This window comes from Aeromonas enteropelogenes (genome assembly GCF_020097295.1).
Lineage (GTDB): Bacteria > Pseudomonadota > Gammaproteobacteria > Enterobacterales > Aeromonadaceae > Aeromonas > Aeromonas enteropelogenes.
The window spans coordinates 286,228-400,994 of sequence record NZ_CP083625.1; the positions used below are offsets into that span (position 1 = coordinate 286,228).

The following is a 114,767-nucleotide window of genomic DNA, read 5'->3' on the forward strand; positions in this document are numbered from 1 at the left end:
GGACGAGGCCCTGGCGGATCAGGCTTACGACCCTGCCGATGTGCAGCGCACCCTGCAGGCACTGACCTGCCACAGCATCGCCAGTCAGCTGCCAGTCCTTGAGGGAGTGGCCGAGCACGGCGAACTGTTTGTCTGTGGCGGCGGCGCCCATCACGGCCCGCTGCTGGCGGAACTTGCGGCGCTCTTGCCAGGGTGGCGCATCACCACCACCGACGAGCTGGGCATCGCCCCGGACTGGGTAGAGGGGGCCGCCTTCGCCTGGCTGGCGCAGCGCTTTATCCATCGCCTGCCCGGCAACCTGCCCGCCGTCACCGGCGCCAGCCGCCCCGCCGTGCTGGGCGCCCTCTATCCTGCATAAGCACAGGGCTCGATATCAGGATTCCCTAAGCGGCGTCCTTGAACAGGCGAGCAACCTGTTGCCACAGCCAGACAAACGGGGACGGCCTGGGGGCCACCAGATTGACCTGACTGAGGCCGGCGCGCGCCTCACAGCGCATCAGGTTCTGGATATAGTAGGGGTGAGAGCGATTGATCAGCTGTGAGGCCTGGTAGGCCCACAACTTGGGCACTCCCCAGAGAGTGCTGGCAATGGCGCCGACGATGCAGAAAAAGGCGGGCTCCCGTATCCCCATCCTGGCCCCGTTCTCCAGCGCCTCCTTGAAGGAGCCCGAGTGGGCGATGCAGGTGAGAATATTGACCATGAAAGCCTCGTAATCGTCCCCCTCCCCCTTGCCAATCGGCGCCGTCAGATCGGGCGCCGGGTGATAGCCAAACTGGTGGCCTATGTCTTCCAGCACCGCATTGCGCTGGCGGATCACCTTGCCATAGAACATCAGCATCACCACACAGTCGATCACCTTGCACAGCACCTCGTAGTGAGGGTGAGCCTTCTTGGGACGCGGCGCCGTCAGCAGCGCCAGCTCCTCGGAGATGGCGATCAGACCGACAGGCACTGCGGTGGCGATAAAAGAGAGGTCGATGGAGAGCGCCAGTCCCTCGTCTCCTTCCAGCCGGGCCACGATGACGTGCTCGGCAAACAGGAGACGCTGGCGCTCGAGATAGGCCCCATAGATCAGCTCCCGATACCGCTTTTGTGGATAGGGGGTATTGAGCAGAGTCTCTATGGTCATGATGGCGGCCGACACGCGGCCATGTAGTTGATAACCAAGGGGAATGGGGAAGTGTTTCCCCAGCTTGGGGGGCAAGGAGTGCGAGCCCCCTTGACAGTACATATCACCCAGAACAAAACCCAACATAAGTCCTCCACCATCAGGTAAGGGCGATCGCATTACGATCGCGCTGGCCAACTTCCTGGCAGTTGAGTGCCGGACCCTGTGCGCTATCCGGCAGACCCTTTGATGACCATACCAACACCACCATCAACAGGCGATCAAAAAAGCAACATATTGCATATCAGCTCCCGTTATTCATTGTGTTGCCGGGCGGCTACGACAAAATGACAAGCGGCTGCTCTCTTCGATCATTTCTATTTTTTAAACAATCAGTTAGGCGATAGTTTTTCAAGATGATGCGCCATATCCCCCAGCCCCCGTGTCCATATAACGCCCGGGGAGTGCAGCCATGGCGGCATTTTGTGGCGCGGGAAGGGCTCGTCAGGTCACCGCCGCTTCTGTCGCAGCTCACACTCAACCCGCTGAGCATCTTTCCTCCTCAAGGCACTCTTATCGCCTTATCGCCGAGCAGGACGTCGGAGAATGTGAACCAATCCGAAACAACCCGCTCCCCGCGTACCACCCGGCGGATCAGATTGGCCAGCAACCGAACGATGGCCGCTTATTTCGGTGCTGCAAATTCATGGCATATTTCGTTATTACCAAGGCAATCAGAAAGGAGCCCTTTTCACCTGTTGGTGCGTCATGGACGCACCATACCGATATCCCTCTTATAGGTCGCCCATGCAGCGCCACTGAATTATATTCCAGATGCATCTTTATTGACGCCGACAGGCATATTTTCCAACGTTTTGGTAGCCCCTCAAAAATCCTGAAAATACATATCTATGCATAGCTGAATGCATGAACTGCCGGGTTTCGGCATATTATTAACGCTTTATTCACAGAGTCGCCCCCTGTTCGACCCAGGAGAGGGCCTTGCCATAGCTGATGAGCCCTGATGTTAAGAGTCATTTAGCCCGCTTTGTCCTCCTCCTGCCCGTGAATTGAATCGCAACCTGGCTATATTTCAGCGCGTTGAGCCATCTCATAGAAATGAGATCCCGGTTTGCATCCCGTGTTCGCGCCTCATAGGATTTCCCCTGTCTGAAATCATTAACCCAACCCGGGCTTCTTTTTATCAAATCCCTCAATTGATGGATTTGGTCATAAATAGAGGCAGCGGCTCCTGTGTTTGCCTTTATAGCCTTATGCCTGCAGTGATTGCGGGCCAGGGTAAATATTAAAGAGATAAAACACGGCAAGGCAGGAGCGACGTCAAAATAGATAAGGCGTTGGCGAGGGTTAACCTGTCCCTACATCGATAACCAGTATTACAACGAGGAATATCACCATGAGTGACACCATCATCAAGGCTGCCAGAAATACCTCCAACGCCCCCCAGGGCCTGGGTCCCTACACCCAGACGGTGGCTTTCTCCCACTACAACAATATTGCGGCCCAGTTACCGGTCGATCCCCGCACCGGCAAGCTGATCGAGGGTGATGTCAAAATGCAGGCCAGACAGTGCCTGACCAATATCAAGGCCATCGTCGAGAGCATCGATCACGTGATGGACGATATGGTGAAACTCACCGTATTCCTCAGCGACATCGCCGATCTGGATGCGGTCAACGAGGTCTATCGCGAATTCTTCCCGGGCTATGTGCCGACCCGCACCTCCCTGGCGGTAGCCGCCCTGCCGCTGGGCGCCAAGGTTCAGATGGACGCCATCATCTCCAACGGCGAAGGCACCTATCCGCAGGCCCCCTGCGCTCTGGTGAAGCTGGCTCGCAACAGCAACCGTGCGCCGCAAAGCGCCCTCTCCACCCAGACCGTCGCCTTCTCCCACTACAACAATATCGGCGCCCAGCTGCCCATCGATGCAGCCTCCGGCCAGCTGGTTGCCGGTGGCATCAAGGAGCAGGCGGCCCAGTGCCTGAATAACATCAAGGCCATTCTGGAGGGGATCGACGTGCCCTTCGACGATATCGTCAAGGTGACCGTCTATCTGAAAAATCTCGCCGATCTGGATGCCGTCAACGAGGTCTACACCACCTTCTTCCCGGATTCCGCCATCGCCCGCGCCGCCGCCTATCTGCCAGCCCGCAGCGTGATTGCCGCCTCTGCCCTGCCGATGGACGCCCTGGTGCAGATGGATGCGGTCATCTCCCACGGTGACGGCACCCCGCCGCAGCTGGTGGAAGACAGACACAATCTGGTGATCCGCGCCCGCAATACCGACAAGGCACCGCGCAGCCCGCTGCACACCCAGACCGTCGCCTTCTCCCACTACAACCATATCGCCGGGCAGCTGCCGGTCGATCTCGCCACCGGCAAGATCCTGACCGGTTGCGTCAAGGAGCAAACCGCCCAGTGCCTGAACCATATCAAGGCGATTGTGGAGAGCATCGACCATGTGATGGACGATATCGTCAAGGTCAATATCCAGCTGGCCCGTATCGAGGATCTGGAGGCGGTCAACGCCATCTATACCCGCTACTTCCCGGATTATCAGCCCGCCCGCACCGTGATTGCGGTACGCGAGCTGCCCGCAGGCGCCCTGGTGCAAATTGATGCGGTGATGTCCAATGCGGAAAGTACCCCGCCGCAGGCGTAAGGTTGCGTTAAATAATAAAAAGAGACCGGCCGATGGCCGGTCTCTTCTTTGGTAACACGAAGGGATATTACTTTTATGGTATCGACGTAAAGAACGCGAACGTCCGATTATGCTTCGCTAATCGAACCTACGGGCTAATCAAATCTACAGACAATAATTTTTAATGCTTATCTTTTATCTATTGCCTTTTTAATTTCATTATAATAGTAGCCTTCTTCAGACTCTTGACCAAATGCAATCTGCATCATCATTTTGATCATCATAATGGTTCCGACTTGAATTCCTTTTTCATCTATTTCTTGTCCTGAATAATCTGGGTGGATTGATATTTCATAATTCATGATCCAATAGACACCAATTTTGTTGGTAACCTCAAGCATTTTATTAAAAATGCCTACATCAACCTCATAGTCTGGCTCTGATATAAATTTAGGTAAATTATGTGCAACTTCATTACGATGTGCTATTGATTTTTCAAAATCCTCGATATCGATGTCACTTATAGCTCCTTGTTCTTTGAACCATAACAATGATGCTTTAAGAGGGCTTCGACCAAAAGACATAACATCCTTGGAATATTCCTCACTCAGAGTCTCACCATTGATTTCCCAGCTATCAGTAAAAAAGTCTCTTGGTTTTGATATAATGAAATCTTTACACATTTCATATGATGAAATATATACAGAAGCGCTCATCAAGTTCTCTCGCAACTTCTTTGGATTTGTTAACTTTTCCCATGCTTCCATGACTATATTTCCGAGCAATTAAAAATTAAATTGAAGAATAACTCACTATATAAGCAGTTATAACAAATTTTTAATTGTATATTTCGAACCATAAAAAACGCCCCCCATCTTGCGATGGAGGGCGTTTTATCGTTCCGGCTATTGGGCCTGCGCGACCCAATGGTCAGGAATTACAGGGACTCAGCGGTGGCAACCACATTTTCCACGGTAAAGCCGAATTCCTTGAACAGCAGCTCGGCCGGCGCGGACTCACCGAAGGAGCGCATGCCGATGATCTTGCCGCCAAAGCCCACGTACTTGTACCAGTAGTCGGCGATACCCGCTTCGATGGCCACACGCTTGGTGACGGCCGCCGGCAGGACGGACTCCTTGTATTCGGCGGATTGAGCGTCGAATACGTCGGTGCAAGGCAGAGAGACAACGCGCACGGCACGGCCCTTGGCAGTCAGCTGCTCATAGGCGGCCACGGCCAGCTCCACTTCGGAACCGGTGGCGATCAGGATCAACTCCGGAGTACCGGCGCAATCTTTCAGCACATAACCACCCTTGGCGGCATCGGCCAGCTGCTGGGCGGTGCGGTCCATCTGGGCCAGGTTCTGACGAGAGAAGATCAGAGAGGTCGGGCCGTCGGTACGCTCGATGGCGTGTTTCCAGGCGATGGCAGACTCTACCTGGTCACACGGACGCCAGGTGCTCATGTTCGGGGTCAGACGCAGGGAAGCGATCTGCTCGACCGGCTGGTGAGTCGGGCCATCTTCACCCAGACCGATGGAGTCGTGGGTGTAAACGAAGATGGAACGCTGCTTCATCAGGGCGGCCATGCGCAGGGCGTTGCGGGCATACTCCATGAACATCAGGAAGGTGGCGCCGTAGGGGATGAAACCACCGTGCAGGGCGATACCGTTCATGATGGCGGACATGCCGAACTCACGCACACCGTAGTGGATGTAGTTGCCGGAGGCATCGTCGTTGGTCAGGGACTTGGAACCGGACCACATGGTCAGGTTGGACGGCGCGAGATCCGCGGAGCCACCCATGAATTCCGGCAGCAACTTGCCGAAGGCTTCCAGAGCGTTCTGGGAGGCCTTGCGGGTAGCGATCTTGGCCGGATTGGCCTGCAGGTTTTCGATGATCTTGGCAGATTCGCTTGCCCAGTTGGCCGGCAGTTCGCCAGCGCTGCGGCGCTTGAACTCGGCAGCCAGCGCCGGGTGAGCGGCTTCATAGGCGGCGAACTTGGCAGCCCAGTCGGCTTCCAGCGCAGCGCCCTTCTCGCGACCGTTCCACTCGGCGGCGATGTCGGCCGGGATCTCGAACGGTGCGTGGTCCCACTTCAGGAAGGCGCGGGCAGCGGCGATCTCGTCGTTGCCGAGCGGTGAACCGTGGCAGTCGTGAGAGCCGGACTTGTTCGGGGAGCCATAACCGATGATGGTGCGGCAGCAGATCAGGGTCGGTTTGCCGGTCTCGGCCTTGGCGGCTTCGATGGCGGCGTTGATCGCTTCCGGGTTGTGACCGTCAACGGCCGGGATGACGTGCCAGCCGTAGGCTTCGAAGCGCTTGACGGTGTCGTCGGTGAACCAGCCTTCCACGTGACCGTCGATGGAGATGCCGTTGTCATCCCAGAACGCGATCAACTTGCCCAGTTGCAGAGTACCGGCCAGGGAGCAAGCCTCGTGGGAGATACCTTCCATCAGGCAGCCGTCGCCCATAAAGGCGTAGGTGTAGTGATCAACGATGTCGTAACCCGGCTGGTTGAACTGCTCGGCCATGGCCTTCTCGGCGATCGCCATGCCCACTGCGTTGGTGATGCCCTGACCCAGCGGGCCAGTGGTGGTCTCGACGCCCGGCGCGTAGCCGTATTCCGGGTGACCCGGGGTGCGAGAGTGCAGCTGGCGGAAGTTTTTCAGATCATCGATGGAGAGGTCATAACCGGAGAGGTGCAGCAGGGAGTACAGCAGCATGGAGCCGTGGCCGTTGGAGAGGATGAAACGGTCGCGGTCGGCCCACTTGGGGTTGTTCGGGTTATGTTTCAGGTGGCTGCGCCACAATACTTCGGCGATATCCGCCATTCCCATGGGGGCGCCCGGGTGACCGGAGTTGGCTTTTTGAACGGCATCCATACTCAATGCACGAATGGCATTGGCAAGCTCTTTACGAGAAGGCATCTGTATCTCCTGCGATTGCTTCATTTGATGGCCAAGATTAAGGCGCGTTATTGTCCCAGCAGGGCGCGCGCCGTGCAAATGTTATCTGGATGAATAAAGTGGCTTTGGGAGGACAATCGCTTTTCTCGCCTTGGGTTGGCGGTCAAAACCGACTGCAAACGTTTGATCTCCATCCCTTTGGAGATAGCAGGGCGTCATAAGAAACCAATCCGGCCGGTAGCGGGAAAATAGTACTGGCATTCAAGGGGGGCGCTAACTAGAATAGACGTCCAGATGTAGATACCTCTACAGTCATCCCAATATCACCCGGTTATTGCACTGGCGATAACCCGGACAAACTGAGAATTTCATCATGGCAAAGCTGTTTACTTCCGAGTCGGTCTCCGAAGGCCATCCCGATAAAATCGCGGACCAGATCTCCGATGCGGTGCTGGACGCCATTCTCCAGCAAGACACCAAGGCGCGCGTCGCCTGCGAGACCCTGGTCAAGACCGGCATGGTCATGGTGGCCGGTGAAGTAACCACCTCTGCCTGGGTCGATATCGAAGAGATCGTGCGCAATACCGTGCGCGAAATCGGCTACACCCACTCCGACATGGGCTTCGATGCCGACTCCTGCGCCGTGCTGAACGCCATCGGCAAGCAGTCCCCAGACATCAACCAGGGCGTTGACCGCAGCGACCCGCTGGAGCAGGGTGCCGGTGACCAGGGCCTGATGTTCGGCTACGCCACCAACGAAACCGACGTGCTGATGCCGGCACCCATCACCTACTCCCACCTGCTGGTCAAGCGCCAGGCCGAAGTACGCAAGAACGGCACCCTGCCGTGGCTGCGTCCGGATGCCAAGAGCCAGCTGACCTTCGCCTACGACGACGCAGGCAAGATCCTGGGCGTGGACGCCGTGGTGCTCTCCACCCAGCACTGTGACTCCATCAGCCACAGCGATCTGGTGGAAGCGGTACGCGAAGAGATCATCAAGCCGGTGCTGCCGCAAGAGTGGATCACCAAGGACACCAAATACTTCATCAACCCGACCGGCCGTTTCGTTATCGGCGGCCCCATGGGTGACTGCGGTCTGACCGGTCGCAAGATCATCGTCGACACCTACGGCGGCATGGCCCGTCACGGTGGTGGCGCCTTCTCCGGCAAGGATCCGTCCAAGGTTGACCGCTCCGCCGCCTACGCTGCCCGCTACGTGGCCAAGAACATCGTTGCAGCCGGCCTGGCTGATCGTTGTGAAGTGCAGGTCTCCTACGCCATCGGCGTGGCCGAGCCGACCTCCATCAGCGTCGAGACCTTCGGCACCGCCAAGGTGGCCGAGGATCTGCTGGTCAAGCTGGTGCGCGAGCACTTCGAGCTGCGCCCGTATGGCCTGATCGAGATGCTGGATCTCAAGCGCCCGATCTACCAGGCTACCGCCGCCTACGGTCACTTCGGTCGCAACGAGTTCCCCTGGGAGCAGACCGACAAGGCCGAGCTGCTGCGCGCTGCCGCCGGCCTGTAAGGCTCACGGTTGTGATATAAAGGGGAGCCTGGCTCCCCTTTTGCTTGTCTGCCGACCACCGGAAGTCCCATGTCTGCCCAGCTAGAATCCCTGCTCCATCAACGCGTTGACGCCTGTTTCAGCCAAGCCGAGGCACGCCTTGGCCGCACCTTCCCCCGCCCGCGCATTCATTGCAACATGCGGGGCCGGGCAGCCGGGTCGGCACGGTTGCAAACCTGGGAGCTGCGCTTCAACCCCGCCCTCTATCAGGCCAACCAGCAGGCCTTTCTGGCCGAGGTGGTGCCCCACGAGGTCGCCCACCTGCTGGTCTATGCCCTCTGGGGTGAAGGGCGCGGCAAGGCGCGGGTACTGCCCCACGGCAGGCAGTGGCAGTCGGTGATGCGAGAAGTGTTCAACCTTGAGCCCAGAACCACCCACAGCTTCGATCTCGCGGTACTGGCACAGCCGACCGTGCCCTATCGCTGTCAGTGCCAGCTGCATCAGCTGTCGATCCGTCGCCACAACAAGGTGATGCGCGGCGAGGCCCGCTATCACTGTCGCCGCTGCCATACGGCACTGGAACGGGCCCAGACGGAATAAGCCAGCCTGTGTCGCACCTCTGTGCTAGGGTGCCCGCTTCGTTACGTTAAACTGCTTTATTTTCAAGGATCTCCATGTTTCGTCCGCTGTTGTCCCTCACTCTGACCCTGCTGGCCGGTTTGCCGCTGCTCAGCGCCCCCCTGCATGCCCAGACCTTTCGCGAAGCCAAGCAGGATCTGGTCAGGCTCTACCAGACCCAACCCGCCGTCACCAGCTTCTACTGTGGCTGCGACATCGACTATCAGGGCAGGAAAATGAGCCCGGATCTCGCCAGCTGCGGCTATGAACCACGCAAGCAACCCAAGCGAGCCGCCCGCATCGAGTGGGAACACGTAGTGCCCGCCTGGGAGTTCGGCCACCAGCTCAAATGCTGGCAGGAAGGGGGTCGCAAAAACTGCGGCAAGAGCGACGAGTTCAACAAGATGGAGGGGGACATGCACAACCTCTACCCTGCCATCGGCGAGGTGAACGGCGATCGCGCCAACTTCCGTTTCTCCGACTGGAACGGCAAGCCGGATCAATACGGCCAGTGCCAGATGCTGGTGGACTTCAAGGATCGCCGGGTACAACCGCCCAAGGGGCCGGTGCGCGGCCAGATCGCCCGCGCCTACCTCTACATGAGCCAGCAGTATGGGCTGCGCCTTGCCGCGCAACAGCGTAGACTGTTCGAAGCCTGGGATCGCCAGTACCCGGCCGAGGGCTGGGAGTGCGAGCGCAACCGTCGCATCGGCAAGCTGCAGGGCAATACCAACCCCTTTATTGAAAAGCAGTGCCAATAACCCTATCTAATGGCGAGGATCAGGCATCCTCGCCTGTTGAACGAGCAAGAGACTGATAAGCCGCCATGCGCATTCCACGTATCTATGAACCGGCCACCCTGCAGGTGGGCCAGACCCTCGCCCTGTCGGAAGACGGTGCCAACCACATCGGCCGGGTGCTGCGCATGCAGCCGGGCCAGCAGCTCGAACTGTTCAATGGCGACGGCAAACAGTATCCCGCCACCATCACCAGCGTCGGCAAGAAGTCGGTGGACGTGACCATCGACAGCTGCGAACCGCGCTCGGTGGAGTCACCGCTCGCCATTCACCTGGGTCAGGTGATCAGCCGAGGCGACAAGATGGATTTCACCATCCAGAAATCCGTGGAGCTGGGCGTCACCTGCATCACCCCACTCTTCTCCGAGCGCTGCGGCGTCAAGCTGCCGGCGGATCGGCTGGAGAAAAAACGCGAGCAGTGGCAGAAGGTGGTGATCAGCGCCTGCGAGCAGTGCGGCCGCAACGTGGTGCCCGAGGTGCGCATGCCGATGGAGCTGGACGCCTGGCTGGCGGAAGAGACCAAAGAGCTCAAGCTCAACCTGCATCCACGCGCCGAGTACAGCATCAACACCCTGCCGGTACCGGAGCATGGCGTGCGCCTGCTGATCGGCCCGGAAGGGGGCTTGTCTGGCGAGGAGATCGCCCGTACCGTGCAGGAAGACTTCAAGGAGATGCTGCTCGGGCCGCGGGTGCTGCGCACCGAAACCGCCGCCCTGACCGCCATTACGGCACTGCAGTGTCGCTTCGGCGATCTGGCCTGACAGCCGACCCCACCCCGGCCCTCCCCTTCGCAGGGGAGGGAACAACAGGCTCCTCCCCCTCACAAAGGGGAGGCAGGGATAGGGGTCACAACACCCAATCGAGCTACCAGAAGGAACAGCGGATGACCATTAAACTCGGCATCGTGATGGACCCCATTTCGTCCATCAACATCAAGAAGGATTCCAGCTTCGCCATGCTCGAAGAGGCGCAAAAGCGCGGCTATGAGCTCTTCTATCTGGAGATGAAGGATCTCTACATGCAGGAAGGCCGGGCATTTGGCACCATGCGTCCGCTCACGGTCAAGCATGACTACGCCAACTGGTTCACCCTGGGCGAGGTGGTCGATCAGCCCCTCTCCAGCCTGGACGTGATCCTGATGCGCAAGGATCCGCCGTTCGACACCGAGTTCATCTACGCCACCTACATGCTGGAGCGTGCCGAGGACGAGGGCTGCCTCATCGTCAACAAGCCCCAGAGCCTGCGCGACGCCAACGAGAAGCTCTACACCGCCTGGTTTGCCGAGCACACCCCGACCACGCTCGTCACGCGTCGTGCCGACAAGCTGCGCGCCTTCCACGCCGAACACAAGGACGTCATCCTGAAACCGCTGGACGGCATGGGCGGCGCCTCCATCTTCCGCATGAAGGAGGATGACGCCAACGTCGGCGTCATCATCGAGACATTGACCTCGCACGGCCAGCGCTACTGCATGGCGCAGACCTATCTGCCGGCCATCAAGGAGGGCGACAAGCGGGTGCTGGTGGTAGACGGCGAGCCGGTCCCCTACTGCCTGGCGCGCATTCCGGCCCAAGGGGAAACCCGCGGCAACCTGGCCGCCGGCGGTCGTGGCGAGGCACGCCCCTTGAGCGTCTCCGACTGGGCCATCGCCCGCGCGGTCGGCCCGACCCTGAAGGAGAAGGGCCTCATCTTCGTCGGACTCGACATCATTGGTGATCGGCTGACCGAGATCAACGTGACCAGCCCGACCTGCATCCGCGAGATCGAAGCGGCCTTCCCGGTGCACATCACCAGCATGCTGATGGACGCCATCGAGCGCCGGTTGGCCAAGGCCTAATCACAGTTTCTGCTGGCGAACAAATAGCAACGAAAGAGGCTGCACCCTGTGCCGCCTCTTTTTTTGCCTCCGGTTTCTGCCGCTGACGCGGGAAGCATCACTATCCATTCAGCCCCGCTCACGGATCGGGCCGTCACACCCGGGCGGTACGCTCTTAGCAGCGGAACTGCCCCACCTTCGCCTTGAGATCGTTCGACAGCTGCTCCAGCTCGTGGCAACTCTGATTGAGCTGGGTGGCGGCTTCGGTCGATTCGGTCGAGATATGGGCGATATTGACCACGTTGCGGGTGATCTCCTCGGCCACCTTGCTCTGCTCCTCCGCCGCCGTGGCAATCTGGGTGTTCATCTCGTTGATCACGTTGACCGAACTGACGATATCCCCCAGCGCCTGACCGCAGGCCAGCACGGTACGGTTGGACTCCTCCACCTGCTCCAGCCCCTGCTCCATGCTACTGGCCGCCTGGTTGGCCCCCTGCTGCAACTTGATGATGGTCTTGCCAATCTCTTCAGTGGAACGCTGGGTGCGCTGGGCCAGGGTGCGCACCTCGTCGGCGACCACCGCAAAGCCGCGTCCCTGATCCCCCGCCCTGGCTGCTTCGATGGCGGCGTTGAGGGCCAACAGGTTGGTCTGCTCGGCAATGCCGCGAATGGCGTCCATCACGCTGCCGATGTCCCGGCTATCATCCGCCAGCTGGGTGATCATGGCCGCCGTGTTCTGGATCTGGGAGGAGAGACCGGACATGCGGTGGATGGCGTCTTCCACTGTCTTGTGGCCGTGCCGCGCGCTGTCATCGGCATGACGGGCCGCATCGGCGGCGTTGTTGGAACTGTTGGCCACTTCGGCCACCGTGCTGCTCATCTGGTTCATGGCGGTGGCGGTCTGATCCGTCTCCGCCTGCTGCTGAGCAAAACGCTGGCGGCTCTCGACTCCGATATGGGCCAGCTGGGCCGACTCTCTGGCAAGCTGCTCCGCCATGTCGTTGATCTGGGCGATGAGGCCACGGAAATGGCGGATCACCTCGTTGAGGGAGTGCGCCAGGCTGCCCATCTCATCCTTGCGCAGTACGGGGGCCTGCTTGCTCAAGTCGAGATCCGTCTGCATACCGCGCAGGATCTGACCCATGGCCGCCAGCGGCTGGCTGACGCTGCGCCCGGCCCAAATCCCGATAAACAGCACACAGCCACCCACCACCACAAACAGTGCGATAAACAGCTGGGTCAGCTGCTGCCTGAGCTGGTTGAGCTCGGCCACTTTCTTCTCCGCTTCCGTCAGCTGATATTCCACCAGCACGCTCACCGCATCGCTGACCGGGTCGATCACCTGATAGAGGGGCATGATGGCGGCGGAGAGGGCCGTGCGATCCTGCCCCTGCGAGCGATCCAGCAACTGCATCACGCTGTCTATCTCGTGATTGGCGGCGGCAAACAACCCTTCCACCTTGTCCGCCAGCCTGCGCTCCTCGTCGCTCATGTTGTGGCTGCGATATTGGCGCCAGATCCGGGTTATCTCCTGCTGGGCGGCGCTCATGTCCGCTTTGGAACGGGCAGGTTCAAAGCCCCCGACGTTGGCCTTGTTGGCAGCATCGATCACCTTGACCGCGTAGAGATCGGCGATCTGCTTGAGCTCCTTGAGCTGGACCACCTCCCCCTGATACATGGCGTTTATCCCCGTCATCAGTTGGGACATCGCCTGGGTTGCCCCTATGACCAGCAGCAACAGCGCCAGCAGGGGGACTACGCAGCCCAGGATAAGCTTCTGCTTGATTGAAATACCTTCCATGGCTTTCTCTCCACCCGAAATAGATTGATAGGCCTGAACCGGCCGCCAAAAAGCGGTTTTGCCAGACGAAGCGAGCTGCCATAATTGACGCAAATACCTTTGCAATATTTGGCCCATATGCAAACACTGCAAAATCACTTCCTGCTCGCCATGCCGAGCCTCACCGACCCCTATTTCGAGCGTTCGCTGGTTTACCTGTGCGAACACAATGAACAAGGCGCCATGGGGCTGGTGGTCAATATTCCGGTGGATATGTCGCTGGAGACCATGCTGGCTCAGCTCAAGCTGGCCCCGCCCGCCAACCCGGAACTCAAGCAGCCCGTGCTGCAGGGGGGACCGGTGCACGCCGATCGCGGCTTCGTGCTGCACAGCTTCCGCCCCGGGTTCAACTCCACCCTGCAGGTGGGAGACGAGGTGATGGTGACCACCTCCAAGGACATTCTCGAGACCCTGGGCACCGACGAGGCGCCGGATCACTGGCTGGTTGCCCTGGGTTATGCCGGCTGGAGTGCAGGTCAGCTGGAGCAGGAGCTGGTCGAGGGAGCCTGGCTGGTGATCCCTCCCAATCCGGATCTGGTGTTCAAGACCCCCATCCACCAGCGCTGGCAGCGGGCAGCCGCCAGCATTGGCGTCAATCCCGTTCACCTGTCCAGCGACATCGGCCACGGCTGATGCAATCTGCTGTGCATTTTGCGACGCATTTTGAGGAAATTACCCAATGTCATCACGCAGTATCATGGGCTTTGACTACGGCACCAAGAGCATAGGGGTCGCCATCGGCCAGGAGCTCACCGGCACGGCCCGCCCGCTGCGCGCCCTCAAGGCCAACGACGGCATCCCCAACTGGGACGAGATAGAGAAGCTGCTCAAGGAGTGGCAACCTGACCTGCTCATTGTCGGCCTGCCGCTCAACATGGATGGCACCGATCAGGAGATCACGGTGCGCGCCCGCAAGTTCGGCAATCGTCTGCACGGCCGCTTCGGCAAGCCGGTGGAGTTCAAGGATGAGCGGCTCACCACCACGGATGCCCGGGCCCGCCTGTTCGCGCAGGGTGGCTATCGCGCCCTGGAGAAAGGCAGCGTGGACGGCGTCTCCGCCCAGCTGATCGTCGAAGCCTGGATGGAAGAGCAATACGGCTAATCCGCTTATCCCCCTCCAAGCCCCATAAACAATGACGCCGGGATCAGCCCGGCGTCATTGTTTACGTCAACCAGCCACTTATCATGGCCAAACATTGAAGGCGGCCATCAGGGCACCAGATGGCGCAGGATGGCATAGGCGGCCTTGACTCTGGCCTCAATGGGATAGTTGCGATTGGCCAGCATGACGATGCCCACGCCTCTGGCCGGGACAAACACCACATAGGCACCAAAACCGTTGGTCGAGCCTGTCTTGTTGTAGAGTCGCTCGTTCCCCATCGCTCTGGGTGCCACAAAGGGCTTGACCGGATTGGCCTTGAAGCTCACCACCGGTGAATTGCCCGCCAACAGCACCTGTTCGGTCACCGGATAGGCGTAGCTCTCCCACCCCAGCCCCTGGGTCATCTCTCTCACCGAGTAGAAACCGGTTCGGGTCATGGCCAGCGCTTGCTGCACCGCCTTGTCGCCACTGCCTGTCATGTTGGCGCCCACAAACTTGATGAGATCCGCCGCGCTGGTCTTGATGCCATAGGCCTCGTCCGCCAGCACTCCGGGATTGACCCTGACGGGTTTGTCTTCCTTCGAATAGCCATAGGCGTAGTCAACCATGGCTGCGTCTGGCACCTCGAGATAGGTGTGCTGCAAATCGAGCTTGGGCAGCAGGGTCTGGCTCATCAGTTGTCTGAATGGTTGGCCCAGGGTGCTCGCCGCCAGATGGCCGAACAGACCTATGCTGGGGTTGGAGTACTCGCGATAAGTGCCTGCCGCATAAAGCGGTGACCACTGCCGGTAGTACTGGCGCATTCTCTCGTTTGAGTCGACCGCATCGGGAAACTGCAACGGCAAGCCCCCTGCGCTGTAGGTCGCCAGCTGGGCCATGGTGACCCGATCAAACGCCGAATTCTGCAACCAGGGCGCGTGCTGGCTTACCTTGTCATCTAACCGAAAGCCCCCTTTGACAACCGCGTAGGTGCCCAGGGTCGCGGTAAAGGTCTTGCTGACCGAACCAATCTCGAACAGGGTTCGCTCGCTGACGCGCCGGCCGCTCTCCCGATTGGCGACGCCATAATTGAAGTAGTGAGGCTTGCCCTCCTTCAGCACGGCGACCGCCATGCCCGGGATCCGGTACTCCTCAAGCAGCGGCTGGACAGCCTTTTCCACTATGCTCGCCATGGGCTCATCTGCCGTGGCATAAACGCGGGGAACGAGCAACAGGGGCCCCAATGCCAGCAGTGATAGCGCGGTTCGTTGTTTCATGGTGTCAATCTCATGGTGGAGTCAGAGATGCCACTATAACCGTGCTGCATGAGCCCAGAGTGAACCTGTGTGAAGTCTCTGTGAAGTCACCAAGAAATAAACGACGGCCAGCTTAGACCAATCTCTTCTGACTGGGGTATAAATGGGAGAGAGCACAATGGAGGTGCGAATGAGGACACAGGAACAGATTGCGCAACTGTTGACGGCCCTGGAGCAGGTGATCCTCGGCAAGCCGCAGCAACTCAAGATAGCCCTGGTCACCCTGCTGGCTCGCGGCCATCTGCTGATCGAGGATCTGCCCGGCATGGGCAAGACCACCCTGGCCCATGCGCTGGCCCAGGTGCTGGGGCTCGATTGCCGGCGAGTGCAGTTCACCGCCGATCTGCTGCCTGCCGATCTGCTGGGGCTGCAGATCTTCGATAAAGCCCAGCAGCAGTTTCGCTTTCACCCCGGCCCCGTCTTCACCCAGGTGTTGCTGGCCGACGAGATCAACCGCGCCAGCCCCAAGGTGCAGAGCGCCCTGCTGGAGGCCATGGCCGAGCACAGTGTGAGCATGGAGGGGCAGAGCTATCCGCTCCCCTCCCCCTTCTTCGTCATCGCCACCCAGAATCCGGCTGATCAGGCAGGCACCTATCCCCTGCCGGAGTCCCAGCTCGATCGCTTCGCCGTGCGCCTGTCGCTGGGATTTCCCCCGCGGGAGGCCGAGCGACAGCTACTGCGCGGTGCCAACCAGCCCGTCACCCTGACCCGCCAGCTGGATGCTGCCGCCCTGGCCGCCCTGCAAGCGCAAACAGATGGCATTCATCTCTCCGATGCCACCCTCGACTACCTGCTGGCGCTGGTCCACCAGAGCCGGTTCGATGAGGATCTGCCCCAGCCCCTCTCTCCCCGAGCCGCTCGCACCCTGCTGGCGGTCAGCCGCGCCTGGGCCCTGGTCGCGGGGCGCCGTTTCGTGACGGCAGAGGATGTGCAGGCCGTTTTCCCCTATGTGGCCGAACACAGGCTCAGGGGGAGCTTTGGCGTGCAGCGCGGCGAGGCCTGCCCCCTGAGCCAGCGCCTGCTGGCCAGGGTGGATCCGGACAACCCCTGATGGGCTGGCGACACCGAAGGGATGCATGGCAGCGGCGCTGGCTGGCTCGCCGCATTCCCCCCGCCCGCCAGGTAACCCTGGGGCCACGCAGCCTGTTTATCCTGCCGACCCGCCTCGGGCTTGGCTACCTGCTGGTGATGATCGCCATCTACCTGCTCGGCACCAACTACCAGAACAATCTGGTGCTGCTGATTGCCTACTGCCTTGCCAGCCTGTTTATGGCCGCCATGTGGCTCACCCATCACAACCTGCTGGGGTTGTCCCTGCTTGGGGGCCCCATGGTGCTGGGTGAAGCGGGCCAGCCCCTGCCCATCCGGGTGACGGTTAGAGCCCTTCGCCCTGCGCGGGCACTGCAGTTGACCCTGAACGAAGGCTCCCTCTGGCTGGCGCAAGCCGACCCGGCCCCCGCCAGCCTGATCCTGTCAGTCAAGGGCGGCCGGCGCGGCCGGGTAGCTTTGAACCGGCTAAGGGTGGAGAGCCGCTACCCCCTGGGGCTGTTTCGCTGCTGGTCACTGCTGGATCTGCAACTGGAGGCCTGGCTCGCCCCCGCGCCCCTATATGGGAGTTTGCTCACGGGCGCGTCTCAAACGGAACAAGAGGGACAGGGGCAAACCGTTCCCGCCACTCTCGGGGACTTTGATACCCTGCGGGAGCATCGCCCGGGGGAGCCGCCGAGCCGGATCGCCTGGAAGCAGCTCGCCCAGGGACGCGGCCTCCTGGTCAAGCAGTTCGAAGAGCCCCTGCAAGATGACACCCACCTCTCCCTCTCCCGGGTCAGTGGCCAGGATCTCGAAGCGCGGCTGTCAGTGCTGGCCTGGTGGTGCAGCGATTTCGCCAAGCGGGGCGTCACCTTCACCCTGACTCTGGCGGGCCAGACCCTCGGTCCCGAGAGCGGGCCTGCCTTCCTCCAGCGTTGCCGGCTGGCACTGGCGCGCGTTGGCGACAAGGGGGATACGACAGCAGAGAGGGGGATGGATGCTGCTCGATAACCGTCGCCTGCTGCCGCTCATCGCCCTTCAACAGCTGCTGCTGGCGGCGGCGCTCTGGCCCCAGCTGCAACTCTGGGTGCTGGCCGTGGGCGCCGCGACCCTGGGCGTGCGCGCCATGATGCTGTGGCGGGACTGGCGTGCGCCCCCTGCCCGGCTGCTGGCGCTGCTGGCCGGTATCGGCATCTTGCTGCTGGTATGGCAATGGCGGGCGCTGGGCACCCTGCCAGTCCTCATCAACCTGCTCTGGCTCGGCTATAGCCTCAAGATGATCGAGGTGCGACGAGAGCGAGACATAGAGCAGGTACTGCTACTCGCCTTCTTCCTCATCGCGCTGGCGCTGGTACATCGTCAGAGTATCGGCTGGGCCATGATGATGGCGCTGACCCTCTGGCTGGCAATCACAGCGCTGGTGGCGGCGGTGGATCCCGCCTTGCGACAGCCCTGGCGAAAGGCTGGCTTTGCGCTGCTGCTGGCCCTTCCATTGCTACTTACCCTGTTTTTGCTGCTGCCAAAACTGCCGCCACTGTGGCAGATGCCCGCCACCAGCCGCGCCATGTCGGGGCTCTCCGAGACGGTATCGCCCGGGGACATCAGCGAGCTGGCCAACTCGTCCGAGCTCGCCTTTCGCGTCACTTTCGCAGGTGGCCCGCCCCCCACCAGCGAGCGTTACTTTCCGGTGATGCGCCAAGAGTATTTCGATGGCCGGAGCTGGCAGCTGAGCGCCGAAGTCAAGACCTGGCAGCGCGCCGTTCCAACCAGAGAGGACGTACCCGGTGTGCTATCCGATGTGCCTCTGCCAACCGGCAGTTACGAGGTGATCGCCGAGCCCCAGCGCCATCGCTGGGCCTTTGCCCTGGCCAGTCCCTTGGTGCTGGATGGTCCCGTACTGGTGACCCCCCTTGCCACCCTCTATCGCCAGGGACGCGGCGAGGTGACCATTCGCTATCGGGTAAGCGGCCTTCAGGCAGAACAAGATGTCACCCCGCAATCACTCCAGCGCAATCTGCAACTACCGGTGGCGGGCAACCCCAGGGCGCGCGCCTTCGCCCTTGACTTGCGCGAGCAATACCCAGAGCGGGATGCCATGGTGGCCGCCTTGCTGGCGACCTTTCGCCGTGAGCCCTATGCCTACACCCTGATGCCCCCTCCCCTTGGCGACGACGGAGTGGATGAGTTTCTGTTCGATACCCGGCGCGGCTTTTGTGGCCACTACGCCATGGCCACCGCCTTCGTGCTGCGCTCAGCCGGGGTGCCAGCCCGGCTGGTGACCGGTTATCTCGGCGGCGAGTGGAATCCCAGCGGCAACTATCTGGCGGTACACCAGTTCGATGCCCACGCCTGGGTGGAGTATCTCGATGGTGCCGGGCGCTGGCGACGCATCGATCCCACTGCGGTAGTCGCGCCAGAGCGTATCGAAGGGGGCATCACCCAGGCGCTGAACGAGGAGTTTACCGCCGCCGATCCCCTCGCCCTGCAGCGCTATCGCAACTGGGCCCTGCTCAACCAGCTGCGCTGGTGGGGCAGCAACATCGACTATCAGTGGAGCCGCTGGGTGCTGGGTCATGATGCCAGCCAACTCTGGCAGCAGCTCGGCCAACGCTGGCCGGCACTCGCCGGCCAGATCCCATGGCTTATCCTCACCAGCCTGATGCTGGTTACCCTGCTGGTGAGCCTGCCCCTGTTCTGGCCAGGCCGCCAACCGCCACAACAACGCATCTGGTCGCCACTGCTAAAACGGGGTCGGAAGACAGGCTGCTCGCCCGCTCCGGGGGAAAGCCTGGCCCTGTGGTGCGAACATCTGGCACAGCTGCGTCCCGAGCTGGTCCATCCCCTGCGACAAAGTGCCTGGCTCTATCGCAGGTGGCGCTACGCCCCCCTCAATGCACGGCAGCGCCAACGCTACTGGCGCCAGCTGCGGCGACGGCTGAACCAGGTCTGTCGCCGCTGGGATCGGCTGACATAACGAAAAAAAGGGGAGCCACTGGCTCCCCTTGTCGGTCTGACTCACCCGCTCTTATTTCTTGGTCGGGTTGTCCCAGATCCCCGCTTCCAGCTGGGAGCGGATCTCGGGGTACTTGTTGGCATCGAAGGTAGGCAGCTTGCCCAACTTGAGCTGGTCGTTGTAATCCTTGGCCAGCTTGATGGCAACGCCGGAGAGCAGCAGGATCGCCACCAGGTTGACGATGGCCATCAGCCCCATGGAGACATCCGCCATGGCCCACACGGTCGGCAGCTCGCCCACGGAACCGAACATCACCATGCCCAGCACGAACAGACGGAACAGCATCAGACCGCCCTTGTGGTTGTGCTCGAGGAACACCAGGTTGGTCTCCGCGTAGGAGTAGTTCGCCACTATGGAGGTGAAGGCGAAGAAGAAGATGGCTGCGGCGATGAAGATGTTGCCACCGTTGCCTATCTGGGATGACAGCGCACGCTGGGTCAGCTCGACGCCGGTCACACCGGAACCCGGTTCAAACTGGCCGGAGACCAGGATGATGGCCGCGGTACAGCTGCAGATGACGATGGTGTCCATGAAGACCCCCAGCATCTGCACATAACCCTGGGAGGCCGGATGGGGCGGATAAGGGGTCGCAGTCGCTGCGGCGTTGGGCGCAGAACCCATGCCCGCCTCGTTGGAGAAGAGGCCGCGCTTGATGCCGTTGATCATCGCCTGGGAGATGGCATAACCCAGGGCACCGGACCCTGCCTGTTCGATACCAAACGCCGACTTGATGATCAGGGCAAACACACCGGGCAGTTCGCTGATATTCATAGCGACGATGATCAGCGCCAGCAGGATGTAGGCCAGTGCCATGAAGGGCACTACCAGTTCGGCGAAACGGGCGATGCCGCGAATCCCGCCGAAGATGATGAGGCCGGAGAGGACCACCAGCGCCAGGCCGCTGACCCAGTCAGGAATGCCGAAAGCCACGTTCATCGCCAGGCTGATGGAGTTGGCCTGCACCGCGTTGAACACCAGACCGAAGGCCAGGATCAGGCACAGTGAAAACAGCACCCCCATCCAGCGCATGCCAAGCCCCTTTTCCATGTAGTAGGCGGGGCCGCCACGATAGTTGCCGTCTTCATCCTTGACCTTGTAGAGCTGGGCCAGGGTGCTCTCGACGAAGGCGGTCGCCATGCCGATGAAGGCGATCAGCCACATCCAGAAGATGGCGCCCGGGCCACCCAGATAGATGGCTACGGCCACACCGGCCAGGTTGCCGGTGCCGACACGTGCGGCGAGACTGGTACAAAGAGCCTGGAAGGAGGAGATGCCTGCGTTGTCCGATTTACGGCTGTTCTTCAGCACGGAAAACATGTGGCCAAAGTGGCGGACCTGGATAAAGCCGAGTCTGAAGGTGAAGAAAATTCCGACCCCGATGAGCAGGTAGATGAGCACGGCTCCCCACATCAGGTCGTTTAGCATCGCAATCAAAGTGTCCATAATTCTCTCGTTGTTATTCACATCCATGGCCGATCCGTGCCGGCCGTTTTTTGTCTGTCGTTTTAATTAGCGTTTCGCTAAAGGGGCGGAATCTAGCATAGCGGGAGAGTTCAGAATAGTGATCCCGATCACTCGGGATACAAAAAACGAACGGAAAAAGCCCAAAAAGCTCCATTCAAATCGCAAACTTTCAACAATTCCAATAAGTTAATCGAGCAAGCAGAAAACAAGCCTCATAAGAGAACCTTTCATCTGCCGCCGCCAAACCTCGTCAAAAAATGCAAACGCTTGCCTGAAACGGCGCTCAAATCGCGCACTGTCGCCAAACGTTTTCCATGTAATTAAATTTCAAGTACCTGAAGTAATAATTTATGTGATCGAGGACACAAATATGGATATTGGTGAAAAAAGATGGCCCGACGACAAGCGGAGCCGACCTTGTTGCAGGAAGTAAAAAACCTTACTAATCATATACTTTTATCATGGTTTTTGAGGTGACATCAAACACTGGATGATTAACGGCCAACCCTCCCTATTGCAGGATGCACCACATCAGTATTAATTAGGCAGGCAATGACGATGGGCTGGCCCCGTCGCGTTTTTCTGAGCATGAGGCAACAGGAACCTGTAATTTTATTTCAGAATCGCCGTCTCACGCCCGCAACCCCGGGATGACTCCCGCATTAAGAGATGATATTCGCTATGGCCGATAAATTAACCCAGCTGAAAGCCCTGACCACTGTTGTTGCCGATACCGGTGATATCGAAGCCATCAAACGCTATCAGCCCATCGATGCCACCACCAACCCTTCTCTGGTTCTGAAGGCCTCCGAGATCCCCGAGTACGCTCCGCTGATCGAAGACGCCATCAACTGGGCAAAATCCCAGAGCCAGGACAAGGCACAGCAAATCATCGACGCGGGCGACAAGCTGGCGGTCAACATCGGTCTGGAAGTGCTGAAGATCGTCCCGGGCCGCATCTCCACCGAAGTGGATGCCCGTCTCTCCTTCGACACCGAGGCCAGCATCGCCAAGGCCCGCAAACTGATCCGTCTCTACAACGACGCCGGCATTAGCAACGATCGCATCCTGATCAAGCTGGCCTCCACCTGGGAAGGGATCCGCGCCGCCGAAGTACTGGAAAAAGAGGGTATCCAGTGCAACCTGACCCTGCTGTTCTCCTTCGCCCAGGCCCGTGCCTGTGCCGAAGCCGGCGCCTTCCTGATCTCCCCGTTCGTGGGCCGCATCCTCGACTGGTACAAGGCCAAGCACAACCGCGACTACACCGCGAGCGAAGATCCGGGCGTGGTCTCCGTCACCGCCATCTACAACTACTACAAGCAACATGACTACCCGACCGTGGTAATGGGCGCGAGCTTCCGCAACACCGGCGAGATCCTGGAACTGGCTGGCTGTGACCGTCTGACCATTGGCCCAGCCCTGCTGGAAGAGCTGAGCAAGGCCGAAGGCGCCGTGGTTCGCAAGCTGGACTACACCGGCGAGCGTATGCCCAAGCCGACCCCGATGACCGAAGCCGAATTCCGCTGGGAGCTGAACCAGGACGCCATGGCTGTCGAGAAGCTGGGCGAAGGTATTCGCCTGTTTGCCATCGACCAGGGCAAGCTGGAAACCATGCTGGCAAGCCACCTGTAATCGACTCTTTTTGCTGAAAAAAACCGGGAGCCATGTTGGGCTCCCGGTTTTTTTATGGGCTTTTTTTAGCGCTGTCATGGAGTCGCAATAAAAACGTTTTACTTTCAATGTCGTTATGTTATACGGATGGTGAAAACGATAACAACCAAGGAGGGAGCCATGGACATGTTCAACTTCGAGTATGAAGAGGTGGTTGAACTCGGTTCGCGTAGCCGCGGGACAACGGGAAAAAAACGCAAGTGGCGTGAGATTGAGGCGTTGAAAGACAAGCATCGCCTGCAGAAGGAGCTGCAATCCATCGATATCGCCTACGAAGGAATGTGTGACGAGATTGAATTGTAACACCGACACATGAGATACCAGCGCCCCGCCCCTGCGGGGCGTTTTATTTTACCCGGCCATCCTGCCCCCGACAGGCTAACTGCCGCCGGCACGCCCCCAAGCCAATTCTGCTTTACTCCCCAACCCCTCTGAGTCTCTGACCCCCTGACCAGAAGCAGACATAAAAAAGCCCCCGTGCAGGACGGGGGCTTCATGATGCAGGTGCCGAGCCGGGTTTAGCAGTAACCGTAGCCCAGCAGACGCTGATAGCGCTGCTCCAGCAGCTGTTCGGTATCGAGCGGACGCAGGGCATTCAGATCCTGCAGGATGCGGTCTTTCAGGTGCTTGGCCATCTTCTCCACGTCGCGGTGAGCGCCGCCAAGCGGCTCCTCGACGATGGAATCGACCAGCTTGAGCTCCTTCAGGCGCTGGGCCGTGATGCCCATGGCATCGGCCGCCACGGAGGCCTTGTCGGCACTCTTCCACAGGATGGAGGCACACCCTTCCGGCGAGATGACGGAGTAGGTGGAGTACTGCAGCATGTTGACGCGATCGCCCACGCCGATGGCCAGTGCGCCACCCGAGCCACCCTCACCGATCACGGTGCAGACTACCGGCACGGTCAGACCGGCCATCACTTTCAGGTTGCGAGCGATGGCTTCGGATTGACCACGCTCTTCGGCACCCACACCCGGATAGGCGCCTGGGGTGTCGATGAAGGTGATGATCGGCATCTTGAAGCGCTCGGCCATCTCCATCAGGCGCAGGGCCTTGCGGTACCCTTCCGGACGCGGCATGCCGAAGTTGCGCTTGATCTTCTCCTTGGTCTCGCGACCCTTCTGGTGACCGATGATCATCACGGGCTCGCCGTCGAGACGGGCGATGCCGCCGACGATGGCCTTGTCATCGGCATAGGCGCGATCGCCGGCCAGCTCGTCGAAGTCGGTGAAGATGTGCTCGATGTAATCGAGGGTATAGGGGCGCTGGGGATGACGCGCCATCTGTGACACCTGCCAGGCACCCAGATCGCCGAAGATCTTCTTGGTCAGCTCTTCGTTTTTCTTCTCCAGCCGGCGGATCTCTTCTTTGAGATCCACGGCGTGATTGCCTTCACTCACATGACGGAGTTCATCAATCTGCGCCTGCAATTCGGCGATCGGCTGTTCAAAATCCAGAAAAAGACTCATAGGGACTATAGATCCTCTAATCAAAAACCAATTCAACCCGCTCTCGTCCAAGCAGGACTCGCAAGTCATCTATCAGTTGATCGGTGGGTGTCACCCGCCACTCGGTGCCGAGCGTCAATCGCACCCGGGATCCGGGGCGACGATAGTTTACCTGAACCGGACAGACTCCGGCACGGGCGGGCTCCAAAATCTCGCACAAACGCGGAAAAAAGCGATCATCGATCCGCGTCTCATCAAGGGAGATGCGAATTGCCCTGGCAAAACGCTCCCTCGCATCGTTGATATCCAGTAATTCCCGGGCCGACATTTTAAGGCCACCGGAGAAGTCATCAAAGCTGACCTGTCCAGAAACCACCAAAATGCGGTCTTTTTGCATCAACTCTTCATATTTTTCCAGCGCTTCACTGAACAGGGTCACATCCAGGCGACCGGAACGGTCGTCCAGGGTGAAGATCCCCATCTTGTTGCCACGCTTGGTCACCATGCTGCGTGCCGCGATCACCAGACCCGCCGCCGTGGTCACCGTATCCCGGGAGGTGGGATGCAGATCGCACAGGCGACCCGAGGTGTAGCGACGCAGCTCGCTGCTGTACTGGTTGATGGGGTGACCAGTCAGGTACAGCCCGAGGGTCTCGCGCTCCCCCTCCAGCCAGACCTTGTCAGGCCAGTGGGGTACGTTGGCGAACGCCTTCTTGACGTCGTCTATCTCCTCGGTGAGCACGCCGAACATGTCGACCTGGCCCACCGCCTGCGCCTTGGCGTGCTGCTCGGCGGCGCGCATCGCCTCTTCCAGGGTCGCCATCAGGGCGGCGCGGTGAGGGCCTAGCCGATCCATGGCGCCGGAGAGGATGAGTTTTTCCATCACCCGCTTGTTGAGCTTCTTGATGTCGACCCGGTTGCAGAAGTCAAACAGATCGCGGAAGGGGCCGTCCTGATCTCGCGCCGAGAGAATGGCTTCGATAGGCCCTTCCCCCACCCCCTTCACCGCACCTATGCCATAGACGATATGACCATCGTCGTTCACGGTGAAGCGGTAGCGGCCGGTATTCACGTCCGGCGGTATCACGGTGAGCCCCATGCGCTGGCACTCGTCCACCAGGGTCACTATCTTGTCGGTGTTGTCCATATCGGCGGTCATCACCGCCGCCATGAACTCGGCCGGGAAGTGGGTCTTGAGCCAGAGGGTCTGGTAGGAGACCAGCGCATAGGCAGCGGAGTGCGACTTGTTGAAGCCGTAGCCCGCGAACTTCTCCACCAGGTCGAAGATCTTCATGGCCAGCTCGCCATCGACCCCGTTCTTGATGGCCCCCTCCTCGAAGCCGGCTCGCTGTTTGGCCATCTCCTCGGGTTTTTTCTTACCCATGGCCCGGCGCAGCATATCCGCGCCCCCCAGGGTATAACCCGCCAGGGTCTGGGCGATCTGCATCACCTGCTCCTGGTAGAGGATGATGCCGTAGGTGGGCTCGAGTATGGGTTTGAGGCTCTCGTGCTGCCACTTCTCATCCGGATAGGAGATGGCTTCATTGCCGTGTTTGCGGTCGATGAAGTTGTCCACCATGCCGGACTGGAGCGGGCCCGGCCGGAACAGGGCTACCAGCGCGATCATGTCTTCAAAGCAGTCGGGGCGCAGCCGTTTGATGAGATCCTTCATGCCGCGGGATTCGAGCTGGAATACCGCCGTGGTCTCGTAGCGCTGCAGCAAGTCGAACGACTTCTTGTCATCGATGGGGATGGCGGCGATATCGACCGGCGGCTTGCCCTCTTTGGCAAGGCGCGGGTTGATCATGCCGAGCGCCCAGTCGATGATGGTGAGCGTTCGCAGCCCCAGGAAGTCGAACTTCACCAGGCCCGCGTACTCCACGTCGTTCTTGTCGAACTGGGTGACCGGGTGGTGCCCCTCGTCATCACAGTAGAGCGGCGCAAAGTCGGTGATCTTGGTGGGCGCGATCACCACGCCACCGGCGTGTTTACCGGCGTTGCGCACCACACCCTCGAGGCGGCGCGCCATGTCGATAAGGTCTTTGACCTCCTCATCCTGCTCGTAGAGCTCGGGCAGCTTGGGTTCGGCCTCGAACGCCTTGGCCAGGGTCATACCCGGATCCGGTGGAATGAGCTTGGAGATGCGATCCACAAAGCCATAGGCATGGCCCAGCACCCGGCCCACGTCCCGCACTACCGCCTTGGCCGCCATGCTGCCGAAGGTGATGATCTGGGAGACCGCATCGCGGCCATACATGTCGGAGACGTGCTCAATCACCTCGTCACGTCTGTCCATGCAGAAGTCGACGTCGAAGTCGGGCATGGAGACCCGCTCGGGGTTGAGGAAGCGTTCGAACAGCAGGTCGAATTCGAGGGGATCCAAGTCAGTGATCTTGAGGGCGTAGGCAACGAGCGAACCCGCCCCCGAACCCCGGCCCGGGCCAACGGGAATGCCGTTGTCCTTGGACCACTGGATAAACTCCATCACGATGAGGAAGTAACCCGGGAAGCCCATCTGGTTGATCACTTTCAGCTCGACGTCGAGACGCTCGTCATACTCCGGACGCCGCTCGGCCCGCACTGCCGGATCCGGGAACAGGAACTCGAGGCGCTCCTCGAGGCCCTCTTTCGATTTCATGACCAGGAAGTCTTCGGTGGTCATGTCACCGGTGGGGAAGTTAGGCAGGAAGTATTCGCCCAGGCGCACCGTCACGTTGCAGCGCTTGGCGATCTCCACCGTGTTCTCGAGCGCCTCCGGGATGTCGGCGAAGAGATCCAGCATCTCCTCCTGGCTGCGCAGGTACTGCTGGGGGCTGTAGCGGCGTGGACGGCGCTTGTCCATCAGGGTATAGCCATCGTGGATGGCGACCCGGATCTCGTGAGCGTCGAAATCATCAGCACTCAGGAACACCACCTCGTTGGTCGCTACCACCGGCAGCTCGAACTCGGTGGCCAGGGCTACCGCCATGTGCAGGTAGGCCTCTTCATCGGGTCGACCGGTGCGCAGCAGCTCGAGATAGTAGGCGTCGGGGAAGTGGGTTTGATAGAAGGCGAGACACTGCTCCGTCATCTGGCGGTTGCCCTTGAGCAGGAACTTGCCCACATCCCCCTCACGGCCACCGGAGAGCACGATCACCCCTTTGGCGTGCTCGGCCAGCCACTCCTTGTCGATGACCGGGCGCCCCTGCACATGGCCGCGCTGGTAGCCGCGGGAGATGAGCAGGGTGATGTTCTGGTAGCCGTCGTTGTCCATGGCCAGCAAGGTGAGGCGGAACTGCTCATCGCCGAGCTCATTGCTCTGTACCCAGAAGTCGGCCCCGACGATGGGCTTGATCCCCTTGCCGTGGGCGGCGCCATAGAAGCGTACCAGGCCGCACATGTTCATCTGGTCAGTCAGGGCCAGGGCCGGCATGCCATCGGCCGCTGCCGCCCCGACGATGGGGTTGATCTTCTGCAGACCGTCCACCATGGAGAAGTCGGTGTGAACGCGCAGATGGATAAAACGGGGGTCAGCCATGGTTATCCCCTCTCGTGGCGCCAGCTGGCGTGGATGTCGTCATGCAGACAGCGTGGCATGGGTTATTCGATCCCCAGTGCACGGCGCACCGGTTTGAAGCTTTTGCGATATTCGGGCAGGGGCCCGCGTTCTGCCAGAATGGCAAGATGCTCGGCAGTCGGGTAGCCCTTGTGACGGGCAAAGCCGTACTCGGGATGGCGGCTGTCCAGTTCGGTCATTTCCGCATCCCGGGTCACCTTGGCCAGGATCGACGCGGCGCTGATGGCAGCCACCAGGCTGTCCCCCTTGACCACGGCTCGGGCTTCCATCGGCAGGGCCGGACAACGGTTGCCATCGATAAAGACCAGCTCCGGCGTGACCTTGAGCCCCGCCACGGCACGCTGCATCGCCAGCATGGTGGCGTGCAGGATATTGAGCTCGTCGATCTCTTCCGGGCTGGCACGGCCGATGGCGAAGGCCAGCGCCTTCTCCCTTATCTCGTCAAACAGGGCCAGACGCTTCTTCTCGGAGAGCTTCTTGGAGTCGGCGAGGCCGGCGATGGGATTGGCCGGGTCGAGGATGACGGCGGCGGTCACCACGTCCCCCACCAGGGGGCCGCGGCCCACCTCGTCCACACCGGCAACCAGCTTGTCGTCAGGAATATCGATCATCATCTTGTCGCCTTGAATCAAAACAGGCCCCGCAGGGCCTGACATAACATGGGCACAGCCGGCCGCAGCCTTATCTGCCGAGCAACTCGACCACCGCCTCGGCGGCCTGGTGATCCGCATTGCAGCGGATGAGCTGGTGCAACTCGGTGAAAGTGTTCACCAGCTCGCTGTTGTCATGCTCGAAGTATTTGCTGACCTCGACCACCAGGTTTTCCGGGGTGCACTCGTGCTGGATGAGTTCGGGCACCAGCATGCGACCCGCCAGCAGGTTGGGCAGGGAGACGAACTCGGTCTTCACCAGGCGCTGGGCCAGCCAGTAACTGAAGGGTTTGAGCTTGTACCCCACCACCATGGGTTTTTTCACCAGCATGGCCTCGAGCGACGCGGTACCGGAGGCGAGCATCACCACATCGGCGGCGATCATCGCCTCGCGCCCCTGCCCTTCCAGCAGCACCATGTCGAGATCCGGCGCAACTTCGCCCTTGATGGCCATGAACTGTTCGCGCCGCTTCTCGTTGACCAGGGGCACGATGAAGCCGAGATCCGGGTAACGTACCGTCAGATGTTTGCACGCCTCTAGGAACAGGGGGGACATAAAGCCCACTTCCGCGGTCCGGCTACCCGGCAGCACCGCCAGCCAGCGGCGGTTAGCGTCGATACCCAGGGTTCTGCGCACCGCAGCCTGATCCGGCACCAGCGGAATGTCATCCGCCATGGTGTGGCCGACGAAGCGGCAGGGAGCCTCGAATCTGTCGTAGAAGGCCTTCTCGAACGGCAGGAAGGCGAGCACCATGTCGGTGGCAGCCTTGATCTTGTGAATGCGGTTCTGGCGCCAGGCCCAGACTGAGGGACTGACATAGTGAACCGTCTTGATACCGGCGCGGCGCAGTTTCAGCTCCACCCCGATATTGAAATCCGGAGCATCCACGCCGATGAAGATATCGGGCGGATTGGCGATGAAATGGCGTAGCAGTTCACGGCGCACCTTGAGAATACGGGGCAGACGGCCCAGCACTTCGCTGATGCCCATCACCGCCAGCTCTTCCATCTCGAACAGGGCGTTCACGCCCAGGGCCTGCATGCGCGGCCCTGCGATCCCTTCGAACTGCGCGTCCGGATAGCGGGCTTGCAGCTCGCGCACCAGACCCGCAGCCAGAATATCGCCGGAAACTTCTCCGGCGACGATGCCGATGCGGATCTTGTTGTCGACAGGATCAGGCACGGATGATCCCGCGCTCATTGTCTTTGAGGAAGTCGACATAGAGCTGCACCGCAGGTTCGGCTGCGGCCATTTCGGTCAGCACCGGCAGCACCTCTTCGATGGTCTTGCCGGAGCGGAAGATCTCTTTGTAGGCGCGCTTGACGGCGGAGATGGCCTCAGGCGTGTAACCGCGACGACGCAAGCCTTCGGAGTTGACCCCGAACGGTTTGGCGTAGTTACCGGCGGCCATCACGTAGGGCGGCACGTCCTTGTTGAGGGCGGCGCAGCCACCGACGAAGGCGTGGGAGCCGACGCGGCCGAACTGGTGGATCGCGGAGAGACCGCCAAAGATCACGAAATCGCCGATCACCACGTGGCCCGCCAGGGTCGCGTTGTTGGCGAAGATGCAGTTGTCACCGATGATGCAATCATGGGCGACGTGCACATTGACCATGAACAGGTTGCCGCTGCCCACCTTGGTCAGGCTCTGATCCTGCACGGTACCACGGTGGAAGGTGCAGTTTTCGCGAATGACGTTGTTGTCGCCAATCTCGAGGAAGGTGCGCTCGCCGGCGTACTTCTTGTCCTGGCAATCCTCACCGATGGAGGTGTGCTGGAAGATCTTGTTGCCACGACCGATCTTGGTCGGGCCCTTGATCACCACATGGGAACCCACCCAGGTGTCGTCACCGATCGTTACTTCGGCGCCGATGACAGAAAAGGGGCCGATTTCAACCCCTTTACCGATCACAGCAGACTCATGGACGATGGCAGTATCGTGAATGATGGCAGTCTGGTCGATCACGTGTGTTAAACCTCGCGTTTGGCGCACATCAGCTCGGCGGTACAAACCACTTCACCGTCGACGGTAGCGACACCGGTGAACTTGGCAATACCGCGGCGCTCTTTCAGAAACTCCACGTCCAGCACCAGCTGATCGCCGGGGCCGACCGGGCGCTTGAAGCGAGCGTTGTCGATTGAGGCAAAATAATAGAGTTCATTGGGGGACGGCTTGCCCACCATGGTAAACGCCAGGATACCGGTCGCCTGCGCCATGGCTTCCAGGATCAGCACACCGGGAAACACCGGCTTGGCCGGGAAGTGGCCCTGGAAGATAGGCTCGTTGAACGAGATGTTCTTGATGGCGCGCAGGGTTTTGCGCTCATCGCTGATCTCGTAGTCGTCCACCCGGTCCACCATCAGGAACGGATAACGGTGGGGCAGCAGGTTCATGATTTCCTGGATATCCAGGCTCTTCTTTTCAGTAGTCAAAACAGTACCCTATACCAATCGTGATTATTCTTGATCCAGCTTCTTCTCAAGCTTGCTCAACCGCTTGTGCATCTCTTCGATACGCATCACCCGGGCGGCGGTCTTGCGCCACTCTTTATTGGTCTGCAGGGGGATGCCGGAAGAGTAGACACCGGGCTCGGTAATGGGTCGCATCACCATGGCCATACCGGTAACGGTGGCCTGATCGCAGATCTCCATATGCCCGTTAAAGACGGAGGCGCCGCCAATGATACAGTATTTGCCGACCTTGAGACTACCCGCCATCACGGTGGAGCCCGCCACGGCAGTGCCGTAGCCGATCTCGACGTTGTGGGCAATCTGGCACTGGTTGTCGATGATGACGTTGTCGGCGATGCGGGTATCTTCCAGCGCGCCACGGTCAATGGTGGTGCAGGCGCCGATCTCGACCCGGTTGCCGATGGTCACGCCGCCAAGCTGGGGAATCTTGATCCATTCGCCACGCTCGTTGGCGTAGCCGAAACCATCGGCCCCGATCACTGTACCGGATTGAACCAGACAGTCGGTGCCCATGGTGACATTGTGATACAGGGTGACGTTGGCCCACAGGCGGGAACGGGCGCCCAGCCGGGTATTTTTGCCAACGAAACAGCCCGGGCCAATGCGCACATCGTCACCCAGCACGACGCCGGATTCGATCACCGCATTGGCACCGATGGCCACTCTCTCGCCCAGTTGCACGTCCGCCGCGATAACGGCGCTCGGATGGATATCCATCGCCGGCTGCGGGGTGGTATCCAGCAGTTGGGCCACCCGGGCAAAGCCCACATAGGGATCTTTGAGCACCAGGGCGTTGGTGGGACAAAACGGCAGATCCGCTTCTGTGATGAGCACGGCCGTGGCCTTGCTCTGCTCCAGATAATGCCGGTACTTTTTGTTGGACAGGAAGGTGATATCCCCCTCCCCGGCCTTTTCCAGTGTCGCTACCTTGCGGATTTCCAGGGTTCCGTCGCCATGAACCTGGGCCCCCAGTTGCTGGGCCAGCTGTGCGAGAGTGAATGACATCAATTAGTTGCTCTTGCTTACCTGAGAAATAACCTGGGCAGAGATGTCCAGCTTGCTGGCGGCATAGGGGGCGGCATTGCGCTCCAGCACCAGATCGTAACCATTGCTCTTGGCGATGGAATCGATGGCAGCCTGCACCTTGGTCAGGATCTTGTTGCGCTCTTCGGACTGACGGCGGCCGTTGTCCTGCTCAAATGCCTGACGCTTCTTGTTGAACTCCATCTGCAGCTTGGCCAGCTTCTCCTGGTTCTGCTTCTTCTGCTCGGCGCTCATGAAGGCCTCGTCCTTGCGGAACTTCTCGACCAGTTTCTGGCCGTCGGCTTCCAGCTTCTGCAGCTCGCGCATGCGCGGCTCGAATTCGCCCTTGAGCTTCTTGGCCACGGCTTCACGCTGGGGCAGCTTCTGGAACACCTCGCCCATGTCGACCACGGCGATCTTGGTGTCAGCGAAGGCTGAGCTCATGCCGGCAGCCATCAGTGCAAAACTCAAACCAGCTACTTTCAACGCTTTATTCACACTTACTCCTTGTTCCCTCATGGTGAGGGCTACCTGATTTACCCGATTATGCAAGCGGCATGACTACCGTCTTGTTACCTGGTGAGGCACGCAAACTGCGCATCCCATCATTGAATACCCCCACCTTGCGGGTGGGGGCGTGATGTCGTTTAGAAGGTACGACCGATGTTGAAGGAGAAGACTTCGGTACGATCCCCTTCATATTTCTTGATTGGCTTGGCCAGAGCGAACACCAGCGGCCCCATGGGCGAGAGCCACTGCAGGGAGACACCGGCGGAGACCCGGATGTTGGCCGGATCCGAGTAGTCCTGGCTCTGGTAGTTACAGTCTGCGCCAGGAGCACAGGGGTAGGCGCCGTTGGCAAAATCGGTGCTCCAGACAGAACCTGCATCGACGAAGACGGTGCTGCGGATCTGCGGACGATAGGTCTCGGAGACGAAGGGGGTCGGGAAGACCAATTCGAACGAGGCCACAGCCAAGGCATTACCGCCGACCGAGGTGTCGGAGCCTTCGTAATAACCCGTCGCCGTCGGAGCCCCGGTACCGTTGTTCGTGTACTGTCGGTAGATCGCCTTGGGACCTATGGTGTTGCTCTTGAAGCCGCGCACCGTATCGAAACCACCGGCATAGTAGTTTTCGAAGAAGGGCAGCATGGTGCTGTCACCATAACCGTTACCGTAGGAGACCCGGCCCTTGCCGATCATGACCCAGCTGTGATCCGCGTCCAGCGGGAAGTAGTGGGCATCTTCGGCCGAGAGTTTGTAGTACTGCAGATCCATGCCAGGAATGGTGACCTTGGCGTTGACCCGCTGACGATCACCTGCGGTCGGGAACATCCCCTTGTTGAGAGTGGAACGAGTCCAGCCTGCAGTCAGGTCAACGGTGACGAAGTCGACGCTGTCCTCACCCTTGGCATAGAGATCCCAGAACTGGTCCATCTGTACCGATTGACGGTTGTCGTTCCACAGGTCGTAGCAGTAGGTGTTGTCTGCTGACGGCTTGTTGTCGGCGATACACTCGTTGAACTTGGACTCATTGAAGGTAGGACGGCTCAGCTTGGAGCTTTCGATACCGGTACTGAAGTCCAGACGGTTGTGCTCGTTGACCGGGAAACCGCTGGAGAGACGGAAGCCTATGGTCTCGTTCTCGTAATCCACGATATCCGCATCATCGGCACGGAACTGGTTGTAGTAGACACGGCCACCCAGGCTGACACCATCCACGGTGAAGTAGGGATCGTTGTAGCTCAGGTCAACGTTCTTGGAGTAGTCGTTGGTGCTGGCGTTGATGGAGACCCGCTTGCCGGTCCCCATGAAGTTGTCCTGGGAGATCCCCGCCTGCAGGCTGAGGCCAGACTCGGTACCATAACCGACGCCCGCGTTGATGGAACCGGCCGGCTGCTCCTTGACCTTGAAGTCGAGATCGACCAGATCGTCGTTGCCCGGCACCCGCTTGGTATCCACTTCGACGCTCTCGAAATAACCGAGGCGGTTGAGACGGGTCTTGGACTGCTCGATATTGTCGGAGGAGAGCCAGGTGCCTTCCATCTGGCGCATCTCGCGGCGCAATACCTGATCTTCGGTGGTCACGTTGCCGTTGAAGTTGATGTTGCGTACATAGACGCGGGGGCCCGGCTCGACGTTGACGATGAGTTCCACCTCCTTGGTCTCGTCGTTGACCTGCGGGAAGGTGACCACCTTGGGATAGGCGTAGCCGTAACGACCGAGGAACTTGGAGAGTACCTCTTCGGTGTGGGTCACCTGGCTCGCCGAGTAGACGCTGCCAGCTTCAATGGGGATGAGCCCCTTCATCTCGCCGGCGCGATCGATGAGGTTGCCCTTGAGCTGGATACCGGAGACCTTGTACTGATCCCCTTCCTTGATGTTCAGGGTGACGTAGACGCCTTTCTTGTCCGGAGTCATGGAGACTTGGGTGGACTCCTGGGCGAAACGGATATAGCCGCGATCCATGTAGTAGGAGCGCAGGGTCTCGATGTCACCGGCCAGCTTCTGCTTCTGGTAGCGCTGATCCGCGGTGAAGTTCCACCAGGGCACCTCATCGCGCAGGGAGAGCTGGGCGATCAGCTTCTCTTCCGGGAAGACATTGTTGCCGACTATGTTGATCTGCTGGATCTTGGCGGCCTGGCCTTCCACGAAGGTGAACTTGAGGTCGACCCGGTTGCGCGGCAACGGGGTGACGATGGCTTTTACCCTGGCGGAGTATTTGCCCACGCCGTAATAGAAATCTTCCAGCCCCTTCTCGAGGGAGGTGAGCACGGTGCGATCCAGGGGATCACCAACCCGGATGCCGGAGGATTCCAGGCTCTGGGTCAGCTGCTCCTCCTTGATGTCCTTGTTGCCGGAAAACTCGATGCTGGAGATGGTCGGACGCTCCTTGACCATCACCTGCAGCACCTGGCCATCGCGGTAGACCTTCACATCCTCGAAGTTACCGGAGGCATAGAGTTTCTTGATGGCATTCGCCAGGGTCACGGAGTCGACGTTGTCGCCAACCCGGATCGGCAGGTTCAACAGTGCGGCACCCAGGGTCACCCGTTGCAGGCCCTCGACCTGGATATCTTGCACCACAAAAGAGGCAGGGGCCGCCTGGGCCAGGAAACTGGCACCCAGCAGGCAACTCAACACCAATGCTTTTTTAACAGCCATTTTGTTCTTATGTGTCCTTGTTGATGCTCTGGCCTCAGAGGCGAGCGAAATCGTTAAACAGCGCAATACCCATCAATAACATCAGAATGGCGGCGCCGATCCTGAAACCCACTTCCTGTACTTTTTCCGATACCGGCTTGCCGGTAATTGCCTCGATCAGGAAGTAGACAAGATGACCACCATCCAGCACCGGCAAGGGGAACAGGTTGATGATCCCCAGGTTGACACTGATCAGTGCCAGAAAACTCAAGAAATAGACCAGACCGTAATCGGCACTGCTACCCGCACCCTTGGCAATGGAGATGGGCCCGCTCAGGTTGTCCAGCGACACTATGCCGCCGATCAGCTTGCCAATCATGTCGAAAGTGAGCGTGATCAGGCTCCAGGTCTTGTCAGCACCCTGCCACAGCGCCTGCAAAGGCCCATACTGTAACAGAATTCGATATTCATCCGGTAATGGAAGCAGTTGCGGAGCGAGTCCGACATAACCGACCACCTTGCCCTGTACCTTCCTGCTATCCGGGGTCAGGGTCAAGCCGAGATCTTGGTTGTTGCGCTCCACCACTATCTGTAGCGGCTCGCCTGGCGACCGTTGCACCTGTTCGACAAACTGGAGCCAGGTGGTTATCTCCTGATCGCCCACCAGTTTGAGGCGATCACCAACCTGCAGACCTGCCTTTTCACTGGCACTCTTGGCCACCACCGAGGCCACCACAGGCAGCATCTTGCCACCCAGGGGAACTATGCCCAGGCTGCCGATGGGAGACTCCTTGTCAGGGTCGAAGGTCCAGCCTTCCAGCGACAGGGTCTTCTCGGTGGCGTAGCTGGTCTGCGGCGCCTGCACCTTCAGGGTGACCGACTTGTCACCCAGATGGCTGATAAGGGCATAGGTCACGCTCTCCCAGTCACCGGTCTGCTCATCCCCTACTCCGACGATCTCGACACCAGGCTCGATACCGGCCTGAGCCACGATGGAGGCGGGACGCACCTCGCCAATCACGGGTTTGACGCTCGGCACCCCGATCATGAACATCAGCCACAAGGCGACCAGGGCAAACACGAAGTTGGCCATGGGACCGGCCGCGACGATGGCCATCCGTGCCCAGACGCTCTTGTGATTGAACGCCTGCTGCTCTTCACCGGGTTTGAGTTCATCGACCCGGCCATCCAGCATCTTGACGTAGCCCCCGAGCGGTATCAGTGCCAGCACATATTCGGTACCGTCCTTACCCATCCGGCGCCAGATCGCCTTGCCAAAACCGATGGAGAAACGCTCCACCTTGACACCGCAGCGACGAGCCACCCAGAAGTGGCCGAATTCATGCACTGCAACCAGCAGGCCCAGAGCAACGACAAAGGCGCCGATGTTCCACAATACACCGCCCATCAGCCAATCTCCTCAATCAGGTGGTGGGCACGGGCACGGGCCGCACCATCCAGGGCAAACAGATCATCGAGAGAACTGACGGCACTGTTCTCCAGCGCCAGCATCACGGCCTCGTTGATCCGGGCGATATCCATGAAACCGATCCGCTCGGCCAGGAAGGCCGCGACCGCCTCTTCGTTGGCGGCATTGAGCGCCGTAGTGGCCGCCTGTCCCTTCTGGCAGGCATTGATGGCCAGTGCCAGACAGGGGTAGCGATCGTAATCGGGTCGAATGAAGCTGAACTCTCCGACACTGAAAAAATCCAAAGGTTCCACGCCGGAAGGGATGCGATTGGGATAAGCCAGCGCATGGGCAATGGGAGTACACATGTCCGGATTGCCGAGCTGGGCCAGCACGGAGCCATCCTTGTACTGCACCATGGAGTGAATGACGGACTGCGGGTGAATGACCACCTGGATCTGCTCGGGGGCGGCATTGAACAGCCAGCGCGCTTCGATATATTCCAGCCCCTTGTTGATCATGGTGGCGGAATCCACCGAAATCTTGGCCCCCATCGACCAGTTGGGATGGGCAATGGCCTGGGCCGGGGTGACCTTGGCCAGCTCGGCCACCTCGGTATAGCGGAACGGACCACCTGAACCGGTCAGCAGGATCTTGCTGATCCCCGCCGCAGCCAGATCACAGAAGCCAGGCTGACGCTGGATGGCGGTCGGCAGGCACTGGAAGATGGCGTTGTGCTCGCTGTCGATGGGCAACAGCTCGGCGCCGTGTTCGCGCACCGCCTCCATGAAGAAGGCGCCGGACATTACCAGCGCTTCCTTGTTGGCCAGCAGGATGCGCTTGCCAGCACGCACCGCCGCCATGGTAGGTGCCAGTCCTGCCGCACCGACGATGGCCGCCATCACGCTGTGAGCATCGGGATGCGCCGCAACTTCGCACAGGGCCGCGGTGCCGGACATCACCCGGGTCTGGCTGCTATGAGTCTTGAGGCGGCTCGCCAGCTCGCGGGCAGCCTCCTCGTCAACCATGACGGCAAAGCGCGGGGAAAATTCGAGACAATCCTGCAGCATGGCATCCACGCTGCGGGCGGCGGTCAGCGCCAACACTTGCCAACGGCCCGGGTTATGGCGCAGCACCTTCAGGGTACTCTGACCGATGGAGCCGGAGGCTCCCAGAATCACCAGGTTACGCATCAGAACTCCTGACTGAGCAACAGATAGCTGAGCAAGAAGACCGGCAGGGCGGCGGTCAGGCTGTCAATCCGGTCGAGCACGCCGCCGTGACCGGGCAGCAGGGTACCGGAATCCTTGATGCCCGCCTCGCGCTTGAACATGCTCTCGGTCAGATCACCCAGTACGGAGGCCAGCACCGCCAAGAGGGAGCAGAACAGCACTATGCCCATCTTGACAGGCACAAAGCCCATCCACCAAGTCACACCGATGGCCAGCAGACTGGCGGTAAAGAGGCCGCCACACATGCCTTCAATGGTTTTACCCGGGCTGACGGCGGGCGCCAGCTTGTGCTTGCCGAACGCCTTGCCAAAAAAATACGCGCCAGAATCTGCCGCCCAGACCAGTCCCATGACGAACAGCAATATCCAGGCCCCCATCATGGGGTCGTGGTAGAAGTTGTAACCGCGAATGGCCACCAGGGACCAGAAGAAGGGCACCAGGGTTACCAGGCCAAACAGGGACTTGAGCCAGACGGATTCACGCCACAACTTGGCGCTTTGGGGGTAGCGCAATACCAGGATCAGCCCCAGCAACCACCAGCTGGCGGCGGTCCAGAGCCCCCCCATCACCAGAGGATGCAGGCCAGGGGCCCAGAGCTGTTCCACCGGCAAACAGAACAGGCTGGCGCCGAGCAACAGACAGAATACGATGGGCAACCACTGCAGCGGCTTGGCCGACACGAAGGTGCTCCATTCACGACTGGCCAGCAAAAATACCAGCGATGCCAACAGGGCAAAAAACTTCAATGGCAAAAAGAAGAGCGCCCCCAGGACCAGGGGGATCAACATCAAAGCAGTAATAATTCGTTGTTTTAGCAAAAGAAACCTCTCTCTTGGGAGCGGGGTTTAGCCGGTCTGCTGCTCGGCGATCAATTCCCGGATCTGTTCACCCGTACAACCGAAGCGGCGCTCACGCGCCACAAAAGAGGCGACCGCCTCGCTGAACTCGGCTTCGTTGAAATCGGGCCACAATACCGGGGTAAAATAGAGCTCGGCATAGGCGAGCTGCCATAACACAAAGTTGCTGATGCGATGATCACCACCGGTCCGGATCAACAGATCCACGGGGGGCAGATCGGCCATGCAAACGGCACTGCTCAGCATGGTTTCATCAATGTCATCGGCCACCATTTCACCGGCAGCCACGGCCCTGGCCAGCTTGCGGGCAGCCTGGGCGATATCCCACTGGCCCCCGTAGTTGGCCGCAATATTCAGCGTCAGTCCCTTGTTGTTGGCGGTCAGCGCTTCCGCCTTGGCGATTTTTGCCTGCAATCGTTCACTGAAACGAGAGGTATCGCCGATCACCTTGAGCCGGATCCCGTTATCGTGCAGTTTTTGCACCTCGCGACCCAGCACGGTGACAAACAGCTCCATAAGAGCACTAACCTCCCCTTCCGGACGACGCCAGTTCTCGCTGGAGAAGGCAAACAGAGTCAATGCCTTCATCTTGGCCCGCGCCGCAAAGGTGACCGCCTCGCGTACCGACTTGACGCCTGCCTTGTGCCCGTAGACCCGCATCTTGCCTCGGTTCTGGGCCCAGCGACCGTTACCATCCATGATGATGGCGACGTGACGTGGCAAAGACGAGTTGGCACAATCACCCAACGCAGCCAAAAGCGACATGTTTTTCTCCCACAAAGACAAAAGCGCCGTGCAGGGGCACTACACGGCGCTCGTAATATACCTTTCGAAGCCTTAGATTTCCATTAGCTCCTTCTCCTTTGCGGCAAGGGCCTCATCGACCAGCTTGACGAAGGAGTCGGTCAGCTTCTGGATCTCTTCCTGGGCACGACGGTCGTCATCTTCGGAGATCTCTTTCTCTTTCAGCAGCGCCTTGAGGTCGGCGTTGGCATCGCGACGGATGTTGCGCACGGCCACACGGGCGTTTTCTGCTTCGGCACGCACCACCTTGGTCAGATCGCGACGACGCTCTTCGGTCAGCGGCGGCAGCGGCACACGCAGGGTCTGGCCGTTGCTGGACGGATTCAGGCCCAGATCGGAGGTCAGGATCGCCTTTTCAACGGCCTGGATCATGGAGCGATCGAAGATGGAGATAGAGAGGGTACGAGCATCTTCTGCCACCACGTTGGCCAACTGTTTCAGCGGAGTGGCAGCACCGTAGTACTCAACCTGGATACCGTCGAGCAGGCTCGGATGAGCACGACCGGTACGGATCTTGGACATCTGGGTCTTGAGCGACTCAACGCTCTTGCCCATACGGTCCTTGGCGTCGTTTTTAATCTCGTTGATCACAGTGGTTTTCCTTTTGGCGAACGAGCCGTCTACAGCTCGTATCTATCTTATTTGCTGACGTGATGGATCAGGGTGCCTTCCGGCTCACCCATGATAACCCGGCGCAGGGCACCCGGTTTGTTCATGTTGAACACGCGGATCGGCAGGTCATGGTCACGGGCCAGAGTAAAGGCAGCAAGATCCATCACCTTGAGCTCTTTTTCAAGAACTTCATCATAACTCAGTTCATGATACAGCACGGCATCCGGATTCTTAACCGGATCCTCGTTGAAGACACCATCGACCTTGGTGGCTTTCAGCACCACGTCGGCTTCGATCTCGATCCCGCGCAGACAGGCGGCAGAATCGGTAGTAAAGAAGGGGTTGCCGGTACCGGCGGAGAAAATTACCACCTTGCCAGCGCGCAGCTGGCTGATGGCTTCTGCCCAGACATAGGAGTCACAGATCCCTTGCAGGGAGATGGCAGACATCAGACGGGCATTCACATAAGCACGATGCAGGGCATCACGCATGGCCAGACCGTTCATCACGGTCGCCAGCATACCCATGTGGTCGCCCACCACACGGTTCATGCCAGCTTTGGCAAGACCGGCGCCACGGAACAGGTTGCCGCCACCGATGACCAGACCGACCTGAACACCCAGCTCAACCAGTTCTTTGATCTCTTGGGCCATCCGATCCAGCACGGCCGGATCAATGCCAAAACCCTCGGATCCTTGCAGGGCTTCACCACTCAACTTCAGAAGAACACGTCTGTATGCAGGCTTGGGATTGGTACTCATGTCACTGATTCCTGGTCATATAAAGACCGCGACATAAGTCGCGGTCTGGGGAAACGGAAAAACCGGTTCGATTAGGCCTTTTGAGCGGCCGCGATTTGAGCTGCAACTTCAGCAGCGAAATCGGTCTCTTGCTTCTCGATGCCTTCGCCCACTTCGAAACGGGTGAAGGAAACAACGTCAGCACCTTCTTTCTTCAGCAGTTCGGCAACGGTCATGGAAGGATCTTTCACGAACGGTTGACCAGTCAGGGAAACCTCACCGGTGAACTTCTTCATGCGGCCTTCAACCATCTTCTCGGCGATCTCTTTCGGCTTGCCAGAGTTGACGGCGATGTCGATCTGGATTTCGCGCTCTTTGGCAACGACGTCGGCAGATACATCTTCCGGCTTGACGAATTGCGGGCTGTTGGCAGCTACGTGCATGGCCAGATCTTTGGCCAGCTCGTCGGTACCGCCGACCAGCTTGGTGATAACACCGATACGGGAACCGTGAACGTAGGTACCCAGGTTGTCACCTTCAACCAGCATCACGCGACGCAGGTTCATGTTCTCACCGATCTTGGCGATCAGGTTGGTGATGGTCAGCTCTACGGACTCACCGTTGCCAAAGTCAGCGGCTTTCAGCGCGTCAACGTCAGCGATCTTCTGGGTAGCGGCGATCTCGACGATCTTCTGACCCATGGCCAGGAAGCCGGCATCCTTGGAAACGAAGTCAGTTTCGCAGTTCAGCTCGATCATGACGGCAACGTTGCCTTCGGTACGGGCGAAGATCACGCCTTCAGCGGCGATACGGCCAGCTTTCTTGGCGGCTTTGGCCTGACCGGATTTGCGCATGTTCTCGATAGCCAGCTCGATATCACCGTTGGCTTCTTCCAGCGCTTTTTTGCAATCCATCATGCCAGCGGCGGTGCGCTCGCGCAGTTCTTTTACCAGGGCGGCAGTAATGTTTGCCATGTCCAGTATCCTCGGTCTTGAATTGACAAGAAACAGGGGCCACAAGGGCCCCTGCTAACCAATTACATCAGCTTGGTTAATAAGGGCTTTACAGACCTTATCAATTACTCAGCTTCAACGAAGCCATCTTGTTCAGCTTGAACAACGATGTCCTGAGCGCGAGCTTCCAGTACGGTGTCAGCAGCAGCATTCAGGTACAGCTGAACGGCACGGATAGCGTCGTCGTTACCCGGGATGACGTAATCAACGCCGTCCGGGTTGGAGTTGGTATCAACGATGGAAACTACCGGGATACCCAGGTTGTTGGCTTCTTTGATAGCGATGTGCTCGTGGTCGGCATCGACAACGAACAGAACGTCAGGCAGGCCGCCCATGTTCTTGATACCACCCAGGCTCTTCTCCAGCTTTTCCATTTCGCGAGTACGCATCAGCGCCTCTTTCTTGGTCAGCTTGTCGAAGGTACCGTCCTGGCTCTGGGTTTCCAGATCTTTCAGGCGCTTGATGGACTGACGAACGGTTTTCCAGTTGGTCAGCATGCCGCCCAGCCAGCGGTGGTTGACGTAGAACTGGTCGCAACGCTCAGCGGCTTCTTTGACGGCTTCAGACGCGGCACGCTTGGTACCTACGAACAGTACCTTGCCCTTCTTGGCAGCTACGGAGCTGATGAAGTTCATGGCATCGTCAAACATCGGAACGGTTTTTTCCAGGTTGATGATGTGAACCTTGCTGCGGGCACCGAAGATGTAGGATTTCATTTTCGGGTTCCAGTAACGAGTCTGGTGACCGAAGTGAACGCCGGCTTGCAGCATGTCGCGCATAGAAACTTTAGCCATTTTATACCTCTGTATTGGGGTTAGGCCTCCACACATCCCATGTAACCGACCCCAAAGGGGCACCCCGGTACAGGTGTCGATGTGTGTGTGTTGTTTAAGTAAGGGTGATGAAACAGGGACCCATGATCCCCATTCCGGCGCGCTTTATACCATAAGTTTGCTCAGGACACCACCGGCGACACATCAAACGGGTGTGAAATCTGGCTCCCGTCAGGAGAGGCTGCAACGTCGATTTGACGTTGTGATGACAATCACACTGGAAGTGAGCAGGGGTTGCGGATAAAATTTTGCCCTGATTGCAAACGCATCTATTTTTCATTACCTGCCCGACCAGCCGTTGCTGGTTGTTGCGGCAGGCCGCAAGAGAGATCCCATGTCCATTAAAATCAAGACACCGGAAGAGATTGAAAAGATGCGCGTTGCCGGCCAATTGGCCGCCGATGTGCTGGTCATGATTGCGCCCCATGTCAAAGCTGGCGTCACCACTGACGAACTGAACACCCTGTGCCACAACTACATCGTTGACGTGCAGCAGGCCATCCCGGCCCCTCTCAACTACCACGGCTTCCCCAAATCCATCTGCACCTCGGTGAATGATGTGATCTGCCACGGCATTCCGAATCACAAGAAGCTGCGCGACGGCGACATCATCAACCTGGACATCACCGTCATCAAGGATGGCTACCACGGCGATACCTCCGCCATGTTCATCGTGGGCGAGACCACGCCGCTGCGCCGCCAGCTGTGCAAGGTCGCTCAGGAAAGCCTCTACGCCGCCATCAAGACGGTGCGCCCGGGTGCCTGCATCACCGAGATCGGCGCCGTGATCCAGCCCATCGTCGAGAAGGCCGGCTTCTCCGTGGTACGTGACTACTGCGGCCACGGCATCGGTGCCGAATTCCACGAAGAGCCGCAGATCCTGCATTACCGCAACAGCGGCAAGCTGGAGCTCAAGGCCGGCATGTGCTTCACCATCGAGCCCATGGTCAACAGCAAGAAGTATCACTGCAAGGTCAACCCGAAAGATGGCTGGACTGTGACCACCAAGGATGGCGGCGACTCCGCCCAGTGGGAACACACCCTGCTGGTGACCGAAGATGGCTGCGAGATCCTGACCCTGCGCCCTGACGACACCATCGACCGTTTCATCAAACACGGTTAACATTGAACCCCGGCCCTGCTCAGAAGCGCCGGGGTTTTTATTGCCCGTTTTCGCCATTTCCTAGCCACCTGCGTGTGAGATGCCATGGACGCCAGCCTGCTTTCCCCCCACCTGTTACCCGACGATCAGCTCACCCGTGACAACTGCAAGGAGTACCTGAGTCGTTTCCTCGGCTGGCTGCACGCCCGCTTCGACGCCGGCGACAACATCATCGAGCTGGTCGCCACCCGCTCGGAGTACATGGATCAGCTGCTGACCCGGTTGTGGCAAAAATTCGGCTTCGACAAGACGGATCTCACCCTGATCGCGGTGGGAGGGTATGGCCGGGGTGAGCTGCACCCCCACTCCGACATCGACCTGCTGATCCTCTATGACGGGGACGAGCTGGACGAGGTGCTGGGGCTGCGCATTGGTGAATTCATCACCCTGTTGTGGGATCTGAAACTGGAAGTGGGCCAGGCGGTACGCAACGTGGCAGAGTGCATCGAGCAGGGGCGGGCCGACATCACGGTGGCCACCAACCTGATTGAGGCGCGCTACATCACCGGCCGCCAGGCGGGGTTCCAGCAGCTCAGGGAGGCGACCGGCCCAGAACACTTCTGGCCAAGCGAGGCCTTCTTTCGCGCCAAGCGCCAGGAGCAGGCCGAACGCCACCAGCAGTTCCTCGGTACCGCCTACAAGCTCGAACCCGATCTCAAGTGCAATCCGGGGGGCCTGCGCGACATCCAGACCCTGGCCTGGGTGGCCCGCCGCCACTTCGGCGCCACCACCCTGTTCGAGATGACCAGCCACGGTTTTCTCAATCGCGCCGAATACCGCGAGCTGCTCGACTGCCAGAACTTCCTGTGGAAGGTACGCTTCGCCCTGCACATGGCCATCAACAAGGGGGACAACCGCCTGCTGTTCGATCGCCAGCGCACCGTGGCCCAGATGCTGGGGTTCGAGGGGGAAGGCAACACCCCGGTCGAGCAGATGATGAAGCGCTTTTACCAGACAGTGCGGCGAGTCTCCGAACTCAACGAGATGTTGTTGCAGCTGTTTGACGAGGCGATCCTCGGCAACACCGCCATGGACGTGCGCCGCCTCTCCGATGAATTCCAGCTCCGTGGCCGCCTCATCGATGCGGTGGATGCCGAACTGTTTGCCCGCGAACCCGCCGCCATCCTGCGCCTCTTCTACCAGATGGCGCAGCATTCCGAGATAGCGGGCATTCACTCGGCCACCTTGCGCCAGTTGCGCGAGGCGCGGCGCAAGCTCAACTGCTGGCTGCAGGATATCCCCGAGTGCCGCCGCCTGTTTATGGCGCTGTTGCGTCATCCCAATGGCATCGGCCAACCCCTCAGTCTGATGCACAAGTACGGGATCCTGGCGGCCTATCTGCCCCAGTGGAACCTCATCGTTGGCCAGATGCAGTTCGACATGTTCCATGCCTACACGGTGGACGAACATACCCACCGGCTGCTCAAGAACATCCATCAGTTTCCCAATCCGGCCAGCCGCCAGACTCACCCGCTCTGCCACGAGGTGTTTACCCGGCTGCGCAAGCCGGAGCTGCTCTATGTAGCCGCCCTGTTCCACGACATCGCCAAGGGGCGGCGTGGCGATCACTCCGAGCTCGGTGCGGTCGATGCGCTGGAGTTTTGCCAGCTGCACGGTTTTGATCGCTACGAGAGCCGGCTGGTCGCCTGGCTGGTGCGCCATCACCTGCTGATGTCGGTGACCGCCCAGCGCCGCGACATCTACGACCCCGAGGTCGTCACCGACTTTGCCCAGAAGGTGCGCGACGAGCAGCATCTCGACCTGCTTTACTGCCTGACGGTGGCCGACATCTGTGCCACCAACGACACTCTGTGGAACGACTGGAAGGGCACTTTGCTGCGGGAGCTCTACTTCGCTACCCAGAAGGCGCTGCGCCAGGGGCTGGAAAACCCGCCGGACATGCGCCTGCGGATCCGCGAAAACCAGCGTCAGGCCAAGCAGATCCTGGCCCAGCGGGATGTCACGGAAGAAGCCGTCAACCGCTTGTGGGCCGACTTCAAGGCCGACTACTTCCTGCGCCACAGCCCGGAACAAATCGCCTGGCACTGCCGCCACATCATCGAACACGGCGACAACCCGGCTCCTCTGGTGATCATTGGCAAGCACCCGACCCGGGGTGGCAGCGAGGTGTTCATCTATTGTCGCGACACGCCGAATCTATTTGCCACCGTAGCCTCGGCATTGGATCAGAAGAACCTCAACATCCACGACGCCCAGATCATGAACTCGCGCAGCAACTTCGTGCTTGATACCTTCGTGGTGCTGGAGCCGAGCGGCGAACCCATCAGCCCGAACCGTACCGCGCCCATCAAGAAGGCACTGGAGAAAGCGTTGCAGGAGCCCGGCAAGCTGGTGCTGCGCAGCAAGCCGCTGTCACGACGTCACCGCCAGTTCAGCGTGCCGACCCGGGTGGTGTTTCTGCCCCACAAGGGAGAAACCCGCCACACCCTGATGGAACTGACGGCGCTCGATACACCAGGCTTGCTGGCCCGCATCGGCGCCGTGTTCCAGCAGTGCGGGCTGTCGCTCCACGCCGCCAAGATCACCACCATAGGGGAGCGGGTAGAGGACTTTTTCAGCCTCACCAATCTGGCGGGAGATCCCCTGACGGCGGAACAACAGCTGCAACTGGAAGAACGGCTGGTGCACCAGCTCAATCCGCAGCAATCCTGACTGTGGCGTGAGCAAAAAAGCCTCGCAAGAGACTGTTTACAGAGCGTTTTTACCCTGAGAAACCAGAGGCCTCAGCAGGGGTGACACAGAAATGGCCACAAGACTGAAGAAATCGGGTTTCCCCTCTTAAACACGATCGGAAAAGTGTGATACAACAAACAGAATTTTTTAAAGGAAACCTGTCATGACCGAGTTGCAACAGATCATTGAATCGGCCTTCGAACGCCGCGACACCATCACCCCGGGCACAGTGGATAGCGCCACCAGATCCGCCATCCTGCAAGCCATCGACCTGCTGGACTCCGGCAAGGCCCGCGTTGCCGAGAAGATTGCCGGCGAGTGGGTTGTTCACCAGTGGCTGAAGAAGGCAGTGCTGCTCTCGTTCCGCATCAACGACAACGGCATCATCAAGGGTGATGATGCCCAGTACTACGACAAGGTTCCCCTCAAGTTTTCCAACTACACCGAAGAGCAGTTCCGCGAAGCGGGTGTGCGCGTGGTGCCGCCGGCGACCGCCCGCAAAGGCTCTTTCATCGCCCCCAATACCGTGCTGATGCCCTCCTACGTCAACATCGGTGCCTACGTTGACGAAGGTACCATGGTCGACACCTGGGCCACCGTCGGCTCCTGTGCCCAGATAGGCAAAAACGTCCACCTCTCCGGCGGCGTCGGCATCGGCGGCGTACTGGAGCCGCTGCAGGCCAACCCGACCATCATCGAGGACAACTGCTTCATCGGCGCCCGTTCCGAGGTGGTTGAGGGCGTTATCGTGGAAGAAGGCTCCGTCATCTCCATGGGCGTCTTCATCGGCCAGTCCACCCGCATCTATGACCGCGAAACCGGCGAAATTCACTACGGCCGCGTACCGGCGGGTTCCGTTGTGGTTTCCGGCTCCCTGCCCTCCAAGTGTGGTAAGTACAGCCTGTACGCTGCGGTGATCGTCAAGAAAGTCGATGCCAAGACTCGCGCCAAGGTGGGCATCAATGCCCTGCTGCGCTCCATCGACGAGTAATTGGCAGTCCTTTGAAAAAGAGCGCCTGATGGCGCTCTTTTTTTATCGTTGAAGAATGTTCTGTCGGTGCATCTCGCATGATGTTCGGAGAAGGCAGAAAGGGCCTTTTGAACCCCATTTGGATTTTGGCGCCCCTGTCACAGGCAAGCCACACCCGCTCGGTTAAGATAGATGACACAGGATCGTTTCAAACCAAGGAAGCCTGATGTACGAGAATCTGAAGAGCCTGGGGATCCAGGATCCCGCCTCCGTCGACAGCTACACCCTGCGCCAGGAGGCCAACCACGACATCCTCAAGATCTACTTCAAGAAACAGAAAGGCGAGTTCTTCGCCAAGAGCGTGAAATTCAAATACCCCCGCCAGCGCAAGACCATGCTGGTCGACTCGGGTACCCATGAGTACAAGGATGTCACCGAGATCAACGCCAATCTCAAGTATGTGGTGGACGAGCTGGACAACCTGACTCAGGGCGTGCACGTTCAAGCCGATCCGGATATCAAGCAGAAGATCCTGCGCGACCTGCGCCACCTGGAAAAAGTGGTGCAAAACAAGATCAGCGAAATCGAGCGGGACCTCGAAAAGCTGTAATCCTCCTCTTCCCCAAAGAGCGCCCTGATGGCGCTCTTTTTATTGCCCTACACGCAGAATCCACATCACTGTCTCCACTCTCGAGGCAAACACCTGCTCTCCAAACAGAAAAAACGGTGAATCACCTCATTTCCGCTTATCTGGCACGGCAACCCTCTACACCCCAGCTACAAAACGGAAAAAGGGAGGCTTGTGCCTCCCTTTTCGGAACTCCAGGATTCAAACAACCGGATTAGTTGCTCTTCATCCAGATATCCATGTCGGTTTTCAGGTTGTCGGACTTGGTACCGAAGATGGCCTGTACGCCAGAACCAGCCACAACCACACCGGCGGCGCCCAGTTTCTTCAGACCAGCCTGGTCAACCTTGGCCACATCTTTCACGCCGACACGCAGGCGGGTGATGCAGGCATCCAGGGAGGCGATGTTCTCTTTACCACCGAAGGCGGCAACCAGAGCGGCGGACATTTCGTCTTTACCTTGCCCCACGGATTCCTCGGCAGTCTCGTCTTCACGACCCGGAGTTTTCAGATTCATGGCACGGATCACGAAGCTGAATACCACATAGTAAATCGCGGCATAGACCAGACCCAGACCCACCAGCAGCAGCATGTTGCTGGCACGCGGGGACTGTACAACGAAGTCGATGAAGCCGTTGGAGAAGGTGTGACCGTGAACCACGCCCAGCATGTTGGTCAGCACGTAAGCCAGACCAGCCAGGACGGCGTGGATGGCATACAGTACCGGCGCAACGAACAGGAAGGAGAACTCGATCGGCTCGGTGATACCGGTCAGGAAGGAGGTCAGGGCAGCGGAGGCCATGATACCAACGACCTTGGCACGGTTTTCCGGTTTGGCAGCGTGAGCGATGGCAAACGCGGCAGCAGGCAGACCGAACATCTTGAACAGGTAGCCACCGGCCAGCTGGCCGAAGCCATTACCGGCAGCGCGGGAGGCATCATCAGCAGTCAGGAAGCAGGTCATGATGCCGTGTACGGTTTCACCGGCACCGTTGACGCAGGTACCAGCCTGGTAGAAGAACGGTACGTTCCAGATGTGGTGTAGACCGAACGGGATCAGGGAACGTTCAACCACGCCATAGATACCGAAAGCCAGTACCGGGTTCTGGTTAGCAGCCCAGTCAGAGAAGGCACCGATGGCACCACCGACCGGCGGCCAAATCACGGACAGGATCACGCCCAGACCGATAGACAGGAAACCGGTAATGATGGGCACGGCACGCTTGCCGGCGAAGAAGCCCAGATACTCTGGCAGCTGGATCTTATAGAAGCGGTTGAAGGCCCAGGCGGCGATACCACCAGCCAGGATACCACCCAGTACACCGGTATCGATGCTTTCAACGCCCATGACCGGCGCCATGACTTTCAGGGTGGCGACCATGATGCCGTAGCCAACGATGGCTGACAGGCCGGATACGCCGTCGTTATTGGTGAAGCCAAGTGCCACACCGACTGCAAACAGCAGGGCCATCTGGCCGAACACGGAACCACCTGCCTGCTCCATCAATTGGGAGACGATTTCCGGCAGCCAGCTGAAGTGGGCAGCACCCACCCCCAGCAGAATACCTGCAACGGGCAAGACTGATACGGGCAGCATCAGCGCCTTACCAACCTTTTGCAGATTAGAGAAAGCATTTTTCAACATTGTGTGCGCTCCTGAATGGATTGTCTTCCCTGAACGAGTTGTTTGAATGAAATAACAGCAGTTCATCCAAATATCGTCGGATCGGGTTTGATTATTTTGACCATCAAAATATAACCCACCGGGTAATAAATTGCTGCTTTCGAAGAGAGAGGAATATTGAATTTGGAGGGGAGATCACAACTTGTTTGGCTGCAATAAAATCTTATTTTCGCAAGATAAATTACCGCATGATAAGTCTATTACACAAATAGATAAATTACAGTTTCGCTTTGTATTTTAATAATTCCAAATATATCCACAGGAAACACAATGTAACACTATGTAACACTATGTAACCAACTCCTTTTTATTATTACAGTCTACCGATTAAAAAGGCCTCCAACAAGGGAGGCCTTAAAAATATATTGCTCAGTCAAAAAGTCGGGTTAATCCCTACTTTTGGGAACGCTTCACCGCATCGACGAACACCGCCTTGGCCTTGCTGGAACCGGCACGCTCAGCTTCGCTGACCAGCTGCATCGCCTTGTCGATATCACCGGCATTAACCGCTTTCTCGATCTGGGATTGATAGAAGGCTTCGGTCTCGGCCAACATGGGAGCCACGGGTTTGCTCCCCACTCCGGTTGCCAGCGGAACAACCAGCTTGTTGGGTTCCGGGTTGACCACAGGTGTATTGGCATCGATCACGTCCTGATAGACAGGCTTGTAATAGTTGCTATCTGTTTTTACCCCGCTCAGATCTTCCATCGACACGCTGACCACGCCCCAGGGAGAGTGGGGAATAACGGGATCTTTCTCACCGTAATCAACAACCCCCAGCGACTTGGTCATTAATTTGGACGGGCTCAGGATGGTCGTTGTCTTGTCAAGCGTGGCGGAATCCGTATAGATCACCATGTAGCTCTCGTTATTGGGGTTACCCACATAGGAACGATCCACCGTAAACACGGCCTCCATGCGATCGCCTTCCAGCATGCGGGCGGGCTCGTACTTGAATACGTCACTGCCAAGCTTGCGGGTCACATTGAATTTGGAGTCAAGCATCATTACGGTGGGATTAAACAGGGACTTGTCGATCAAGCCATCCACCGTAATGCGCAAATTGCCTGAGTTCACAGGCAGGCGGAAGGCAGCAAAATAGCTTTTTCCTTCGTTGAAGTTGTAAGCCGGGGAGCTGCTGTCAATCGGGACCAACTTGGTCGCCCCAGGCTGAAGCTCCTGAAAAGGCAGGCTGGAGACATCACGGCAGCAGCTGCTCACCGACGCCAGCTGGGTCATCGCGGTATCACGATTTCCCAAAATGGATTTGAATTCTTGCGTCGGGGCTACGGTTGTTTCCAACGAAGCACACCCCCCCAAGACAGCTGAGCAAAATACAGTCAAGGCTAACCCGGAATATCTCATTGCGTAACCCTACGGACAGTGTTGTAAAAAAAGCGCCCCCGTCATGCGGGGGCACTTGCATTCATGACATCAAACAGCTTACCACCAGGCTTCAGCTTGAACACCGAAGTTCCAGGAATCATCCTGTTTCACGCCGTTGGAGTCCGGACGGAACTGTCCATCAGCATCCAGATAGGAGGCATAAACACGGATTTCCGGACGGGCCCAGAAGCCGGAACCAGCGGACCAAGCCTGTGCCAGGGTGTACTTCTTGCCGATGGTGCTGGAATCAGTACCACTGTTCGGCTCGTAGCTATCGTGGTGATAACCGAGTTCGGCGATGGTCTTCATGGTGTCGTTCCACTTGTACATCGGGCGAACGACGACGGAGAAGGTGTCCTTGTCAGCGCTGTTGTTATCAATGTCACTGGCCATGCCGTAAACAATCTGGTGACCGAATTCGACTTTGTCACCGATAGGCAGCACACCCCAGTTGATGAAACGCCAGCCATCGCCTTTGGAGGCTGCCTGGCTCAGGCCGTTGCCAGAACCACTACCATAATCGACGGCCTGGGATGCATAACCGTCAGCAAAGTACTGAACCACAGTCTTGTTGAAGCCACCCAGCATGGACTGAGTCAGCTCGGCGGTCAGCATGTGGCCATTTTTCTCGTAGTCCTTGCTGCCCAGTGCCGCTTTCTGCTCATCGGTCAGGTTAGCGCGAGCGAAGTCATAACCCAGCTCCAGGGACGCGTCGGTCCACAGCGGAATACCGGCATAACGCACATCCAGCACGTCAGTATCGACGCGCTTGTCTACGCCGACACCACCAACGAACTCATCGTAGTCATCCCACGGGTCGTTGCGCAGCCAGGCGAAGGAGAGCTTGCCGGGACCGGCCTGGATGTTTTCTACACCGGCGCCCGCGCCGGATACATCCCAGTAATAGAAGTCGGAGATATGAATATCGTGACGCTGGTAGTAACGCTTACCAGCCCACAAGGTGGCTTCCGGCGCAAAGCCCAGCACACCTTTGGCTTGCACGTTGAACTGACGCAGGGCGAAGTCGGCATCGCTGCCGCTGGTGCTTTCCCAGTCACGGCCTTGCTGACCAGAGACCATGGCAAACATGGAGTCTACATAGAAGGTCTTGCCATCCTTGTTGTAAGCCTCTTGACCCAGCTGTACTTCGCCGTAGGTCTCGGCTTCGTTACCCAGACGACCGACTTTCTGCTTGGAGTAAGTCTGGAGGCTGCCATTATCGGAAGTACCAACACCGGAACGCATATAACCGTGGAAATCTACGGCAAAGGCGGCTTGGGAAGCCAGGGCGGCAGTAACAGCTGCTGCAATCGGGAGCCACTTCATTTTCATTGTCATATTCCTTATTTCCCGCTGTGAGGAGTGTGATCCTGAATATTCAACTTCATATCACCAAGCAATCCTGCAGGTGATAACCGAGGTCGATTATAGGGAGCGCATATCGCGACAAATATGAGCAGACTCACAAAATGGCGACAAATCGCTCGGCAAACGTTCACAGCGCCAAACAGAAGTAAAAAAAGAGCAAATTGAGCAACAAAACACCGCCAAAACACATAAAATGGAAATAACATTGCACTTGAAATCGGTACCAGCAATTAATTTGCTTCTAAGCAAAAGTGAATATTTGCGCATCCTTTTTTAAAAACATGACTGAAATCGCTTTCATGATTGAACTTTTATTTCCTCGTTATGTCGCGGCCTCTGGGCACTAAATGAGCGGGATAACTTTTTAGCATCTTGAAATAGATACCTTACAGGGGAGAAATATGGATACCAATTGGGTTGGCGGATAGTGAAAATAAAAATCCCCTGTGGCAAACCGACAGGGGATTTTTATGGCGCTATTTAACAAGCAATTCAGGGCTGAAACGTCCACTCCTTGAGCCAGGAAAGTGCCACCTGTTCGGGTTCATCATGAAAGGTGGCATCCAGTTCAAGGCGGGGGATCACAGCGCTCGCCCCCAACTCTTGCAGCTGCTCGTCAAGACGACGGCCGGCCCCGCAGAAATGCTCGTAGCTACTGTCACCCATGGCGATCAGGGCATAGCGCAACCCCTTGAGCCAGGGCGCCCGATCGGCCAGATCGCTGGCAAAAGGTTGCAAATTGGGCGGAATATCCCCCTGCCCCGTGGTGGCACTCACCAGCAACAAAAAACGGCCGGGGTCTATGTCCTCCAGCCGAGCCTCTTCATGCAGGGCACACTGGTGCCCCTTGCGTTCAAGCTCGTCCGCCAGCGTCTCGGCCACCAGCATGGCCGCACCATAGACGGTTCCCACCACAATATCGATCTGCGCCACTACCTGCCTCCTGCACGCACTTGTTGTCGGTATAATCACCGACTCTATCAGCAAGCAGACCGGGGATGCCACCGAATGAGGCTCAGTAATCGCTCTCGCTGGCGGGCCAACCCAGTTCGGCAAACAGCTGCAGCACGTCCTGACCGAGGGGGGCCTGGATGCGCATCGGCACCTTCAACACCGGATGCTCAAAGCTCAGAGTGCGCGCCACCAGCAGCAGGCGCTCACAGCCATACTGCTCGCGAAAGAAGCGGTTATGGCGACCATCACCGTGGGTGGTATCACCGACAATGGGGTGGAACAGATGATCCAGGTGGCGGCGCAGCTGGTGTTTGCGACCTGTCTTCGGGAACAGTTTGACCAGGCTGTAACGGCTGGTCGGGTGTTTCTTGGAGACGGCATAAGGCAGCTCGACGCTGTGCAGACGCCGGAAGGTGGTGACGGCCTCCTGGGCCGGACGATCCGGGTCACTCATGGCGTCAGCTATCTTGTCCAGCTGCTCCTTGAGGGGATAGTCGATCACTCCCTGCTCGGGCGCCCAGCCGCGCACCAGCGCCAGGTACTCCTTTTGCACTTGGCGATTGGCAAACGCCTCGGTCAGGATGCGGGCCACGGCTGGATCCAGCGCAAACAGCAGCACCCCTGAGGTGGGACGATCGAGGCGATGAACCGGGTAGACATGGCGGCCCCCGATCAGATCCCGGGTCATCTGCATGGCAAAGCGGGTTTCAGCCTTGTCCAGCCAGCTGCGGTGCACCAGCAGGCCGGAGGGCTTGTTGACCGCCACCAGCCAGTCATCCTGATAAAGCAGGGTCAGGCTCATTTTTCCACCACTTTGCCGGAAAGCAGCAGATCGAAACGGGCGATGAGGCGCAGCAGATCTGCCACCTCGGCGAGCTCCTCTTTATAGACTTCGCTGGCCATGGGATAGATGGAGACGTTGCTCGGCAATGGGGCCTGCAGCAGCACCAGCTGCTCCATGCGCGGGATCAGCACGAACTGCAGCCATTGATCGAAGCTCAGGGTATCGACACAAAAAGGCAGGGTGCTCGCCAGCGCCTCCTCGCCAGGGTGTTCGGCTTGCCAGCGTTCGAGGCGTTGCAACTCGGCGGTGAGTTCCCCCAACAGGCCAGCTACTAGCAAATATTGATTCATCTCGCTCTCTTCCTCTTCACCACGGGTTGATCCTTGGGCGGCGAACATGACGCGATCGCCTGGCGGCCGGACCGGGCCTGCCGCCGTCAAAAAAGGGCGATACTATACACCTCGCCCCGCACGGCTGCCATGGCGAACCGTGGCAACCACTGGCGATCCTCGGCGAGGGCCTTATAATCGGCCCGCATCACCCAAAGCCGGATTACACCATGTCTGCCACCGCTTCAAGCATCAATACCCTGACCGAATTTCTGACCCAGGCAGGAACCCAGTTCCAGCTGTTTGACATGGGCCGCCAGGTGCGCCCGCTGCCAAGCGATCTCTTTGTTCGCATCGAACAGCAGCAGGAGCCCTACCCCTGGCCCCTGCAGCAGCATGCCTGGCTCGGCGTCCACTTCTTCCAGCCTGCCGAATCCCGTCACTACCTCTGGTTCCTCAAGTTTGCCCTCGATGAACGCGGCCTGCTCATCTCAAGCGGCCCCAAACACTTCATGGACCAGGTAGTGGAAACCCTAGGCTACAAGCTGACTGGCGAGCTGGACGAGGAGAAGGCCCAACGGCTGGCCGACAATCCCTATACCTTCCGCCCGGCCGAGGCCAAGATGGCCAGTCTGCATGCCAAGCTGGCCTATCAACTGGAACAGGCACCGTCCGCCTATTACGATGCCCTGCGCCATTATCTGGCGGCGCCCGGTGCCGATGGCTGGCAAACCCTGGGGGTACAGGGCTTCGCCGATCTGGCGGAGCGGCTGCACGATGAGCGCAACCTGGCACTGGTGTGCAAGGCTTTGCCGACCCTGCCGCTGGAGCCCCTCTATGCCCTCTGCCAGAGTCTGGAGAGCGCCCCCCTGCCACCGGCAGTGCAAGGTGCCCTGCTGGAGCGCATCGGCCGGGAGCAGGAGTGCGCAGCCCCCAATCCCGAGACCCTCGCCTATCTGTGCCGGGCGCTGGCCTCCTGCAACGGTAATACTCTGCGCACTAACAAGCTGCTGACCCTGCTGCAAACCCAACCCAGTCCGGCACTGCTGCTTGCCATCGCCGGCCGGCTCTGGCCCGATCTGAAAAATGCCGATCTGCTCAGCCACTATCTGGAGCAGCTGGCCCTGCAACCGACCCAGTTCTTCAATCAGGTTTTTGCCGAACTGGTCACCTTGCCGGCCCTGCGCAATGATATGCTTGCCAGGCTGCGCGACCCAGAGCGCAGCGAGGCACTGGGCAAGGCCATCGGCCGTCTGTTCGCCTCGGCCTGATCCCGCGTTCGCGCACGGACAACGAAAAGGAGACGGGAAGCCCGGCATGGGGATTCCCGTCATCACACGGACAACAAGGAAGCCCCTCCATGGGAGAGATGCTCGGAATCCTGCTGCTGATGGCCATCGGCGGACTCTTCTGGCAGCAGCGGCGACAGGCCGAGCTGGCCTGGCAATATATGCGTCGCTACTGTCAGCACCACGACTTGCAGCTCCTGTCATTGGCCCGTGGCAAGCGCGAGCTGGCCCGCCAACCACTGCGTCTGCTGACCCACTACCAGTTCGAGTTCTCCAGCGACGGCGAAAGCCATTATCAGGGCACTCTCAAGATGCAGGGATTGCACGTGGTCGGCGTCGAACTGCCGCCACACCGCATGCCCTCACTTTGAACCGGGGCATGGCTGCAACAGGGGGAACTGGCTGGCTATAATCTCAAGGTCAAGCAACGGGAGAGACGAGATGGAACCCCTTGTCCACGACCTGCCGGCCCTGTTTGCCCAGTTGGGCATGGCCAACGACGAGCTGAGCCTGCACCGCTTCGTGCATGAGCATCACCTCGACAATGAAACCCTGCTGCCGGAAGCCAGTTTCTGGAACCGCTCCCAGGCCAGCTTTCTACGTGATGCCCTGTGGCACGACTCGGACTGGTGCGAGGCGATCGATCAGCTGGATGTGATGCTGCGCCAGCCCCGCTAGGCAACCTCTTTCCTCACCATTGGGGTTTGGTTAAGATCCCCCATCAATCTCCCATCCCTCCAGAGCACGCTAATGTCCGCCCACGAGATCATCCGTATCGCCAATGAACTGGCCGCCCGGGGCCTGACCCCCACCACCGCCATGATCAAGGCTCGCCTGAGCCAGCCCGTCCCCATGGCCGAGTTGCTCAAAGTGTTGAGCCAGTGGAAACAACAGCCTGCCGAGCCACAACTGGCCACCAGTCAGCCAGAAGAAACGCCGCAACCTGTGGGCGAGCCGACGCTGCAACAGCTGGGCGAACAGCTGAACCGACTCGAACAAAAACTGGATCGACTGACCGAACTGTTGATCCGCCAGGGGCAGAACTGAGTCATGTATATCGTCGAACTCTGTTTTGAATGCTACCGCGACACCTCGCTGGGCGAAGCCGAGCGTGCCATCGTCAACTATCTCGACATGCTGCGCTATCAGGGCCAGATCCTCGGGCGCGAGTTCCCCACCAGCATGCACGAGGGCTATTTCGTCAGCCGGGTCGTATGTCCCGAGCAGGACAGCCTGCACCCGGACAACCAGAGCGAACAGGTCAAGCTGGCGGAGCAGGGGTTGCACCAGGCGGGACTGCTCGCACCCAAGCTCCATCTGCAGGGGGCCGATCTGCTCTCCGACAGCACGGATCCCTGCCCCCGCCCCAGCTGGATGCTGCTCTACACCAGCTTTTTGCACACCTGCTCGCCACTGCGCTGCGGCGATCACTTTGCCCCCATCCCGCTCTACCGCCTGCCCGCCATCGCCAACGGGGATCACAAGCAGATCATCAAGTGGCAGGAGGACTGGGAGGCGTGCGATCAGCTGCAGATGAACGGCTCCATCGCCGAACATGCGGCGCTGCACGAGATTGGCGAAGTCGGCAGTCGCCTCCATCGCCGGGGCAGCGATCTCGGCAAACGGCTGGAGGCCCTGACCGGCATTCCCACCTACTACTACCTCTACCGGGTTGGCGGCCTGAACGCCGCCGAGGAAAAAGCCCGCCCCTGCCCCGGCTGTGGCGGCGAGTGGGCGCTGGCCGAGCCGCTGCACGAGATCTTCGACTTCAAATGTGACCACTGCCGACTGGTCTCCAACCTCTCCTGGGATTTCAAGGATTAAGAGTCGGGCTCAGATAGTCCGGCCTGGGATAGATAAAGAGAAGGGCCTTGCTCCGTGGCAAGGCCCTTCTTTTATATTCACAACTCTTCGACAACTTTATTGCGGCAGGGTCTCCAGCCGCGCAAGAAATACTGCCAGAGAGGGCGCCAGCACCAGCCGGCGACCGGAATCGAGCCACTCCAGCCACACCTGACCGCTCTCGTTATCGAGCGAAATCAGGGTCATCTCGTTGCGGGTTGTCGCGATAAAGATGGAAGGGGTCCGCTTGAGCTTGCGTAGCATCAGCAGATGGCCGATAAGGTTCTCTTTCAGCAGATCGAGATCCGCCTCGTTCCAGGGCAGGATCAGCTCAAGGCGCAGCCCCTTGAAAAGGCAGGGGATGGGGCGACTGAACCAGTGACCAAACAGCGCCAGCGCATCAGGGTGCAGCGTCAGCTCCAGCGCCTCGGCGAGGGCGCTGAAATCGGCAGGTTCGGTGCGCTGATAAGGTCGCCAGGGAATGCGACCATCGACCGGCTCCTGCAACTGGCACGGAGAGCGCCAGCCCGACTCCCAGTCGCACAGGGGCAGACCTCGTCGAGCCTCGCCATCCCGTTGCCAGCGGGCCAAAAAATGCGCCAGGGCAGACAAAACTTGATCCGACATCGAAAATCCCCACAATTGCTGGCAAAGTCCGCTATTGCACCATCAAACATGGCGACAGACAAGGCCGCCTGAACCGGGCCCCTATTGGGCCATCAAGTATGCCTTTCCCTGGGATCACCACACTTCATGAGCAAACACGTGAGCAAACAAGAGAGATACGCGGGGGCCAGCTCCCTCAAGGGCCTCACCCTGGGCCAGCAGTCTGACTACATCAGCCAGTACACTCCCTCCCTGTTGCAGCCGGTTCCGCGCAGCCTGAACCGGGACGACCTGCAACTGGGTGCCGAACTGCCATTTACCGGTTGCGATGTCTGGACCCTTTACGAGCTCTCCTGGCTCAATGCCAAGGGCAAGCCGATGGTCGCGGTGGGCGAGGTGACCATACCGGCCACCAGCGCTAACCTGATTGAATCCAAGTCTTTCAAGCTCTATCTGAACTCCTTCAACCAGACCCGCTGCGACTCCATAGAGGCAGTGCAGGCCATGCTGGTCAAGGATCTCAGCGCCTGTGCGGGAGAAGCCGTCCAGGTCACCCTGTTCCCCCTCGACCGGGCGCCGCACCAGATTGCCACCCTGCCCGGGGAGTGCATCGACGATCAGGATATCGAGATCGATGGTTACGAGTTTGACGCGACCCTGCTGCAGGGGGCCGCAGGCTCAGAGGTGGTGGAAGAGACGCTGCACAGCCACCTGCTCAAATCCAACTGCCTGGTGACCAGCCAACCGGACTGGGGCTCGGTGGTGATCCGCTACAAGGGGCCCAGGGTCGATCGGGAGAAGCTGCTGCGCTACCTCATCTCGTTTCGCCAGCACAACGAGTTCCACGAGCAGTGCATCGAGCGGATCTTCATCGACCTGCAGCACTACTGCCAACCGCAGCAGCTGACCGTCTATGCCCGCTATACTCGCCGCGGCGGGCTGGATATCAATCCGTTCCGCTCCGATTTCGAGGCTGTCCCCGCCAACCTGCGCCTGATCCGTCAGTAACCCCGGCTCGAAGAGGCAAGGAGGAGGGTAACCCGCCCTCCCCTTGCCCGCCTCAAGACAGTAGAGGCGAGGATAAATCCCCTCTCCAGCCCCCGGATCCGCATCACTGCCGCCAGTAAACACTGGACTCAGAGGGGGGGCCTTGGATAACATGCCCTCACCTCTGCGCCGTCCTTAATCCAATGAATCAACTGTTTTTTCTGGCCATGATGATGACCTCCGTGTCCGCTCCGAATCTGGATCTGGACAGGGAGCAGCTCTCCGTCGACCTGCAACAGGCTCAGTCCCTGGTGTTGACCGATCCGGCCAGATGCGTCCAGATCACCTCCGCCTTCCTGACGCGTGCGGCCAACAATCCCCAGCAGATCATCAGCAATCGCCAGGAGTTCGGCTATCGCGAACCGCTCCTGAGCTACAGCAACATGACGCAGAATATCAGTGCCAATTTGCTCAAGGGGAAGTGCCTGCTGCAGCTCGGTCAGTATCAGGCCACCCAGCAGGCGCTCGACACGGCCATCGCGCTGGCGGAAAAAGAGCAGCAACCCGAACTCAAAGCCCATGCGCTCTATCTCAAACTGCGCAGCCTGGAGCGCATGCCGGAGCAGCAGGGTAATCGGCAACCCCTGCTGGAACAGCTGGACGGCCAGCTGGCAGCCCCTATTCTCAAGCAGAGCCAGTTGCAGGTATACAGCCGCCTGCTGCGTACCAGTTACGATATCGAGCAGCGGCAATTTGAAGGGGCCAAGGCCCATCTGGCCGAGGCAAGGACCTGGGCGGCCAAGTCCACCAATCCGCTCGCCAGCGCCTGGGTCAGCGCCATCAGTGGTGATCTCTATCGCGCTCTGCAACAACCCCAGCTGGCGCTCGGTGAATATATCGATGCCCAGCAGCGCGCCAGGAACCTCAACGCCCCCCTCTTCCTCGGTCTCTTGTCGAACCAGATCGTCAAGCTCTATCAGGAGGAGCAGGAGCCCCAGAAGGCGCTGCAATATGCCAATGAGGCGGCCAACTATTTTCACTCCATCGGCAACCGTTCGCTGCTGTGTGACTCCCTCATCGTGCTGGCCCGCCTCAACCGCGATCAAAATGATCTCAACATGGCGCTGGTCTACTTCTTCAATGCGCTGGATCTGCTGGATGAAGGCACCAACCGGGCACAGGCCTCCCTGCTGAAGTACGAGATCGGCAAGACCTACCTGTACAGCGGCAATCTTTCGCTGGCCGGCAACTACCTCAACGCGGCACGTCAGTCCCATGAGCTGAACGATGCCAAGGAGCCGCTGATCGACACCCTGCTGTTGCTGGGGGAGCTCTATCTGAAGAAGCAGGAAGCCGCCATCGCCATCTTGCAGCTGGAAAATGCCAGAACCCTCTCCAGCCAGATTGGTGACACTCGCCGCCAGTACGAGGTGTTTCGCCTGCTCTCCCTCGCATATGAACAAAAGGGTTATCTGCGCCAGGCCCTCGACAGCTACAAGCAGTTCCATCGCCTGGGCGAAGAGGTGCGCCAGCAGGAGCTGGCCCTGGAGCAGGCGGCCATTCGTGACAACTATGTTCAGGTTGAACGGGCTCAGCAAATCAAGGAGCTGGAGCAGCGCTTGAGCAACAGCCAGCACCAGCAGGAGCGCTACCTCTGGTCGAGCATCACCACCAGCCTGCTGCTGGCGCTCTTCATCTACCTCTTCTTCACCCTCTGGCTCAAGCTGCGTACCGCCCGCCTGCAGGTCAAGCGTACCGGTGAGGCCCTGCAGATCGAGCCACGCTCCGGCCTCGCCAACTGGCAGCGCCTGATGAATCGCTGGCCGCGGGAGATGGCCAAACGCCAGCTGAAATCGGAACGCTGGTTCCTGAGTGAAGAGCCCACCAGCGAATTTGACGACAAGCTGCACTACCTGCTGTTCCGGGTCCCTTTCCTGGTCAACGCCCTGGAGCATCACGGCTATCAGGCCAGTCGCGAAATAGAGCAGGCCTTTGGCACCTATGTCGACACCCTGACCCCCCAGGATGGCCGCATCTATGATCTGCGGGAGGGCCATATCCTCTATGTGGTGCCCCAGCGCCACGTCGCCAATCTGCATCAGCTGGCTGGCGACCTGCTGGCGTCCATCGCCGCCTTCCCTTGCGAATATCCGCTGGATCGCCAGATAAGCCTCGGGATAGTGAGTCACCCCTTCCTGCCAAAGGCGGCCACCGCACTGGATCACAACGGGCTGTTCGATCTCTGCTATCTCGCCCTGTCGGGAGCCATTCAGCTCAGTGAAAAATGCCAGGAAAGTGCCTGGCTGGAGCTGGCTGCCATCGATTGCCAGCAGGCGGCATTTTTTAATGGGGATGTGTGGCAATGCGGCTTGATGGCGATTGACAAGGGATTGGTAAAAGTCAATTCTTCTCATGAAAAGCAATGGGTTAATTGGCCCCGACTTGCAAGGACGCAAGAACCAGTTGACCAATAAAAACATAGATAACAGACGAGGCTCGAAGCGAGGTTCGACCACGGTTGCTATCCAACATAAAAAACAAGAATGACAACAGGGCGACCTGATAATGAACGACATCGCTGCCGTAACAGGACAATTGGCCAGACTCAGGGAGTCCCTCCAGCAGAAACAGCTGGAGCTTGACGGTCTTCTCTCTTTCTCCGATGCGGAACGCATCCGCAGCATCCAGTTCATCAACAAACTGATGCTCTCCTGCCGTGGTTTCGATCGGGAACTCGACAACCGGTTTGCCCGCCTGAAGCAAAAACTCGACGGCAATCCATCCTACACCTCGCTGGATGCCGACCTGCTCGCCATCGAAAAACTGCTGCAACAGCACAGCAATGCCCTGGAAGAGTCGATGAACCTGACCCAGGCGGCCATCGAACTCGGTTCCAAGCAGCTCAAAACCATCAAGGGCTTCCCGGAAGAGACCCGCAAATCCCTCAAGGAGTTTCTGGCAAGCCCGGCTGGTTACGGTATCGCCGACCACCAGAAGAAGGTGATCAAGCTGCTCGAATTCTATCAGCAAGCGATCAAAATCCAGTTGCTGCCAAGCCAGCCACTGCTAGTCAAACCTGCTCCCCAGGCGTCAGAGAGCGAAGATCATCATCAGGCACCACATGACTCTTTCGATTTCAAGGATCATGCCCGTATCGCTGACGAGCTGCAGCGCCTCATCACGGAACTCGATTTTGCCGGCGCCATCGGCGAGAGCCTGGGAGATATCCGCCGCCAACTGCTGCTTGGCATAGCCCCTCACCTGCTGGCCGAGACCTGCATGCAGGTGATCGAGCTTATCATCGAGGGCACCCGTGAGGAGCGCAAAGCCTCCCGGGCATTTTTGAGCACCCTCAACGAGAGCCTGTCTGCGGTTCACGTCGGCTTTACCGAATCGCTGGATGAAGGGCGCGCCCTGCAAAACGAGACCAAAGAGACCCGGGAGGCGCTGGTCAGCGAATTGCAGGCCATCGATCACTCCCTGGCCAGCCACCAGACTCTGGAGGCTCTCAAAGAGGCCATCTCCGGCCATATGGGGGCCATCAATCTACTGCTGCAGGAGCGGGAAAACACCGCTGCCCGTGAGCGTCACCTGCTCACCCGCCTCTCCACCATGGAGTCCAAGCTGCGGCTGATGAAGGAGGAGACCGCCGAATACAAGAAGCGGCTCACCATCCAGAAGCACAAGCTGTTCCTCGACAGCCTGACCCAGGTTCACAACCGGGCAGCCCTCGACGAGCGGCTGGAGCAGGAGTACAAGCGCTGGCTGCGCTACCGCACCCCGCTGTGCATGGCGATCATCGACATCGATCACTTCAAGCACATCAATGACAACTACGGCCACATGGCCGGCGACAAGGCGTTGAAGGTGGTCGCCAAGGCCCTGCAGAGCACCCTGCGCGATACCGATTTCATCGCCCGTTTTGGCGGTGAGGAGTTCGTGGTGCTGCTTCCCAACATCAATCCGGACAAGTTCCAGAAGCCGCTGGAGGCCCTGCGCCAGACCATCAAGAGCATCCCGTTCCGGTTTCGTGATGCCAAGGTGGAGATCACCATCTCCATCGGTGCCACCCTGTTCCAGGATGGTGACAACCCCTCGGACGTGTTCGAGCGGGCAGACAAGGCGCTCTATCACTCCAAGAACAATGGCCGGGATCAAGTGACACTTGCCTGAGGCGGCTAAAAAAACGGCAAACGCAACTCATCCCTATTCCCCTTCCCCCTGCCTTGCCACTACTATCGAACTCAGGGGATGCACAAGCATCCCCCTTTTCTCCCCAGGGAAAACACAACGATAACAAGCGAGTGAAAGGGGAATTTATGATTACGCACATCAATCCCGTTGGCAGCATGGACCTGCTGTCACAGCTCGAGGTGGATCGCCTCAAACAGACCGCCTCCAGCGATATTTATCAGCTGTTTCGCAACTGCTCACTGGCGGTACTCAACTCGGGCAGCCATACCGACAGCTCCAAGGAGATACTGGAGCGTTTCAAATCCTTCGATATTCATGTGATCCGGCGCGAGCGCGGGGTCAAACTGGAGCTGTTCAACGCCCCCGAGCACGCCTTCGTCGATGGCGAGATCATCCGCGGCATTCAGGAACACCTCTTCTCCGTACTGCGCGACATCCTCTATGTCTCCAACCAGCTGGAGTCCAACCGCCAGGTCAACCTGACCAACTCCACCCATATATCCAACGTGGTGTTCGCCATCCTGCGCAACGCCAAGGTGATCCAGCCCGGCGCCGATCCCAACCTGATCGTCTGCTGGGGTGGTCACTCCATCAACGAGATCGAGTACCAGTACACCCGGGCCGTGGGCAACGAGCTGGGGCTACGTGAACTCAATATCTGCACCGGCTGTGGCCCGGGTGCCATGGAGGGTCCGATGAAGGGCGCCGCCGTCGGCCACGCCAAACAGCGGGTGCGCAGCGGCCGCTATATCGGCCTGACTGAACCCTCTATCATCGCCGCCGAGCCGCCCAATCCCATCGTCAACGAGCTGGTGATCCTGCCGGACATCGAGAAGCGCCTGGAGGCCTTCGTGCGCCTCGGTCACGGCATCATCATCTTCCCTGGCGGCGTCGGCACGGCGGAGGAACTGCTCTACCTGCTCGGCATCATGATGCACCCGGCCAACGAGCGCCAGCCCATGCCTATCGTGCTGACCGGTCCAAAGGAGAGTGCCGACTACTTCCGCGCCATCGATGACTTCATCAAGGCCACCCTGGGAGAACCAGCCACCAAGCTCTACCGGATCATCGTCGGCGATGCGCCCGAGGTGGCCCGGGTGATGAAGGAGGCGATGCCGAAAATTCGCGAATACCGCAAATCAGTCGGGGATGCCTACTCCTTCAACTGGTCCTTGCGGATTGAGCCCGAGTTCCAGCTGCCGTTCGAGCCGGATCACGCCAGCATGGGGGGCCTGGATCTGCATCGCAACCAGCCCCCCCAGCTGCTGGCAGCCAATCTGAGGCGCGCCTTCTCTGGTATCGTCGCAGGCAACGTCAAGGAAGGGGGTATTCGCGCCATCGAGAAGAAGGGCCCCTTCAAGATCCATGGCGACAAGGAGCTGATGCACCTGATGGACAAGCTGCTGGAGAGCTTCGTCAAACAGCAGCGGATGAAGCTGCCTGGCAGCCAGTATGTGCCCTGTTACGAGATAGTGCGCTGACGGCCAAGCAAGCCTGCTCATAGGCAGCTCAAGATGACAAACGGGGGCGCATCGGCCCCCGTTTTTATCCTCTGCTTGCTGTGCGGACTATGGAAGGGCTGCCATGACTTCCGTCAGTTGTTACAATGTGGCGCCCCGACTGCCAAGAGTGCCCCATGTCAAATCTCAGGCCACACCTGCTCATCATCGACGCCCTCAATCTCATCCGCCGTCTGCATGCGGTGCAAGCCCAGCAGGCCCTGACTCCCGCCCAGGCCCTCGTCGCCACTCGCGCCAACCTCGTCAATACCTGCCGCAAGCTGCTGGCCGCCAGCGAACCCACCCATGTCATCGCCGTGTTCGATGGCGAGGTTCACAGCTGGCGCAAGGAGGTCTACCCGGCCTACAAGGAGGGGCGCACGCCCATGCCGACCGAACTGCGTGAAGGGCTGGGAGAGCTGCAGGATGCATTCTGGGAGTGCGGTGTGGACGCCCTGCTGTCCGAGACCGACGAGGCGGACGATCTGGTTGCAACCCTGGCTTGCGGCATTGCCAGGCGCGGCCATCAGGCCACCATCATCTCCACCGACAAGGGGTTTTGCCAGCTCATCTGCCCGCAGATCCGGATCCGCGACTACTTCAACAAGCGCTGGCTCGATGCCGCCTTCGTCCAGCAGCACTACGGGGTGGCGCCGACCCAACTGGTGGATTTCTGGGCGCTGACCGGGGTGAGCGGCTCCAACATCAAGGGAGTCCCCGGCATAGGCCCCAAGACAGCGACCCAGCTGCTGCAACAATATGGCGATCTGGCTACCCTGCTGACGGCTTGCCAACAGGAAGAGGCCCCCAAGGCCCTGCGCAAGCTACAGCAGCATCAGGAGGAGGCTCTGCTGGCCCAGCGGCTGGTCCGACTGCAACAGGATATTCCACTGGGATTCAACCTGCGGGATATCCGCTATCCGCCACAACCCGAGTGACTGGTGCACACAAATTGCCGGTCGAGGGCGCGAACCATGACACGACTCACCCACCTCGTTGAGGAAATTGAGTAAAATGTAAAGGAATCTGGTTGGTTTGCTGAGTAAATGATATAAAACAGCCCCATCCTCCCCTACTCCCTGGAAGTGGAACCCTCTCATGTCCAAAACAAAAATTACCGTGATCCCCGGCGACGGCATTGGCCCCAGCATCATCGAATCGGCTATCCAGATCCTGAACCACGCCGGCTGTGACTTCGAATACGACTACGCCGATGCAGGCCTGACCGCCCTCGAAAAACATGGCGAACTGCTGCCCCAGGCGACCCTGGATCTCATCGAGAAGAACAAGGTCAGTCTGAAAGGACCGCTCACCACCCCGGTCGGCGGCGGGTTTACCTCCATCAACGTCTCCCTGCGCAAGAAGTTCAACCTCTACGCCAACGTCCGCCCCGTCATCTCCTTCAAGGGCACCAAGAGCCGTTACGACAACATCGATATCATCACGGTCCGTGAAAATACCGAGGGGATGTACTCGGGCGCAGGCCAGAAGCGTAGCGACGACAACCAGAGCGCCGAGGCGATGAGCATAGTGACCCGTGACGGAGCCGAGCGCATCGTCAAGTTCGCCTTCGAACTGGCCCGCCAGGAAGGGCGCAAGAAGGTCACCATCATCCACAAGGCCAATATCCTCAAATCCACCTCAGGGTTGTTCCTGGAAGTGGCTCGCGAGGTTGCGGCACGTTATCCGGACATCCAGAGCGAGGAGATGATCGTCGATGCCGCCTGCATGAATCTGGTGATGTACCCGGAGCGTTTCGATGTGATGGTCACCACCAACCTGTTCGGCGACATCCTGTCGGATCTGTGCGCAGGTCTGGTCGGGGGCCTAGGCATGGCACCTGGTGCCAACATCGGTGATGGCGCCGCCATCTTCGAAGCGGTGCACGGTTCGGCCCCGGATATCGCAGGCAAGAATATCGCCAACCCCACCTCGGTGATCCTCGCCTCCATCCAGATGCTGGAATACCTCGGCATGCAGGATAAAGCAGAGCGTATTCGCGAGGCGGTTCGCGCCACCATCGAATCCGGCGACAGGGTTACCCGGGATCTGGGGGGCAGCGCCTCCACCAGTGAATTCACCCAGGCCATTATCGATCGACTGTAAGCTAATTCATTGATTTTAAAAGGGAGTCTCGGCTCCCTTTTTTATGCTCCAGACAACTTTCCCCTCTTCTTGAGAGCAACTATGTTCAATAGAGAAGAAGAACGGGGAGAGTTTTTCATGAACGGGTATGGGCGCTTTCTGGTTCCGGGTTACCTGCTGATATGGGGCTCAGTCTCTGCCTTCGAGCAAACGTTGCCGACCCAGACCGCCAGATTGCCGCAGCAGGAGAAGCGGACCGCCACCGAGGTGTGGCGCTCCAGCCTGGATACCAATGACCTGCTCAAGGCCCCCAAACCCCTCTCGTTCGGGATCGATGTCGCCACTGACAACTATGGCAACCAGAGAGTCACCTCCTACCCGCAGCTCAACCTGACACCGGAAAAGAGTGTCAGCCTGTCGTTCGAGCGCTACAAACCCAGGGTCAAATTCCAGGCCGGTGGCATGCACACCGCCATCAAGCTAAGAGGGGATGGCGTCAAGATGCAGTTCAATCCGGTCGACAAGACCATTCCGCTGCAGATCGAGCTGAAAGTGACCGACGACGAATCCTCCCTGCGCGTCGACTACCGCTTCTGAACCTGTCGCATTTTTGCAGATAAAAAAAGACCGACGGGCAACCCCGCCGGTCCTGGCATTATTTCCGTATGTTACGGCTGATATTCCGTCTCTATCACGCCTTGGGTTCGAGCTTGGAGACCCAGTACTTGTTGTAGACGTGTACCGTGATCTCTTCGCGATCGTGATAGAGCTGCTTGGCCTGAATGATGAAGCCGCTGTCGATCTCGGCCAGCAGTTCACGCAGCACCTCGATGTTGTGCACCGCCTCGGCGTAGCGCTTCTTCATCGGCAGTTTGAGATTGAACATGGCTTCCTGACAGTCACCCTCGCGAAACCAGTCGGCGATCATGTGGGTGACCCGCGCCGGCTTATCCACCATGTCGCACACCAGCCAGTAGATGTTCTTCTTGCTGGGCCGCCAGACAAAGCCATCATCGCGCACGTGCTTGACCTGGCCGGTATCCATCAGGGATTGGGCCATCATGCCGTTGTCCACCGCGGTCACCATCATGCCGCGACGCACCAGCTGATAGGTCCAGCCACCCGGACAGGCACCCAGATCCACTCCCTTCATGCCGGAGCACAGACGCACGTCCCACTCTTCCCGCGGCACGAACACATAGAATGCCTCTTCCAGCTTGAGGCTGGAGCGGCTTGGCGCATCGGCCGGGAAGCGCAGGCGCGGGATCCCCATGTGGAATGCGGAGTTGTTGAAGGAGTAGGAGTAACCCAACATCACGTGATCATTGGCCAGGAAGAAGGCGTGGAATACGGGGCGGTTCGGCGTCTCCTTCTTGGTCAGGATCTCGTTGCTGCGCAGCGCCTGGCGCAACGGCACGGTGAACTTGCGGCAGAAGGCCGACAGCTCTTTCGCCTCGTTGGTATCGGCGGTTTCCACCCGCAGATCGCCGCAGATGGCGTAGTCACGGGTCGCCTCCAGGATGGGGGTGATGCGATCGGACAGATCCAGATCTTTGAGCTCGCAGGTCACCACCAGCATCTGGCGGATAAAGATGAGCTCGCGAAATGGCAGCTTGCGCGCCAGCAGGTCGGCCTCTTCCTCACCGTAGCATTCGAAGATGATGTAGCCACTGTCGTCCTTGACCCGGGCAAAGCCATAACACTGCATGTTAGTGGCTCGTTCGGTGATCTCTGCCGCCGCCTCTTTCTCAAAACCGGGGCGGCAATACAGCAGCAGATTATTCATTTTTTCCTCCAAGACGACAGCCAGCCCAGATCAGGGCCGCCCATCCCAACATAAAACAGAGGCCACCGGCCGGGGTAATAAGCCCCAACCCCTTGCTGCCAAGCAGCACCATGGCATAAATACTGCCGGAGAATCCCAGGATCCCCAGCACAAAGGCGGTGCCAGCAAAGGTGATCAACTTGCTGCGCACACCGCACCAACCCAGCACCAGCAGGGCCAATGCGTGAAAAAACTGATATTGCACGGCGGTATTGAAGGCCGCCAGGCGCTCGGGCGTAATGCCGGTCGCCGCCAGGCCGTGGGCACCATAGGCGCCCAGCATGGTGGCCGTCAGGCCAAAGCAGCCGGCCAGTACCAGCCAATGTCGATGGGTCTGCATCCCAACTCTCCTTGTGTTCTCGCTCGCCGTCCTCAACCCTGTACCGGGGGGTTGGTGACAAAGCGCCTTATCTCGTTCGCTGCCTGCTGCAGATTTTCCTGTTCACTCACGCCACTCGCCTTGCGCGGCTTGAAGCCATGATCGCCATCGGTCAGCCAATGGACCGATACGGCGGAGGAGAAGGGGAAATCGACCAGTTCGGCACGGCTGCCAAAGGTGTCACGCTCCCCCTGCAGCAGCAGGGTCGGCGTGGTGATCTGCTTGAGCACCTCGCCCCGCCAGCACTCGGGCTTGGCCGGGGGGTGGAAAGGATACCCGAGAATGAGCAATCCTGCAGCATTCATCTCGCCCACAATCTCGGCCGCCATCCGCCCGCCCATGGACTTGCCTGCCAGAAACAGTCTGGGGTGGGCAAACTCCCGCACCATCTGACGCCAGTGCTCGAGCAGCGCCGGCTGACGATCGGGCGGACGACGCTTGCCATCCCGGGCCCGTTTGATCATGTAGGGGAAGTTGAAGCGCACCACCTCGATATCGGGCCCGGCCAGCAGACGGGAGAGCTCGGCGAGAAAGGCGTGTTCCATGCCGGCGCCGGCTCCGTGGGCCAGCAAAATACGAACGGGGGCGTCACTCGCCCCCTCCCGGATCACCTCATGCATCGGCAAGCCTTGCCCGGCGACGGGCCTCTTCCTGTTCCACCAGCTCCAGCATCCAGTCGCGGAAGGCGACTATCTTGCCCTGATCGGACTGTTGCTCCTGGCACACCAGGTAGAAGGCATTCTTGCTCACCAGCACCTGCTCGAACGGGCAGATGAGGCGGCCAGCCTCGATCTCGGGCTGGGCCAGCACGCTGTGGCCAAGGGCCACCCCCTGTCCATGAATGGCCGCCTGGATCACCATGGTGGAGTGGCTGAAGATGGGCCCCTGATTGACGTTGGGGGCATCGATGTCGAGCTGGCGGAACCAGGCCTTCCAGTCCCGTCGCGAGGTGTCGTGCAACAGGGTATGCCGGGTCAAATCGTCCGGCGTGCGCAGCGGTTTGGGGCCGGTCAGCAGCAAGGGAGAGCAGACGGGGATCAGGTATTCGGTATGCAGTTTGTCACAACGCAATCCGGGCCAGTTGCCACGGCCATAGTAGATGGCCACGTCCACGTCATCGGTGAGCGATCCCTCGTCCATGTCGACGGCCTTGATCCGCACGTCGATATCGGGGTGACGCTCGCTGAATTTGACCAGCCTGGGCACCAGCCACTGGATGGCAAAGCTCGGCTGCAGGCTGACGGTGAGCGCCCCTTTGGCACTGCGCGCCAGCAGCTTGTCGGTCGCTTCCGAAATGGAGGCAAAGATATCCTTGATATCGAGAAAATAGCCCTGCCCCTCCTCGGTCAGCAACAAGGAGCGATTCTTGCGGCGGAACAGCTTGATGCCAAGATACTCCTCCAGCGCCTTGATCTGGTGACTGATGGCAGCCTGAGTCACAAACAACTCTTCTGCTGCGCGGGTAAAGCTTAAGTGACGGGCCGCTGCTTCAAACGCCTTGAGGGCATTGAGCGGGGGTAAACGACGAGACATGACACCAGCCGACGATGAGTTTTTCTAATGGGGCGCATTATAATTTGTCGGTTGCGGGTCGACCAGTGAATAAACATAATTCGCCCTGCAATCAGTTGTCATATGGCTCACATTTTCTGCGACATATTGGTTTAATGTGTTTTCCGTGAGCCTTCCGACTGTGATTGTGGTGTTGTGTTTCTTCCTCTGCGGGAAGAGGGGCTAAATCGACGCGATTTAACCCAGTCTGTCATCTGAATGTGTTTGGCGCCTCTTATTGGATGGCGCCTTTTTTCTATACCTTGAACTGCCCCACCAGTTGCTGCTGCTTGTCCGCCAGTGCCGACAGCTCGCGACCGTTTTCGGCGGAAGTGGCCGCCTCACCCCGAATGGTGTGGCTCACATCGCGAATATTGCTGACATTGCGATTGATCTCCTCCGCGACCCGGGTCTGCTCCTGGGCTGCCCTGGCGATCTGTTCATTCATCTGATGGATGGTGGAAACGGACTGGATGATCTGCTCCAGCACCCGTACCGACAGGTCGACCTTGGCGAGCGTCTGATCCGCCTGACCATGGCCCTCGCGGATCGCATTGACCACGGCCCCCGTGCCCGATTGCAGCTCGCTGATCAGGGTCTGGATCTCGACGATGGCGTTCTGGGTGCGGCCCGCCAGATTGCGAACCTCATCGGCCACCACGGCAAAACCCCGCCCCTGTTCACCTGCCCTGGCCGCCTCGATGGCGGCGTTCAGGGCCAACAGATTGGTCTGCTCCGCGATCCCCTGGATGACGATGAGGATGTCATTGATGTTCTCGCTGTTGGCCGAGAGCCGCTCCACCACAGGCTGGGCCTCATTGATGGTCGTCATCAACCGCCCCATGGCGGTCTGGGTATCGGCCACCACATATTTGCCCTCCTGGGCCGCCGTGTCTGTCTCGTTGGCCGCCGTCACCGCGGCGCTGGCATTGCCGGACACCTGCAGCGCCGTCGCACTGAGCTCTTCGAATGCCGTGGCCACCAGATCAATTTCCTGATACTGGGCCTGCATGCCGTTGCTGGTACGCTCGGCCACCTGGGCGGCCCGCTCCGCGCTGGTTCGCGTCCCTTCCACGGTAGCGATGACCTGGCTGATGGTGGATTGCAATTTGTTGAGGAAGCTGTTGAACCACTTGGCCAGCTCGCCGATCTCATCCTCGCGCTGGATCTCGATGCGCTGGGTCAGATCCCCCTCACCGCTGGCAATGTCCTTGAGGCGAGCCACCACGGCACGGATGGGAGCCACTATCTGGCGTGCCATCAGCCAGATACCGGACAGGGCGATGAGGGAGATAAGCACGCCAATCACCACCTGGGTGGCTACACTGCGTCTGCCCTCCTCGGCCAGGTTGCCATGCAGCCGCTTGGCCGACGCCAGCACCACGTTCCTGGGGAGTTCGATATAAATACCCCACTGTTGCGGAGTACCGCGCATGGTGACTGGCACGAAGGTCTGCAACAAGGCACCGTCATCACTCCAGCGGCTCAGCACTTGCCCCTGATCGAGCCACCCTTTCAAATCGGCGGCCAGTGCGGAATATTGCTGACCCAGCGTCTGCCCCATGGTCACGTCAAACTCGTTGGCCCCGGCGACCCGCCCCTCGTGGCTGACCAGCAAGATCTTGCCCTTTCCGCTGTAGAGTTGCTGATCCATGCTGCTCACCAGCTGTTGCAAACTGGTCAGGGGGACATCGACTCCCACCATGCCGAGCAAGGCCCCCTCTTCCTGCAAGGGATAGGTGACCGAGGTCATCAGGATCTGTTGGTCCCCCACCTCATCCAGATAGGGTTCGAGCAGACAGAGCGCCCGGGTGCGGATGCTGCAGCGATACCACTCATTTTCCACCCCTCCGGTCTCGGTGGGACTCTCGTCGGCCAGCACCTCCTCATCCATGACCTCGGAGACTATCTTTCCGTGATCATTGGCCCAATAGCTGGCAAAGCGTCCCTTGTCATTGGCCCCCAGAGCGCTGGAGCCCTGATAGTTGCTATCCTCCCCATCCAGCTGATCCGGCTCGAACACCGCATAGGCACCGAGCAGATTGGCAGAGGAGGCCACGGCATCCCTCAGCTGCTGATTAAGAGCTCCGCGCAGAGCTTCCGAATGGGTAAAGTTCTCGGCCGCATTCCTGCGCTGGAACAGGAGATCTTCGGCCAGCAAGGTGGCCCGGAAGTAGGCTTCGTCGAGGTAACTGGTCACCTTGGCTGCCTGTTCACCCCCTATCGCCGTCATCCAGTGCTCGGCCGACAGCTGGGCCTCCTGCATGGTGGCCTGCAGCACCTGATCCTGCATTTTGTTGGCATTGTAGAGCGAGGAGATAACCAGGACGGCGGCCGTAACCAACAGACAACAACCGGAGATCAGGGTGATCCGACCCTGGACAGAGAGAGCGCGCATGCCAAGTTCCTACTTCACGTCATACCGAGATAAATAGAGTATCGACTTTATAAACAAAAACTTAACTTTTTCAGAGCAAATCCAGCGACAGTTGGTTCACTTCCCCCTCTTTCGGCAGGCCAACCACCAGCCCCAGCAAACGCACCGGCCGCCCTTGAGCCCGTTGCAATCCCTCCTTCAGCAAGACGGCAAAGAGTCCGCGCTGGTAACCCCCCTGGCTGCGGTAGACAGTCGTCTGGTGAAAATCGGAGAACTTGAGCTTGATCCCCTGCCCCATCAACTGATCTGCCGGGCAGACGGCCTCAAAACGTCGCTCCAGTTCGGGGAGCAAGGAGTCCAGTACTGCAAGGCAGCCTTGCTCGTCACACAGATCGCTCGCCAGCGTAGTCTCCACCCCTATGGTCTTGCGTATGCGTTGCGCCTGAACCGGCTGATCATCCCGCCCCCAGATCCGGCCCGCCAGCATCTCGCCCAATTTGCCAAACCGCTCGCACAGATCCTCCACGCTCAAGGCTCTGGCATCTTCACAGCTGTAGAGCCCCTGCGCTTCGAGCCGCTCCGCCGTCTTGCGCCCCACCCCGGGCAGTTTGCCAAGGGGCAGCTGGCGGACAAACTCGGTCACCTCATCGGGGCGGATGACAAACAGGCCGTCGGGCTTGCGCTGCTCCGAGGCAAGCTTGGCCAGGAATTTGTTGGGGGCCACCCCTGCCGAGGCGGTCAACCCCAGTTCGGTGGCGATGGCATGGCGGATCTCCCGGGCCATCAGGGTCGCACTGCCACCACAGCAGGCACTGTGAGTCACATCGAGGTAGGCCTCGTCCAGCGACAAGGGTTCAACCTGATCGGTATAGCGCAGAAAGATGGCCCTCAACTGGCGGGAAATATCCTTGTAGAGCGCCATGCGCCCCGGCAGCAGCACCAGGGGGGGACAGAGCTTTTTCGCCAGCGCCGTCGGCATGGCGGAACGCACGCCGAAACGGCGGGCCACATAGTTGCAGGTGGAGATGACGCCACGGCGATCGGATGCACCGCCGACCGCCAACGGCACGTCACGCAGCGCCGGGTTGTCCCGCATCTCCACCGCCGCATAAAAGCAGTCCATGTCGATATGGATGATCTTGCGCATACCACTGTATAAATAACCAGACATGCGGCTATCTTACCCCAGGGTGAAACAGCGCACTATCCCCGTCATCGGCACAAGATGATAGACTCCAAAGAGACCTTTCATGCACAACAAGGAACGTTCGGGATGAAATATCTATGGCTGGGACTCTGCCTGCTGCCGCTGGCCGTGAGCGCCAAGAACAACCCCACGGCGGAGTGCCGCTGGCTTTATGACAGGATGGCGCATCTCAAACAGGCCATCGAGAAGGGGGATACCTTGGGCACACGGGAGGAACTGGCGCGCTGGCAGGGTGAATTCAACAAGAAACAGTGCGGTCGCTACGACTATTGACCCAAGCTATTCCTATTGCACTCAGATAAAAAAACGGGCTCCCGCCGTGATGGCGGGAGCCCGTTTTGCAGAAAGGCATCATGTCCTGCCTTATGGCAATACCATGGGGGCCGCAACGCGCTCGGCCAGGGCATCATCGTGCAGCACCCGCACCAACTCGAGGGCAAATTCGATGGCACTGCCCGGCCCCTGGCTGGTAATGAGACGGTGAGCTTCATCCCTGACCACCCTGTCCGTTGCCAACTGTGCAGCCGATAAGTGCGACTGGAAGCCGGGATGACAGGTGACCCTGGCCTCCCCCAGCAAGCCGTGATGCTGCAGCACCACCACGGGAGCCGCGCAGATGGCGGCTCGCCAACGGCCGAGAGCGGCCTGCGCTTTCAGCAGCTCGATGGCCAGCGGCGTATCGCGGATCACCTCGCTGCCGGGCAGGCCACCGGGCACTACAATCGCCTCGAAGTCGCGGCTGGCCAGCTCGTCGAGATGGCAATCCGCCACCAGTTGCACTCCGCGAGAGGCCCTGATCTGGCGCTCACCAGCCGGACAGCAGGAGGCGAGCACCACTTCTATACCGGCCCGCACCAGAGTATCGACGATGGCCACGGTTTCAATCTCTTCCGACCCCGGGGCCACCAACACCAGTACGCTCATCCTCGCCTCCTTGCCTTTAGGCTCACGCCACCTGGCTCTTCTCTTTAATCGCCTGATAGAGCCCCTGATTGACCGGCACGGCAATGCCATGCTTTGCCGCGCTGGCCAGCAGGAACCCCGTGATAGCGTCGATCTCGGTCTCCCGCTTCTGTTCCATGTCCTGATGCATGGAAGAGTAATTATCGGCGGTCAACTCCACCACTGTCATCACCCGGCGCAGCAGCTCTTCGGCCGTGGTCTGCATGCCCTCGGCGCACATCACATCGGCTACCTCGACACAAACCTGCTGCAAAGTATCGGCAAAACGAGGCCCCGCCAGTTCGCCGTTTTTCAACTTGTGCAGCGCGGTCAGGGGATTGATGGCACAGTTGATGGCCAGCTTCTGCCACTGACGGGTCCGGATCTGCTCGTCCCAGCCCGCCTGGCCGAGGGCCAGCGCCAGCTCATCGGCCAGCGCGGCATGGGCTCTGGCGGCCTCGTTGACCGGGCCAAGCCAGGTCTCGCCCTTGCCGGTGTGGCGAAACACGAAGTGGCCGCTCTTCATGGCGCCATGGCTGGTAACTCCGGCGATCACCGGATTGTGGGGAAACAGGGCGACGACCTGCTCGGCAATGCCCATGCCATTGTGCAGCAGCACGATGGGCACGCCGGCCGCCAGCTTGCCGATCAACGGTGTCAGTGCCGTAATCACCTGATTGGCTTTGGTCATCACCAACAGGCGCTGGATCTGTCCCGGTTTGCCGACAAATCCGCGCTCGATGGCGAGCAGCTGGGTGTGACCCTCCAGAGAGGTGAAGTCAATGCCCGGGTGCAGGGTTGATTGATGGTGATCCCGCAGCAAGACGCGGGTCGGCTGACCACTTTGGGTGAGCAAGGATGCAAAAACGCCGCCGAGGGCGCCACAGCCCAGCAGGGTCCATTGAGGTGTCGAAGGCTGTCGAGAATTCAGTAATCCGCTTGGCATGATGTGACTCAATCGAGGTAAGGGCTGCAATCCTCTCAACCTGTTACCTGGGATAAGTGAAGATGTCGCTGGCGGACACTAACGGGTCCGACCACTCCTGTGCGCAGGGGATTCTAGCAGAGCGGTCCCATCAAAATCAGCAAATTTGCCCGTTTTCTGGTAGATTTGCCCCCCGATAACGCAACATGAGGAGCCCGGTTATGCCGTCATTCGATATTGTCTCTGAAGTCAAAATGAACGAGGTGTTGAACGCCGTCGACAACGCCAATCGTGAACTGGCCACCCGTTTCGATTTTCGTGGGGTAGAGGCCAGCTTCGAGTTGAACAAGGAAGAGGTGAAACTGGAAGCGGATGCCGATTTCCAGCTCAAGCAGATGGTTGAAATACTGCGCAATGCCCTGCTCAAACGCAATATCGAAACCAGCTCCATGGAAGTGGGTGATTCGGTGCATTCCGGCAAGCGCTTCCACCTGAACGTCAAGTTCAAGCAGGGTATCGATAAGGAAGTGGCCAAGAAGCTGGTCAAGCTGATCAAGGATTCCAAGATCAAGGTTCAAGCCGCCATTCAGGGCGACGAAGTGCGCGTCACCGGCAAGAAGCGTGACGATCTGCAGGAAGTGATGGCCATGGTGCGTGGCGCCGAACTGGGCCAACCGATGCAGTTCCAGAATTTCCGCGACTGATTGGCCCGGGCGCTTTCTCTCTTCGCGCCCATCCAATCGGGCAGAAATAAAAAAACCGGAGCCAAGGCTCCGGTTTTTTGTACCCCAAGTTCGATTAGAACTTGTAGGTAACAGAGAAGTAGTGGCTGAAGCCAGAGCTCTTCCAGGGAGAACCGTTGTAAGAGGTGGAGCCATCTTTGGTGCCGTAGGCATCCATGAAGTATTTCAGGCCATAACCAACGGCATAACGATCGGAGTGCCAGTAGATACCGTGGAAGGTAGCCAGGTTGTCGCTGGTACGATCGGCGCGGTTATGGGTATCCAGATCGAAGGCGTAATCCAGGTAGCCCTGATAGGAGACGAAGCTGCCGTTGCTGAAGGTGTAGAAAGGCTTGAACCAGTTCATGGAGAACTGATAACCGTTCCAGCTGTTCTCTTCTTCTCTGAAGAATTCGTTCTCGTTGGAGTAGCGAGCGTACAGGTTCATACCAACCTTGCCGAACCAGGGAACCATGACGTCTGCACCCAGACCGATCTGGTTTTCCATCTGGCCATCAGCCATGTTGTTCAGGTTGGCGATATACAGCTCTTGTACCGGGCCGAAGGAGAGATCCATGCCAGTCAGGGCATCCAGAGACATGCGCGGAGCAAACTTCATGAACAGGTTCTGGCCGCCGTGCTTGTCGCTGTGTTTGGTGTCGAAAATATCGAAGATATCGACATAGCCATACAGGTCAAAAATACCGGAACGACCGCCGAACTCCATTTCCAGATAGGTATCGTTGTAATCGTCATCAGCGGCAGTGAACGGGCGCTGATCGATGGTGTGCATTACGTTGAACTGCATCCACTTGTAATCGTTCTTGTGGATGTCACCGCTGTAGTCAGCAGCGAACGCCGGAGTGGCAGCAGCGGCCAGCAGGCCGGCAGCGATCAGAGTCTTGGTAAATTTGGCCATTTTATTGGTCTCTTGTGTGTTAGTTGAGGTTTTCCGTAGCCTGCCCACAAGGAGCGAATGGGATTCTAATCAAATAAAATAGGGGGAGAAACAACTTCTGGGGAACTTTCTTTGGAAGTGTGAATCTAATCACCCCCGCTTTAACGCAAACGCTTGCTATTTGTTCGGTATTGAGAACAACGACTCCCCTTTTCTCGCTACCAGCACAATCAACAGCAGCACAGGCAGCCCCAATAAACCGGTTCCCACGAAGAAGACACTGTAGCCGACCTGCTCCACTATCTGGCCGGAAAACCCCGCCATCAGCTTGGGCAGCAGCAACATCACAGAGCTGAACAACGCATATTGCGTCGCCGAAAAGGCGACATTAGTAAGGCTGGAGAGATAGGTCACAAAGGCGGCGGTAGCGATCCCGGCGCTGAGGTTGTCCAGCGAGATGATCAGGGTCAGCAGCTCCAGGTTGTGGCCCACCTGGTTAAGCAGGGCAAACAGCAGGTTGGTGCTGGCAGTCAGCAGCGCCCCCAGGAACAAAATGCGCAGGGTACCGAATCGCATCACCAGCACGCCCCCGAGCGCCGCCCCCACCAACGTCATGATGACGCCAAATACCTTGGTAATGGTGGCAACTTCGGTCTTACTGAACTGCATATCCACATAGAAGCTGTTGGACATCACCCCCATCACCACATCCGCCACCCGATAGCAGGCAATGAGCGCCAGGATCAGCAGCGCCGAGCGACCGTAACGGTGGAAGAAATCGGCAAAGGGGCACCAGATGGCCTCATAGGCCCAGGCCCCCGCACTCGCCAGCGGCAATGGCCACCCCTTTGCCAGCAGGCAGGCCTTGCGATCGGCTTGCTGCTGATCCTGGGTAGCCTGGTCGATCTGAGGTTCATGGCAGAAGAGGGTGGTGATGATGCCAAGAGACATCATGCCCGCCATCAGGAAATAAGTGATCTGCCAGCCGCGATAGTCATAGCCACTGTTGCTGCCAAACCAGGCCGCCAGGGCCAGCGCTCCCGCCCCCGCCATGATCATCGCCAACCGGTACCCCGTCATGTAAGAAGCCGCCATGGCCGCCTGCAACCGCTCCGGCGCAGATTCGATGCGATAGGCATCGATGACGATATCCTGGGTCGCCGAGGCAAAGGCCACCAACAGGGCAAACAGCGCCAGCTGTGCCAATCCGGTCTTGGGATCACAGAGCGCCATGCCAACCAGGGCTCCCGCGATCAGCAACTGGGAGAAGAGCATCCAGCTGCGGCGACGCCCAAGCAGCCTGGAGAGCAGCGGCAACGGCATGCGATCCACCAGGGGGGACCACAGCCACTTGAAGCCATAAGCCAGGGCGACCCAGCTCATATAACCGATGTCGGTCAGGCTGACATCCGCCTCGCGCAACCAGAACGACAGGGTGCCAAAGACCAGCAGCAAGGGCAGACCCGATGAAAAGCCCATGGCAAAGAGGATCAGCACTCTGGCTTCGAGATAGACGGCGAGCGAGTCTCGCCAGCTCGGTTTGCGGATCATGTTCAACTACCTGACGGATCTTGGAAAAGTGGGCCATTTTGGCAGGTTAGGTCCGGATAGCCAAGGCAGGCCCAAACGCCAGACAAACAAAAAGCCCACCCCGGAAGGGGTGAGCCTTGCATCCTGCAACAAGGATTATCGCAGGGCCATCAAGGGTAGATAAGGGTTACTTGCCCGCCTTCTTGTCGGCTCCGCTCTCGGCCAGCAACACCACTTTCTTCAGGATGATGGGGCTGGTCGGCACGTCGTTGGCACGCAGGATAGAGCTGTAGCCAGTCTGCACCTGTGCCAGCTTGTCCAGCACCTCCATTCCCTGTACCACCTGGCCAAACACGGTGTAGCCGGCACCGGCATTGGCGTTGAGGTTGTTGTTGTCCACCAGGTTGAAGTAGAACTGGCGGGTCGCGCTGTCGACCGCCTGGGTGCGGGCCATGGCGATGGAACCGCGCTTGTTGGGCAGGCCGCCACGTGATTCGTTGACCACGGGCTCATAGGTCGGCAGCTGCTGGAACTGCTGGTTATAGCCCCCCCCCTGAACCACGAAGTTCTGGATCACCCGGTGAAACAGGCTGCCATCGTAACTGCCGTCCGCCACATAGCGCAGAAAGTTCTTCACCGTCTGGGGCGCCTGCTTGGGCGCCAGCTCCACCACGATATTGCCGTGGTTGGTCTCCATTCTCACCTGCGGGCCGGCAAATGCCAGCGGAGTGACCAGCATGGCCAGCAACCAGAGTTTTTTCATGATCAGACTCCTGCGCCGCTCGGTTGACCCTTCAGATAGCCACGCAGGGCCTCATCCGCCATGATCTGCTGCAATACGTTGCCCAGTTGCAGGTTCAGAGTGGATTCCAGATCCGCCATGCTCGGCTCGCCCGGTCCCTCTTTGCTGGAGGACATGTTGAACTGTTTGGTCAGACGGTTGCCCTGAAAATCGGCGATCACCTGCAGGCTGACCCGGGATTTGGTGACATAAGTGAAGGTCTTCTCTTCCACATTGACCGCCGCAGTCGAGATAACCAGGGTCAGGTTGGTGGTGCCGCTGTTGCCCACTTCGAGCCCCTGGCTGCGCAGCCCCTCGGCCAGCTTCTCTGCGACCAGCAGATTGAGCGGACGCTCGCTGTTGACCAGCACGGTGGCCTTCTCTTTCTTCTTGATGGAGAAGACATAGGCAGCCTCACGCTTGTCTACCCCTTCCATGGTGATCCGGTTGCCCGAGTAGTATTGCTGGTTGGCCGGCACGATCTGCGGATTGAGCAGCGCCGTCTCGGGCCAATGGGTTGCGCACCCGCCGAGCATCAAGGCGGCCAGCAGCAAGAGTGACTTTTTCATCATGAACTTCCTTTGACGTTAGCGTTTGATGGCTTTCAAAATAACGAATTTGCTGTTTGACGCAACGACTTGTGCGTTGGCAAACAAGCGCTTGAGTTTATTGTGATAATCCAGATGACGGTTGCCTACTATCCAGAGTTCCCCCCCTTTGGGCAACACCCGGTGGGCATCGCAGAACATCTGCCAGGCGATATGATCGGTGATCGCCTGCTGCTGATGGAAGGGCGGGTTGCAGAGGATCCGATCCGCCGCCCCTGTCTCGACGCCATCCAGACAGTTGTTGACCATGAAGCTGGCCCGCGGCAGCGCCTCCGCCAGGTTGTGTTCGACGTTGAGCCGTGCCGACGCCACCGCCATGTAGGACTCGTCGACGAAGGTCACCTCCACCTCGCTGTCCCGTGCCAGCAGCGAGAGTCCCAGCACACCGTTGCCACAGCCCAGATCGATCACCTTGCGCGCGCTATGTATCGGTAGATTGTCCAGCATAAAGCGGGCGCCAATATCCAGACTGGTGCGCGAAAAGACGTTGGCGTGGTTGTGGATGAGCATGTCGGTACCCTCCAGCGGCCAGACGGTGGGGAACGGATTGGCCAGCGCCGGACGTTCTTCTTGCGGTTCGCAGTGGATAAGGCGCGCCTTCTTCCAGGCGAGCGACGTCCGGGTTGCCCCCAGGTATTTCTCGAACAGCTTGAGGGTGGAGGTGTGAATGTCCTTGGCCTTGCCGGCGGCGATGATGCGGGTGGCGGGCGTCACCACCTGACGCAGGGCCAACAGTTGCTGCTCCAGCAGCGCCTGGTATTTGGAAACCTTGATCACCACCAGTGCCGGCGCTTCGGGCAGGGGCGCCAGCGCATCCTGCAGCCGGATGCCGTCGGTATCCAGCCCGTTTTCGATCAGATTGGCCAGCGTGGCCCGCTCGCTGATATAGGAATCGGTGACGCTGACGGGAGCGTAATCGTGCAAAAATGCCGCCAGGGCGCCGAATCCGTCATTCATGATGATCACCGGGCCTGCCTGCTCCAGGGGGGACTCAGCCAGGGTGTTGATCAGATATTCGTCGGCCGCATCCCAGGCTTGCAGGGTTTCCTGGCTCAGGCGCGGGTAGCGATAGAGGGCCAGATGGCAATGGGGAGTGACAAGAAGGGTTTCCATAGGATGAGTCCAACCTCGGCTTGATTCGGGTAACAGGCGCCAGGGGCGACGCAAAGTGGCGCTATTCTAGCGGGGTAGAGGAATTTCACCAGTTCGAGCCGCCATGACAGCGTTCCCGGGCCATATTTCTCTCCATAAGGGGACTTATTCCGCCAGGCAACTGCCGATAGAATGGCCCCACGTTCACTTTCTGGAAGCATCCTGATGACCATGCAACAACACATTGAAGCAAAACTGACCGCAGCCCTCACTCCCAGCCTGCTGGAGGTGATCAACGAGAGCCATATGCATCGTGTTGAGCCCGGCTCCGAGAGCCACTTCAAGGTGGTCATCGTCAGCCCGCAATTTGAAGGTCTGCGTCTCCTGGCCCGTCATCGCCTGATCAATGAAGTGCTGGCCCCCGAGCTGGCCGGCCCGGTACATGCCCTGGCACTGCATACCTACACAGAGAGCGAATGGCAGCAAAAGGGCCAGGCACCGCGCACCCCGAGCTGCGTCGGCAAACCCTGACGCGGCCAGAACAGGAGAGTTCCTGCATCCCTCTGCCATCCCGCCTGCAAGTCATTGGAAATGGGGCGATAAAAAGCCCCATATGAGAACAATTCGCAAACAAAACTGCCGGATTATCTTTTCTAATCAATATTCTCAACAATAAGATTACCCCTATTGGGGTATTTAAATAAAAAAACCTTTAAAACCACGGTTTACGAGGGGTTCACCCCCTTATTCAGGAGAGGTTAATTTTGTGATGGCACAGGGATTTTACCCATTTGTCATGGCAGAAAATGAGTCATAAGTGGTAAACTCAAGCGCTTTTGAGTGACCCCGCATATTGGATGATCGCCAGCGCTGTTTACTGGTTGCAACGGCAATATCGTCACTCGACCACCCGTCGTGATGTATTTCTCGGCGCTAACCAACCTCTCTTCCCGTAACGGTAGTGCAAGTAAGTATGATTACAATCAAAAGAGGACTGGACATCCCCGTGCTGGGTGCGCCAGAGCAAGTAATCTACGATGGCCCCGCCATCACCCGTGTTGCTACACTGGGCGAGGAGTTCGTGGGGATGCGACCTACTATGTTCGTCAAAGTAGGTGATCGCGTCATCAAAGGTCAGGATCTCTTCGAAGACAAGAAGAATCCCGGCGTTAAATTCACAGCTCCTGCCACCGGTGTGGTTTCAGAGATTAACCGTGGTGCCAAACGTGTTCTTCAGTCCGTGGTCATCGACCTCGACGGCTCGGACGAACAGGTAACCTTCGAGCACTTTGCCTCCGCCGAGCTGGCCAAGCTCGAACGCAGCAAGGTGCAGGAGATCCTGCTCGCCTCCGGTCAGTGGACTGCGCTGCGTACCCGTCCGTTCAGCAAGGTTCCCGCCGTTGGCTCCGCCCCGCGCGCCATCTTTGTGACCGCGATGGACACCAACCCGCTGGCAGCCAATCCCGAGCTGATCATCAAGGAACAGTCCCAGGCGTTCCTCGACGGTCTGGCCGTGCTGACTCGCCTGACCGATGGCAACGTCTACGTCTGCAAGGGCGAAGCCAGCCTGCCTCACTCTCCCCTGGCCCAGGTCAAGGAAGAGATCTTCGTCGGTCCTCATCCTGCCGGTCTGCCTGGCACCCATATCCACTTCCTGGATCCGGTCAGCAGCACCAAGGTGCAGTGGCACATCAACTACCAGGACGTGATCGCCTACGGCAAGCTGTTCACCACCGGCCAGATCTTCACCGACAAGGTGATCGCCCTGGCAGGTCCGAACGTGCTCAAGCCGCGTCTGCTGCGTACCCGTCTGGGTGCCTGCATCAGCCAGATTACCAACAACGAGCTGCGTGCCGACGAAAACCGCATCATCTCCGGTTCTCTGCTGAGCGGTGCCAAGGCCGACGGGGTTCACGACTATCTGGGTCGTTACCACAATCAGGTCTGCGCACTGGGTGAAGGTCGCGAGAAAGAGTTCCTGGGCTGGATCAACCCCAGCGCCAACAAGTTCTCCATTACCCGCACCACCCTTTCTCATCTGATGAAGGGCAAGCTGATCAACTTCACCACCACCACCAACGGTAGTGATCGTTCCATGGTGCCTATCGGCAACTATGAGCGGGTGATGCCACTCGACATCCTGCCGACCCTGCTGCTGCGGGACATGATCTCTGGCGATACCGATGGTGCACAAGCACTGGGCTGCCTGGAGCTGGATGAGGAAGATTTGGCCCTCTGTACTTTTGTCTGCCCCGGCAAGACCGAGTACGGCCCTATCTTGCGTGAGTGCCTGACCAAGATTGAACTGGAAGGTTAAGCGATGAGTTTCAAGCAACTTCTTGAAAATATGGAACACCACTTCGAGCCGGGTGGGAAGTACGCCAAGTACTACGCCCTGTTCGAAGCGGCGTATACCCTGTTCTATACCCCGGGTTCCGTAACCCGCAATGCTGCCCACGTTCGTGATGCGCTCGATCTGAAGCGCATGATGATCATGGTGTGGCTGGCCGTGTTCCCGGCCATGTTCTGGGGCATGTACAACGTCGGCAACCAGTCCATTGCCGCGATTGCCCATCTGGGTACCGCCGCCGGTGCCAGCAGCTGGCAATATGCGCTGGCAACCATGCTGGGTGCCTCCCTGGATCCGGCCGTGGCCGGTGTCGGCAGCAAGATGCTGATCGGCGCAGCCCACTTCTTCCCGATCTACATCACCGTCTTCCTGGTCGGTGGTTTCTGGGAAGTGCTGTTCGCCATGGTGCGCAAGCACGAGATCAACGAAGGCTTCTTCGTGACCTCCATCCTGTTCGCCCTGATCGTGCCGCCCGAGCTGCCCCTGTGGCAAGCCGCCCTGGGTATCACCTTCGGTGTGGTGATGGCCAAGGAAGTGTTCGGTGGTACCGGCAAGAACTTCCTGAACCCGGCCCTGGCTGGTCGTGCGTTCCTGTTCTTCGCCTACCCGGGTCAAATCTCCGGCGACGCAGTCTGGGTTGCCGTTGACGGTTTCTCCGGTGCGACCGCCCTGAGCCAGTGGGCCCAAGGTGGCCAGATGGCACTGATCAACAGCGCCACTGGCGAAGCCATCAGCTGGATGGACGCCTTCCTGGGCAACCTGCCGGGTTCCATCGGTGAAGTTTCCACCCTGATGATCCTGCTGGGCGCTGCCATGATCGTGTACATGCGCATCGCCTCCTGGCGCATCATCGCCGGCGTGATGGTCGGTATGATCGCGACTTCCCTGCTGTTCAACGTCATCGGTTCCGACACCAACCCCATGTTCAACATGCCGTGGCACTGGCACCTGGTGCTGGGTGGCTTCGCCTTTGGCATGGCCTTCATGGCGACCGACCCTGTCTCCGCAGCCTTTACCAACAAGGGCAAGTGGTGGTACGGCGCACTGATCGGCGTCATGGTCGTGCTGGTTCGCGTGGTCAACCCCGCGTTCCCGGAAGGCATGATGCTGGCCATTCTGTTTGCGAACCTGTTTGCTCCCTTGTTTGACCATTTCGTCGCTCAGGCAAACATCAAGCGGAGGATTGCTCGTGGCGTTTAATAAAGATTCAACCCTCGGCACCGTCAGCGTGGTGACTGGCCTCTGTCTGGCCTGTTCCATCGTGGTATCCGTTGCCGCCGTTGGCCTGCGTTCTACCCAACAGGAGAACAAGGCACTGGACAAGCAGAGCAACATCCTCGCCGTTGCCGGTGTGGACATCAGCGATGTCGCCAAGCGCGACATGGCCAAGCTGTATGGCGACAAGATCGAAGCCCGCCTGGTGGATCTCTCCACCGGTAACTTTGTTGACGGCGATGCCGACAACTTCGATACCAAGCAGGCTGCCAAGGATCCGGCCAAAAATATCCGTCTGGCTGCGGCCGATGACAAGGCCGGCCTGCGCCAGATTTCCAAGCTGATCCCGGTGTTCTTCGCCAAGGACAGCGAAGGCAAGATCGACAGCATCATCCTGCCCATCTACGGTCAGGGTCTGTGGTCGACCATGTATGCCTTCGTCGCCGTTGCTCCGGATGGCCAGACCATCAAGGGCATCACCTACTATGACCACGGTGAAACCCCGGGTCTGGGTGGCGAAATCGAAAACCCGGCATGGGAAGCCCTGTTCAAGGACAAGAAATTGTTCGATCAGAACGGCATGCCCGCGCTGCGCGTGATCAAGGGCCATGCTCCGGCTGGCTCTGAGCATGAGATTGACGGTCTGTCCGGCGCTACCCTGACCGGTAACGGCGTACAGCACACCTTCGACTTCTGGATGGGTCCCAAGGGCTTCGGTCCTTTCCTGGCCAAGGTTCGTGCAGGAGAAATCAACAATGGCTGACAAGAGCGAAATGAAAAAGTTGCTGTTGACGCCTGTGCTCGGCAACAACCCCATCGCCTTGCAGGTGCTGGGTGTCTGTTCTGCACTGGCGGTTACCAGCCAGATGAAGACAGCGTTTGTAATGACCCTCGCGGTCATGGCGGTCACCGCCTTCTCAAACCTGTTCATCTCCCTGATCCGCAACCAGATCCCCAACAGCGTGCGGATCATTGCCCAGATGGCGATCATCGCCTCACTGGTTATCGTGGTTGACCAGGTGCTCAAGGCGTATGCCTATGAGATCTCCAAGCAGCTGTCGGTATTCGTGGGTCTGATCATCACCAACTGTATCGTAATGGGTCGTGCCGAAGCCTACGCCATGAAGAGTGCCCCGCTGCCCTCCTTCCTGGACGGTATCGGTAACGGTCTGGGCTATGGCGCCATTCTGCTGAGCGTCGCTACCGTGCGTGAACTGCTGGGCTCCGGCACCTGGTTCGGCCTCGAGCTGATGCCGCTGGTGAACAACGGTGGCTGGTATGTACCGAACGGCCTGCTGCTGCTGCCGCCGAGCGCATTCTTCATCATTGGTCTGATCATCTGGGGCGTTCGCACCAAGGATCCCAAGCAGGTGGAGGCAAAGGATTAAGGTATGGAACACTATCTGAGTCTGTTGATTCGTTCGATTTTCATCGAAAACCTGGCACTCTCCTTCTTCCTGGGGATGTGTACCTTCCTGGCGGTGTCCAAGAAGGTCAAGACCTCCATGGGTCTTGGTATTGCCGTTATCGTGGTGCAAACCATCGCCGTACCGGTCAACAACCTGATCTACAACTACGTGTTGAAGGCAGGTGCCCTCTCCCCCGATCTGGACCTGAGCTTCCTGAGCTTCATCACCTTCATCGGTGTGATCGCGGCCCTGGTACAGATCCTGGAGATGGCGCTGGATAAATACTTCCCGGCCCTCTACAACGCGCTCGGCATCTTCTTGCCGCTCATCACCGTGAACTGCGCCATCTTCGGTGGCGTCTCCTTCATGGTGCAGCGTGACTACAACTTCGTCGAGTCTGTGGTCTACGGCGTGGGTTCAGGTGCAGGCTGGATGCTGGCGATCGTTGCGCTGGCAGGTATCCGCGAGAAGATGAAGTACTCCGATGTTCCGGAAGGTCTGCGTGGCCTCGGCATCACCTTCATCACCGCCGGCCTGATGGCGCTGGGCTTCATGTCCTTCTCTGGTATCTCCCTGTAATCGGAAAGGAACGATAGATGGAAATTATTTTGGGTGTGGTCATGTTTACCGTGATCCTGCTGGCACTGGTGGCAGTCATTCTGTTCGCCAAGTCCAAGCTGGTGACCGCGGGCGACGTGACAATCAGCATCAACGGTGACCCGGCCAAGGCTGTGACCAGCCCGGCCGGTGGCAAACTGCTCGGCGTGCTGGCCGGCAGCGGTATCTTCGTCTCCTCCGCCTGTGGTGGTGGTGGCTCCTGCGGCCAGTGCAAGGTGCGGGTGAAGTCCGGTGGCGGCGACATCCTGCCGACCGAACTGGATCACATCAGCAAGGGCGAGGCCCGTCACGGCGAGCGTCTGGCCTGCCAGGTCACCGTTCGCGGCGACATGGACATCGAACTGCCGGAAGAGATCTTCGGCGTGAAGAAGTGGGAATGTACCGTCATCTCCAATGACAACAAGGCCACCTTCATCAAGGAGCTCAAGCTGCAGATCCCGGATGGCGAGAGCGTACCGTTCCGCGCCGGTGGTTATATCCAGATTGAAGCGCCGGCTCACCACGTCCGCTACAAGGACTTCGATATTCCCGAGGAGTATCGTGGTGACTGGGATCGCTTCAAGATCTTCGATCTGGAGTCCAAGGTTGACGAGCCGATCATCCGTGCTTACTCCATGGCCAACTATCCGGAAGAGTTCGGCATCATCATGCTGAACGTGCGGATCGCGACTCCGCCGCCCAGCAACTGGACTGCCCCTCCGGGACAGATGTCCTCCTACATCTTCAGCCTGAAGGCGGGTGACAAGGTGACCATCTCCGGTCCGTTCGGCGAGTTCTTTGCCAAGGACACCGACGCCGAGATGGTGTTCATCGGTGGTGGTGCGGGTATGGCGCCGATGCGCTCCCACATCTTCGACCAGCTGCGTCGCCTGAAGTCCAAGCGCAAGATGAGCTTCTGGTACGGTGCCCGTTCCAAGCGCGAGATGTTCTATGTCGAGGATTTCGACATGCTGGCCGCCGAGAACGAGAACTTCACCTGGAACGTCGCCCTGTCCGATCCGCAACCGGAAGACAACTGGGACGGCTACACCGGCTTCATCCACAACGTGCTCTACGAGAACTATCTCAAGAACCACGAGGCGCCGGAAGATTGCGAGTTCTACATGTGTGGTCCTCCCGTGATGAACGCCGCCGTCATCAACATGCTCAAGGATCTGGGCGTTGAAGACGAAAACATCCTGCTGGATGACTTTGGTGGTTAATCCATGCACAGCGTTGTAAAGACCTGGCTAGCCTTCGGGCTAGCCTTTTTCTTGACTGGGTGCGGTCAGGAAACGGTCCAGAGCAAGCCGGAGATCCATATCACCGGCAGCACCATGGGAACCTACTACTCCATCAAGGTGGCGGATGACGTCATCAGCGATCCGGCCAAGTTGCAGGCCGAAGTGGATGTACTGCTGGAGCGGGTGAACGATCAGATGTCGACCTATCGTCCCGATTCCGAGCTCTCCCGCTTCAACCAGCATCGTGACTCCACACCGGTCGTAGTGTCGCGAGACACCGCTCGAGTCGTCACTGAGGCCATTCACATTGGCCGTGAGAGCCAGGGGGCGCTGGACGTCACCGTTGGCCCCTTGGTCAATCTGTGGGGCTTTGGCCCGGACAAACGGCCGACCAAGGTCCCGAGTGACGAGCTGATCACCCAGACCCGTCAGAAGACCGGGCTTGGCAATCTGCACGTCATCACCTCCGCCGATGCCGATACCCTGCAAAAAGATGTGCCGGATCTTTACGTGGATCTCTCCGCCATCGCCAAGGGGTTTGGCGTCGACAAGGTGGCCGAATACCTGGAGTCCCTGGGGGCCCGCAACTATCTGGTTGAAATCGGCGGCGAGCTGAGGATCAATGGCGTCAACGGCAAGGGCCATCCCTGGCGCGTGGCCATCGAGAAACCCACCGCGGGCACCGGCACGGTACAGGAAGTGATAGTCCCGGGTGACAACGGCGTTGCCACCTCCGGCGATTATCGCAACTATTACGAACTGGATGGCCAGCGTTTCTCCCACACCATAGATCCGCGCTCCGGCAAACCGATCCAGCATCGTCTGGTATCGGTCACCGTGATCCACCCCTCCTGCATGACGGCGGATGGGCTGGCAACCGTATTCATGGTGATGGGGACCGAGAAGAGCTTGGCCTACGCCAACGAACGTGGACTGGCGATCTTCGTGATCACCAAGACCGACAAGGGTTTTGAAGAGGCCTACTCCGACGCCTTCAAGCCCTATCTGGTTAAAAAGTAAGAGGCAGCAACATGCAGATTTTTCTGATCACCTTCGGGGTGTTTCTGGCGGTAGTGGTGGCCATGGCCATCGGCTACATCTTCCAGAAGAAGAGCATCTCCGGCTCCTGCGGTGGCCTGGGCAGCGTGGGCATCGAGAAAGAGTGCGATTGCCCCGAACCCTGTGACAACCGCAAGAAGAAGATGGCCAAGGAAGAGGCCCGTCGCAAGATGCTGGAAGAGAACCGGATCATCTGAGCGCCCGGGCTCCGACGGTAACAAAAAGCGCGCCACTGGCGCGCTTTTTACTGGGGTTTGTCCGGCCACAAGGCTATGGTTTGCGCTCGATATAGAGGAGCACTTCCCCGAGATCAATGCCGAACTTGCTGATCCTGGCCCGATTGAGCAAGCGATCCTCATCCAGCAGATACATCCAGTCATCGAAGCTCACCCGTACCACCTCACCATCCGGCAGCACCAGATCGAGCTGGTAACGCCAGTTGAGGGCAAAACCTTCCGTCTTGCCCACCGCCTCCCCCACCACATCCGATGCGCTGCCGCGCCAGTGGCCATCCGTCCCCTTGCGTAGATACCAGGTGCGAGTCTGCTGGCGGCCATCGTCAAAATGGAACTGCTCGAACAGCTCTCCCTTGCCCTCCTGCCAGCGCCCCTCCATCTCGACCCGAAAGCGACTGGTCACTTCGCCGCTGCGATCGGTGACCAGGCCATGGGCTACCAGCTTGCCACTGAAGAAACGGGCGAGATCCCACTCGGGCCCCTGGCCACGGTAGTCATTGAGGTTGGCACCACATCCGGTCAGCAGCATGAGTGGCAACAAAGCGAGAAGACGATATAGACGGTAGCAAGACATAAAGAGCTCCGGCATCAGGGTTGGCCGCGCAGGCGGCGGGTAAGGGCTGGCTCCCGGCTGTTGTCCGCCAGCCAGATCGCCAGAAAGGCGGCGGAAAACTGCGGCTCGGCGAGAGAGCCGAGGAGCTGCTCCTGCCACCAGAAGTGGCCGGTTCCTGCCTTGTCGACATAGAAGGTCAGCCTGTCGCCAGCTGCTACATCCGGCCAGAGGGTCGCAAGTTGCCCGAGCCAGCGCTGGCGATCGGCATCACTGCCAAGACCGAGCCGCAGCCACTCTTCGGCGGTGGCGCTGAGCAGATCCTCACGTTCGATGGCTCTGGCATAGGTCAGGGTCAGTGCCTGCGGATAATGGCTCGGCTGATAGCGACCACTCTCGCTGTAGAGGGTGGCGTCATAGAGCTTGAACCAGAGCCAGTTCATCTCCCCCTGGCCGACCGGACGCAACTGTTGCCAAGGGACGGCAGAAGCCTGCGCGGCAGTCGCCAGGTGCAGACTCAGCGCCACTACCAGCAGGCTAGTTCCACCCCATGTGCCAATGGCCGGGATCTTCCAGTTCATGCCAATCCATCTCCTGTTCCTGCAGGGTATTGATATCCTGCATCACTACCTGCATCAGCCGCCCCTGTGCATCCCGCTGGCAGGCCACCACCAGATAGAAGCGATCAGTCAGCTCGTGCTGGCTCTCTTTGGTCCACTTGGAAAACAACAAAGTGTCGGTCGAAAAGGTGTTCATCTTGACTCACCCTCCAGCTTGACCATTACCCACAGTAGTAGGGGTAACCACCACATCCAGATCACGGCCAACAAGGCCGCACTGATCCCGATGCCCCAGGGTAAGTGTACTGCTCCCATCTCGGCTCCCGCCACATAGGAGGCCGTCCCCCCAAGCATGCCAAACAGCCCCTGTTGCCAACGGGGTAATCGCAGTAGCCAGCGCATGCCATGGGCCAGCGTCAGGGCAAATCCGACCCAGAGCAGCGCCAGCCAGAGCGGAAAACCGGCCTTGAAATCGAACAGCCCGAGCCGCCAGAGCAGCAGATCGAGCAGGCTACCTACAAGGGCCATGGGCAGGAGTCGCAGATCCCTTTTGCGGCTTGGCGAGCAGAGAAAATGAAGCAGCAGCATCGTAAGCAAGGGACCCGGCAGCTGCCACTTCACCGCCAGCAACCAGTAGAGGTTGAACCCCAGCAGTTGGGCCCACCGCCACATGGTCAGTGACCGCTTACCGGCAAGTCTCCCGACCAACCGAGCGGCCCGGGTTTGGCCGCCTCCAGTTGTACCAGGCTGATGGTGCGTTCCCAGAATCCCCCCTCGCAGTAGGCGAAATAGAAGTGCCACAGCCGGATGAAATCCTGGCTGTAGCCGAGCGCAGGCAGCTCGGGTGCCAGCGCCAGAAAGCGCTGGCACCAGTGGGCCAGTGTGCGAGCGTAGTGATGGCCGTGATCGTGCAGCCGCACCAGCTGCATGTCGGTTTCGCGGGCCAGCAATCCCGCCATCTGGGAGACGCTCGGCAGGCAGCCACCGGGGAAGATATAGCGCTGGATGAAGTCGACCCCGCGCAGGTACTGGGCATGGCGCTGATCGGCGATAGTGATGGCCTGAATAAGCAGGCGCCCACCGGGTTTGAGCAGGCGCGACAGCTGGCGAAAGTAGTCCGGCAGAAAGGCGTGACCCACCGCTTCGATCATCTCGATGGAGACCAGCTTGTCGAACCGCCCCTCCAGCTTGCGGTAATCCTCCAGCAGCAAGGTGATGCGATCCCCGAGCCCCTCCCGCCCGATCCACTCTTTTGCGTAGTCGTGCTGGGCCTGGGAGATGGTGGTGGTAGTCACCCGGCAGCCGTAGTGGCGAGCAGCAAAGACGGCCAGCCCACCCCAGCCGGTCCCGATCTCCAGCAGATGATCGTCCGGGCCGAGCTCGAGCCGCTCGCAGATGGTACGCAGCTTGGCCTGCTGCCCCTCTTCCAGGGTGGCCTCTGCCCCCGGATAGATGGCGCTCGAATACTGCATATGGCTGTCGAGAAAACCCTGATAAAGAGCGTTGCCGAGATCGTAGTGGGCGGCGATGTTGGCGCGCGACCCGGTCAGGGTATTGCGACTCCGCCAGTGGCGCACCTTGTTGAAAGGGAAGCTGAGCCAGCCCAGGCGCCGCTCCAGACTGTCGAGCAGAGTCAGGTTGCGGGCCAGCAGCCGCACCAGCGCCACCGGATCCGGGCTGGTCCATAGCCCTTCTACCCAGGTTTCACCGGCAGCGATGCTGCCCCCCAGCAGCAAGCGGCGATAGAAGGCCGGATCCAGCACCACCAGCTCGGCATGCAAATCACTGGTTGCATCACCAAAGCTGTGACGCTCGCGGCCATCTCGCAGCAGCAGTTGGCCTTGGTCGAGCCGCCCCAGCAAATTGAGCAACAGTTGCCTGGCCCCCTTGTCGATGAAAGAGGCAGAAACAGAAGATTGCACTAGTTCCATTAGCGAGTCTCCGGATGGGTGAAGATGGGGGTTCGTTTGATAAAAAGACGCAGGGCCTGCCAGTAGATACCGAGCAGCACCCTCATGGTCATCCAGGGCCAGCGGACCAGCAGCGCCGCCAGCCCCTGGCGCGACAGCGGCTCCCGCCTTAGCGTCAAGGTAGCGTCAAACAGCTTGGCCTCCCCAGATACGGGATGACTCTCGATATGGATCAGCGTCTCCTGCGCGGGCGGGCGGATGCGCCAGTGGTAGCGCATAGCCAGCTCCATGAAGGGGGAGACGTGAAAATCCTTGTCGTGGGGAGCCAGCGCCGCCAGATCCAGCAGATAGTAGTGGCGCTCGTTCCAGGGGGTGTTGGAGACCTCGGCCAGCAAATAGCGCGTCTCCCCCTGCCGATCGCAGAAGTAGAAGTTGACCGGGCTGAAGTAAAACCCCAGGCAACGTACGTTGCCGAGCAGCAACACCCGCCCCTCCGGGTCGGCATCGCCGCCCAGCTCGGCCACCTTGTCCCACACCGCCTGTTTGAGCGGGCCCGCGCTCCCCCGCAGGTAGTCATGACGACGAAAGGAGAGCAGCCCGGCCCGCTCCACCGCGAACCATCTTCCCTGATCGAGGCCCGGTAGTTCATCGAGATCCAGTCCCAGCATGAAGAGGTGGTACGAAAAAGCGTGAGCCCTCGGCGCGAAGCGGCGGTGGCGCACCGAGCCCCGCCAGATGGCGCTGATCCCGCCGCTCACTGTCGCGGTTGCGCCTTTCATCGCTCGGCCCCGAAGCGCCGGGCTACATCCAGGGCGCTGCGCACCCCATCCTCGTGAAAGCCGTTGTACCAGTAGGCACCGCAGAAGTGAGTGTGCCGCTGGCCGCAGATCTCTGGTCGCCGCTGCTGGGCGGCGATGGCGCTCTGATTGAACACCGGATGGTGATAGACGAAGCGGCGCAATACCTTGCTCTCGTCTACTCGACCTGCGGGATTGAGGCTGACGCAGAAGGGCTCGGGTGAACTCACCCCCTGCAGGATATTCATGTTGTAACTCACCAGTGGCCGTGCGCCGTCATCATCACCGAGCTGATAATTCCAGCTGGCCCACGCCTTGCGGCGCACCGGCAGGCAAGTTGCGTCGGTGTGGAGCCAGACATCATTGGCCTGATAGGGCATGGCGCCGAGGATGGTCCGCTCCCGCTCGCTCGCATCCGCCAGCAGGGCCAGCGTCTGGTCGCTGTGGCAAGCGAGTATCACCTCGTCAAACTGCTCCTCGCCATCATGGCTCTGGACAATGACTCCATTCGTCACTCGCCGGATCCCCGCTACCGGGCAAGCCAGCCGGATCTGCGACTGCCATCCCGCCGTGAGCGGCCCTATGTATTCGCGCGAGCCACCGGGAATGACGTACCACTGGGGCCGGTTTGCCACCTCCAGCAGGCCGTGATGGGCAAAAAATCGCAGGAAGAAGCCAAGGGGGAAGCCCCGCATATCGGCCAGGGTAGATGACCAGATGGCCGCCCCCATCGGCAGTATGTAGTGACGGGCGAAGTAGTCGCTAAACTCCCCCGCCTGCAGGAAATCCCCCAGGGTCAGTTCGGAGCCAACATCGAGGGCCTGGTGATCCACCAGCCAGGCGCGAGCCTCCCGGTTGAAGCGCAGGATCTCGGCAACAAAGCCGTAAAACCGCGGGCTCAGCAGGTTGCTGCGCTGGGCGAACAGGGTATCGAGGTTGTGACCGTTGTACTCAAGCCCCTCCGGGCTTTTCACCGAGAAGCTCATCTCGGCCGGTTGCCGTGCCACCCCGATCCGTTCAAGCAATTTGAGGAAGTTGGGGTAGGTGCGATCGTTGAACACGATAAAGCCGGTATCGATGGCGTAACGTCGCCCGCCCTGCTCCACGTCGACGGTGGCGGTGTGGCCCCCCAGGGTCGGCGCCGCCTCGAACAGGGTGATGTCGTGCTGTTTGTGGAGCAAAAAACCGGCGGTCAGCCCTGAAATCCCCGAACCGACGATGGCTATCTTTCTCTTCATGAGTGGCGTCCTTTCGACACAAGCGAGCTGCCAAGACGCAGCCAGAGTCCCACCGGCAGCGCACCAAGCAGGCGCAGCAGCCAGATGAAACGACGGGGAAAGTGGATCTGATGGTGACCGGCGGTAAGCCCGTCCATGATGGCGCGGGACGCCTCTTCCACAGGCACCAGGCAAGGCATGGGAAAATCATTCTTTGCGGTGAGCGGCGTTTCCACAAAGCCGGGGCGGATCAGGGTAACCCCGATCCCTCTGCCGGCCAGATCGAGGCGCAGGGTATCAGCCAGATAGTCGAGGGCCGCCTTGGAGGCGCCATAGGCCTCGGCCCTTGGCAGCGGCAGCCAGCTCACCGCCGAGCTGACGATGGCAAGACGGGCCCCCACCCCCAGCAATGGCAGGAAGGCGGCCAGCGCATGACCGGTGGCGATGAGATTGATCTCGATGACCCGGGCAAACAGGGCGCCGTCAAACCCCTCGGCCAACTCCATATATTCGCAATGACCGGCATTGAGGATCAGCAGATCCAGCGCAGGCAGAGTGCCCGCCACTGCGTTCATGGCCGCTGGATTTCGGGTATCAAACTGCAAGGGGGTGATACCCTCACTCTCCAGCCCCCGCAGCCGCTCCTCATCGCGACCACAGCCCCACACCTGCCAGCCTGAGCGCCGGTAATCGAGGGCCAGCTGGCGACCGATGCCGGAGGTGGCACCTGTGATCAGCATCCGGCCGCTCATGCCCCCAACCTCCCCTTGATGGTCCGCACCAGCGGGCCGAGCAACGGCAATTGCTCATAGAGCATGGCGCCGAGGTCAAAATAGTCCCGGTGCAGGCAGACCTTGCCCTCCTCGTCTAATTCGAGGCGGGTCGCCCCCTCCACTGTCACTGGCTTGCCACCACGAAGCCTCGGGTGGGAGAAGGTCATGGTCCAGCCGAGCCAGGCTTGTCGCCCCTGTTGCTGCTGACTGGTAATGACAAAACGACAATAGGCGAGGCGCTGATAGAGGGCGGCAAAATAGTCGCTGAGCGCCGCCAGACCCTCGATGCGGTGAGCGGGATCGATAAAGATCACCTCGTCGGCATAGACTTCGGACAATCGGTGCAACTGCTGTCTGTCCAGCTGCTGATAGAAGGCGACGAAGCGGGCCAGCGGCTCATCCATGTTATTTCTCCAGGAAGCGAAACATTTCGATGGCTCTCACCCGGGCGACGGCGTGATCCACCATGGGGGCCGGATAATCCTGCCGCCCCTTGAGCCGCAGCCAGTCGTGAGGCTGGTGCAGATAGGCAGCTGGCACATCGGCCAGTTCAGTGACCCAGGTACGAATGAACTCCCCTTGTGGATCAAATCTTTGTCCCTGGGTGGTGGGGTTGAATACCCGAAAGTATGGGGCCGCATCGGCACCTGTGCCCGCCGCCCACTGCCAGCCGCCGTTGTTGGCCGCCAGATCGCCGTCTATCAGCTTGCTCATGAAGTAGTCCTCCCCGAGCCGCCAATGAATGTGCAGATCCTTGGTGAGGAAGCTCGCCACTATCATCCGCAGCCGGTTGTGCATCCAGCCGGTGGCATTGAGGCAACGCATGGCTGCATCGACAATGGGGTAGCCGGTACGTCCCTCGCACCAGGCGGCAAAGGCATCCGGGTCCCAGCTCCACGGCAGGGCCGCCGTCTCCGCCTTGAAGGGGCGATTCATGGAGAGGCTTGGGATCAGCACCAGCAGGTGGCGATAGAACTCGCGCCAGATGAGCTCGTTGAGCCAGACAAATCCGGGCTGCGCCTTCGACTGGGGTCGATAGCCGAGGCGCTGTTGCAGCGCTCCTACACACTGGCGCGGACTGATGATGCCGGCCGCCAGATAGGGGGAGAGCACAGAGGTGCCCGCCAGGGCCGGAAAGTCCCGGGTCTCGCCATAGTCGAGCACAGCCTCATCGAGGAAGGTGTTCAGACGGCGCTGCGCCTCGGCCTCCCCTACCGGCCAGCGAGGATCCGGTGTCAGCTCACCAAAGGCGACATCGACAAATTCCCGCTCGGCCAGCGGCTGCCACGGCAGTGATGCACCACGCGGCTCGGGAGCGCGGTGAATGACAAAGCCATCTTCCTCGAGGGCCTTGAGCCAGGCGCGGCTGAAGGGGGTATAGACCTTGAACATCTCCCCCGAACCGGTCAGCACCCGCCCGGGCGGCAGCACGCAGCAGCCGTTGAACCAGTGGCAAGCAATCCCCTGCTCCGCCAGCACGGCACTGACGGCCCGATCCCGACGCTGCTCGTCGATCTCGATGGCCTGATTGGCGTAGAGCCGGGTCACCCCCAGCTCGCGACTTAAGTCAGCCAACGCCGCCGGCACTTCGGCAAAAGTCTCGACCCGCAGCAAATGGAGCGGGATGCCGAGCGCCGCCAGCTCGCGGCCCAGCTCATCGACCTGCACCAGGATGAAACGCTGGCGAACGGGGGCCAGCTTGTGTGCTTGCCACTGGGTCGGCGAGAGAATAAACAACGCCGCGACCGGTTCCTCGCCGGCACAGGCATGACGCAAAGCCGGGTTGTCGGCAAGGCGCAAGTCGTTGCGAAACCAGACCAGCTTCATGACTTTTGCCTCCCGCACCCGCTGGCGCCACCCGCAGCAAGGGTGTCAGCCATCGCCTCGGCAAGACTCGCCTGCCAGCCGTGGGCTTGCAGCCAATCCGCGTCATAGAGGCGTCCCAGCGCCCCAAAGAATCGGGTATCCTCGGGCCAACCGGCGGCCAGCTCCTGCTTGCCAAGCCCGACCCCCAACAGCACCAACCAGGGGGTAACGGCACGCCCCTCCAGCAGACTGGCATGGCGCGGCTCCACCGCCCCCAGCAATTGCACCTCGTAACCCAGGCCAATCAGCTCATAGGCGGCCCAGACCAGATCGAGAGGCCCGACCTGCCCCCAGCTCGCCAGAGTAACGGGAACGCCCTTCTCCTGTTCGATCAGGTGGCGGGCAAAACGGGTATGCAGCCAACCCAGCCACACCTGTTGCAACAGTTCGCCATCGGGCCGCTCGCGCCAAAGGCCAAGCAGCCGCTCCACCAGCGGTTGCAGCACCCGGCTGCGCACCAGCTCGAAGGGATAACTCGCCAGCAGATCATTGAGCTGCGCCTCCGCCTTGCGCTGGTTGAAGGCGAGCAGTGCCTGACTGAACTGCTCCAGAGTCTGCTGCCAGTGATCACTCACCGGCTGGGATTGGGGCTCGCTCAACAGTCCCTTGACCTGCCCTATGCTCACCCCCCGCTCCAGCCAACTCAGGATCTCGCCAATCTGGCGGATATCCTGCTCGCTGTAGAGGCGGTGCCCCTTCTCGGTGCGGGCCGGCTGTACCAGACCGTAACGACGCTGCCAGGCACGCAGGGTGACGGCATTGACGCCAGTGAGGCGGGAAACCTCACGGATGGGGTAGATCCCCTCATCAGACAAAGGAGAAGCGGCTTGCGGTAAATCAGACATAACAACGTCCATCAAAGGTTGGGAGAGAGGCCCCGGCCAGCTGCCGGGACCTTCACACGGCATTCATAGCCCGTAACGCAGCTTGAGCGTATCGGGATGAGGATTGAGGTAAACCTGCTCGGCAAGATACGGATTGGGATACTCCCGCAGGTAGTGGCGGATCAGGGTCAGTGGCACCAGCAGCGGAAAAATACCGGTGCGGTACTTGTCGATGGTGTCGCAAAGCTCCTGCTTCTGGGCCGGGGTCAGCACCCGCTTGAAGTAGCCTTGCAGGTGCATCAGCACATTGGTGTGGCTACGCCGGTTTGCCCGCAAGGTCAGCGCCGCCATCAGCCCCTTGATGTAGCGCTCTGCCACCTCTTCCAGATTGGCCTTGCCCAGATTGCCGAGCATCTGCCCGAGGGCGCGGTAGTGAGTGGTGGCGTGAGAGAGCACCAGATACTTGTAGCGGGAGTGAAAGCGGATGAGGGCGGCGGCGCTGAGCCCGCGCGCGCAGAGCTGTTGCCAGTCGTGATAGGCAAACACCCGCAGCACGAAGTTCTCCCGCAGGATGGAGTCGCACAACCGGCCATCCTCCTCCACTGGCAGCAGGGGGTTGGCCTCCATCAATGCCTTGGCAAACAGGCCGACCCCCTCCTTGGCACTCCCCTCGTTGTTGGCGCCATAAATTCTGACCCGTTCCATGCCGCAGCTGGGAGATTTGGCACAGAGGATATAACCGGAGATGAAGTCGAGCTGGCGCGCCTTCTGCTCGCTGAAAGCAATTAATTTCTCCGTGACATCGAAGCTGCCGTTGCTCGCCTCGGCGCGTACCTCGCCATGACGCTTGACCAGCCGGATGGCGGCGCGAGGGGCGCCCAGGCCGATGGCCATCTCGGGGCAGACGGGGTGATAGTCAAAGTGAGCCCCAAGATCCCGTTCACAGAAACTGGAGCGCTTGTGGCCCCCGTCAAACCGCACCTCCTGTCCCAGCAGGCAGGCACTGATCCCGACCTTAATCTTGTACATGATGACACCCCTTGTATAACCCTTGATTCAGTTATAGCAGTTATACAAAAAAAAGGAAGTTGTACAACTACTGCAAACCGATACGGCACAGGGACAAGCAAGGGAGCATCATCAGACAAAAAAAAGCCCATGGCCATCGCCATGGGCAAACATCAAAGACACTACGGAGTTCATCGCATCAGAAGCTGTACTTCACACCCAGGCTGGAGATGGAACCTTTTTGCAGATCCCAGTTGCGGTAGGTGTAATCGGCAGTCAGAGCCCAGTTCTGGCTGAACTTGTAGGCACCGCCCACCTTGAAGTCGTGCATGTCATCGGTCATGTTGGCGTAACGATAGGCGGTGGAGAGCTCCACATTGCCGATGTCGTAACGCAGACCCACTTCCCCATACAGGCTGCCGCTATCCTTGCGAGCAACCGCATCCCATCCATTGACATCATGGGCCAGCTCTCGCTCCAGGCGGTAGCCGGTCAGACCTGTCTCTCCATAGAGGTTGAGGCCGCTGCTCAAGGGGGTGAACACACCGACACCGACGCTGGAGATGGACATGCTGTCGTTGCCATTGTTGCGGGAGGTATATTCGGTGCCGGCACGGCCGTAGAAGTTGGAGCCGAAGCTCTTGGAGAGATCCAGGCTCATGCCGCCAAAATCACGGGTTCCCTTGCTATCGTTGCTGGATTTGCCGTTGAGATAGTCAGACTTGGTGTGTGCCCAGGTCGCCGACCCTTTGGCGTAGCTGAACGCATCCTGTGCCAGTGCGGAGGTAGAGGCGAAGCCGGCCAGGACCAGAAGAGAGATTGCAGTTTTGTTCATGTGATTGACTCCATGGGTAAGCTCGTCAGAGCTGGTATGGAGTCATTGTGCAAACAGGCGGCGGCAATGCCGAGCGGCAAGCTGTTGCCAAACCATGTCAGATGTAAGCAGATATTGCAGGTGATGACGGCGGCAACATCTGCCCTGACCCGGACCAACTGAGCCGGGTCAGGAGATCAGGGGATCAGCGGAAAACCACCTCGTCGATTTCGATCCGCACCAGGGGTTCTCCCGTCAGCCCGGCCGGACGCGACATCTCGAGACCACGTGCCGGACGTACCTGCCCCTTGCGCAGATAGGTCTCCGGCAGACGGTTCTCGGCGACCCAGAAACGCGCCTCCTGACGCTGCAGCTGTACCCCGTCGGCACTGAACAGCGTCACCCAGCCGCGCACCCCGACCACATTGCGGGTGCCGGTGTTGCTGATCTGAAAGCTCAGCGCCATGGGATCCGTGCCCTCAACCTTGTCCAGCTTGACCATGATGCCATCGCGGACCGCCTGGGAGAGCAGCTCGGGATGGGCCTTGGCCTGCTCGGTCAGCACGGGAGCCGCCACCGCAACCACAGCGCCGGATTTCGCAACCGCCTCGCTCCCCTTGACGGGCTCAGCCTGCTTGACCACCAGATACTCCCAGGTGAAGTCATCATTGAGCTGGATCTGGCGCCCATCGGGCAGGGTCACCTGAGAGAGAGGAGCCGCCTGTGCCAGCACAGGAGTGAGGCACAGGGCAACCAGCAGACGGGACAAAGATTTCATAGGGTCGGGACTCGATATCATTGAAAGGGCGACAGTATAAACACTCCTGTCACGCCTTGCCTATGACGGGGCTCACGTTCTCCGGGCAAGCTGGCGACGCCCTCGCCGGACTAAATCGCCAGCTCGTGGCGTTCGTGAGGCACCATATCCAGGGTGACCAGATCGAACAGGGTTCCCCTGAGGGCCTGCAGAATGTCCGGCTGCATGTCGAATGCCCGGGCCCGCTGATGCTCGGGCAGACGTACCCTGGCCAGGGTTGGCCCACTGTTGCAGGTGAGTTCACGGCCATCGCAGAGGATATGAAAGAAGACCTGGGCCTCGTCGAACCCCATATCGGCCAGTATCTGCTCCGCCTGATCGACCATGCGCAAATGGTGCGGCTGCAACTGGCGGGGGTGGGCAAAACGGTGGCTAAGGCAGCCATTGCCTCCCTTGCCCAGAGCATCCAATTGGCGTTTGTTAAAGCCGTAGCGCACGTCTCTTTTGGTAAAACCATGATCGGCCATCAGCCAGATGGTGTCTTCCGGGATGGAGCCGAACATCTCTATGTACCCGGCCCGCTCCTCCGCAGTCCCCGGCAGCAGGAATGGCAGTGTCGCCCACTCTGGATGGGTAGCCCTGTGTTCACAAAGACGGCGAACGGGATCGATGATCTCGTCCAGTTGCGACAACTGATCGCAGAAGATCATCTCATCTGTCTTGACGATCCAGTGGTCTATGCCATAACGCCGGCAATAGCGGATGGCACGGGATACTTCGCTGCGGCTGCGGGTGGGGGTATCCATGATCATGGCCCGGATCCGGACGCCACTGGCCCGGCACAAATCGATGCAGTAACAGGATTCCAACCGGCCTGAAAAGGAGATAACCAGATCATCATAGGCTGACAACTGATCGATCAACTGCTGTTCCCTGGCCTGAAACGCCTGATCGTATCCTTGATTCAGCACAACAACATTGGCATCCATTAAAACAGCTCCGGATGGTAAAAAGGTGGATTATTGTGCTGACAATTAGCTGAATAGACCCTTAAAGAGTCCGGTTAAATTCAAAACTTTATGACGATCTCCTGCGATTGGAGCACCATATCCTCTCCATGGGTGTCATAAATCCGCAATCTGGCCTGATGTACCTGATGGGCTCGCAAGAAGCCCTCTGCCTGCTCAAGGGAAGTGAAAGTCAGGGAGCCCCCCTCGCTGTCGGTCAGGCACTGGCACTCCCCTTCCGCCTCGACGCACAGCTGGTAGCCACTGCCATCCCGACAGGCGATGATCAGCGTCGCCTGCGGGTAGTGACTCAACCAGTTGCGAAACCGGCCATGCTCCATAAGGCTCCCAAAAGGGGGTTACCCCTTGTCTGTTGCGGGCAAATAGCCCTGTTCAACCAGCTGCTGCCGGCAGCGCGCCGCATCGCAAAATACCATGCCCCGGATCCCGAGCGTCTCGGCGGCAGTCACGTTGGCCGGGGTATCGTCGATAAAGAGACAATCGGACGGTGCAAGATCGAACGACACCAGCAGATAGCGGTAGATATCCGGCTCGGGTTTCATCATGCGCACTCGGGCAGAGACCACCTTGCCACTGAAAAAACGCCAGAAATCCTCATGTTGCTCCAGCCAGTCGATACTGGCGTGCCCCATGTTGGAGAGGGCATAGAGGCTGTGCCCCGCGCCGTGCAGCTCCTCTATAAGGGTTAGCATAGCGGGATCCGGCTTGAGGGAGGACGGTACCGCCTGCAAAATGGCGAGGTTGTCGGCCGCACTCAGGCCGGTGCGCGGCTCGGCCCGGCGTGCCATGGTGTGCAATGACAGGGTCCCTCTGTCCACCTCCTGCCAGTCAGGATGTTCAAACAACTGCTGTGCCAGCCGTTCGGCCTCCAAAGGTCCCCGGACCGAACTGACGATGGCAACCGGATCCCAGTTCACCACCACACGCCCCAGATCAAAAATAATGGCCATACCGTATCTCTCCCGCATCGTGCGAAATGGACCAGAGGGAGCCAAACCACTCTCGGACACGCCCATTCGCGTCACCGGATACCCTGCCCCCTTCCCGTTCCGCGGGCAAGTTTTACTTGCATCAAATCGCCAAATCCCTTAATGGTTAAGGCGTTACAATGAGGATTATGACCATGCAAACCCTATTCTTCTTTGCTTTCTCGTTTATCCGGCCCGTTTGAGGGAAGGCTAATCGTCCTGTAAACAGCTCTCGTGAACAGAAAGCAAAGACGAATCGAGCCTCCCCTGTGGAGGCTTTTTTTTGCATATATATCAAATAATTACTTGGACAGGGAACAATCATGGCAACGCTCGACGAGATCAGACAAGACATTACCCGGTTGGATCAGGAGCTGCTTGCCCTGCTGGCAAAACGCAAGACCCTCAGCATCGAGGTCGCCCGGGCCAAGCAGGCCAACCCGCGCCCCATCCGCGATCCCCAGCGCGAGCAGGATCTGCTGGTCGCCCTGATCCAGCAGGGCCGTCAGCTTGGCCTGGATGCCCAGTACATCACTCGCATCTACCACACCATCATCGAGGATTCCGTGCTCTCCCAGCAGGCCTACCTGCAGAGCCTGCTCAACCCGGAGCAGCAGGAGCCCATGACCAGCGTCGCCTACCTGGGACCGCGCGGTTCTTATTCGAGCCTCGCCGCCCGCAAGTACCTGGCCCGTTACAAGGATCAGGTGATCGAGGTGAACTGCCAGAACTTTCGCGAGGTGCTGGATGCGGTGGAATCGGGTCGCGCCGCCTTCGGTGTGCTGCCCATCGAGAACACCAGCTCGGGCTCCATCAACGAAGTCTATGACGTGATGCAGCACACCAGCCTCTCCATCGTCGGCGAGCTCACCTACCCCATCGAGCACTGCATCCTCACCGCCGTGCCAACCGAGATCGAACGCATCAAGACCTTCTATGCCCACCCGCAGGTGTTCCAGCAGTGCTCCCACTACCTCAGCAAGCTGGAAGGAGCGCGCCACGAGATCTGCGACTCCTCCTCCAGCGCCATGATGAAGGTGAAGGAGCTGGCAAGCCCCGAGGCTGCGGCCATCGGCAGCGCCGCCGGCGGTGAGCTCTATGGCCTCGACGTGCTGGCCGAGCAGCTGGCCAACCAGAAGGAGAACTACAGCCGCTTCATCGTGGTGGCGCGCAAACCCATCGACGTGGCGCCCCAGATCCCGGCCAAGACCACTCTCATCATGTCTACTTCCCAGAAACCGGGCTCACTGGTAGAGGCGCTGCTGGTGCTGCGCAGCCACGAGATCAACATGACCAAGCTGGAGTCCCGTCCGGTGCAGGGCAACCCGTGGGAAGAGATGTTCTACCTGGATGTCTCCGCCAACTTGCAGACCCCGGCCATGCAGGCCGCCCTGGTGGAGCTGACCAAGATCACCCGCTATATCAAGGTACTGGGCTGCTACCCGAGCGAAGACGTGAAACCGACCACGGTGCCGCCGGTGCTGCTGGGCAGCTGATTGGCCTGACAGAGCATCAAAACAACAAAAGGCGAACATCATGTTCGCCTTTTGTTTTGCCACTTCAACCTATGTCTGCCCAAAGAGGAGTCAGAACTGGCCCGCCATCAGCTGGTTGATGTTATAGAGGGCACGGGTATCGAGTTCCATCTCGGTGGCATAGGTGTTGCCACGCGGATAGGTAGCCACCACCCGGGCACCGCGCACCATACCGGCCACCGACACATCCAATGCGTTTGAAGTCTGGGTCAAATCCTTGTAGCTGCTGTGGGCCCGTACCTGCTGACCGTTGAGCTGTTCGGCCAGCTCGCGGTAGGCGTCCATCTTGGAGGCGCGAATGGCCTGCAACATCTTCTCGGACTGGGAAGGGCCGGGCTGGATATCGATCACCGCATAACCGACCGCCTTGAGCACCGGAAAATCATCGGGCTTGCCGCCCTGGGTGTAATCCACCACCCGGTTGCCACTGCAACCGGCCAGCATCAGGGCCAGCAGGCAACCAAACAGGATCTTCATGACTCGCTCCTTACGGGGTCAGGTTGACCAGATGCCCACTGGGGCCGACCTGGCTGCCCCGCATCAGATAACCGCGGTTGATGGAGGCCCGGCCAAACGAATTGTTGGCACCGACCAGATATTGTTGCGGCACCAGGCTCTGGGCCGTGGTCTCCACCATCTTGGTGCGCATGTCGATGATGCGGGCGTTGACCAGGATCCCCTGCTTGTTGCGGCTGAAGGTACCGACCAGGATGCGGGAGATGGGCAGACGAGAGGAGAGCTCCTTGTAGTTGCGGCTCAGCACGAAATCCCCCTGGGGAGTCACCTTAATGCTGCCGGTCAGCTTGAAGTCCACCACCACTTCTCCACGACGGTTGAGCTCGTAGATAAAACTCTCCTCGATCTGCTGACCCATCCAGTTGGTGTCCTGCAGGGTATCGAGATCGACAAAAGAAGCCACCGCGATGGGCTCGGTCAGGGTGGTAAGAGACTTGCGCTCCATCAACTGATCGGTCATGCGGGCCACCAGCCAGTTGAGTTCCATCCCCTTTGCCGCCTGCCGGGGATCACCCAGATCCCGATTGATGGGGTCGGAGCCGCACCCGGTCAATGCCAGGGCGAGCGCCAACGCCGTGATGAGTTTGTTCATGGATACCTGTTCCTGTATCTGCACCTGATTTGTTATCGGACAACCGGCGCAAAGCTTGAGCCGGGAATGAGGCATGGATCTTGCTTTTTAATTATCGTCCCTGCGCCGCGCAGAGGGCGAACCCGTGTTGTGAATTATGTCGGCCAGTGACGCCATTGCATCAAACAATGCCCTCTGCCCGCCTCTTCAAGGTATCTGTTATGAAATTACCGCTGCTGTTGACCCTGCTGCTGGCCAGCCTGAGCGCCCATGCCGAGCTTATTGAAGCCCAGGGCAGCGCCGCCATTCTGGGGGATGAAGCCTATGCCCGCGAGCAGGCGACCCGCGATGCCCTGCGCCAGGCACTGCTGGCGAGTGGCGCCGCCGTCTCCAGCATCCAGCGCCTGGAAAATGGCAGCCTGCGATCCGAGCAGATCCAGATCCGCTCCGGCGGCGACATCCGTCAATACCGGCTCAAACGGGAAGAGGTGCGCAACGGCCGCATGTACATCACCCTGGTGGCCGACATTCAGGCGGAACGCCAAATCTGCCAGACCCAGCATTATGCCAAGGATTTGACGCTGGTCAGGCTGCGCATGCGCAATCCGGACCAGGCGAGCTATGGCGCCCTCGACGACATGCCCGCCAATCTGTCGCGGCGCATGTTCGAGAACCTGGCGAACGCCCCGCAAGGGGTGGCCGTGCGCCAGTGGCTGGACGAAAACCTGCGCATCGATCCGCTTCATCTGCAACAGGGGGATCGCAGCGCCCTTGAGGAGATCAAGGCGCTGAGCCTGCGCACCGACAGCCAGTATCTGGTGCTCGGCAGCATCGACGACCTCTCCATCGAACCCCAGGGCAACCAGCTGACCAGCTGGTTTGAAGATCCGGTGCGCAATTTTCGCATGCAGCTCTATCTGTTCGACGGTATCAACGGCTCCCTGCTCAGCCGCAAGGAGTATCAGGGCCGCGCCACCTGGACCTTTGACAAGCGGGCACAGGTGGGCAGCAGCGGTGGCCAGTTCTGGCAATCGAGCTACGGCCAGGAGGTCAATTACCAGCTGCAGCAGGCGACGCAGGATCTGGTCAGCCAGCTCAGCTGCGCCCCCGTCACCGCCCGGATCGTCGGCCAGAATGAACGGGGCCCCTACATCAATCTGGGCAGGCGCAACGGGGTCAAGCTGGGGGATCAATTCCGCGTCCAGCACAACGCCGACTTCATCGACCCTTACGGCAAGTCGCGCATGATGCGCAACCCGGCCGCAGGATTGTTCGAGGTGGTGCAGGTGTTCGACGATGGCGCCATCATCAGCAGCCAGAACAAATATTCGCCATTCAACATCCAGAACGGGGACTTGGCAGTATTGGAATAAGAATCAAGGGTTTAAAAGGGAGCGGCTTCTTGTATAATGCCCGCCACAAGGCTCCCGTAGCTCAGTAGGATAGAGCGGTCCCCTCCTAAGGGACAGGCCACTGGTTCGACTCCAGTCGGGAGCGCCATACAAAACAAGGGGTTGGCATCGTCATGGTGCCACCCCCTTGGTCATTTTGGTTCAGAACAATATGTGAATATTCAGCCGTGACGTGATGGCCCTCAAGCCACACCAGGAAATGCAGCAATATTCCGTATCAGACCCATCTGCGACAAGCCGTAGCTATCTTGCCCGTTCACGGGCAAGGCTCAGCGCATATCGAACACCGCACAGCATGTCATGACCCGATGAGTGACCATAATCGGCAACCTGTTCGATGGCCGTGAAGATGTCATCTCCTCGCGCTGCCGCCAGTTGCAGCAAACGCTCGCCATAATGGCCTGCGGCTCCCCATCTCAGCATGGCTGCGCTAATGTCCGTCGTGCGACCAAGCAGTGAGCTCAGGACGACGATTAGCTCGTCACGACGTGGATGGGCCTGGTTCTCCAGCGCAAATAACACTCCCAACAGAAAATCATCGCCGGATGGGGTCAAACCATGGCCATAACCGAGCAAGGAAATAAGTGCCGGGGTCAGCTCGTCTTCCACTCCCCCCAACCCGTTCCCCAGCATCGCCAGCGATGCGGTCAGATAGTCACGATCCTTACCATGCCACTGCGCCCAGAAGCCGCCAGCAGGAGGATTCTGCACCAAGAAGTGATCCAGTGCAGACAACAGGGTTGTGCCCAGGATTCGCTCTCCTGTCAGGCAAGTCGAGTGCCATCGGCAACCAGCTAATGCGATCTCGCCGTCACGCCCCTGGAGCGTACTCCCGCACCAGCGCCAACGGCTACCCGGTTGCAATGCATCAGGCAGCTGCCTCGTTGCAAGCACCACCCCTGCAGGAGGCAACGGCATGTCACATACCAGCAGCGTGAACCATTCCCCCTGGCATGAGACCAGATTACAACTGCGCTCGAAGCGGGAGTGCACGGTCAGAATACTCGAAACAGGAATGGCCCGAACACGTTCACAACCCCGCACAGCGGAAAGGGAAAAGAACGACAAAAGATGCTCCTTGAATACAGATTGGCGAAGCAGATCACAGTTCCGGGATCCTCTTTATCGATAGTCACATCCGGAGGAATGGAGGCCTGCCCTGGCGCAACACCAGTGGTGATCGCGGTTTGCGCCATTGTGCCACCGTGGTGAAATGCCATCCCTCAAATCTTTTGTTGGTTGGAGCCAATTTCTTTCTGCGCAGCCCCGCTTAGCCCTCCATAGACTGGCCACATGAATCATCCATCCCGTAGGAGAACACCATGAACAAGCGTATCAGTGCACAGCCTTTCGATTTCACTTTCGACCCGGCCACCACCGCCCTCATCGTGATCGACATGCAGCGTGATTTCGTCGAGCCCAATGGATTTGGCCATGCCCTGGGGAACGATGTCTCCCTTGTGCGACGGGCCATCGACCCCTGCCGCAAGGTCCTCGACGCAGCCCGTGCCAACGGCATGCTGGTCATCCACACCCGCGAAGGCCACCGCCCGGATCTGACCGACTGTCTGCCCGCCAAGCTGGTTCGCGGCGGCAAGCGTTTCATCGGTGAGCAAGGCGCCATGGGCCGCATTCTGGTGCAAGGGGAAGCGGGACACGACATCATCCCGGAGCTCTATCCCATCGCGGGCGAACCGGTGATCGACAAGCCGGGCAAGGGGGCATTCTACTCCACCGACCTGCACCTGATTTTGCAAGCGCGCGGCATCCGCTCGCTCATCATCTGCGGCGTCACCACCGAGGTCTGTGTGCAGACCACTGCCCGTGAAGCCAACGACCGCGGTTATGAGCTGCTGATCCCGGCCGATTGCTGCGCCTCCTACTTCCCCGAATTTCACCGGGTCACCCTCGAGATGATCCAGGCCCAGGGCGCCATCGTCGGCTGGGTCAGCGATTCCGCACACGTGGTCACCGCCCTCAAGGACTGACCCCGGGGGCTCACAGCCCCGTTCTCTACTGACTGACAGAGGGCCCGTGACCGGGTCCGGGCCTTCTACACCCGTTAATTACGGAAACACCGGCATGTTGCATTACAAAATCTATTCAAATCTCTACAAGGACTCCGTCTCGCTGATGCAGATCTCCTCCCGCCTGAGCGGGTTGGAGGGCGTGCGTCAGGCCTCGGTCGCCATGGCAACCGAGGCCAACCTCGATCGGATGCGCGATGCGGGGATGGCGCTCTCCGTGGTGGCCAAACCCAGCGATCTGCTGATCGCCTTGCTGGCCGATGAAGCCATTGGCCTGCAGGCACTGGCACTGGCCGACGAACTGCTGCGTCCGGCACCGGTCGACGACGCCCCCGGTGCCGTGGGCCTGCGTCCCACTACCTCCCTGGCCATGGGCAAGGAGCGCGACAGCGACGCCAACTTCGCCCTCATCTCGGTACCCGGTCGCTACGCCGCCGCCGAGGCGCTCAAAGCGTTGCACCTTGGCATGAACGTCATGCTGTTTTCAGACAATGTGCCCGAAGCACAAGAGCTCGCCATCAAGGAGTTTGCTGCCCGGCAAGACCTGCTGGTGATGGGGCCTGATTGCGGCACTGCCATCGTAAACGGTATGCCGCTGGGGTTTGCCAACGTGGTACGCCGCGGCACTATCGGTCTGGTGGCGGCTTCCGGTACCGGTCTGCAAGAGGTGAGCTGCCGCATTCATCATCTGGGTGAAGGCGTCTCCCAAGCGCTTGGCACCGGCGGGCGTGATCTGCACGAGGAGATCGGCGGCCTGAGCATGCAGCAGGCGATCCGAATGCTGGCAGCAGACCCCGACACCCGCCTGATCACCCTCATCTCCAAGCCACCCGCAGAAGCGGTGAGCCAGCAGGTACTGGCCCTGGCCCGCGAGTGCGGCAAACCGGTCGTAGTGCATTTCCTTGGCGCCGACTGCGCCGCGCTGGCAGCGCAAGGTGTCATCCCTGCCGCTAGCCTGCAACATGCAGCCGATGTGGCCGTCGCCATCCTGCGCGATGAACCGCTGCCCTCCTCCACCAGCCTTGATGACGCTGCACTGGATCAGGTGCAAAGCGCACTCGGCGCCATGGCGCCAGGGCAGCGGGATATTCGCGGCATCTTTGCCGGGGGCACCTTCTGTTACGAAGCCCAGCTAGCCCTCATCGCAGCCGGTCTCGCCTGCGAATCCAACGCGCCGGTCAAAGGCGCAAGCGCGCTGCAAGACCCCGCCCGTGGTTACGGCCATAGTCTAGTGGACATGGGGGATGACGAATTTACCCAGGGTCGCCCCCACCCCATGATCGACCCGACCCTGCGCAACGCTCGTCTGTTGCAGGAAGCCGCCGATCCCGCCACCGCCATCCTGCTGTTTGATGTGGTGCTGGGCTACGGCGCCAGCCTAGATCCCACCGGTGAGCTGCTCGCCACGCTGGCGCGTGCCCGCCACGAGGCCGAACAGACCGGACGCCAGCTTATCGCCATCGCCCACGTCTGCGGTACAGAACTCGATCCCCAGCCGCGCCAGCAACAGATCGATCGTCTGCGCGAGGCTGGCGTATTGATCGCCCAAAGCAACATGCAAGCCGCCCAGCTCGCTGCCCGACTGGCCCTGCAACTGAAGTGAGAATCAAGATGAGCATTCAATCCGCCAATCCCCTGTTTCAACAACCGCTCCGGGTGCTCGGTCTGGGCCTGCAGGGCTTTTCCGACAATCTGATCGACGCCGGAGGCCAGGTATTGCATCTGGCCTGGCAGCCGGTCGCCGAAGGGGATGATGCCGCCAACTGGACGCTGGCCACCCTGCTGGAAGATCCGCGTATTCAGGCTGCCAACGAGCAGGCGATGCAACGCTACCTCGAAGCCCAACCCTCACTGATCGGCGTGAGCGTTGCCAGCCGCGAAATCGAGGCGCTGCGCGGCAAGCGCCGCATTCTGCACGCAGGCCCTCCCATCGATTGGAGCGAGATGTGCGGCCCGATGCAGGGTGCCATCGCCGGCGCCATCGTGTTCGAAGGCTGGGCCCCGGATGTCGACAGCGCCATGGCCATGGCCGCGCGGGGCGATGTTGCGCTCGAGCCCTGCCACCACTATCAGGCGGTCGGCCCCATGTCCGGCATCATCAGTCCCTCCATGCCGGTCTGGGTGGTGGAGAACCGCGCCCACGGCAACCGCGCGTTTTGCAACTTCAACGAAGGGCTCGGCAAGGTGCTGCGCTTTGGCGCCAACAGCGACGAGGTGCTGACTCGCTTGCGCTGGATGGGTGACGTGCTGGCCCCGACTCTGGCTGCCACGCTCGAACAGTGCGGTGAAATTGAGCTCAAGCCGCTGATCGCTCAGGCCCTGCACATGGGAGACGAGTGCCATAACCGCAACGCCGCGGCCAGTGGTCTGCTGTTCAAGCGCCTCGCCCCGACTCTCGCCAGTCTGGCCCGCGGGCCCGAGGTGCTGGCGTTCATCGCCGCCAACGATCACTTCTTCCTGAACCTGTCGATGGCCGCCTGCAAGGTGATGCTTGATGCAGCGCACGGTGTGCCTCACAGCACCATGGTGACCGTGATGGCCCGTAATGGCGTCAACTTCGGCATCCGCCTCTCCGGCACCGGCGCTCGCTGGTTCCAGGCTCCGGCCAATCCGGTCAACGGTCTCTTCTTCCCGGGATTCGGCGTCGATGATGCAGCCGCCGATCTTGGGGATTCCGCCATCACAGAAACGGCAGGGATCGGCGGATTCGCCATGGCCGCTTCCCCTGCCATCGTCAAGTTCGTCGGCGGCACCCCGGCCGATGCCATCGGCCACAGCATGGCGATGCAGCAGATCACCCTGGCCCAGCACCCGGCCTTTACCCTGCCTGCGCTTAACTTTGCCGGCTCGGCCACTTGCATCGACGCCCGCAAGGTCGTGGATCGCAACATACTGCCGGTCATCAACACAGGGATCGCTCACAAGCAGGCCGGTGTCGGCCAGATTGGTGCGGGGATCACCACAGCGCCGCTCGCCTGCTTCGTTACTGCCCTCTCGGCCATCGCCGACGAACTGGAGTCATAAACATGCAGAAGAAAAAACTCGCCGTCGTCGCCGTGGGCGGCAATGCCCTGATCAAAAGCCGTGATGAAGTGGCCCTTGACCAACAGTACGACGCAGTTGCCGAGACCGCTCGCCATGTGGCTGACCTGATTGCAGCTGGCTGGCGGGTGGTGCTGACCCACGGCAACGGGCCGCAAGTGGGCTTTATCCTGCGCCGAAGCGAACTGGCTAGCGCTGAAGTGCCGACCGTGCCGCTCGAGTACGCCGTCGGCGATACCCAGGGCGCCATCGGCTTTATGTTCCAGAACGCCCTGGGTAACGAGTTGCAACGCCGTGGACTGGCACAGACCAAGATCATAGCGCTGGTCACCCAGACTCTGATCGATCGCCGCGACCCGGCCTTTGCGCATCCCGACAAACCCATAGGCGCGCACATGAACCAGGCGATCGCCGAACAGCTGGCGGCCGAGCAAGGGTGGCAGATTGCCGAAGATGCCGGCCGTGGCTGGCGGCGGGTGGTTGCCTCCCCGGCACCGCTTGGCATCGTCGAGTCCCCCACCATCCGCGCCCTGCTTGAGCAGGATGCGCTGGTCATTGCCTGCGGCGGTGGCGGCATTCCGGTGGTGAGGGAAGAGGACGGCTCTCTGCGAGCCGCACAAGCGGTCATCGACAAGGATCGCGCCTCTGCCCTGCTCGCCATCGAGCTGCAGGCCGACATGCTGCTGATCCCGACCGGTATCGAGCAGGTCGCCATCCATTTCGGCACGCCGGATCAGCGCTGGCTCGAGAACCTGAACCTTGCCGAAGCAACACTGCTGCTGGCCGACGGTCACTTCGGTGCCGGCAGCATGGGCCCCAAGGTGGAGGCCATGCTGAGCTACCTCAAAGGTTGTCCGGGCGGAGTGGGTCTTATCACCAATCCGCCCTCCATGGGGAAGGCGGTGCTTGGCCAGGCCGGCACCAGTTTTCTGGGTCACTGATGACAGGCGGGGCCGGGTGCCCCGCTACGAGACACATATCACCACACACGTTAAGGAGTACTCATGTCTGATAACAAGGTTCTGCTCGCAGTCAACGGCACCCTGATGCGCGGCCTGGAGCTGAATCCCAACATGCTGGCCGTCGGCGCCGAGTTTGTCGCCGAGTCAGCCACCACTGCGGATTACCGCTGCTGGAGCATCGGCGATTGCCACCCCGGCATGGTTTGTTTCCCCGGTGAAGGGGCCGAGATTGCCCTGGAGCTGTGGGCTGTGCCGCCCGCCGGACTTGGCAACATCCTGCAAAAAGAACCCGCCGGCCTCTCCATTGGCAAGGTCACCCTGAAAGATGGTCAGGAAGTGCTGGGCGTACTGGCCGAGCCCTGGCTGGTCGAGGGACAGCGGGAGATCACCGAAACCGGCGGCTGGCGCAATTACACAGGTCACCACCACATCGACTAAGCAAAGGAGTTCATCATGCGCAAAACCGACACGAGCCCGGGAACGGCATCCGGCCTGCACATCACCATGATCCTGCTGGGCATCGCCATGACCCCGGTGCTTCTCTCCTCATCCAGTCTGGGTAACCAGTTGCAGGAGGGGCAGCTCATCAGCGTCGTGGCGCTGGGGGGGCTGATCCTGGCCATCCTCTCTGCCATCACCATCAGCGTGGGAGAAAAAGCCCGACTGCCAACCTATGGCATCGTCAAGTTCTCTTTTGGCAACAAGGGGGCGACTGCCATCAACATCCTGATGGCCATCAGCCTGTTTGGCTGGATTTCGGTCACCGCCAACATGTTCGGATACACGGTGCAGGATCTGCTCGCCCAGCAGGGCTGGTCGGTACCAGCGCCCCTGCTGGTGGCTATGGGATGCGTGATCTTCACCGCATCGACCGCCTTTGGCTTTGCCGTTCTCGGCAAGGTGGCCCAGCTGGCCGTGCCCGTGATTGCGCTGATGCTCTGCTACATCCTGAGCGTGGTACTCGACACCCCGCCCGCTCCCATTGGCGATGCCCTGAGCAGTATGGAGACCGGTGTTGCGGTTTCAAGCGTGGTCGGCACCATCATAGTTCTGGTGGCCACCCTGCCCGATTTCGGCAGCTTCGTGCATAACCGCAAGCATGCCCTGATCGCCGCAGCGCTCACCTTTATGATCGCCTACCCGCTCCTGTTCTGGGCTGGTGCTACCCCGAGCAACATCACGGGTCAAGGTTCCCTGCTGGGTGCCATGGCGCCACTCGGTGCGGCACTGCCGGCAGCACTGTTACTGGTCTTTGCCTGCGTCACCGGCAACGCCGGCAACATGTTCCAGGGGACATTGGTGGTCTCCACCCTGCTTGAGCGCATCCCCAAGTGGCAGATCACCGTAGCGCTGGGGATACTGGCGACCCTGGTCGGCAGCATGGACATCATGAGCTGGTTTATCCCCTTCCTGCTCTTTTTGGGCATTGCCACCCCGCCGGTGGCCGGCATCTACATCGCCGACTTCCTGCGCTATCGTAGCCAGGGCTACGACGAGCGACTGCTGGCCCAGGAACCACCCATCAAATGGAGCACCTTTGTGGTCTGGATCCTCGGCTCGCTGGTCGGCTTCCTGACCGCCAACGGCGTCATCACTCTGACC

The 114,767-nt window shown here is 59.6% G+C and carries 112 protein-coding genes, 1 tRNA gene and 1 other annotated feature (2 of these 114 only partly in view); of the genes, 50 read left to right on the top strand and 63 right to left on the bottom strand.

Translation table 11 applies throughout. The features are described from left to right. Window positions 1–358, top strand: the final stretch of a protein-coding gene (locus LA321_RS01255) for an anhydro-N-acetylmuramic acid kinase (protein ID WP_042073139.1). Its footprint begins 752 nt before the window's first position; 358 of the gene's 1,110 nt are visible here — the last part of the coding sequence; its start codon lies beyond the left edge, outside the window; the stop codon is at window positions 356–358. Between the two features lie 25 nt (window positions 359–383). Here the strand turns inward: LA321_RS01255 and LA321_RS01260 are convergent, their stop codons facing one another. After that, on the bottom strand, window positions 384–1,256 hold the full coding sequence (locus LA321_RS01260) for a hypothetical protein (protein WP_042073140.1): 873 nt from the start codon (window positions 1,254–1,256) through the stop codon (window positions 384–386). Between the two features lie 1,270 nt (window positions 1,257–2,526). On the opposite strand from LA321_RS01260, the gene LA321_RS01265 reads away from it, so the two are divergent. Then, complete coding sequence (locus LA321_RS01265; RefSeq protein WP_042073141.1) at window positions 2,527–3,792, top strand: RidA family protein; 1,266 nt, start codon at window positions 2,527–2,529, stop codon at window positions 3,790–3,792. Window positions 3,793–3,959: 167 nt separating this feature from the next. Here the strand turns inward: LA321_RS01265 and LA321_RS01270 are convergent, their stop codons facing one another. Next, the gene (locus tag LA321_RS01270; protein ID WP_042073142.1) at window positions 3,960–4,538 is read right to left on the bottom strand and encodes a hypothetical protein; all 579 of its coding nucleotides are present in this window, start codon (window positions 4,536–4,538) and stop codon (window positions 3,960–3,962) included. A gap of 170 nt (window positions 4,539–4,708) precedes the next feature. Next, entirely contained in the window at window positions 4,709–6,700 is a 1,992-nt protein-coding gene (tkt, locus tag LA321_RS01275) for a transketolase (protein WP_042073144.1), read from the bottom strand. A gap of 352 nt (window positions 6,701–7,052) precedes the next feature. On the opposite strand from tkt, the gene metK reads away from it, so the two are divergent. The 5 genes from metK to gshB all read left to right on the top strand — a co-directional run bounded on the left by metK (window position 7,053) and on the right by gshB (window position 11,435). After that, the gene (metK, locus tag LA321_RS01280) at window positions 7,053–8,204 is read left to right on the top strand and encodes a methionine adenosyltransferase (protein WP_026457661.1); all 1,152 of its coding nucleotides are present in this window, start codon (window positions 7,053–7,055) and stop codon (window positions 8,202–8,204) included. Between the two features lie 69 nt (window positions 8,205–8,273). Beyond that, window positions 8,274–8,783, top strand: a complete 510-nt coding sequence (locus tag LA321_RS01285) for a SprT family zinc-dependent metalloprotease (protein WP_042073148.1) — start codon at window positions 8,274–8,276, stop codon at window positions 8,781–8,783. 74 nt (window positions 8,784–8,857) lie between these two features. Next, window positions 8,858–9,562 carry an endonuclease gene (locus LA321_RS01290; protein WP_026458599.1) on the top strand — a complete coding sequence of 235 codons (705 nt, stop codon included), beginning with the start codon at window positions 8,858–8,860 and terminating at the stop codon, window positions 9,560–9,562. Window positions 9,563–9,627: 65 nt separating this feature from the next. Next, the gene (gene rsmE / locus LA321_RS01295; protein ID WP_042073149.1) at window positions 9,628–10,359 is read left to right on the top strand and encodes a 16S rRNA (uracil(1498)-N(3))-methyltransferase; all 732 of its coding nucleotides are present in this window, start codon (window positions 9,628–9,630) and stop codon (window positions 10,357–10,359) included. A 122-nt stretch (window positions 10,360–10,481) separates the two neighbouring features. Next, window positions 10,482–11,435: a glutathione synthase gene (gene gshB, locus LA321_RS01300; protein ID WP_042073151.1), complete on the top strand. Its 954-nt coding sequence runs from the start codon at window positions 10,482–10,484 to the stop codon at window positions 11,433–11,435. A gap of 154 nt (window positions 11,436–11,589) precedes the next feature. Here gshB and LA321_RS01305 read toward each other — a convergent pair whose 3' ends face one another. Further along, window positions 11,590–13,215: a methyl-accepting chemotaxis protein gene (locus tag LA321_RS01305; protein ID WP_042027922.1), complete on the bottom strand. Its 1,626-nt coding sequence runs from the start codon at window positions 13,213–13,215 to the stop codon at window positions 11,590–11,592. 117 nt (window positions 13,216–13,332) lie between these two features. Between LA321_RS01305 and LA321_RS01310 the strand changes: the two genes are divergently transcribed. Next, complete coding sequence (locus LA321_RS01310) at window positions 13,333–13,887, top strand: YqgE/AlgH family protein (RefSeq protein WP_026457453.1); 555 nt, start codon at window positions 13,333–13,335, stop codon at window positions 13,885–13,887. Between the two features lie 46 nt (window positions 13,888–13,933). After that, complete coding sequence (gene ruvX, locus LA321_RS01315; protein ID WP_026457452.1) at window positions 13,934–14,356, top strand: Holliday junction resolvase RuvX; 423 nt, start codon at window positions 13,934–13,936, stop codon at window positions 14,354–14,356. Between the two features lie 107 nt (window positions 14,357–14,463). Here ruvX and ampC read toward each other — a convergent pair whose 3' ends face one another. After that, window positions 14,464–15,612, bottom strand: coding sequence for an FOX/MOX family class C beta-lactamase (gene ampC, locus LA321_RS01320; protein WP_042073152.1), 1,149 nt, complete (start codon window positions 15,610–15,612; stop codon window positions 14,464–14,466). Window positions 15,613–15,781: 169 nt separating this feature from the next. On the opposite strand from ampC, the gene LA321_RS01325 reads away from it, so the two are divergent. The 3 genes from LA321_RS01325 to LA321_RS01335 are packed head-to-tail and all read left to right on the top strand — an operon-like array spanning window position 15,782 to window position 19,654. After that, window positions 15,782–16,702, top strand: a complete 921-nt coding sequence (locus tag LA321_RS01325) for an AAA family ATPase (RefSeq protein ID WP_042073153.1) — start codon at window positions 15,782–15,784, stop codon at window positions 16,700–16,702. Beyond that, a complete protein-coding gene (locus tag LA321_RS01330; RefSeq protein WP_042073154.1) occupies window positions 16,702–17,691 on the top strand; it encodes a DUF58 domain-containing protein in 990 nt (329 codons plus the stop codon). Before LA321_RS01325 ends, LA321_RS01330 begins: the two co-directional genes overlap by 1 nt. Then, entirely contained in the window at window positions 17,678–19,654 is a 1,977-nt protein-coding gene (locus tag LA321_RS01335) for a transglutaminase family protein (RefSeq protein WP_042073156.1), read from the top strand. Before LA321_RS01330 ends, LA321_RS01335 begins: the two co-directional genes overlap by 14 nt. Before the next feature lie 51 nt (window positions 19,655–19,705). On the opposite strand, the gene LA321_RS01340 is transcribed toward LA321_RS01335, so the two are convergent. Further along, window positions 19,706–21,136: an alanine/glycine:cation symporter family protein gene (locus LA321_RS01340; RefSeq protein WP_042027935.1), complete on the bottom strand. Its 1,431-nt coding sequence runs from the start codon at window positions 21,134–21,136 to the stop codon at window positions 19,706–19,708. Window positions 21,137–21,838: 702 nt separating this feature from the next. Here LA321_RS01340 and tal point away from each other — a divergent pair. After that, the gene (gene tal / locus LA321_RS01345) at window positions 21,839–22,789 is read left to right on the top strand and encodes a transaldolase (protein ID WP_042073158.1); all 951 of its coding nucleotides are present in this window, start codon (window positions 21,839–21,841) and stop codon (window positions 22,787–22,789) included. 159 nt (window positions 22,790–22,948) lie between these two features. Then, window positions 22,949–23,131 carry a DUF3545 family protein gene (locus tag LA321_RS01350; protein WP_026456021.1) on the top strand — a complete coding sequence of 61 codons (183 nt, stop codon included), beginning with the start codon at window positions 22,949–22,951 and terminating at the stop codon, window positions 23,129–23,131. Window positions 23,132–23,346: 215 nt separating this feature from the next. On the opposite strand, the gene accA is transcribed toward LA321_RS01350, so the two are convergent. From accA to rpsB, 17 genes are all read right to left on the bottom strand, one after another. Continuing rightward, window positions 23,347–24,297: an acetyl-CoA carboxylase carboxyl transferase subunit alpha gene (accA, locus tag LA321_RS01355; protein ID WP_026456022.1), complete on the bottom strand. Its 951-nt coding sequence runs from the start codon at window positions 24,295–24,297 to the stop codon at window positions 23,347–23,349. A 16-nt stretch (window positions 24,298–24,313) separates the two neighbouring features. Continuing rightward, window positions 24,314–27,793 (bottom strand): DNA polymerase III subunit alpha, encoded by a 3,480-nt coding sequence (dnaE, locus tag LA321_RS01360; protein WP_042073160.1) that lies wholly within the window; start codon window positions 27,791–27,793, stop codon window positions 24,314–24,316. 62 nt (window positions 27,794–27,855) lie between these two features. Continuing rightward, window positions 27,856–28,446, bottom strand: coding sequence for a ribonuclease HII (rnhB, locus tag LA321_RS01365; RefSeq protein WP_042027940.1), 591 nt, complete (start codon window positions 28,444–28,446; stop codon window positions 27,856–27,858). Between the two features lie 67 nt (window positions 28,447–28,513). Further along, window positions 28,514–29,665 (bottom strand): lipid-A-disaccharide synthase, encoded by a 1,152-nt coding sequence (lpxB, locus tag LA321_RS01370; RefSeq protein ID WP_042073161.1) that lies wholly within the window; start codon window positions 29,663–29,665, stop codon window positions 28,514–28,516. Next, window positions 29,658–30,449: an acyl-ACP--UDP-N-acetylglucosamine O-acyltransferase gene (gene lpxA / locus LA321_RS01375; protein WP_026456026.1), complete on the bottom strand. Its 792-nt coding sequence runs from the start codon at window positions 30,447–30,449 to the stop codon at window positions 29,658–29,660. Before lpxA ends, lpxB begins: the two co-directional genes overlap by 8 nt. 5 nt (window positions 30,450–30,454) lie before the next feature. Further along, window positions 30,455–30,916: a 3-hydroxyacyl-ACP dehydratase FabZ gene (gene fabZ, locus LA321_RS01380; RefSeq protein ID WP_026456027.1), complete on the bottom strand. Its 462-nt coding sequence runs from the start codon at window positions 30,914–30,916 to the stop codon at window positions 30,455–30,457. A gap of 24 nt (window positions 30,917–30,940) precedes the next feature. Further along, window positions 30,941–31,960, bottom strand: coding sequence for a UDP-3-O-(3-hydroxymyristoyl)glucosamine N-acyltransferase (lpxD, locus tag LA321_RS01385; protein WP_042027945.1), 1,020 nt, complete (start codon window positions 31,958–31,960; stop codon window positions 30,941–30,943). A gap of 3 nt (window positions 31,961–31,963) precedes the next feature. After that, window positions 31,964–32,476 carry an OmpH family outer membrane protein gene (locus tag LA321_RS01390; RefSeq protein ID WP_026456029.1) on the bottom strand — a complete coding sequence of 171 codons (513 nt, stop codon included), beginning with the start codon at window positions 32,474–32,476 and terminating at the stop codon, window positions 31,964–31,966. A 149-nt stretch (window positions 32,477–32,625) separates the two neighbouring features. Beyond that, window positions 32,626–35,142, bottom strand: a complete 2,517-nt coding sequence (gene bamA, locus LA321_RS01395; RefSeq protein WP_042073162.1) for an outer membrane protein assembly factor BamA — start codon at window positions 35,140–35,142, stop codon at window positions 32,626–32,628. A 34-nt stretch (window positions 35,143–35,176) separates the two neighbouring features. Next, window positions 35,177–36,529 carry a sigma E protease regulator RseP gene (rseP, locus tag LA321_RS01400; protein ID WP_042073163.1) on the bottom strand — a complete coding sequence of 451 codons (1,353 nt, stop codon included), beginning with the start codon at window positions 36,527–36,529 and terminating at the stop codon, window positions 35,177–35,179. Beyond that, entirely contained in the window at window positions 36,529–37,722 is a 1,194-nt protein-coding gene (gene ispC, locus LA321_RS01405) for a 1-deoxy-D-xylulose-5-phosphate reductoisomerase (RefSeq protein WP_042073164.1), read from the bottom strand. Before ispC ends, rseP begins: the two co-directional genes overlap by 1 nt. Then, a complete protein-coding gene (locus LA321_RS01410) occupies window positions 37,722–38,579 on the bottom strand; it encodes a phosphatidate cytidylyltransferase (protein ID WP_042073165.1) in 858 nt (285 codons plus the stop codon). Before LA321_RS01410 ends, ispC begins: the two co-directional genes overlap by 1 nt. Before the next feature lie 27 nt (window positions 38,580–38,606). Then, window positions 38,607–39,383, bottom strand: a complete 777-nt coding sequence (gene uppS, locus LA321_RS01415) for a polyprenyl diphosphate synthase (protein WP_042073167.1) — start codon at window positions 39,381–39,383, stop codon at window positions 38,607–38,609. 72 nt (window positions 39,384–39,455) lie between these two features. Further along, the gene (gene frr / locus LA321_RS01420) at window positions 39,456–40,013 is read right to left on the bottom strand and encodes a ribosome recycling factor (protein WP_042027958.1); all 558 of its coding nucleotides are present in this window, start codon (window positions 40,011–40,013) and stop codon (window positions 39,456–39,458) included. 47 nt (window positions 40,014–40,060) lie between these two features. Further along, complete coding sequence (pyrH, locus tag LA321_RS01425) at window positions 40,061–40,795, bottom strand: UMP kinase (RefSeq protein ID WP_026457972.1); 735 nt, start codon at window positions 40,793–40,795, stop codon at window positions 40,061–40,063. A 71-nt stretch (window positions 40,796–40,866) separates the two neighbouring features. Continuing rightward, window positions 40,867–41,748 (bottom strand): translation elongation factor Ts, encoded by an 882-nt coding sequence (gene tsf / locus LA321_RS01430; protein WP_026457973.1) that lies wholly within the window; start codon window positions 41,746–41,748, stop codon window positions 40,867–40,869. A 104-nt stretch (window positions 41,749–41,852) separates the two neighbouring features. After that, window positions 41,853–42,581, bottom strand: coding sequence for a 30S ribosomal protein S2 (gene rpsB / locus LA321_RS01435; protein ID WP_005303470.1), 729 nt, complete (start codon window positions 42,579–42,581; stop codon window positions 41,853–41,855). Window positions 42,582–42,954: 373 nt separating this feature from the next. Here rpsB and map point away from each other — a divergent pair, with 373 nt between their 5' ends. The 4 genes from map (at window position 42,955) to LA321_RS01455 (ending at window position 48,056) form a co-directional block, all read left to right on the top strand. Further along, window positions 42,955–43,743: a type I methionyl aminopeptidase gene (map, locus tag LA321_RS01440; protein WP_042027960.1), complete on the top strand. Its 789-nt coding sequence runs from the start codon at window positions 42,955–42,957 to the stop codon at window positions 43,741–43,743. 84 nt (window positions 43,744–43,827) lie between these two features. Then, entirely contained in the window at window positions 43,828–46,455 is a 2,628-nt protein-coding gene (gene glnD / locus LA321_RS01445) for a bifunctional uridylyltransferase/uridylyl-removing protein GlnD (protein ID WP_042073169.1), read from the top strand. A gap of 184 nt (window positions 46,456–46,639) precedes the next feature. Further along, entirely contained in the window at window positions 46,640–47,467 is an 828-nt protein-coding gene (dapD, locus tag LA321_RS01450; RefSeq protein WP_026458010.1) for a 2,3,4,5-tetrahydropyridine-2,6-dicarboxylate N-succinyltransferase, read from the top strand. A gap of 205 nt (window positions 47,468–47,672) precedes the next feature. Next, window positions 47,673–48,056: a DUF3461 family protein gene (locus LA321_RS01455; RefSeq protein ID WP_005303475.1), complete on the top strand. Its 384-nt coding sequence runs from the start codon at window positions 47,673–47,675 to the stop codon at window positions 48,054–48,056. Window positions 48,057–48,288: 232 nt separating this feature from the next. Here LA321_RS01455 and ptsG read toward each other — a convergent pair whose 3' ends face one another. From ptsG to LA321_RS01485, 6 genes are all read right to left on the bottom strand, one after another. Next, a complete protein-coding gene (gene ptsG / locus LA321_RS01460) occupies window positions 48,289–49,719 on the bottom strand; it encodes a PTS glucose transporter subunit IIBC (protein ID WP_042027964.1) in 1,431 nt (476 codons plus the stop codon). A gap of 432 nt (window positions 49,720–50,151) precedes the next feature. Next, a complete protein-coding gene (locus LA321_RS01465; protein WP_224212238.1) occupies window positions 50,152–51,060 on the bottom strand; it encodes a MalM family protein in 909 nt (302 codons plus the stop codon). Window positions 51,061–51,201: 141 nt separating this feature from the next. Continuing rightward, window positions 51,202–52,476 carry a maltoporin gene (locus LA321_RS01470; protein WP_042073170.1) on the bottom strand — a complete coding sequence of 425 codons (1,275 nt, stop codon included), beginning with the start codon at window positions 52,474–52,476 and terminating at the stop codon, window positions 51,202–51,204. Window positions 52,477–53,004: 528 nt separating this feature from the next. Continuing rightward, window positions 53,005–53,445 carry a flavodoxin gene (locus LA321_RS01475; RefSeq protein WP_042073171.1) on the bottom strand — a complete coding sequence of 147 codons (441 nt, stop codon included), beginning with the start codon at window positions 53,443–53,445 and terminating at the stop codon, window positions 53,005–53,007. Between the two features lie 82 nt (window positions 53,446–53,527). Beyond that, window positions 53,528–54,268 (bottom strand): tRNA pseudouridine(65) synthase TruC, encoded by a 741-nt coding sequence (gene truC / locus LA321_RS01480; RefSeq protein WP_042073173.1) that lies wholly within the window; start codon window positions 54,266–54,268, stop codon window positions 53,528–53,530. Then, entirely contained in the window at window positions 54,265–54,600 is a 336-nt protein-coding gene (locus LA321_RS01485; protein ID WP_026457550.1) for a YqcC family protein, read from the bottom strand. Before LA321_RS01485 ends, truC begins: the two co-directional genes overlap by 4 nt. Before the next feature lie 209 nt (window positions 54,601–54,809). Between LA321_RS01485 and LA321_RS01490 the strand changes: the two genes are divergently transcribed. From LA321_RS01490 to LA321_RS01510, 5 genes are all read left to right on the top strand, one after another. Continuing rightward, entirely contained in the window at window positions 54,810–55,850 is a 1,041-nt protein-coding gene (locus LA321_RS01490) for a DUF3549 family protein (protein WP_042073174.1), read from the top strand. A gap of 89 nt (window positions 55,851–55,939) precedes the next feature. Then, the gene (locus tag LA321_RS01495) at window positions 55,940–56,239 is read left to right on the top strand and encodes a DUF3301 domain-containing protein (RefSeq protein ID WP_026458265.1); all 300 of its coding nucleotides are present in this window, start codon (window positions 55,940–55,942) and stop codon (window positions 56,237–56,239) included. Window positions 56,240–56,309: 70 nt separating this feature from the next. Beyond that, complete coding sequence (locus LA321_RS01500) at window positions 56,310–56,546, top strand: DUF2789 domain-containing protein (protein WP_026458264.1); 237 nt, start codon at window positions 56,310–56,312, stop codon at window positions 56,544–56,546. A 72-nt stretch (window positions 56,547–56,618) separates the two neighbouring features. Next, window positions 56,619–56,915 (top strand): hypothetical protein, encoded by a 297-nt coding sequence (locus tag LA321_RS01505; RefSeq protein WP_042073175.1) that lies wholly within the window; start codon window positions 56,619–56,621, stop codon window positions 56,913–56,915. A 3-nt stretch (window positions 56,916–56,918) separates the two neighbouring features. After that, window positions 56,919–57,692, top strand: coding sequence for a Zn-ribbon-containing protein (locus LA321_RS01510; protein ID WP_042073176.1), 774 nt, complete (start codon window positions 56,919–56,921; stop codon window positions 57,690–57,692). A 96-nt stretch (window positions 57,693–57,788) separates the two neighbouring features. Here the strand turns inward: LA321_RS01510 and syd are convergent, their stop codons facing one another. Beyond that, the gene (syd, locus tag LA321_RS01515; protein ID WP_042073178.1) at window positions 57,789–58,337 is read right to left on the bottom strand and encodes a SecY-interacting protein; all 549 of its coding nucleotides are present in this window, start codon (window positions 58,335–58,337) and stop codon (window positions 57,789–57,791) included. 126 nt (window positions 58,338–58,463) lie between these two features. On the opposite strand from syd, the gene queF reads away from it, so the two are divergent. The 7 genes from queF to LA321_RS01550 all read left to right on the top strand — a co-directional run bounded on the left by queF (window position 58,464) and on the right by LA321_RS01550 (window position 67,678). Beyond that, window positions 58,464–59,324: an NADPH-dependent 7-cyano-7-deazaguanine reductase QueF gene (gene queF, locus LA321_RS01520; RefSeq protein WP_042073179.1), complete on the top strand. Its 861-nt coding sequence runs from the start codon at window positions 58,464–58,466 to the stop codon at window positions 59,322–59,324. A 182-nt stretch (window positions 59,325–59,506) separates the two neighbouring features. Continuing rightward, window positions 59,507–61,777: a hypothetical protein gene (locus LA321_RS01525; RefSeq protein ID WP_042073181.1), complete on the top strand. Its 2,271-nt coding sequence runs from the start codon at window positions 59,507–59,509 to the stop codon at window positions 61,775–61,777. A 91-nt stretch (window positions 61,778–61,868) separates the two neighbouring features. Further along, window positions 61,869–63,476 carry a GGDEF domain-containing protein gene (locus LA321_RS01530; protein ID WP_042073182.1) on the top strand — a complete coding sequence of 536 codons (1,608 nt, stop codon included), beginning with the start codon at window positions 61,869–61,871 and terminating at the stop codon, window positions 63,474–63,476. Between the two features lie 146 nt (window positions 63,477–63,622). Then, window positions 63,623–64,978, top strand: coding sequence for a nucleotide 5'-monophosphate nucleosidase PpnN (gene ppnN, locus LA321_RS01535; protein ID WP_042073183.1), 1,356 nt, complete (start codon window positions 63,623–63,625; stop codon window positions 64,976–64,978). A 155-nt stretch (window positions 64,979–65,133) separates the two neighbouring features. After that, entirely contained in the window at window positions 65,134–65,934 is an 801-nt protein-coding gene (xni, locus tag LA321_RS01540) for a flap endonuclease Xni (RefSeq protein WP_042073185.1), read from the top strand. 160 nt (window positions 65,935–66,094) lie between these two features. Beyond that, window positions 66,095–67,102, top strand: coding sequence for an isocitrate dehydrogenase (locus LA321_RS01545; RefSeq protein WP_042073186.1), 1,008 nt, complete (start codon window positions 66,095–66,097; stop codon window positions 67,100–67,102). A 117-nt stretch (window positions 67,103–67,219) separates the two neighbouring features. Beyond that, window positions 67,220–67,678 carry a hypothetical protein gene (locus LA321_RS01550; RefSeq protein WP_042028214.1) on the top strand — a complete coding sequence of 153 codons (459 nt, stop codon included), beginning with the start codon at window positions 67,220–67,222 and terminating at the stop codon, window positions 67,676–67,678. A 94-nt stretch (window positions 67,679–67,772) separates the two neighbouring features. Here LA321_RS01550 and rlmM read toward each other — a convergent pair whose 3' ends face one another. The 6 genes from rlmM to dinB all read right to left on the bottom strand — a co-directional run bounded on the left by rlmM (window position 67,773) and on the right by dinB (window position 74,360). Continuing rightward, complete coding sequence (rlmM, locus tag LA321_RS01555; RefSeq protein ID WP_042073188.1) at window positions 67,773–68,867, bottom strand: 23S rRNA (cytidine(2498)-2'-O)-methyltransferase RlmM; 1,095 nt, start codon at window positions 68,865–68,867, stop codon at window positions 67,773–67,775. Further along, window positions 68,860–69,246, bottom strand: a complete 387-nt coding sequence (locus tag LA321_RS01560) for a DUF423 domain-containing protein (protein WP_042027989.1) — start codon at window positions 69,244–69,246, stop codon at window positions 68,860–68,862. Before LA321_RS01560 ends, rlmM begins: the two co-directional genes overlap by 8 nt. A 32-nt stretch (window positions 69,247–69,278) precedes the next feature. Continuing rightward, window positions 69,279–69,905, bottom strand: a complete 627-nt coding sequence (locus LA321_RS01565) for an alpha/beta fold hydrolase (RefSeq protein ID WP_042073189.1) — start codon at window positions 69,903–69,905, stop codon at window positions 69,279–69,281. Further along, on the bottom strand, window positions 69,898–70,818 hold the full coding sequence (locus LA321_RS01570; protein ID WP_042027993.1) for a transcriptional regulator GcvA: 921 nt from the start codon (window positions 70,816–70,818) through the stop codon (window positions 69,898–69,900). The genes LA321_RS01565 and LA321_RS01570 overlap by 8 nt, the downstream gene beginning before the upstream one ends. Before the next feature lie 274 nt (window positions 70,819–71,092). After that, the gene (locus LA321_RS01575) at window positions 71,093–73,234 is read right to left on the bottom strand and encodes a methyl-accepting chemotaxis protein (RefSeq protein WP_042073191.1); all 2,142 of its coding nucleotides are present in this window, start codon (window positions 73,232–73,234) and stop codon (window positions 71,093–71,095) included. A 70-nt stretch (window positions 73,235–73,304) separates the two neighbouring features. Further along, entirely contained in the window at window positions 73,305–74,360 is a 1,056-nt protein-coding gene (gene dinB / locus LA321_RS01580; protein ID WP_042073192.1) for a DNA polymerase IV, read from the bottom strand. Window positions 74,361–74,486: 126 nt separating this feature from the next. On the opposite strand from dinB, the gene LA321_RS01585 reads away from it, so the two are divergent. Continuing rightward, a complete protein-coding gene (locus LA321_RS01585) occupies window positions 74,487–74,693 on the top strand; it encodes a hypothetical protein (protein ID WP_026455998.1) in 207 nt (68 codons plus the stop codon). A 90-nt stretch (window positions 74,694–74,783) separates the two neighbouring features. Here LA321_RS01585 and LA321_RS01590 read toward each other — a convergent pair whose 3' ends face one another. Together LA321_RS01590 and LA321_RS01595 are read right to left on the bottom strand one after the other, a co-directional pair. Further along, window positions 74,784–75,344, bottom strand: coding sequence for a DJ-1 family glyoxalase III (locus LA321_RS01590; RefSeq protein WP_042073194.1), 561 nt, complete (start codon window positions 75,342–75,344; stop codon window positions 74,784–74,786). A gap of 22 nt (window positions 75,345–75,366) precedes the next feature. After that, complete coding sequence (locus tag LA321_RS01595) at window positions 75,367–76,308, bottom strand: ketopantoate reductase family protein (protein WP_042073196.1); 942 nt, start codon at window positions 76,306–76,308, stop codon at window positions 75,367–75,369. 200 nt (window positions 76,309–76,508) lie between these two features. On the opposite strand from LA321_RS01595, the gene LA321_RS01600 reads away from it, so the two are divergent. Beyond that, entirely contained in the window at window positions 76,509–76,991 is a 483-nt protein-coding gene (locus LA321_RS01600; protein ID WP_026456001.1) for a YajQ family cyclic di-GMP-binding protein, read from the top strand. 94 nt (window positions 76,992–77,085) lie between these two features. Here the strand turns inward: LA321_RS01600 and LA321_RS01605 are convergent, their stop codons facing one another. The 5 genes from LA321_RS01605 to LA321_RS01625 all read right to left on the bottom strand — a co-directional run bounded on the left by LA321_RS01605 (window position 77,086) and on the right by LA321_RS01625 (window position 81,939). Continuing rightward, a complete protein-coding gene (locus tag LA321_RS01605; protein ID WP_042073198.1) occupies window positions 77,086–77,928 on the bottom strand; it encodes a nucleoside-specific channel-forming Tsx family protein in 843 nt (280 codons plus the stop codon). 156 nt (window positions 77,929–78,084) lie between these two features. Continuing rightward, complete coding sequence (locus LA321_RS01610) at window positions 78,085–79,464, bottom strand: AmpG family muropeptide MFS transporter (protein WP_042073199.1); 1,380 nt, start codon at window positions 79,462–79,464, stop codon at window positions 78,085–78,087. A gap of 160 nt (window positions 79,465–79,624) precedes the next feature. Continuing rightward, the gene (locus LA321_RS01615; protein WP_026456004.1) at window positions 79,625–80,200 is read right to left on the bottom strand and encodes a peptidylprolyl isomerase; all 576 of its coding nucleotides are present in this window, start codon (window positions 80,198–80,200) and stop codon (window positions 79,625–79,627) included. A 2-nt stretch (window positions 80,201–80,202) separates the two neighbouring features. After that, window positions 80,203–80,787, bottom strand: coding sequence for a YajG family lipoprotein (locus tag LA321_RS01620; protein WP_026456005.1), 585 nt, complete (start codon window positions 80,785–80,787; stop codon window positions 80,203–80,205). Between the two features lie 18 nt (window positions 80,788–80,805). Then, complete coding sequence (locus LA321_RS01625; protein ID WP_042073200.1) at window positions 80,806–81,939, bottom strand: methyltransferase; 1,134 nt, start codon at window positions 81,937–81,939, stop codon at window positions 80,806–80,808. Between the two features lie 204 nt (window positions 81,940–82,143). Here LA321_RS01625 and LA321_RS01630 point away from each other — a divergent pair, with 204 nt between their 5' ends. From LA321_RS01630 to nqrM, 9 genes are all read left to right on the top strand, one after another. Then, window positions 82,144–82,449: a BolA family protein gene (locus tag LA321_RS01630; protein ID WP_042028010.1), complete on the top strand. Its 306-nt coding sequence runs from the start codon at window positions 82,144–82,146 to the stop codon at window positions 82,447–82,449. 442 nt (window positions 82,450–82,891) lie between these two features. Next, entirely contained in the window at window positions 82,892–84,235 is a 1,344-nt protein-coding gene (locus LA321_RS01635) for a Na(+)-translocating NADH-quinone reductase subunit A (protein ID WP_026456008.1), read from the top strand. A 3-nt stretch (window positions 84,236–84,238) separates the two neighbouring features. Beyond that, window positions 84,239–85,468, top strand: a complete 1,230-nt coding sequence (locus LA321_RS01640) for an NADH:ubiquinone reductase (Na(+)-transporting) subunit B (protein WP_026456009.1) — start codon at window positions 84,239–84,241, stop codon at window positions 85,466–85,468. Next, the gene (locus tag LA321_RS01645) at window positions 85,458–86,246 is read left to right on the top strand and encodes a Na(+)-translocating NADH-quinone reductase subunit C (protein ID WP_026456010.1); all 789 of its coding nucleotides are present in this window, start codon (window positions 85,458–85,460) and stop codon (window positions 86,244–86,246) included. Before LA321_RS01640 ends, LA321_RS01645 begins: the two co-directional genes overlap by 11 nt. After that, the gene (locus tag LA321_RS01650; protein WP_042028012.1) at window positions 86,239–86,871 is read left to right on the top strand and encodes an NADH:ubiquinone reductase (Na(+)-transporting) subunit D; all 633 of its coding nucleotides are present in this window, start codon (window positions 86,239–86,241) and stop codon (window positions 86,869–86,871) included. The genes LA321_RS01645 and LA321_RS01650 overlap by 8 nt, the downstream gene beginning before the upstream one ends. A gap of 3 nt (window positions 86,872–86,874) precedes the next feature. Further along, window positions 86,875–87,471, top strand: coding sequence for an NADH:ubiquinone reductase (Na(+)-transporting) subunit E (gene nqrE / locus LA321_RS01655; protein WP_026457917.1), 597 nt, complete (start codon window positions 86,875–86,877; stop codon window positions 87,469–87,471). Window positions 87,472–87,488: 17 nt separating this feature from the next. Beyond that, on the top strand, window positions 87,489–88,712 hold the full coding sequence (gene nqrF, locus LA321_RS01660) for an NADH:ubiquinone reductase (Na(+)-transporting) subunit F (RefSeq protein ID WP_042073202.1): 1,224 nt from the start codon (window positions 87,489–87,491) through the stop codon (window positions 88,710–88,712). A gap of 3 nt (window positions 88,713–88,715) precedes the next feature. After that, on the top strand, window positions 88,716–89,753 hold the full coding sequence (locus LA321_RS01665) for an FAD:protein FMN transferase (RefSeq protein WP_042028013.1): 1,038 nt from the start codon (window positions 88,716–88,718) through the stop codon (window positions 89,751–89,753). Between the two features lie 11 nt (window positions 89,754–89,764). Continuing rightward, the gene (nqrM, locus tag LA321_RS01670; protein ID WP_026458096.1) at window positions 89,765–89,989 is read left to right on the top strand and encodes a (Na+)-NQR maturation NqrM; all 225 of its coding nucleotides are present in this window, start codon (window positions 89,765–89,767) and stop codon (window positions 89,987–89,989) included. Between the two features lie 73 nt (window positions 89,990–90,062). Here the strand turns inward: nqrM and LA321_RS01675 are convergent, their stop codons facing one another. From LA321_RS01675 to LA321_RS01755, 17 genes are all read right to left on the bottom strand, one after another. Next, window positions 90,063–90,602, bottom strand: a complete 540-nt coding sequence (locus tag LA321_RS01675; RefSeq protein WP_156141189.1) for a DUF3833 domain-containing protein — start codon at window positions 90,600–90,602, stop codon at window positions 90,063–90,065. 14 nt (window positions 90,603–90,616) lie between these two features. Continuing rightward, entirely contained in the window at window positions 90,617–91,159 is a 543-nt protein-coding gene (locus tag LA321_RS01680; RefSeq protein WP_042073206.1) for a chalcone isomerase family protein, read from the bottom strand. Further along, window positions 91,116–91,334 carry a TIGR02450 family Trp-rich protein gene (locus tag LA321_RS01685; protein ID WP_042073207.1) on the bottom strand — a complete coding sequence of 73 codons (219 nt, stop codon included), beginning with the start codon at window positions 91,332–91,334 and terminating at the stop codon, window positions 91,116–91,118. The genes LA321_RS01680 and LA321_RS01685 overlap by 44 nt, the downstream gene beginning before the upstream one ends. Continuing rightward, window positions 91,331–91,810, bottom strand: coding sequence for a DUF2878 domain-containing protein (locus tag LA321_RS01690; protein ID WP_042073209.1), 480 nt, complete (start codon window positions 91,808–91,810; stop codon window positions 91,331–91,333). Before LA321_RS01690 ends, LA321_RS01685 begins: the two co-directional genes overlap by 4 nt. 2 nt (window positions 91,811–91,812) lie before the next feature. Beyond that, window positions 91,813–93,069 (bottom strand): SAM-dependent methyltransferase, encoded by a 1,257-nt coding sequence (locus tag LA321_RS01695; RefSeq protein WP_042073211.1) that lies wholly within the window; start codon window positions 93,067–93,069, stop codon window positions 91,813–91,815. Next, on the bottom strand, window positions 93,069–93,827 hold the full coding sequence (locus tag LA321_RS01700) for a DUF1365 domain-containing protein (protein ID WP_042073212.1): 759 nt from the start codon (window positions 93,825–93,827) through the stop codon (window positions 93,069–93,071). The genes LA321_RS01695 and LA321_RS01700 overlap by 1 nt, the downstream gene beginning before the upstream one ends. After that, window positions 93,824–95,083 carry an NAD(P)/FAD-dependent oxidoreductase gene (locus tag LA321_RS01705; RefSeq protein ID WP_042073213.1) on the bottom strand — a complete coding sequence of 420 codons (1,260 nt, stop codon included), beginning with the start codon at window positions 95,081–95,083 and terminating at the stop codon, window positions 93,824–93,826. The genes LA321_RS01700 and LA321_RS01705 overlap by 4 nt, the downstream gene beginning before the upstream one ends. Further along, window positions 95,080–95,814: an SDR family NAD(P)-dependent oxidoreductase gene (locus LA321_RS01710; protein WP_042073214.1), complete on the bottom strand. Its 735-nt coding sequence runs from the start codon at window positions 95,812–95,814 to the stop codon at window positions 95,080–95,082. The genes LA321_RS01705 and LA321_RS01710 overlap by 4 nt, the downstream gene beginning before the upstream one ends. After that, a complete protein-coding gene (locus LA321_RS01715; RefSeq protein WP_042073215.1) occupies window positions 95,811–96,239 on the bottom strand; it encodes a nuclear transport factor 2 family protein in 429 nt (142 codons plus the stop codon). The genes LA321_RS01710 and LA321_RS01715 overlap by 4 nt, the downstream gene beginning before the upstream one ends. A gap of 1 nt (window position 96,240) precedes the next feature. Beyond that, window positions 96,241–97,662: a deoxyribodipyrimidine photo-lyase gene (gene phrB, locus LA321_RS01720; protein ID WP_042073216.1), complete on the bottom strand. Its 1,422-nt coding sequence runs from the start codon at window positions 97,660–97,662 to the stop codon at window positions 96,241–96,243. Continuing rightward, window positions 97,659–98,546: a MerR family transcriptional regulator gene (locus LA321_RS01725; RefSeq protein ID WP_042073218.1), complete on the bottom strand. Its 888-nt coding sequence runs from the start codon at window positions 98,544–98,546 to the stop codon at window positions 97,659–97,661. Before LA321_RS01725 ends, phrB begins: the two co-directional genes overlap by 4 nt. A 63-nt stretch (window positions 98,547–98,609) precedes the next feature. Beyond that, on the bottom strand, window positions 98,610–99,554 hold the full coding sequence (locus LA321_RS01730; protein ID WP_042073220.1) for a YbgA family protein: 945 nt from the start codon (window positions 99,552–99,554) through the stop codon (window positions 98,610–98,612). Between the two features lie 178 nt (window positions 99,555–99,732). Next, window positions 99,733–100,368, bottom strand: coding sequence for an outer membrane beta-barrel protein (locus LA321_RS01735; protein ID WP_042073221.1), 636 nt, complete (start codon window positions 100,366–100,368; stop codon window positions 99,733–99,735). 184 nt (window positions 100,369–100,552) lie between these two features. Beyond that, entirely contained in the window at window positions 100,553–101,125 is a 573-nt protein-coding gene (locus LA321_RS01740) for a DUF3157 family protein (RefSeq protein ID WP_042073222.1), read from the bottom strand. A gap of 110 nt (window positions 101,126–101,235) precedes the next feature. Next, entirely contained in the window at window positions 101,236–102,093 is an 858-nt protein-coding gene (locus LA321_RS01745; protein WP_042073225.1) for an adenine nucleotide alpha-hydrolase family protein, read from the bottom strand. A gap of 80 nt (window positions 102,094–102,173) precedes the next feature. Beyond that, window positions 102,174–102,452 carry a DUF6482 family protein gene (locus tag LA321_RS01750; RefSeq protein WP_026457152.1) on the bottom strand — a complete coding sequence of 93 codons (279 nt, stop codon included), beginning with the start codon at window positions 102,450–102,452 and terminating at the stop codon, window positions 102,174–102,176. A gap of 18 nt (window positions 102,453–102,470) precedes the next feature. After that, complete coding sequence (locus LA321_RS01755; RefSeq protein ID WP_042073227.1) at window positions 102,471–103,082, bottom strand: HAD family hydrolase; 612 nt, start codon at window positions 103,080–103,082, stop codon at window positions 102,471–102,473. Window positions 103,083–103,251: 169 nt separating this feature from the next. Beyond that, window positions 103,252–103,385, top strand: a sequence feature (Phe leader region). A gap of 38 nt (window positions 103,386–103,423) precedes the next feature. On the opposite strand from LA321_RS01755, the gene pheA reads away from it, so the two are divergent. Continuing rightward, window positions 103,424–104,596: a prephenate dehydratase gene (gene pheA / locus LA321_RS01760; RefSeq protein WP_026457150.1), complete on the top strand. Its 1,173-nt coding sequence runs from the start codon at window positions 103,424–103,426 to the stop codon at window positions 104,594–104,596. Between the two features lie 90 nt (window positions 104,597–104,686). Here the strand turns inward: pheA and LA321_RS01765 are convergent, their stop codons facing one another. Together LA321_RS01765 and LA321_RS01770 are read right to left on the bottom strand one after the other, a co-directional pair. Then, window positions 104,687–105,112, bottom strand: coding sequence for an LPP20 family lipoprotein (locus LA321_RS01765; RefSeq protein WP_042028052.1), 426 nt, complete (start codon window positions 105,110–105,112; stop codon window positions 104,687–104,689). Window positions 105,113–105,122: 10 nt separating this feature from the next. Further along, window positions 105,123–105,743 carry a FlgO family outer membrane protein gene (locus tag LA321_RS01770; protein ID WP_042028055.1) on the bottom strand — a complete coding sequence of 207 codons (621 nt, stop codon included), beginning with the start codon at window positions 105,741–105,743 and terminating at the stop codon, window positions 105,123–105,125. 200 nt (window positions 105,744–105,943) lie between these two features. Here LA321_RS01770 and LA321_RS01775 point away from each other — a divergent pair, with 200 nt between their 5' ends. After that, on the top strand, window positions 105,944–107,095 hold the full coding sequence (locus tag LA321_RS01775; RefSeq protein WP_042073228.1) for a flagellar assembly protein FlgT: 1,152 nt from the start codon (window positions 105,944–105,946) through the stop codon (window positions 107,093–107,095). A gap of 50 nt (window positions 107,096–107,145) precedes the next feature. Beyond that, a tRNA-Arg gene (locus LA321_RS01780) sits at window positions 107,146–107,222 on the top strand. A gap of 155 nt (window positions 107,223–107,377) precedes the next feature. On the opposite strand, the gene LA321_RS01785 is transcribed toward LA321_RS01780, so the two are convergent. Then, on the bottom strand, window positions 107,378–108,202 hold the full coding sequence (locus LA321_RS01785) for a DUF2877 domain-containing protein (protein WP_082043463.1): 825 nt from the start codon (window positions 108,200–108,202) through the stop codon (window positions 107,378–107,380). Window positions 108,203–108,456: 254 nt separating this feature from the next. On the opposite strand from LA321_RS01785, the gene LA321_RS01790 reads away from it, so the two are divergent. The 6 genes from LA321_RS01790 to LA321_RS01815 form a co-directional block, all read left to right on the top strand. Next, on the top strand, window positions 108,457–109,122 hold the full coding sequence (locus tag LA321_RS01790) for a cysteine hydrolase family protein (RefSeq protein ID WP_042073230.1): 666 nt from the start codon (window positions 108,457–108,459) through the stop codon (window positions 109,120–109,122). Between the two features lie 94 nt (window positions 109,123–109,216). Continuing rightward, entirely contained in the window at window positions 109,217–110,764 is a 1,548-nt protein-coding gene (fdrA, locus tag LA321_RS01795) for an acyl-CoA synthetase FdrA (RefSeq protein ID WP_042073232.1), read from the top strand. A gap of 8 nt (window positions 110,765–110,772) precedes the next feature. After that, complete coding sequence (locus LA321_RS01800; RefSeq protein WP_042073233.1) at window positions 110,773–112,185, top strand: YlbE family protein; 1,413 nt, start codon at window positions 110,773–110,775, stop codon at window positions 112,183–112,185. Window positions 112,186–112,187: 2 nt separating this feature from the next. Further along, the gene (locus LA321_RS01805; RefSeq protein ID WP_042073236.1) at window positions 112,188–113,144 is read left to right on the top strand and encodes a carbamate kinase; all 957 of its coding nucleotides are present in this window, start codon (window positions 112,188–112,190) and stop codon (window positions 113,142–113,144) included. A gap of 63 nt (window positions 113,145–113,207) precedes the next feature. Then, window positions 113,208–113,603 carry an allophanate hydrolase-related protein gene (locus tag LA321_RS01810; protein ID WP_042073237.1) on the top strand — a complete coding sequence of 132 codons (396 nt, stop codon included), beginning with the start codon at window positions 113,208–113,210 and terminating at the stop codon, window positions 113,601–113,603. Between the two features lie 15 nt (window positions 113,604–113,618). After that, window positions 113,619–114,767 carry the 5' portion of a cytosine permease gene (locus LA321_RS01815; protein WP_042073238.1) on the top strand. 96 nt of this gene lie beyond the right edge of the window, so 1,149 of the gene's 1,245 nt are visible here — the first part of the coding sequence; the start codon lies at window positions 113,619–113,621; its stop codon lies off the right edge, out of view.

Coding starts and splice junctions, on each gene's coding strand:
- LA321_RS01505 (WP_042073175.1), top strand. CDS start 56,619: ATGTCCGCCCACGAGATCATCCGTATCGCCAATGAACTGGCCGCCCGG.
- LA321_RS01290 (WP_026458599.1), top strand. CDS start 8,858: ATGTTTCGTCCGCTGTTGTCCCTCACTCTGACCCTGCTGGCCGGTTTG.
- LA321_RS01635 (WP_026456008.1), top strand. CDS start 82,892: ATGATTACAATCAAAAGAGGACTGGACATCCCCGTGCTGGGTGCGCCA.
- rseP (WP_042073163.1), bottom strand. CDS start 36,529: ATGGGCGGTGTATTGTGGAACATCGGCGCCTTTGTCGTTGCTCTGGGC.
- truC (WP_042073173.1), bottom strand. CDS start 54,268: ATGAGCCTGACCCTGCTTTATCAGGATGACTGGCTGGTGGCGGTCAAC.
- LA321_RS01270 (WP_042073142.1), bottom strand. CDS start 4,538: ATGGAAGCATGGGAAAAGTTAACAAATCCAAAGAAGTTGCGAGAGAAC.
- LA321_RS01340 (WP_042027935.1), bottom strand. CDS start 21,136: ATGGACACTTTGATTGCGATGCTAAACGACCTGATGTGGGGAGCCGTG.
- LA321_RS01810 (WP_042073237.1), top strand. CDS start 113,208: ATGTCTGATAACAAGGTTCTGCTCGCAGTCAACGGCACCCTGATGCGC.
- LA321_RS01800 (WP_042073233.1), top strand. CDS start 110,773: ATGAGCATTCAATCCGCCAATCCCCTGTTTCAACAACCGCTCCGGGTG.
- syd (WP_042073178.1), bottom strand. CDS start 58,337: ATGTCGGATCAAGTTTTGTCTGCCCTGGCGCATTTTTTGGCCCGCTGG.
- lpxD (WP_042027945.1), bottom strand. CDS start 31,960: ATGTCATTCACTCTCGCACAGCTGGCCCAGCAACTGGGGGCCCAGGTT.
- nqrF (WP_042073202.1), top strand. CDS start 87,489: ATGGAAATTATTTTGGGTGTGGTCATGTTTACCGTGATCCTGCTGGCA.
- LA321_RS01525 (WP_042073181.1), top strand. CDS start 59,507: ATGAATCAACTGTTTTTTCTGGCCATGATGATGACCTCCGTGTCCGCT.
- LA321_RS01755 (WP_042073227.1), bottom strand. CDS start 103,082: ATGGCCATTATTTTTGATCTGGGGCGTGTGGTGGTGAACTGGGATCCG.
- glnD (WP_042073169.1), top strand. CDS start 43,828: ATGGACGCCAGCCTGCTTTCCCCCCACCTGTTACCCGACGATCAGCTC.
- phrB (WP_042073216.1), bottom strand. CDS start 97,662: ATGAAGCTGGTCTGGTTTCGCAACGACTTGCGCCTTGCCGACAACCCG.
- dapD (WP_026458010.1), top strand. CDS start 46,640: ATGACCGAGTTGCAACAGATCATTGAATCGGCCTTCGAACGCCGCGAC.
- LA321_RS01335 (WP_042073156.1), top strand. CDS start 17,678: ATGCTGCTCGATAACCGTCGCCTGCTGCCGCTCATCGCCCTTCAACAG.
- LA321_RS01690 (WP_042073209.1), bottom strand. CDS start 91,810: ATGTGGCGGTGGGCCCAACTGCTGGGGTTCAACCTCTACTGGTTGCTG.
- LA321_RS01350 (WP_026456021.1), top strand. CDS start 22,949: ATGGACATGTTCAACTTCGAGTATGAAGAGGTGGTTGAACTCGGTTCG.
- queF (WP_042073179.1), top strand. CDS start 58,464: ATGAGCAAACACGTGAGCAAACAAGAGAGATACGCGGGGGCCAGCTCC.
- LA321_RS01725 (WP_042073218.1), bottom strand. CDS start 98,546: ATGTCTGATTTACCGCAAGCCGCTTCTCCTTTGTCTGATGAGGGGATC.
- LA321_RS01715 (WP_042073215.1), bottom strand. CDS start 96,239: ATGGATGAGCCGCTGGCCCGCTTCGTCGCCTTCTATCAGCAGCTGGAC.
- LA321_RS01545 (WP_042073186.1), top strand. CDS start 66,095: ATGTCCAAAACAAAAATTACCGTGATCCCCGGCGACGGCATTGGCCCC.
- xni (WP_042073185.1), top strand. CDS start 65,134: ATGTCAAATCTCAGGCCACACCTGCTCATCATCGACGCCCTCAATCTC.
- nqrE (WP_026457917.1), top strand. CDS start 86,875: ATGGAACACTATCTGAGTCTGTTGATTCGTTCGATTTTCATCGAAAAC.
- bamA (WP_042073162.1), bottom strand. CDS start 35,142: ATGGCTGTTAAAAAAGCATTGGTGTTGAGTTGCCTGCTGGGTGCCAGT.
- ppnN (WP_042073183.1), top strand. CDS start 63,623: ATGATTACGCACATCAATCCCGTTGGCAGCATGGACCTGCTGTCACAG.
- LA321_RS01605 (WP_042073198.1), bottom strand. CDS start 77,928: ATGGCCAAATTTACCAAGACTCTGATCGCTGCCGGCCTGCTGGCCGCT.
- LA321_RS01765 (WP_042028052.1), bottom strand. CDS start 105,112: ATGAAGATCCTGTTTGGTTGCCTGCTGGCCCTGATGCTGGCCGGTTGC.
- LA321_RS01285 (WP_042073148.1), top strand. CDS start 8,274: ATGTCTGCCCAGCTAGAATCCCTGCTCCATCAACGCGTTGACGCCTGT.
- LA321_RS01750 (WP_026457152.1), bottom strand. CDS start 102,452: ATGGAGCATGGCCGGTTTCGCAACTGGTTGAGTCACTACCCGCAGGCG.
- LA321_RS01740 (WP_042073222.1), bottom strand. CDS start 101,125: ATGAAATCTTTGTCCCGTCTGCTGGTTGCCCTGTGCCTCACTCCTGTG.
- LA321_RS01595 (WP_042073196.1), bottom strand. CDS start 76,308: ATGCCAAGCGGATTACTGAATTCTCGACAGCCTTCGACACCTCAATGG.
- LA321_RS01675 (WP_156141189.1), bottom strand. CDS start 90,602: ATGTCTTGCTACCGTCTATATCGTCTTCTCGCTTTGTTGCCACTCATG.
- ampC (WP_042073152.1), bottom strand. CDS start 15,612: ATGAAACAACGAACCGCGCTATCACTGCTGGCATTGGGGCCCCTGTTG.
- LA321_RS01700 (WP_042073212.1), bottom strand. CDS start 93,827: ATGAAAGGCGCAACCGCGACAGTGAGCGGCGGGATCAGCGCCATCTGG.
- pheA (WP_026457150.1), top strand. CDS start 103,424: ATGGCAACGCTCGACGAGATCAGACAAGACATTACCCGGTTGGATCAG.
- tsf (WP_026457973.1), bottom strand. CDS start 41,748: ATGGCAAACATTACTGCCGCCCTGGTAAAAGAACTGCGCGAGCGCACC.
- LA321_RS01735 (WP_042073221.1), bottom strand. CDS start 100,368: ATGAACAAAACTGCAATCTCTCTTCTGGTCCTGGCCGGCTTCGCCTCT.
- LA321_RS01665 (WP_042028013.1), top strand. CDS start 88,716: ATGCACAGCGTTGTAAAGACCTGGCTAGCCTTCGGGCTAGCCTTTTTC.
- LA321_RS01600 (WP_026456001.1), top strand. CDS start 76,509: ATGCCGTCATTCGATATTGTCTCTGAAGTCAAAATGAACGAGGTGTTG.
- map (WP_042027960.1), top strand. CDS start 42,955: ATGTCCATTAAAATCAAGACACCGGAAGAGATTGAAAAGATGCGCGTT.
- LA321_RS01325 (WP_042073153.1), top strand. CDS start 15,782: ATGAGGACACAGGAACAGATTGCGCAACTGTTGACGGCCCTGGAGCAG.
- LA321_RS01570 (WP_042027993.1), bottom strand. CDS start 70,818: ATGTCTCGTCGTTTACCCCCGCTCAATGCCCTCAAGGCGTTTGAAGCA.
- LA321_RS01490 (WP_042073174.1), top strand. CDS start 54,810: ATGTCTGCCACCGCTTCAAGCATCAATACCCTGACCGAATTTCTGACC.
- LA321_RS01615 (WP_026456004.1), bottom strand. CDS start 80,200: ATGAAAAAACTCTGGTTGCTGGCCATGCTGGTCACTCCGCTGGCATTT.
- LA321_RS01495 (WP_026458265.1), top strand. CDS start 55,940: ATGGGAGAGATGCTCGGAATCCTGCTGCTGATGGCCATCGGCGGACTC.
- LA321_RS01550 (WP_042028214.1), top strand. CDS start 67,220: ATGAACGGGTATGGGCGCTTTCTGGTTCCGGGTTACCTGCTGATATGG.
- LA321_RS01770 (WP_042028055.1), bottom strand. CDS start 105,743: ATGAACAAACTCATCACGGCGTTGGCGCTCGCCCTGGCATTGACCGGG.
- LA321_RS01685 (WP_042073207.1), bottom strand. CDS start 91,334: ATGAACACCTTTTCGACCGACACTTTGTTGTTTTCCAAGTGGACCAAA.
- ruvX (WP_026457452.1), top strand. CDS start 13,934: ATGTCATCACGCAGTATCATGGGCTTTGACTACGGCACCAAGAGCATA.
- LA321_RS01695 (WP_042073211.1), bottom strand. CDS start 93,069: ATGGAACTAGTGCAATCTTCTGTTTCTGCCTCTTTCATCGACAAGGGG.
- LA321_RS01455 (WP_005303475.1), top strand. CDS start 47,673: ATGTACGAGAATCTGAAGAGCCTGGGGATCCAGGATCCCGCCTCCGTC.
- LA321_RS01510 (WP_042073176.1), top strand. CDS start 56,919: ATGTATATCGTCGAACTCTGTTTTGAATGCTACCGCGACACCTCGCTG.
- LA321_RS01775 (WP_042073228.1), top strand. CDS start 105,944: ATGAAATTACCGCTGCTGTTGACCCTGCTGCTGGCCAGCCTGAGCGCC.
- tkt (WP_042073144.1), bottom strand. CDS start 6,700: ATGCCTTCTCGTAAAGAGCTTGCCAATGCCATTCGTGCATTGAGTATG.
- LA321_RS01260 (WP_042073140.1), bottom strand. CDS start 1,256: ATGTTGGGTTTTGTTCTGGGTGATATGTACTGTCAAGGGGGCTCGCAC.
- LA321_RS01650 (WP_042028012.1), top strand. CDS start 86,239: ATGGCTGACAAGAGCGAAATGAAAAAGTTGCTGTTGACGCCTGTGCTC.
- LA321_RS01330 (WP_042073154.1), top strand. CDS start 16,702: ATGGGCTGGCGACACCGAAGGGATGCATGGCAGCGGCGCTGGCTGGCT.
- ptsG (WP_042027964.1), bottom strand. CDS start 49,719: ATGTTGAAAAATGCTTTCTCTAATCTGCAAAAGGTTGGTAAGGCGCTG.
- LA321_RS01590 (WP_042073194.1), bottom strand. CDS start 75,344: ATGAGCGTACTGGTGTTGGTGGCCCCGGGGTCGGAAGAGATTGAAACC.
- gshB (WP_042073151.1), top strand. CDS start 10,482: ATGACCATTAAACTCGGCATCGTGATGGACCCCATTTCGTCCATCAAC.
- LA321_RS01470 (WP_042073170.1), bottom strand. CDS start 52,476: ATGAAAATGAAGTGGCTCCCGATTGCAGCAGCTGTTACTGCCGCCCTG.
- LA321_RS01310 (WP_026457453.1), top strand. CDS start 13,333: ATGCAAACACTGCAAAATCACTTCCTGCTCGCCATGCCGAGCCTCACC.
- LA321_RS01585 (WP_026455998.1), top strand. CDS start 74,487: ATGAAATATCTATGGCTGGGACTCTGCCTGCTGCCGCTGGCCGTGAGC.
- ispC (WP_042073164.1), bottom strand. CDS start 37,722: ATGCGTAACCTGGTGATTCTGGGAGCCTCCGGCTCCATCGGTCAGAGT.
- dinB (WP_042073192.1), bottom strand. CDS start 74,360: ATGCGCAAGATCATCCATATCGACATGGACTGCTTTTATGCGGCGGTG.
- LA321_RS01530 (WP_042073182.1), top strand. CDS start 61,869: ATGAACGACATCGCTGCCGTAACAGGACAATTGGCCAGACTCAGGGAG.
- tal (WP_042073158.1), top strand. CDS start 21,839: ATGGCCGATAAATTAACCCAGCTGAAAGCCCTGACCACTGTTGTTGCC.
- LA321_RS01305 (WP_042027922.1), bottom strand. CDS start 13,215: ATGGAAGGTATTTCAATCAAGCAGAAGCTTATCCTGGGCTGCGTAGTC.
- LA321_RS01575 (WP_042073191.1), bottom strand. CDS start 73,234: ATGCGCGCTCTCTCTGTCCAGGGTCGGATCACCCTGATCTCCGGTTGT.
- LA321_RS01630 (WP_042028010.1), top strand. CDS start 82,144: ATGACCATGCAACAACACATTGAAGCAAAACTGACCGCAGCCCTCACT.
- LA321_RS01485 (WP_026457550.1), bottom strand. CDS start 54,600: ATGAATCAATATTTGCTAGTAGCTGGCCTGTTGGGGGAACTCACCGCC.
- rnhB (WP_042027940.1), bottom strand. CDS start 28,446: ATGATGATCGATATTCCTGACGACAAGCTGGTTGCCGGTGTGGACGAG.
- LA321_RS01500 (WP_026458264.1), top strand. CDS start 56,310: ATGGAACCCCTTGTCCACGACCTGCCGGCCCTGTTTGCCCAGTTGGGC.
- uppS (WP_042073167.1), bottom strand. CDS start 39,383: ATGTCGCTTTTGGCTGCGTTGGGTGATTGTGCCAACTCGTCTTTGCCA.
- LA321_RS01710 (WP_042073214.1), bottom strand. CDS start 95,814: ATGAGCGGCCGGATGCTGATCACAGGTGCCACCTCCGGCATCGGTCGC.
- accA (WP_026456022.1), bottom strand. CDS start 24,297: ATGAGTCTTTTTCTGGATTTTGAACAGCCGATCGCCGAATTGCAGGCG.
- rpsB (WP_005303470.1), bottom strand. CDS start 42,581: ATGGCTAAAGTTTCTATGCGCGACATGCTGCAAGCCGGCGTTCACTTC.
- LA321_RS01745 (WP_042073225.1), bottom strand. CDS start 102,093: ATGGATGCCAATGTTGTTGTGCTGAATCAAGGATACGATCAGGCGTTT.
- nqrM (WP_026458096.1), top strand. CDS start 89,765: ATGCAGATTTTTCTGATCACCTTCGGGGTGTTTCTGGCGGTAGTGGTG.
- rlmM (WP_042073188.1), bottom strand. CDS start 68,867: ATGAATAATCTGCTGCTGTATTGCCGCCCCGGTTTTGAGAAAGAGGCG.
- dnaE (WP_042073160.1), bottom strand. CDS start 27,793: ATGGCTGACCCCCGTTTTATCCATCTGCGCGTTCACACCGACTTCTCC.
- metK (WP_026457661.1), top strand. CDS start 7,053: ATGGCAAAGCTGTTTACTTCCGAGTCGGTCTCCGAAGGCCATCCCGAT.
- LA321_RS01640 (WP_026456009.1), top strand. CDS start 84,239: ATGAGTTTCAAGCAACTTCTTGAAAATATGGAACACCACTTCGAGCCG.
- LA321_RS01565 (WP_042073189.1), bottom strand. CDS start 69,905: ATGCATGAGGTGATCCGGGAGGGGGCGAGTGACGCCCCCGTTCGTATT.
- LA321_RS01805 (WP_042073236.1), top strand. CDS start 112,188: ATGCAGAAGAAAAAACTCGCCGTCGTCGCCGTGGGCGGCAATGCCCTG.
- LA321_RS01625 (WP_042073200.1), bottom strand. CDS start 81,939: ATGGAAACCCTTCTTGTCACTCCCCATTGCCATCTGGCCCTCTATCGC.
- LA321_RS01730 (WP_042073220.1), bottom strand. CDS start 99,554: ATGTACAAGATTAAGGTCGGGATCAGTGCCTGCCTGCTGGGACAGGAG.
- fdrA (WP_042073232.1), top strand. CDS start 109,217: ATGTTGCATTACAAAATCTATTCAAATCTCTACAAGGACTCCGTCTCG.
- LA321_RS01680 (WP_042073206.1), bottom strand. CDS start 91,159: ATGAACTGGAAGATCCCGGCCATTGGCACATGGGGTGGAACTAGCCTG.
- LA321_RS01560 (WP_042027989.1), bottom strand. CDS start 69,246: ATGCAGACCCATCGACATTGGCTGGTACTGGCCGGCTGCTTTGGCCTG.
- pyrH (WP_026457972.1), bottom strand. CDS start 40,795: ATGAGTACCAATCCCAAGCCTGCATACAGACGTGTTCTTCTGAAGTTG.
- LA321_RS01265 (WP_042073141.1), top strand. CDS start 2,527: ATGAGTGACACCATCATCAAGGCTGCCAGAAATACCTCCAACGCCCCC.
- LA321_RS01705 (WP_042073213.1), bottom strand. CDS start 95,083: ATGAAGAGAAAGATAGCCATCGTCGGTTCGGGGATTTCAGGGCTGACC.
- LA321_RS01790 (WP_042073230.1), top strand. CDS start 108,457: ATGAACAAGCGTATCAGTGCACAGCCTTTCGATTTCACTTTCGACCCG.
- rsmE (WP_042073149.1), top strand. CDS start 9,628: ATGCGCATTCCACGTATCTATGAACCGGCCACCCTGCAGGTGGGCCAG.
- LA321_RS01620 (WP_026456005.1), bottom strand. CDS start 80,787: ATGAAAAAGTCACTCTTGCTGCTGGCCGCCTTGATGCTCGGCGGGTGC.